Here is a 115,343-nt window from a genome sequence, read left to right as displayed (position 1 = left end):
GAATAACACTTTGGCAGTTACATCAAAACTTAATATTGGTAAGTTTGGAGGAATTACAGTTGACCAGAGATTGAAAACGAATGATCCGAACATTTATGCCGCGGGTGATTGCATAGAAGTTATCAACCGCTTAACAAGTAAACCGGATTATATTCCGCTTGCAACAATCGCACAGCAGACGGGGCACATTGCGGGCGAGAATGCAGCGGGTGGAAATTCACAAGTGCATCCGTTCGTAAAAAATATTGCAGTAAATTTTTTTGAGAAAACTTTAATATCTGTCGGCTTAAATTCTATTGAAGTAAAAAAATATTTTCACAATATCGGCGAAGTTCATGCAGTAATTCCAAATCTTGTTAAAGTTATGCCCGGCTCGGAAAATATATTTGGTAAGATCATCTTTGATAAAAATAGTAAACTGATTCTCGGCGCCAACTTTTTAGGGAATAAAGAAGTGGTTGGTTACGGCGATCTGATCGCATCATTTATATCAAACAAAATTAAAGCGACTGAGCTGGCAAAAATAAATTACAATTACACGCCGCCGGTTTCTCCGTTCGTAAATCTTTTATCCGTTCTTGGAAGAAAAATAGAGAGTGTTAAATGAAAAAAATAATTATAGTTGATAATCCTCTTGTAAAACGTGATGTAACAATTCTTCGTGATAAAGAAACTGATCCGAACGGATTCCGTCTTGCGTTAGACCGTGTTTCTCATTCGATCGCGATAGAGATAAGCAAGTCGTTCGATCTAACGGAGTTTGAAGTTGAAACTCCTCTTGAAAAAACGAAAGGATATAGATTTTCAAAACAAGTAATTCTTGTTCCCGTATTGCGCGCCGGATTAAGTATGGTAAGTTCTTTTCTGGAAATGATTCCCGATGCTAAAGTTGGACATATCGGTTTACAGCGGGATGAAAAAACCTTAAAGCCGATTGACTATTATTATAAGGCACCGAAAAATTTAGATGAGTCAATTACAATTGTACTCGATCCAATGCTTGCAACCGGAGGAAGCGCAGTTGCATCATTCAACTCACTCAAACAAAAAGGTGCTAAGAAATGTATCCTTGCTTGTTTGATAGCCGCACCTGAAGGAGTTGAAAAAATGAACAGCGAACATCCGGATATTGCAATTTATACTGCGGCGTTGGATAGACAATTAAATTCTGTTGGATATATTCTTCCCGGACTTGGCGATGCAGGTGATAGAAATTTTGGAACACTTTAGATGTAAGGTTGTTAATAAAAAATGGATTTAATATTTGAATCAACTATTAAGTGTCCTTACTGTGGATTTGAAAAAACAGAAACAATGCCGGAGAATGCATGCCAACATTTTTATATGTGCGAAAATTGCAATAAGATGTTGAAGCCGAAAGAAGAAGATTGCTGTGTTTTCTGTTCTTACGGTTCGGTGGAATGTCCGCCGATTCAAAGTGGGAAAAAATGCTGCTGATTTATAAATTATGGAACTGACGATTAGCATAAAACACCAGCGGATGCTGGAAGATCTTTTGAAGATTTGCAAAAAGAATCTTCCTTCCGTTAATGAAGCGCTTATCAAAAAAGCTTTTCAGTTGAGCTATGAGTCACACAAGAATGATTTCCGTGCATCGGGTGAACCGTATTTCAATCATCCGTACGAAGTTGCGATGATTGTTGCCCGCGAAATCCCACTCGATGATATTTCCGTTGTAAGCGCACTTCTCCACGATGTAGTTGAAGACAGCGATATTAGTCTGGAATTTATTTCAAAAGAATTTAGTAAAGAAGTTTCAGAAATCGTTGACGGCGTTACAAAAATAGGCGGAGTATTCAAAGGGCAGGAGATTACACAAGCAGAAAATTACCGCAAGATGCTTCTTTCAATGGTAAAAGATGTGCGTGTAATTCTTGTAAAATTTGCAGATCGTCTTCACAATATGCGCACGCTTGAGTTTGTGCATCCTCAGAAGCAGAGAAGAATTGCAAAAGAGACTTTAGAAATTTACGCACCGTTCGCTCACCGTTTCGGTTTGGGAATTTTAAAATGGGAGATGGAAGACCTCTCGTTCAAGTATCTCAACAAAGAAGCTTATGATGATATTGCCAACAAAATAAAAAATACCCGCAAAGAAAGAGAATCATTCATCTCGCGATTCTCAAAACCGATTACTGAAAAACTAAGCGAATATCATATTAAATATGAACTTGGCGGAAGACCGAAACATCTCTACAGTGTTTACAGAAAAATGATAATTCAAAATCGTCCGTTCGAAGATATATATGATCTTCTTGCTATCAGAATTATTTTGGAAAGCGATGATGCAAATGAGTGTTATTATGTTCTTGGAATTATTAATCAACTTTACAAACCAATTGCCGACCGGTTCAAAGATTTTATCTCAATCCCGAAGAAAAATAATTATCAATCAATTCATACAACTGTAATCGGTCCTGATGGAAAATTAGTTGAAGTACAGATTAGAACACGGAAGATGCATGAAATTGCTGAGCGCGGTGTTGCGGCTCATTGGAAATACAAAGAGAATAGGACAACCAACGATAAAGATCTTGAAGATTGGGTAAGCTGGATACGTGATATTTTTGAACATGTATCCAAGGATGAAGCAACAAAAGAAATCCTTGCAAGTTTTAAGCTGAATCTTTATCAAGATGAGATCTATATCTTTACTCCAAAAGGAGATTTAAGAAGATTACCAATAAATTCAACTCCAGTTGATTTTGCATTTGAAATCCACAGTAATGTTGGTTATAGATGCATCGGTGCAAAAGTAAACGGTAAAATCGTTCCGCTTGATACAGTTATTCACAGCGGCGATCAAGTTGTGATCATTACTTCAAAAAATCAGCATCCGAATAAAAGCTGGCTGCAGTTCGTTCAGACTCACAAAGCAAAGAATAACATCCGCAAATTCTTGAACAAAGAAGAAGAGAAACTTCTTGATTCCGGCAAAGAAATTTGGGATAGAAAGATCAAGAAATTAAAACTCTCTTTTACTTCGGATGATCTTTCCAAACTTGTACGCAAACTTAAGTTCGATAACAACCGGCAATTTTTTAGAGCGATTGCACAAGACAAATTAAATTTGGATGAGATACTTAATCCAAAAGTTGAAACGGATGAAAAAGAAAGTACAGAAGTTGCGTTTGATAAATTTGCTAACATTGCGCGAAACACTGCAGGCGGAATTGTTGTTGATGGCGATGCAAAAGGTTTTGCTTACACTTATGCAAAATGTTGTAATCCGATTCCCGGTGATCAGGTAATCGGTTATGTAACGATAGGTGAGGGAATTAAAATTCATCGTAAGGATTGCAAGAACTTGATAAACATGATCAAGACAAATGAAGAACGGTTAGTGCCGGTGAATTGGCCAAAATCAAACGGAGCTTTCTTCGTTGCCGGTCTTAGTATTAGAGGAGATGATGTTCCGGGAATCTTAAAAGACATTTCAAACAGTATTACTACTTATCAAAACACAAATATTAAATCAGTAAATATTTCGACAAATGATTCAATGTTTAAAGGAACGATCACAGTTTATGTAAAAGATTTGGAACATTTAACGAAACTAATCGAGCGGTTAAAAAAGAACCGTGGTATTTATACAGTTGAAAGATTTGACGCGGAGAATCAATAACAATGGAAAAATATTGAACGAAGAACGAATACTTGCGATTGATTATGGTACTAAAAGAATCGGTCTTGCTGTTACTGATCCGCTTAATATTTTTGCTTACCCATTAATAACACTTCTTAATGATTCAAAATTTATAGAGAGATTAAAAAATATTATTGATGAATATCATATAGTAAAAATAATTTTAGGTTATCCGTTAAAAGAAAGCGGTGCCGAATCAACAAGTTCTCTTTCAGTATTAAAATTCAAAACAGAATTAGAAAATAAAATTGATTTGCAGATCGAATTGATTGATGAACGGTATTCATCTTCGATCGCACGAGAAAGGATAATTCAATCTGTTGTTTCTAAAAAGAAGAGACGTGATAAATCGTTATTGGACAAAAATGCCGCCGCAGTGATCTTAGAGGACTACTTAAACACGGTAAAAAAATAAGAGTAAAACTGTTTATAAAGTGATTAATAGATTGACATTTTTAACATTATAAATTATTTTGGATTAGTAATAAAACCAAAAGGGAGCACATCTATGACACTTGACGCACTCGGAATGATTGAAACCAAAGGTTTGGTCGGTGCAATCGAAGCTGCTGATGCTATGGTAAAAGCAGCAAAAGTAGAATTGATTGGAAAAGAAACTATCGGCGGCGGTTATGTAACTGTTCTTGTTAGAGGTGATGTTGGAGCAGTTAAAGCAGCAACAGATGCTGGTGCAGCCGCAGCTCAGAGAGTTGGTGAGTTGGTTTCTGTCCATGTCATTCCACGTCCGCATGCCGATGTTGAATTGATTCTGCCTAAACGCGCTAAATAAAAATATATGCAATTTGCTTTAGGTCTTATTGAAACTAAGGGCTTGATCGGCGCTATAGAAGCCGCCGATGCTATGTTAAAAGCCGCTAATGTAAAATTAGTTAGCAAAGAAAAAATTACTGCCGCTTTGGTTACTGTAAAAATTATCGGCGAAACTGCAGCTGTAAAATCTGCTGTTGATGCCGGTGCAGCCGCAGCTCAGAGAGTTGGTCAATTAGTTGCTGCACATGTAATTCCTCGTCCGGATGATCAAATCGAAGACCTTATTTATTATCCATCTCTAACTACCGGAATTCAACGGGAAGAAATTGTTAAGAAAGAAAAACCGGTTAAGGAAAAGACTATTGTTAGAGAAGTTGCCGATGAAAAAGCCGAAGAGGAATCTCTCTTCGATGGAACTGAAAAAGAAGTGGCTGAAACTATACCGCTTAAAAGAAGAGGTAGGCCTAGAAAAGAGAAATCAGAATCACAGGCACCTTCTCGTTTGGATTCTCTCCGTAAAGAGGCACTAAAAGAAATCGGAAAAATTGAAGGTGAGAAGCAATTAACTTCCGGAGAAATTCCATCTAATGAACAGCTTTCAGAATTGAATGTTCATGAGCTTCGTCATTTAGCAAGAAGCTTTGATAATTTTCCTATTAAAGGGAGACAAATCTCGAGAGCTAATAGAGAGGAACTGATCGAGCACTTTGAGAAGATTCGCTAAATCTCATTTACAAAATGATTAAAGATTAATCCCGCTAAGCGGGATTTTTTTTATATTTAAGTATGAAGAAAAAAGTTGTCACTATATCTCTTATTGCAATTTTCTCAATTGGGCTATGGATCTCAGTTGCTCTATCGGAAGTGTATATCACTACAGTTGAGGTACCAGTTAGGTTTACAGACCTACCCAAAAATTATGCGGTCGGTTCAACTTCCGTGGATAATGTTTATCTGCAAGTAAAAGGAAAAGGATGGGAATTAGCTAAATTAAGACTTGTGGGAGATACTGAATTTAATATTTCCGTTCATAGGAGAACCGGTAAGTATAGAAGCGATCTAAATAATTTTATTGATGCTAATCCATGGTTAGCATCATCATTTCAAGTTTTGGAAATTGCACCTGCGCAGATTGAATATGAAATTGAAAGGGTCGGTTCGAAACTCGTACCGGTTGTTCAAAATTTGAAAATAGATTTTAAACCGGGTTTTGGTCCGGCATCCAAAATAATCATTGAACCTGCAACTGTTGAAATCTCCGGTCCGGCAAACCTACTTCAAAAAATTGATGCAATAAAAACAGAATTCCGTGAGTTCACTGATATAAGTGATAATGTAAAACTCGTTCTTCCATTAGATGTTCCTGATGGAATAACAATTCCAAAGACAGAATGCGCTCTTGAATTCGAAGTGCAGAAGATTGTTGATAAAACTTTTGAATCAATTTTAATTGAGACAAGAAATGTTCCGCCTAATAAAGAACTAATTCTTTATCCGGCTAAAATAAATATTGTTTTGCGCGGAGGCATAAATAAACTTGGCAGACTTACTAACGACAGCATAAAAGTTTATGTTGATTTCTGGACTGCTCTGAAAGAAAACGGAAAAACAATAGAGCCCATTATAGAGTTTCCGCAATTTACAACTCTAACAATAACACAACCTAAAAAACTAGAATACATAATTAAACAGTATTAAAAATGTTTATAACTTTTGAAGGACTCGACTTTTGCGGTAAATCAACTCAAGTGCAGCTTCTTGAGAAATATCTAATTGATAAAGGCAGTAAAGTAAAAATTATTCGTGAACCAGGCGGGACGCCAATTTCCGAAAAGATCCGAGATATACTTCTGGATAAAAAAAATTCTGAAATGTCTATCGAAACCGAATTGATATTATTTTCCGCCAGCCGATCGCAGCTTGTTAATCAAGTTATACTTCCTGCATTAAAGGAAAATTATTATGTGATCTCCGACCGCTTCCACGATTCTTCAATTGCATATCAAGCTTTTGGTAGAAGAATTAATCTTGGATTTGTAGAAGAACTGCAGCAATTTGTCATCGGGAAAGCAGTTCCAGATTTAACGTTCTTTTTGGATATTTCTATTGATGAAGTGATCAAGAGAAAATCTAAAGTTTCGCAAATCGAGCTGGACCGTATAGAACTTTCCAAAATGGATTTTTATAAACGTGTGCGAAACGGTTATCTCTATATTGCAGAAAAAGAAAAACGGTTCAAGATTATAAACGGCGAACTCCCTATAGAACAGATCCATAAAATTATTCTTGATGAAGTAAAGAAATTAGAGGATTAGAAAGGAAACGATATGAAGTTAAGAAGTAAAATATTATTACTCATCGCTGTGATAATTTTATTCTCCGGCTTTTTAACCCGCGATAATGATATCTATTTCCAAATTAATAAAAGCATAGATATCTTCGGAAGAGTCTATAAAGAAGTAACAATAAATTATGTTGATCAATTAAATCCGGAAGAGTTTATGCTTTCCGGCATTAACGGAATGCTAACATCGCTTGATCCTTACACAAATTTCTTGGATGTAAACGGGCAAAAAGATATTGAGATCATTACCAAAGGCAAGTACGGTGGAATTGGCGCAACGGTCGGTCTCAGAAACGAAAGCATTACTATTGTTGATTTGATTGAGGGATTCTCCGCTCAACGACAAGGTATGCGGGTTGGTGATATTATCATGAAGATTAATAATGTTTCCGTTACAAAAGATAATTATGAAAATTTAAGTGAGCTCTTAAAAGGAGATGCTGGTTCAACTGTTAATATTGTTGTTAAAAGAGAAGGCGTTGATGATGAGATAGTTTTCAATTTAGTTCGAGAAGAGATCGAAGTAAAAAATCTTACTTATTACGGATTTGTTCCTGAAGGAAGTAATAATGCATATTTAAAGTTGAGCGGATTTTCTCGTTCTGCCGGTGAAGAAATTAAAAAAGCATTGCTGGAACTTAAATCCCAAAAAGAAATTAGTTCTGTCGTTCTCGATCTTCGCGGTAATCCCGGAGGATTGCTTGATGCCGCGATTGATGTTTGCGAAAAGTTTTTGAAAAAAGGCGAGACGATCGTTACAGTAAAAGGTCGCGATAGTTTAAGCGTAAGAAATTATTCTTCTGCTGAAGAACCGATCGCCGGCGATGTGAAAATGGCTCTTTTAATTGATGAAGGATCTGCGTCAGCTTCCGAAATTGTTGCCGGAGCCATTCAAGATCACGATAGAGCGGTATTAGTTGGAACAAACTCTTTTGGAAAAGGACTTGTTCAAACAATTATTCCCTTATCATATAATACTTCATTAAAGATAACCACCGCCCGTTATTATACACCAAGCGGGAGATCAATTCAGAAGGTCAGTTATTCCGAGAAGAATAAAGTTTTTGAAAAAGGAATGAATCTTACAAAAAATGAATTCCATACAGATCATTCGAGAAAAGTATATTCTGCGGGCGGAATTATGCCCGATACTGTTGTTGTTAATGAATCTAGTTCCGGTCTTGTTCAAAAATTACTTGCTGATGGTATGTTCTTCCGATTTGCGACTAATTTTTTTAATAATAATCAAAACCGTGATCTAAATAAATATTCGTCGGATATGCTGCTCAAAGAATTTACAAATTATCTTCACAGTCAAAATTTTGATTTTGTATCGCGTGCTGAAAAACTGATTGAACTATTAAAAACTGCCAGTTCAGAAGAAAACCTTGATCAAAAATTTCTTGAACAGCTTGATAAGACAAAAAATCAAATTGATGCAAACCACTCAAACGAGATCGAAAAATATAAAAACGATATATTATTTCTGATTCGTGAAGAGTTAGCCGCAAGAATTGACGGAAGACAGGGCAGAATTAAAGAATCATTAAAGATGGATAATCAATTCGTTGCAGCAGTTAATATTCTAAATAATAAAAAACTTTACGATAAACTTGTAAAACTGGATTATAAATAATTTTTATTTGTTAAATATTAAATTTGGCCCCAGCTGTTCAACAGATTGATATTCCTTCAAGTAATGGACTTTAATTCTATTTCGATTTCTTACCAGCCAACTTAAAGCTATCCGCAAGCTTTCCAAATCTTTTTCGGTTAGTTCTTTAATCAATTGAATATCACCGGCGAAAAACTCATTTAATATATCATCGAACCGGTCTTTCTCATTGAGTATGTAATTCTTGAGATACATTTTCCCATCAAGTAAAAGCATGTAATCATTTTTTCTTGATCCAAGAATCTCTATCAATACATTTGCTTTATTGATCGGCTCAGCAAGGATTGATGATTTGTTAAGTTGATTCAAAATTGAATTAACTACATCTCTGATCTGTCCGGCTTCTTCATATTTTTGTTTAGCGCTCAGTTCTTTCATTCTATTTAGTAAACGATCAACGGCCGATTGATTATTTCCGCATAAGAAATCATTAACTCGATCAAGTTCTTCAGCATACTGCGGTTTAATATCAGATTCAGTACACGGTGAATAACAGCGTTCAATATCTGCAAGATAGCATCTGCGCTTTTTATTAAATTCTTTGTCGGAACATTCACGCAGCAGAAAAGTTTTATCAATAATTTCTTTCAGCGAGTTGGCGGTATCGCGATTAGGATACGGACCGAAATAATTATTGCCGTCAAAATTGATTGTAGATGAGACTTCAACCGAAGGGAAATTATGAGTAAAAAGAATTTTTATAAAATAACTCCTCGGATATTTTTTAAGCATTTTGTTCTGTTTTGGCAGATGCTTTTTGATCAACTCTGCTTCAACTATAAGTGCAGTCAGTTCAGTATTGGTAGTTTGATAACCCAATCCGGAAGCTTTGCGAACGATCTCTTTGGATTTCCGCATTGCAGTGCTCATAAAATAATTTCGTAATCTTTCTTTCAGGACCTTGGCTTTACCGATATAAATTATTTCTTCCTTAGCATTTTTAAAGAAATAAACACCGGGCTCTCCGGGAATATTCACAACATCATCAAGAAGTTTCTTCTTTATAATTCGATATGGTTCAGTGGAAGAAGAATGTTTTTGAAAACTTATTAAGTCTGAAACGGTGTCAATATCATGTTCTTCGCGAAGCTGCTTAAACATTCTTAACAAGATTTTAGCTGTTGCTGTTGCATCGCCAAGTCCGCGGTGAACATCTCTATGTCTTATCTTTAATTGCTTAACGAGATTGCCGAGCGATTTGCTCGGGAATTGCGGATACATTCTTCTGGCAAGACGAAGTGTGCAGATTGAATTATTTGCCGGAACTTCAAGTTCTTGATTTAAGCATTCATGTTTGAGAAATGAATAATCAAAATTGAGGTTGTGAGCAGTTAATATTGTATCACCGATGAACTCTTTTATTTGCAGATAAACTTCATCAAAATAAGGCGCATCTTGAACATCGGTTGTTGTTATGCCGGTTATCTGTGTGATATAAAATGGAACAGGTCTTCCCGGATTGATGAATGAAGAAAATGTATCTACAATTTTTCCATTTTTAATTTTGACGATCCCGATCTCGATAACTTTATCGTGGTGAGCAGAAGTTCCGGTAGTTTCAAAATCAAAAACAGAGTACTCGGCTTCTTCGAAAGGGATTTCTGTCAATTTATTTTCTTCCATTCGCTCAAAGATTTATGTAAAACAAATTTAATCATTTCAAACTAAAACAGAGAAATTGTAAAAAATTTCTAATAAATAGCTTTTATAAATGAACGTCTACTTAGATATTCGAACGATTTTAGATATATTGCGATCAAAGAAAGAGAAAGAATGACCATAAACATACTTTTCATAGGCGATATTATTGGCGAACCTGGGCTTAACATTGTGCAAATGTTACTTCCCGGTCTCCAAAAAAAATATAAGACAGATGTTATCATTGCTAACGGTGAAAATGCTTCCGATGGTAAGGGATGCACAGAGAAAGAAGCCAAACTATTATTCGAACTTGGCGTTAATGTTATAACAGGCGGTAATCATACCTGGGATAAATTTCAATCGCAAGAATATTTGAAGAAAGATGCGCGGGTTCTCCGTCCGCAAAACTATCCAAAGGGAACTCACGGAAACGGTTATTATATTTTTGAAAGCGGAATGGGGAAAGTCGCTGTTCTTAATTTACAAGGCCGTGCTTACATGGCAGCGATTGACTGTCCTTTCCGTACAGCTGAATGGGTAATTGCAAGATTAAAACAAGAAACAAAAGTAATTATTGTTGATATGCACGCTGAAGCAACAGCCGAAAAAATTGCACTTGCAAATTTTCTTGATGGGAAAGTTTCTGCTGTAATAGGAACACACACTCACGTTCAAACATCAGATGAAAGAATTTTCCCGAACGGAACCGGTTTTATAACAGATTGCGGAATGACCGGACCTTATGATTCTGTAATTGGTATGAAGACCGACGCTGCGATCAACCGGTTTTTATATCAAACGCCGCAGAAATATCAGACAGCGACAGATAATGTTCATCTTACAGGATTATTTCTAAAAGTTGATTCAACAACCGGAAAAACAGTGGAGATTGAAAGAATTTTTCTTCCGGAATTTGATAAAACAGTTGTTAGCAATTAATAAAGTGATATGGCAACGATTATTGACGGTAAAAAAATTGCGTTAGAAATTAGAGATGAGCTAAAAGAAAAAGTTTCTTGGCTCAAATCTCTAAACATCAGAGTCCCGGGTTTGGTTACGATTGTGGTAGGAGATAGTCCGGCATCACAGTCTTATGTTACTTCTAAAAGCAAAGCGTGTAACGAAATCGGAATGCTCTCTAAAATTGAAAAACTTCCTACTGAAACAACCGAAGAACATCTTCTTGAATTAATAGATCATTATAACATTAACGATGATTATCATGGAATACTTGTGCAGCTTCCTCTGCCAAAACATATTAATGAAGATAAAGTGATCGAAAGAATTTTACCCGAAAAAGATGTAGATGGTTTTCATCCTATCAGCGTTGGAAGACTTGTAATTGGGAAGGATACTTTTTATCCTTGCACGCCAAACGGAATACTAGAACTTATCAAGCGATATAAAATTGAAACAAGCGGCGAACATGTTGTTGTTGTTGGAAGAAGTAATATTGTAGGTAAACCGATTGCGAATATGATGCTGCAGAAAAAAGAAGGTGCAAATGCGATTGTTACAGTTTGTCATTCTGCATCAAAAGATCTAAAACGATTTACGAAAGATGCTGACATTTTAATCGCCGCAATTGGCAAACCTAATTTTATTACCGCTGATATGGTGAAAGAAGGAGTTGCAGTTATTGATGTCGGTATAAACCGTGTTGAGGATTCATCATCACCCAAAGGATACAAGATTGTTGGTGATGTTGATTTCGAAAATGTTTCTAAAAAAGCATCTTTTATTACGCCGGTACCAGGCGGAGTTGGACCAATGACTATTGCTATGTTGCTTCAAAATACTTTTCTTGCATACATTAAGATCACAAAACAAAAGTTAACATAAACGATGAGTAATTTAATCGAAAAAGTTGTCTCGCAAGTTTTAATTGAAAAATCCCTTCAGGATTTTTACTGTGCTGGAGGAACATGTGCCGGCTGGGAACGAAATGTAATTGATCAGCCGACTGCTGTAAAAAATATTATAAGCAATGGTGCTGAAAGAATTGCCGCCAGCATTGGAGTTGGTGAACATATTGATCAAGAAGTTGCGCGGATGATTGATCATACTTTATTAAAACCGGATGCTACTCCGAAAGAAATAAAAACACTCTGTGAAGAAGCAAGGACTTATAATTTTGCTTCGGTCTGCATCAATCCTTCTTATGTTCCGATGTGTAAAGATTTATTAAGCGGATCCAAAGTAAAAGTCTGTACTGTTATTGGATTTCCACTTGGGGCAACAACAACTGAGACAAAACGTTTTGAAGCAGAGCAAGCATTAAAAAACGGCGCTCAAGAAATTGATATGGTTATTAATATCGGGATGCTTAAGCAAGGTGAGAATGAATATGTATTTAATGATATCAATCAAGTTGTACTTGCTGCAAAAAAATACGGCGCTGTTTGTAAAGTGATCATAGAATCGGCAATACTAACCGACGAAGAAAAAATTAAAGCATGCATTCTTGCAAAAGAAGCAAAAGCGGATTTCGTAAAAACATCAACTGGGTTTAGTAAAGGTGGGGCAACTGCCGGCGATGTTGCATTAATGAAGTACGTAGTTGGTTCATCTGTCGGTGTAAAAGCCAGCGGCGGTATTAGAACTACGGAAGATGCAAAGTTGATGATCGCAAGCGGAGCCGATAGAATCGGTGCAAGTGCAAGTGTAAAAATTGTTGGCGGTTCAACTTCCGCAGGTGCTGGATATTAACTGATACTATGAATCCAATAACTCTATCCCCCTTCCGAAAAGATTTATAATATAGCCCCGACTTTTAAGTCGGGGGAATAATTTACCACCCCCTTCAATTCCCCCTCCTTACTAAGGAGGGGGACAAAGGGGGAGGTCGAAATACAATCCACGAGCTAAAGCCCGTGGCTATAAAAAGCGAAAAGGATTTTCAGTTGGTTTTAGATCTTAACGTAATACAAACAGACGATGGATTTACTGCAGAAGTCCCTTCAATTAAAGGATGCGAAAGCTGGGCGCATAGTGAAGAGGAAGCAATTAATAAAACAGTAGAACTGTTGAAATATTATTTACAAAGTTCCTCAAATCAAAAAATGATAATTGATCGAGCGCGCAAAGAACATCCTCTTACCGTTTATAAACTTGTTTTTGATAAGTGATGAGAAAGTTTAAGACAGACGAACGATTACAAAAAATCATTGAAACAGCCGTAGCTAGACAATTCTCACTTCGTGTGGTCATGGAAAACATTCACGATCCTCACAATGTCAGCGCAATATTTAGAACTTGCGATGCAGTCGGCGTTCCGAAAATAAATTTACTTTACACGTTTGAATCATTTCCGCGAATCAGCAAAACTTCTTCTTCATCTGCCAATAAATGGATTGAAGTAGAAAAATTTAACGATACAAAAAATTGTTATGATGAACTCCATAAGCAAGGATTTAAGATTTATGCGAGTATGCTCAATAAAAACGCAAAAAATATTTATGATATCGATCTTACTAAAAAAATTGCGTTTGTTTTTGGGAATGAAAAGCGAGGCGTTTCATCTGAAGCTGAAAAATTCTCCGACGAAACTTTTTACATTCCGATGCGCGGTATGATACAAAGCTTAAATGTCTCGGTAGCTGCAGCGGTGACGTTATATGAAGCACAGCGGCAAAGAGTATTAAAAGGAATGTACAAAAAAAGTGAGTTGTCAAAAGAAGAACTTGATAAGTTAATTGATAAGTGGTGTGAGAAGTGATTCAAAAATTTGAAAACATTAATAGTATTAAAGGCGAATTATTTTTACGCGGAGATAAATCAATTTCTCACCGGGCAGTTATGTTTGCAGCGATGGCAGATGGGATTTCAGTAATTCGTAATTGTTCCGGTTCGGAAGATGTACGTTCTACAATCAATTGTTTTGAAAAACTCGGTTGTAAATCTGAAATCACCGGTGATCAAATAAAAGTAATTGGAAAAGGATTTAAGGGATTTACAAAACCAAATTCTGAGTTGTATGCGGGTAACTCCGGAACTACTGCCCGTTTAATTAGTGGAATATTATCGGCACAAAATTTCGAATCAGTAATTACGGGAGATGAATCGTTATCTCAACGACCGATGAAAAGAATTGTTGATCCGTTAAGGTTAATGGGTGCTGATATATCAGCGAATGAAAATGGAACTCTACCGATTATCATCAAGCGATCTTTAATAAAACCAATTAACCACCGGCTACAAATTGCTAGTGCTCAGGTTAAAAGCGCAATGATCTTATGTGCAATTCATCTTGATGAAGAATCTGTTTTTATTGAACAAACTCCGACTAGAAATCATACAGAGAAACTATTAGATCTTAAAACAAAAATTACAAATGAAGGGACAAAGATTTACGCCTCAAGAAATAATTATCCAAAACCTTTTGAGTTGACAGTTCCTTCCGATATATCAAGTGCGGCTTTTTTTATCGTTCTTGGTTTGCTCACAAAAAATTCCAAATTAATTATTAGGAACGTTTTATTGAACGAAACAAGAACCGGTGTAATTAATATACTTCAGCAAATGGGAGGAAAGATTGAAATTGAAAATGAGAGGGAAGAAAAAGGGGAGAGGGTCGGCGACATTCGTGTTCATTCAAGTAAATTAAAAAATGTTTCAATACCTAAAACAATTATTCCAAATATAATTGATGAGATACCAATTCTTTCGATTGCCGGAATCTTTGCAGAAGGAAATTTCAGAATTAATAATGCCCAAGAGCTTAGAGTAAAAGAGTCGGACCGGATTAAATCGCTCTGCAGCAACTTTAGAAAAGCAGGACTAAGAGTTGATGAATTTGAAGACGGTTTTGAACTAAGCGGTAATGTTTCTAATGCGGAAACACTTTATGGAAGTTACGGTGATCACCGTATTGCAATGGCTTTTGGTGTTCTAAGTATGTTGATGACAAATGGCGGAAGTGTTCATGATTTTGAATGTGTTGGGATTTCAAATCCGCAATTCGTTGCACAGATTAAGAATCTATGCTACAACTCTAATATTTGATGTTCGAATTTATTGATTGCTAATTCGTTATAGATCCACTTAAAAATATCCATACCATATTTATTCGCGAAATAAATCCAATTCAACTCACGCTCCTGTAAGTTATTATTAGGATACAAAACATTTCTAACCTTACTGATTTGTCTGATCGTTGAATCATATTTTCTTTTTTCAGATTCAACGGCTTTTGTTTTTAAGTAGTTTATCGTTTCTTCAATTCTTTGTTTCGATTTTGAGGTTAGGTCAGCAAGAGTTTTATCAATTGAAATTAATTTATCAGCGATATGGGTTATGGAAGAATTTATTTCTTCTTGAGAATTAAGAAAAAGTGATTCGAGATTTATTTCCGATGAGGCAGCTAAAATTTTCTGTATTAATTCTTCTTCGTCAGAAAAAATATCTGTGTAGGTAAGATTATTCTTCTCTAAGATTGTCTGAACACCTTTTTCTGCAATAGTCGCAGAAGAGCGTGGATAAATAAATGGTTCGTCAATGTTATAAATTTTATAAAGCGGCGATACTTGCGCGAAATAACTTATTTCACCTGGACCTCCAATATAAAAAGCTGTTGGGAAGAGATAATCCTGGCAAATGGGGCGCAGTAAAACATTGGGACTAAATTTTTCAGGTGAGTTTTCCAGTTGTGAGAGCAATTCATCCTTAGTAAATTTTTTACGTTTACCTTTAAGCCTGTATTCTCCCGTATCTGTCGGTTCAATTGAAAGACGCTCTTTTTCCTCGATGTAAAATAAATTAATCGGTTTCACTTTTACTTGTGCGTGATAAACTTCTTCCAGTTCCGCACTGCGTTCTACGATATCTCCTGTATGTTCTCCAAATTCAGTTATCTCTTTTGAGAAGACAGGTGTTAATAATTTTCGCACTTCAAGGTCGAGCGGATTAAAAACGATTAATCCATATTCATCAAATAGCCGTATCATTAATTCTCGGAATGCTTCTAAGAAAGTTCTTTCCGGTTGATAAATGGATTTAATTAAATCTAACAATGATGCTTTGAACTCTGTCTCACGTAAACTTCCGGCTAATTCGTTAATTACATTTTCTATATTTTGGCTGAACTTCAATCCGCCAATTGAGCCGCGATTAACTTCATCAAGTTGACCGTCATCGTATTTTAGATTTAATATTTGATTCTCGTTATTTAATATTGAAAAATTTCTAACCTCATCGTAATCATGGTCGTCACCTTCAAGCCAGAATACCGGAACAAAATTAAACCCTTCATAATTTTCTTTTAAATGGTTACAAAGTTTTATCGCTGTTATACATTTGTAAATTGTATAAAGCGGTCCGCCTAAAATGCCAAGCTGCTGCCCGGTGAGTACTGCAATGGTTTTTTCAGAAGCGAGTGCTTGAATGTTTTGTTCTGTATGTTTTGAAACTTTCTGGTTTTGATATTGAGCTTTAAGTATTTCTGATATCATTAAACGATTAGGTCTATTCTTTTTGCTTAGTTGTTGAAAAAATGGAAGGTATTGTTCTGTTGCCCTAAAATTTTTTCCGTAAAATCTTTCTACATTTTCAAATTCATCTAAATAATCAAGGAAAAGATTTTGATGGGCGGGTATATCAGAAAAATTTATAAACATTACTTCTCCTTTGATAAATTAAAACTTGTTATCTTGTTTTAGAAACTGATTTTCTTTATTCTTTTACCATAATTACCTCAATCACAATATGAATTTATAAATATTTTCTTTCATTTTTTAGCTTGATGACATAATAATTAGGAATAATTGGAGATTTAATGGCTTCTCAGTTCCTTATTTCAGTTGATTTAGGGGGTACTAAAATAATTGATTCTCAAAACCAAAAAAGCTTTCAAAGAATCCGTACTTTCAGAACCCGGCAACATGTAAAAATTTTTAAGACTAAACTGGGCGATGATGAGGCGTTTTACGGAGGTATAACATTAGCAGAAGAATTCTTAAAATAAATTAGGTCGTAAAATTATTTTCAATTTTTTCTATCTGATGACTTAATTTTGTCCAAAGATTGTATTCAGGTTCCAGTTTTAAACAAATATTTTGATACTCAAGATTTTTTTCTTTGACAAGTTGAGGATTGTCAAAGATATTCCGGTCGGTCAGTTCTTCTTCGAGTCTTTTCTTCTCTATTTCTAATTTATTAATTTTTTTCTCGCACTGGGATAGTTTTGCTTTTAAATCTTTCGTTAATGAAAATTTCTGTTGTCGTAATTCAGCTTCGGCTCTCTTTTGATCTTTGCGGTTTGTTTTCTGTCCGATATTTAATTTCTCAACGCGTTCAGAATCAGCAATCTCTTTTCTCTTTTGTAGATAATATTCAATACCGCCGACGAATAATTTTACCTGTCTATTACGAATCTCAAGAACTTTAGTAGTAATTGATTTTAGAAAATCAATGTCGTGAGATACTATAATAAGTGTACCGCTAAAATCAATTAGTGCACGCTGCAAAATTTCTTTCGATGAAAAATCAAGGTGGTTAGTTGGTTCATCAAGAATTACCAGATTACATTTAGTTAATAATAAATTTGCCAGTGCAACGCGGCTCTTTTCTCCTCCGGAAAGAACTTTAATCTTCTTGAATACATCATCACCGGAAAAAAGGAATGACCCGAGAATAGATCGTAATTGACCGATACTTAACTTATCGTTTGTTTCTTCGAGTGTATCAATGAGATCATATTCCGGATTAAGAGCGTCAGCAACTTCTTGTTCGTAGTAAGAGACTAAAGTATTGTGTCCGTATGTTAATTCACCGCTAGTAGTTTTTAATTTACTGCCGATAATCTTTGCAAGAGTTGTTTTCCCGGCGCCGTTTGGTCCAACAATTGCAATCTTATCACCGCGTTCTATTTGAAGATACACTCCTTGTAATACTTGAAGATTTCCGTAAGATAAAGAAACATTTTTAAGCTCAACGGGTAGAACGCCGCTTCTTGGCGGCTCTGGAAATTTGATGTCAATTCGTTTTTCTTCTTCAGAAATTGAAATCGAATCTAATTTTTCCAACTGCTTAATTCTACTCTGGACTTGTTTTGCTTTAGTGGATTTATATCTAAACCGTTCGATGAATTTTTCTACATCCTTAATCTTCTTTTCTTGAGTCTTTTGCTGAGCACGTAATTGAATCTCCCGTTCATCTTTAAAATTTAAATAAGCTCCGTAATTACCCGGGAAAAAATTGATCTTCTTTTCAAATACCTCAAGAGTTTTATTAGTAACTGAATTAACAAAATGTCTATCATGCGATACAAGAATCAATGCGCCTTTAAATTCTTGCAGAAAATCTTCGAGCCAGGTAAGTGTATCAATATCTAAGTGATTTGTCGGCTCATCAAGAAGTATCAAATCATTTTCAGCGAGAAGTATCTGAGCAAGCTGAATGCGCATTTGCCAACCCCCGGAAAATTCATCCGTCTTCCGTGGAAAATCTTGTTTTTTAAATCCGAGTCCATCAAGAACTTTTTCAATTCTTGAATCAGTAGAATAAAAATCAATCTCATCTTTCTTATGATGAATCTCTCCGAGCTCTTCCAATAATTCTTCTCTATCATCATCTAAAAGTCCGGGTAGGTTTAAGCCGTCAATAATTTCTATTTCCCGTTCTTCAAGAGCTTTGATATTTGGAATTGCAGATTTAACTTCTTCAAAAAGTGTAAATCCCTTAAATGCAATTAGATCCTGAGGAAGATAACCGATTGTAATCCCTTTCTGTTTTATGATTAAACCGGATTCGGGTATTTCGATACCATTAAGAAGTTTTAGGAAAGTAGATTTACCTGTTCCGTTAGATCCGACAAGTGCAATCTTATCATGTTTTGCAATCTTGAGGTTTACATTCTCAAAAAGATTTTCACCTGTGAATTGAATGGAAAGATTTTTTATATCAATCATTTTTATCCAGCATCAAGATCCAAGAAGAAACTTGGAGAATTTATTTCCTAATAACTGCCACTTTAGAAGTTTTTACATTATTAGCTTCTTCATCATAAGCAACAATTATATAAATACCGGTAGGGACAGTATTGCCATTTAAATCTTTCCCATCCCAAAAAGCGATCTTGCCGCCGGGTGTTTTAATTTCTCTAATTAGGTTACCGCTGATACTTAATATTTTAATACTGCTGTTTCTGATCAATCCGTCAATTGTTAGAGATGTAACATTATTATCGCCTGGAATAAACGGATTTGGATAAACCAGCAACTGATCAAAACTTTGTAACGGTTGCATTGATGATGTTTGTAGTGCTGCCAAACCATTGTCGGTCCCGATATATACGATTCCGTTCTTCGCATCAATTGCAATACTTTTGATATCGTCATTAGGTAAAGGACTGTTTTTAGAATTATATTGATTCATTACTTGAATACCGTCTGAAGATAAAACAAAAACACCTTGCTTAGTACCAAACCATTTATTGTCCAACGGATCAACCGCAATACAAGTAACTGTCTGATTCCTCAGCGCTAATCCTAAATTGCTCGTAACTTTTGGTTTCGAAGGATCTAGTATAACATTTACGCCGACATTTGTCCCGATCCACAAATAACCTTTACGATCAACAGCAAGAGATGAAACAAGATTACTGAGTAACCCATCTATGTAACCTTGTGTATCATCGCTAGAGTTTGTGAATGTCTTATTCTCATTGAAGTAATATAATCCGCTATTACCGCTGATGGTTACAAACCATTTAGTATCAAATTGATCTATAACCATTTTTTCTGTAGCATCAGAACCTATGTATGGATTTGAAAATGAATATTTGTACCACTGTTTTTGTTTTGTATAAACACTTAATGGATTTCTTGTTGCAGCTGAATTTACAAGTATCCACATATTTCCTTTTGAGTCAGTTTTAATGTCAGATATAGGAACAAAGTTTGTATCATCTACAAAACCGGAAATAGAGCTATTATTTTTTGAATAAAACTCAAAATTATTATTCTTAAAAACTGTAACCCCCATTCCCCAATTTGACAAATAAACAGCTGAATCGGGACCGGCATAAACATTATAATAAGCATCTGATGGTATTTGCGGATAATTAGCTTTATTAAAAACGGTCCATTGGTTTCCATCAAATTTAAAAAACCCCACACCACCGACATCTTTACCGGTTGCAACCCACAAATTTCCAATTGGATCTACAGAGAGATTTACAAATGAATTGTTTTGCGGCCCATTGGGATAACGGATTTTTGATTTATTGTTTTTAAATTGGATCAATCCGCTGTCTGTTGAAATATAAATTCCTTGATTTACAGATCCGGCAATTGTGTGAAATGTAACATCATTATTTTGGTAAACTACCGAAGGTTGACTATTTGTGAATTGGATTAACTGATTGTTGGAAGTTAAATAGAGAATATTTCCGATAACTATCATATCATTAATTGTAGAACCTTGAAGAGCGTATACTTGCCATGCTCTATTTACAAAACGATAAATTCCATTTGATGTTCCTAATAAAATCTGACCGTTGAATTCTAAAATTCGACTTACTGATTGTGCGGGTAAACTTATTCCAAATTGATATGTATCCCACGATTCAGGTGCGGATAAATTTTGCGCCCCTACTTTTTGAACTGCAACACCGCTTTCGGTACAAGCATAAATAAGATTAGATTTATAAGAGCTTAATATTTTTGATTCGGCTGGAAAGTTACCGAGTTTTAAAAATGAATCATATATCGAAAGTGTTTTAGCATTTATCAATAATAGTCCGAAATCGATAGAAACAAAAACTGTGTCGCCCTTAATAAATAAATCATTGATCTGTTTTTGGTTCTTATCCGAATTAAAGATGTCGATTATTCTTTTTATTGAATTATCACTTGGATCAAAGACATTTATATATCCCTCTTGCGACCCGAACCAAATTTTATTTTCATTATCAACAGCGACAGAAGTTAGTGCTTGGCTGTTGAATCCATCCGCTTTAGTCATTATAGTGTATGAACTATCCGAAGTATTGAATTTAAAAGCGCCTCCACTTGTAGCAGCCCATATATTTGATGATGAAAATGCTGCAGCCGATACATTTTTCATGTCGGAGTAAATTTTCCATGTACCGATTGTTTGTGCACTCATTGAATAGGTAAATGAAATAATAATCAAGCAAACTTTGATAGCTCGCATTAATTCCTCTTATGATTTAGGTTAATGATATAAAAGACGCAAAACAAATTTAGTATTTTCAGAATGAACTAAGAGTAAAATTTTTCCTTGGATAGCTCCAATTTTTAGGGAGGAAAGTTATTTTGATTTCATTTGCAATATATCAAAAATATATCTTCTAATTCAAGAATCGAGTTAGCAAAATTTTGGAGATTAATTTATGTCCTTGTTCAGAAAAGTGAATTCCATCGCCAAAAAGGTATAAAGATTTAGAATTATTCATATAAGGTTTGAGATCTTTCAAGATATCATAAATTTTAATACCAATTGATTCAAACTTCTTTTGAAACAATTGTTGCGGAAGGAACAGTTCTTTCTTGTTAAAATTCCTAATTTGATATTCGTATGGAAGAATAATAACACTAATATCAATATTATTTAATCGAGCAATAGATGCACATTTCTCAATATTCGCTATTGATTTATTAAATAATGGATTTGAATATTCATAGAATTGATAATCGTATAAAAAATAATCTCTTTGTCTATCAGAAAATAGTTCTTTAAGAAGTTGCCATGTTTTAAGGTTGGCGCTTAAAAATTTAACAACTTTTCCTAAAATACCTTTTTCGCGATAGTCGGGTGAATTAGATGTTGGGTAAAAATCATAAATATCATTTAAGCACCAGAAAATAAATATTTTTTGTACTCCAATTACATTACCATCTTTTTGAATTAGTTTCTTCACAATATTTAAATAATCTAAGCTCGAGTACCCAATCATAGCGGAATTTAGAATCTCAACATTATCTATTTCCGAATTAATTATTCCAGGAAAAGTAGAATCATTATCAACACCTATTCCCATTGTAATCGAATCACCAAGAAAGAGCCATTTCTTTTTTTTATCGATTGATGGTGATGAATTATTGTATTTCCAGAAACCATTGGAATTAACTTCTTTTTTTACACCGTAACTTGTACCAATTGAATTTGGAACTAATCCTGCGGAATTAAAATAAACGCTGTCTTTAAATAAAGCTGAACTTGAACCTGATAAATGAATTTGCGGAAATAATAAACGTACAGTAATCTCTAAAAGCAGAAAGAGTAATAAAATGATTAGAACATTAACGATACTGAGCTTTAATAATTTTTTTTTATTCACATTGATGAGTCGTATTACGCACTATTTTTATGAAGCATTTTTCTCATTGCTTCAAGTTGATTGTGCCCTATGAAGAACTTACCTAAGTTTTCATCATCAGCTTTTTTCCCGCCATGAAAATCTGAACCGCCGGATTCAAGAAGACAATATTGATTTACTATCCCGCGGTAAAATTGTACCTGGTTTTCACTATGACTTGGATGTATACATTCTATTCCATCCACACCGGCTTTAATTAAACTTAACAATAAATTTTCTTTCATATATCCTGGATGAGCAATGAATGAAAGTCCGCCAGCGTCGTTAATAAGTTTTAAGGCGCTCTGCGGTGAAACATGAATCTTTCGCTCGTATGCAGGTCCGTAATCCCCAATATATTTATCAAATGCTTGTTGATAATTCTGAATTAATCCAAGATCAACCATAGTGTATGCGATGTGGGGTCTTCCGACAGCAGAATTTTTTGCCCTGTCTAAAACATCATCAAGCTTAATTGATAAACCAAGATTTCTTAATTTTTGAACAATTCTTTTCGCCCGATGAATTCGTTCATCACGAAAAAAACTGAGATACTTTTGTAATTCTTCATGATCAATATCAATAAAGTATGCAAGAAGATGAATCTCTTTATCATCAAGATCTGTACTTATTTCTAATCCTGTTACAACATCAATTCCTAATTCCTTTGCATAAGCAGTAGCTTCTTTAATCCCGTTAACACTATCGTGGTCGGTAATACTGATAATATCCAGACCCCGTTCATATGCTTTTTGAACAAGTTCAATTGGCGAAAGAGCACCATCGGAAAGATTTGTATGAGTATGAAGATCAATCTTAGCGGGCATGTTAGATAAACTTTTCCTTAAATTTTTCGTAATCAAGAATGGATAGTTTAGTACCGTCTAATTCTATCAATCCTTTTTTCGCAAACGAATGTAACGTTCTTGATATTGTCTCCCGGGATGTACCGGCCATGTTAGCTAAATCCTGCTGAAGTGGAAGTTTTTCAATCTCAACTTTTCCGTGTTTTATTCTACCGATATCATCGGCTAATTGCAAAATTACAGTTGCTACTTTTCCTTCTGCATCTTTTAATGAGAGTGCTTTAATTTTAGCATCTGCAGAACGGAGACGTTTTGTAAGTTCTTGTAGTAATGAAATTGAAATCTCGGGGAATTCACGGAGCAAATTTAAAAAATCATTCCGCTGGATCAAAAATAATTCTGATTCTTCAATTGATGTAACAGTTGCGGATCGGGTTAATCCATCGAGAATTGCCATTTCGCCAAAGAAGTCACTTTCGGAGAGGATAGTCAAAATTACTTCGCGTCCGTCGTTGCTTGAGCGGGCAACTTTTACTTTTCCTTTTACAATTACGAAAAGTGCGGTACCTGCTTCTTCTTCCATAAGAACCACATCATTCTTTTTATACATCTTTATAGTTCCAATCTTCTCGATCATTGTTAGAGTTTCTGTCGGGAGATCAGAAAAAATTGGTACATATGATAAAAATTTTGATGAAGACATTTAGCACCTCTGTAGCTGGTTAGCTTTATCTTTTATAGATAAATTTTTGCACTTACACACACAAGATAATTTTTTCAGATCAAATCAACAATCATTAATGAAAAGATAATTTCTAAAACCGATCAAATTGAATCTTCTTTTTTGAATGTATATATTTGAGCCCGATATTCATTCAAATATGTTGGAAGGAGAAAGAAAATGGCAGTTAAAGTAGGCATTAACGGATTCGGTAGGATTGGAAGACAAGTAATAAATGTTTTGGCTGATAAAGGTCATTTGGGAAAGGAAGTTGATGTTGTAGCGGTTGTTGATGTCAGCACCGATGCAAAATATTTTGCATATCAATTAAAATATGATTCCGTTCATGGAAAATTTAGAGGAACAGTTGGAAGTGAAAAAAGTTCACCATCAGTTGAAGCAGATGATATATTAGTAGTTAATGGCCATAAAATAAAATGTGTTATGGCACAAAAAGATCCTTCTCAATTACCATGGAAAGAACTTGGTGTAGAATTGGTAATTGAATCAACTGGATTATTTACAGAATCAGAAAAAGCAAAAGGGCATATAAATGCAGGTGCTAAAAAAGTTCTAATATCAGCTCCCGGTAAAGGTGATGTAAAAACTCTAGTTATGGGCGTTAATGATAACGAATACGATCCGGCAAAACATAGTATTGTTTCTAATGCATCATGTACAACAAACTGTTTAGCGCCGGTTGTTTATGTTTTATTAAAGGAAGGAATAGGAATCGAAAGCGGTTTGATGACAACCATTCACTCATACACAGCAACACAGAAAACAGTTGACGGACCATCTAAAAAAGATTGGAGAGGCGGGCGTGCTGCAGCAATCAATATTATTCCATCTTCTACAGGCGCTGCAAAAGCAGTTGGCGAAGTCTTACCTCAAACTAAAGGAAAACTAACCGGAATGTCTTTCCGTGTTCCAACTGCAAATGTTTCTGTTGTTGACCTTACTTTCCGTTCGGAGAAGGAAACATCAATCGAAGAAATTAACTCATTGTTGAGAAAAGCTTCCGAAAGTTATTTAAAAGGTATTTTAGGATTTTGCAATGAAGAAGTTGTGTCGTCAGATTTTATTCACGATGAAAGATCATCTATTTATGATTCGCTTGCAACTATGCAGAATAATCTGAAAGGTGAAAAGAGATTTTTTAAAATTGTAACATGGTATGATAACGAATGGGGTTATTCAAATCGTGTTGTTGATCTTATGTTAAAAATGATTAAGTAATTAGAAAAAATATTCTTAGCCAAGACGCAGACCAAAGTTTTGGCTGCGTCTTTTTTTTAGTTTTTGATTTTGAACCGGAGAAATAAAAATGAAAAAATTAAGTATTGACAAAGTTAATCTAAAAGGTAAACGCGTACTTGTACGTGTAGATTTTAATGTTCCGCTTGATGAAAATCTTCAGATCACAGATGATATTAGAATTACATCCGCACTGCCGACAATTAAGAAAATAATTTCTGATGGAGGACGATGTATTTTGATGAGTCATCTAGGAAGACCAAAAGGCGGACCAAATCCAAAATACAGTTTGAAACCTGTTGCTGTACGTCTTGGTCAATTGTTAGATAAAGATGTAAAGTTTGCACCGGATTGTATAGGTGATCAAGTCAAAGCAATAGTCAACTCATTAGCTAATGGTGATGTTCTACTATTAGAAAATTTACGTTTCCATGCTGAAGAAGAAAAAAACGATCCCGCATTTGCAAAACAATTGGCTGAGCTTGGTGATGTTTATGTTAATGATGCTTTCGGAAGCGCACACAGAGCACATGCATCAACAGAAGGAGTAACAAAGTTTATCAAAGTATGTGCTTCGGGATATTTGATGCAGAAAGAACTCGAATACCTTGGCGAAGCTATTTCTAATCCGGTTCGTCCATTTACAGCAATTCTCGGCGGTTCAAAAATATCCGGAAAGATTGACGTGATCGAAAATCTTTTGCCCAAAGTTGATAATCTTTTAATCGGCGGGGGAATGGCATATACTTTTTACAAAGCAATGGGATATGAAATTGGAACATCTTTACTTGAAGCTGAAAAAGTTGAACTTGCAAAAGAGATGTTAGTGAAATTCAAAACATCAAAAGCGAAAGTTATTTTGCCAAAAGATAATGTTGTAGCAGCTGAATTTAAGAATGAATCACCATCATCTATTGTTGATGCGGATAAAATTCCGGCTGATAAAATGGGTTTGGATATTGGTCCAAAAACAATTGAAGAATTCAAAGATATAATTCTTAAAAGTAAAACTGTGATCTGGAATGGACCGATGGGAGTATTTGAGTTTGATAATTTTGCAAAAGGGACAAATACGATTGCCGCAGCTTTAGCAGAAGCAACTGCTAAAGGAGCCGTAACAATTATAGGCGGAGGCGATTCTGCTGCTGCTATAAAAAAAGCTGGATTGGATGATAAAGTTTCTCATGTTTCAACAGGCGGCGGTGCATCTTTAGAATTCTTAGAAGGGAAAGTTTTACCTGGTGTTGAAGCTTTGAACGATGATAATAATTTAGGGTAAGATTAAGAGCAAGAGAATGATAGTTTTTCTTGATCGTGCTCTTGATCCTGTTCTTCAGTTCTTTGCGAACTTTTATATTTGTCTAATTGTTAAATAAATATTAATATCATAATAGAAAGAACGGAAAATTAAATGGGATTAGATTCAAGAGATTATTACAAACCATCTGGAATGGGCGGATTTAGTTTTTTCCCGCCGGTACTTAAAAAAATATTATTTGCAAATGGGATTGTTTTTTTTATTCAACTTATTGCGCAAATGATAGTTTACCCTTATTTAGTCGAAGGTTACACAGTAAGCTATGATTACCTTTTCACAAAATATTTTGCTCTTAATCCTATTCTTGGTGACCACAACAACTTTTACGTTTGGCAGTTATTGACTTATCAATTCATGCATGCAAATTTTACTCATATTCTATTTAATATGTTTATGTTATGGATGTTCGGGATGGAAATAGAAAACATAATGGGTTCTAAGAAATTCTTAATCTTTTATCTTGCATGCGGAATTGGTGCAGGATTAATCCAGCTTTTCTTATCACCATTATTCGAAGGTGGGATGGCACCAACTATCGGTGCTTCCGGTGCAGTATTTGGTGTAATGATTGCTTTCGCAATGTTTTTTCCTGACCGTTATGTTTATGTCTACTTCTTAATTCCAGTTAAAGCAAAATATTTGATTGCATTTCTTGTAGTGATCGAGTTTATGTCTGTTGGTAATCAAAGTCTTGTCGCACATCTCGCTCATATTGGCGGTGCAATCACAGCTTTCTTCTTTATACTTTACGATAGAAGAAGTCGTATAAGTGCAGGAAATATATTTGGGACATTCAAGAAATCAAGTAATGGATTTTCAAGTTCCTCATTCCGTAATATATTTAAATCACAACCAAAAGATGTTAAAGATGCAAAATTTTATGACATCAATGATTCTAAAAAAGAAGATGTTGTAACTGACGCTGAAATTGATGCAATTCTAGATAAAATAAGTAAAAGCGGATATCAAAATTTATCAGACCGTGAAAAGAAAATTTTATTTGAAGCCAGTAAGAAGAAATAATATTTTAGTAATATTTTTTTCGGTAATTATTTTTTGTTTTGGATGCAGTAAAGAAAAAATTCCGGAAGAAACGTTAATCAAAGTTTATGTTGAAAACGTAGTTGTTGAGGAAACTTACGCAACCAACACAGATTCACTCCGGGCACATAAACAAATGGTCTTCTCCAAATACAAAATGGTCGAAAAAGATTTTCAGAATGAGCTTGAAAGATATGCCTACAATAAAACTAAATGGGAAAGTTTTTTTAAGAAAGCAAACGATTATCTGAATGATCTGAAAAAAAGTAATGCAATCAACTAACTCTCTTTTTAGCAGCCGCAATTCTAAGCTTAGCAAAACTTATCTTATTTTTTAATGATTCTCGTAATCCTTTCAAATCTGTTAAACCAGAATCTATCTTTTCGTTAATTAATTTTAATTCATTCTTCTCGAATAGAGAATCAATCTCTAAATCGGGAATTGCCTCAATCAAAGTTTCAATCTGAGTAGACACGATTGCTTCAGGCAGTTTTGTTAACGATGCAATATCTTGAAGAGAATATTTTTTCTGGACGAGTTCTAATACTTGATTAATGTTATCCGGCAGATTTTTATTCTTAAGTCTATTACTTAAATCTTCCGAGGTCTTGAATTCTTTTAAGGTATTTAAGAAATCTTCACCAATCTTATTGTACATCCTACTATTAAATCCGTTAATATTTAATAACTCTGAAGGGGAAGATGGCTTTAATTTAGTGATAGTTCTCATTACTTCATCTGGACAAATTAAATTCGGTTTTTGATTAAACTTTTCAGCCGCCTCTTTTCTTATTTGGCGTAATAAATTAAAAAGTTTAAGATCATTTTCATATTCTATGTTTGAGGAATTTGGCAGATCTGATTCTTCCGTCACGGAAAATTGTTCTATTCCTTTCTCAGATAATGTCAGTACATTATTCTGAGCAATAATTAAATTAGACCTTTCTAGATTACCAAGTGATTTTTCAATTTCATCCTTCTTGAAGTGAACACCTGATCCAAAAGTTGAAAACTTTTTAAGCGAACTGAGATCAGTTTCTCCGGTAACAATCTCCAGAATATTTTTCTTTTTAATAGGAAGTTTAGCTTCATGAATTGTCTGTAAAATTATTTCTTCCAAATATTCTAAAGTTATTCTACCTGCTTTAACATAACCACGGCATTTATCGCATTTATTGCATTTATAATTTTCATCTTGTTGTCCGAAGTACTCAAGAATGTATTTGAAACGGCAGCTTTCTGTATTGGCATAATCAATTAATCTTTCTAATTTCATTTTTGAATGCTGTGCTATATTTTCAACACGATTCATATCAAGAGAAATTTCATTTGCTAAAGCTCGGTTTTGGAGTAAAGACACAGCCGGAAACAGCAATGGTTTTTCGTAAGCAAGAATACCAACAGATGATAATTTTTCAAGTTGAATAATAATTTCATGATCGGATGACTCTAATACGCCGCTAAGCTTTTGGATATTAATCTTAATCTTTGAATTGAAAATTGTACTGCCATATTCACGAGCAAGAAATAGAACTAAATCTTTTGCCTCATTATCGGTGAAATTTTTTAGAAATAAATTCAAACGCGTCGGTTCAAGAAGAAATTGAACGAAATGTTTATTCTCAAGATCGGATTTGAATTTGAGATAACCGGACTCCTCTAAAACTCGAAGCGATGAATCAATCAAACCGCGGTTCATTCTCTTTTTTTCGAGAAGAGAAAAGAAATTTGCATCAAGTGAAATATCTTTTTGCGGAATAGATCCCAATGCTACATTACCGCAATTGTAAAGTGTATCATAAACATTTTCAATCTGGTAACGCGATGGATTTCCACTGGAAATAAAATATTGCTGAATTAGTTTGTCTTTCTCATCGTACAATAAAAAAATATCGGATTCTTTTCCATCTCGCCCGGCTCTGCCTATCTCTTGATAATAATTTTCAATTGTACCCGGAAGATTGTAGTGAATAATAGTTCGAACATCACTTTTATCAATTCCCATTCCGAATGCATTTGTTGATACTATTGTATTTTTGCGTCCGGATAAAAAATCATCCTGTATCATTCTCCGTAATTCAGAAGTTAACCCCGCGTGATAATAAACTGCATCAATTTTATTCAGTCTTAGAAAATCGGCAACTTCTTCTGTAGATTTTCTTGTAGAAGTATAAATAATTGCCGATTGATTTTTCCCTTTTAGAATATCAATGCACTTTTCTTTTTTATGAGTTGTATGGAGTACATTCAGACATAAATTATCTCTCTCGAAACCACGTACAAATATTTTCGGATTATTAAGTCCAAGCTGTTTTATAATATCCGTGCGTACATCTTCTGTCGCAGTTGCAGTAAAAGCAGAGATATTTTTAATTCCGGTGAAACTGATGAACTCTTTTATTTTTCTATAACTCGGCCGGAAATTATGTCCCCATTCACTTATGCAATGTGCTTCATCAACGAATAAATAGGAAGGTGATAATGACTTCATTCTCTCAGCAAAATTACTATTGGTAAGTTTCTCCGGCGAGACATATAATATTTTAATTTGTCCTGATGAAAGTCCGGATATAACTTTATCGCTATCACGGGAGACTAATGAACTGTTAATGAATGCTGAAATATTTTCTCTCGCATTGAGTGCATCAACTTGGTCTTTCATTAACGCAATAAGCGGAGAAACTACAATTGCAAAAGATTTAGACATTAAAGACGGGATTTGATAGCAAAGAGATTTTCCTGCACCTGTCGGAAGAATTGCAAGAATATTTTCTTCATTTAATATTGAAGAAATAATCTCTAACTGTCCCGGGCGGAAATCATTGTAATCAAAAAATTTCTGTAATACGTCTTTTGAACTATTCATATAAAATATTTATTTGACAACTTAGTGCAGACTGTTATCTTGCAAAACAAAAAATAATCATAGTTAATATAACATGCTTAGAATCAGCCATATAATTAAGAATTTCGAAAATGTAAATGCTCTTCAGAACGTGAGCTTAACAATAAATAGAGGTGAATTTTTTGGTTTGCTTGGACCGAATGGAGCCGGTAAATCAACCTTGATGAATATTATTATCGGTTATATCGAAGCAGATAGCGGACAAATTTCATTTAATGATCAAATAATTTCTTCAAGTAATATTAATCTTCGTAAAAAATTTGGTTACGTTCCGCAAGAAGTCTCTCTTTATCTTGAACTAAGCGCACATCAAAATCTAAAAATCTTTGGGAAATTTTATGATTTCGGCGCTAAACAACTTGAAAATAAAATTGAAGAAGTTCTGGAGTTAGTTCAGTTAAAAGATAGAAAGAAAGATCCTGTTAAGGAATTTTCCGGTGGAATGAAAAGACGGTTAAATCTCGCAGCAAGTTTGCTACACAATCCGGAAATCCTTCTCTGTGATGAACCAACAGTCGGCGTAGATCCTCAATCTCGAAATGCAATCTTTGATATGTTAAATATTTTGAACAAAGCCGGTAAGACAATCCTCTACACGACACATTATATGGAAGAGGCGGAACGTTTATGTTCGCGGCTTGCAATTATTGATAATGGAAATATTATTGCTCAAGGGACATTGATTGATCTCATCAATCTTCTTAATCAAAAAGATACAATAAAAATTCAGAAGACAGCATTCACTCAGAATAAACTTACTTTACTAAAAGATATAGGACAGGTAAGCGAACATGATTTTTATTTAGAATTAATACCGAGTGAAAGCTATAATCAAAATTCAAAAATATTTGGTAAACTTGAAGAAATTGGGATACAGAATGAATTTGTGCAGATCAGCCGTGCTACGCTAGAGGATGTTTTCTTGAACTTAACGGGAAGGAGCTTGAGAGATTGAAAAACATTTACCATTTAGTTATAAAAGATATAATCAGATTTTTGAATGACAAACGTGCTGTAATTCTCACTTTTATTGTCCCGATTATTTTAATTATAATTTTCGGAAATATTTTTGGTGGCAGCGGCGGAGTACGTGGGAAAGCAGATTTAATACTCGTAAATGAAAGTAATTCGATTGTCGCAAAATTACTCGAAGCAAAACTTGATTCATCAAAATCATTACAGACGGTAAAAAGATACAAAGCTGAAAACGGAAAAGACACCTTAAAGTTTGACGAAAAGACAGCAAAGGAATGGGTGAGAACGGGAAAAATTTCTGCCGCTGTAATTATGCCGAAAGATTTTTTTACCGATACATCTTCGGCGATCAAGATTAAATTCTATTATGATCCTAAAAATGAAATTGAGTCTAACATAATTCAAGGGAATATGCAGCAAACGATCTTTACACAAATCCCGCGAATGATGCCGATACTCATGCAAAGAAAAGCTGCCAATTATATGGGTAATGACAGTACAAAAAAATTTATGAAAGGTATTGGAAATATTGTTCATAGATATTTTGGTGTTTCATCCGATTCATTTTATAATCGGTTAACCAAAGTTGATTCAGCGTCACTTTTTTCTAGTTCCACTGATACAAGCACAGAAACAAATTTCATGTCCAACCTAATAAAGTTTGATAGCGAACAATTAGTTGGTAAAAAAATTACAAATCCCGGTTTAACACGTGCTGTCGGCGGTTGGGCAATGATGTTTCTACTCTTCTCATTAACCGGTGCGGCGACTTCTATTTTCGAAGAAAAAAATGAAGGGACATTAAAACGTCTTCTCTGTATGCCAATAACGCGCTCGGATATTCTTTGGAGTAAATATATTTACTCAATGCTTCTTGGGACGATCCAACTTTTAGTGATGTTTGTTTTTGCTTGGGCGTTTTTCGGTGTAGAAATTTTTGCAAACTTCGGAAACTTATTGATTTTAATTATTGCATCTGCAGCTGCGGCAGTTTCGTTCGGCATGCTAATAACTTCGATCACTAAAACTTATAGTCAAGCAAACGGAATTTCTACTTTACTTATTTTAGTGATGTCAGCACTCGGCGGTTCATGGTTTCCCACTTCGTTTTTACCGGGTTGGATGCAAGTAATTTCTAAAGGTACTCTAACATTTTGGTCTATGGAAGGATTTCTTCAAGTTCTTTGGAGACACTCTAGCTTTGCCGGTATTGCAACGAATGTTCTAGTTCTTTTATCAATCGCTTTTTTGATCAACTTCTATGCGTTAATTCGTTTTAGAAGAGGTATCATTTAAAAATACTCTTTGATTTCTCACAATTGAAGTAGAGATTTTTATATCTAGTAAAAATCTCTTCATATCATCAAATTACCTCATCATTTAAGTCATTACTCATGGTATAATATTTGTCCTTGAAAAAGGTTCTCATTTTAGTTTTAGTTATTTTTATAAGTGAGATATCAAATGTTATTAAAAAGTTAATTGGTGATTTATGGCTCAAGAAAAATTGAAATTAGAGGATTTACTCGGCGGTGTTCAAAAAGAAGAAGATCTTGGAAGGATTGACTATGTTGCAATTATTGGCGGCGGTGTAATGGGACAGGGAATTGCACAGACAATAGCCAATGCCGGTGTTGATGTTTTATTGATCGAAAAATCAGAAGAACAATTAGAACGGGCAAAAGAAAATTTGACAGCAACAATGGAACGGGAAATCGCTCGCTGGGCATTAACACAAAGTGAAATGAATTCCGTCCTAAGCAGAATTAAGTGGACAACTGAGCTAAGTGAAATTCCAGAATGTGATATTATAATCGAAGCAGTTGATGAGAATTATGATCTAAAGAGAAAAATATTTAAGGAATTAGATTTAATAGCAAAACCGGAAACTATTTTTATTTCCAACACTTCTACTTTAAGTTTAACTAAGATAGCAGAAGTAACCAACCGGCGTGATAGAATCATTGGAATGCATTTTCTAAATCCTGTACCCAAAGTTCCGCTTGTTGAGTTGGTCCGTGCTCTTGAAACATCTGATAAAACTGTTGAGATAATTAAAAAATTTGCTTCACGTATTGGGAAAACTGCCATTCCGGTTTATGAATATCCTGGATTCGTAACGACACGTGCAATCGTTCCACTTTTGAATGAAGCTATGCATATTCTTCTTGAAGGTCTCGCAACCGCAAAAGATATTGATACTGCGATGAGACTAGGTTATAATTTCAAAGTTGGTCCTCTTGAAATGGCTGACACAATGGGACTTGATGAAGTCCTTGCATGGATGGAAACATTATGGTCAACACTTGGTGAGCCGCGTTATCGTCCTTGCCCGATACTTCGTAAACTTGTCCGTGAAAGAAAACTTGGCAAGAAAACCGGCGAAGGATTTTTTAAATATGATTCTGATGAAAAAATAATTAATTAAAATTTTTGAGGAAGAAATGAAAGTTTTGGTTCTTAACTGCGGTAGTTCATCTATTAAATATCAGTTTATAGATACGACAAGCAAAATTGCACTTGCTCAAGGAATGGTTGAAAGAATTGGTATGTCGAGCGCGATACTAACTCATCAACCGCATGATAGAGAAAAAATAAAAATTGTCGGAGAAATCCTTGATCACACAATCGCAATCGAATATGTTGTTGCCGTTCTTCTTTCAAAAAATCACGGTGTAATTAAAGATAAAAAAGAAATTGATGCAGTCGGCCATAGAGTTGTTCACGGTGGAGAAACATTTTCCGGTTCTGTTTTAATTACAGATCAAGTTATGAAAGCATTGAAAGACAATATTGAACTTGCACCGCTTCATAATCCTCCAAACATAAAAGGTATTCAAGCAACAAAAGAACATTTACCAAGTACACCGCAAGTCGGAGTATTTGATACAGCATTTCATGTAAAAATGCCTCCGCGTGCTTATTTATATGGAATCCCATATGAACTTTACAAAAAATATAAAATTCGCCGTTATGGATTTCATGGAACATCGCACCGTTATGTTTCTGAAAGAGCAGCGGCAGTACTTGGCAAGCCGATCGAAAATTTAAAAATAATTACAGCTCATCTTGGCAACGGGTGCTCAATGGCAGCTGTTGACGGCGGAAGATCTGTAGATACAACAATGGGTTTCACTCCGCTTGAAGGTTTGATAATGGGAACTCGAAGCGGTGATATTGATCCATCGATAATTCTTTACATTATGGCTAAAGAAGGACTATCACTTTCGGAAGCTAATACTCTGCTTAATAAACACAGTGGTTTGATAGGCATCAGCGGTGAAAGCAGTGATATGCGCGAAATCGAAGAAGCTGTTGCTGAAGGAAATAAAAAAGCAAAATATGCGTTCGATGTTTTCACTTATCGAATTAAAAAATATGTAGGCGCTTATACTGCTGCTATGGGCGGATTGGATGCTTTAGTTTTTACCGGCGGCATCGGTGAAAATTCAGTTATGGTTCGCAAAGATGTTTGTATGAATATGGAATTTCTTGGAATTAAGTTTGATGAATTGGTTAACCAAAATGTAAAAGGAGAATGTTCAATATCAAGTTCTGATTCCAAAGTTAACGTTCTTAGAATTCCGACGAATGAAGAATTAGTAATTGCACTTGATACGGAGGTAATTGTCACTGAGCAGCTCTCATTGAAACAAACTGTAAATGTGAATTAGGCTTAGAGCAATACTTTTTAATTTGTTATGCCGGATTAAATCCGGCATTTATTTTTTAAATACCTTTTCAAAAAAATCTTAAATTGTGATAAGTAATTAACATGAGATTAGCATGGATCTAAAACTAAAGGACAAAACAGTTCTTGTAACTGCGTCTAGCAGCGGAATAGGAAGAGCGGCTGCAGAATTATTTATTAAAGAGGGATGTAGAGTTGCAATTTGTTCACACAATAAAGAAAATCTTTTGAAAACATCTCAAGAAATAAAATCACTTTATAATATTGAACCGTTATGGGAAGTTTGCGATATAAATAATCCGCAAGATATTGAAGACACAGTTCATGTTGTTCAAAAAAGTTTAGGCGATATTGATATTCTGGTAAATAATTGCGGCGGTCCAATCCCCGGATTTTTTGAGGACCTTTATGATGAAAATTGGGAAGATGCTTTTGAACAAGTTTTGATGAGCACTATCCGTTTTACCCGTTTTGTTTTGCCCGGTATGAAATCAAAAAATTGGGGAAGGATAATCAATATAACTTCATTATCAGTTAAACAACCGGTAGATAATTTGGTTTTATCAAACTCACTAAGAAGTGCTGTAACGGCATTTGCAAAAACATTAAGTAATCAAATTGGCAAGTACAATATTACTGTTAATAATGTTGCACCAGGATATACACTTACTTCAAGATTGCACGAACTTGCTGAAACCAGAGCCAAACTTGCAAACACAACAACGGAAAATATTTTAGCTTCGATGGCTAATGATGTACCATTGAAAAGAACTGCAAATCCAAACGAAGTTGCATCAATGATCGTTTATCTGGCTTCTGAGCAAGCGGGTTACATTACGGGACAAACAATTGCTGTGGATGGCGGAATTATCAAATCAACCTATTAAAAAACAATTATGAATTATTGGTTATGAGTTATGAATAAAAAATTGAGAGTGTCCTTATAACTTAACACTCATAACTTAAAATTATTTTCTCCAAAATAGGAGACATTATGAAAAAAGAAATCGAGCTCGTACTTCCACCCGAATATGTCAATGATTATTCATATCAAAGAAATCTTGCTGCAAAAGAATTAAAACTTAACATTGAAGAAATTACTGCCGTTCAAATTATCCGACGATCTGTTGATGCGCGAAGTAAGAATCCAATCTTCAGAGCAAAGGCAATTGTGTATTTGAATGAAGAGCCTGTTGATATTTATTCCTCAATAATTTTTAAGCCGGTAAAAGGAAACAAAAAAATATTGATCGTAGGGATGGGTCCAGCCGGAATGTTTGCTGCATTAAGATTAATTGAGTTGGGAATTAAACCAATAATTTTAGAACGCGGTAAAGATGTTCAATCCCGCCGCAAAGATTTACATGATATCCAGCAATTTGGCAACGTCAATCCGGATTCAAATTATTGTTTTGGTGAAGGCGGTGCCGGAACATACAGTGATGGAAAACTTTACACTCGCTCGACAAAACGCGGCGATGTAAATAGAATACTCAACATTTTTGTTCAGCATGGTTCACAGAAAGAAATATTAATTGATGCACATCCGCATATTGGTTCGAATATTCTTCCAAAAGTTGTTCAAGCAATCCGCCAAACAATTATTGATTGCGGCGGAGAAATTCATTTCGATTCCCGCGTTACAGATTTTATTCTTGATGGAAAGCAATTAAAAGGATTAGTAGTCAACACCGAAAAAGAATTCCTTGGTGATTCGGTTATACTTGCTACAGGACATTCTGCGCGTGATATTTACTATCTCTTAGATAAGCATAAAATTAAACTTGAAGCGAAACCGTTTGCAATGGGCGTTCGAATTGAGCATCCGCAAAAACTTATTGATGAAATTCAATATCACTCAAAAGAAAGAAATTCAAATCTGCCGGTTTCAAGTTACAACTTAGCTTGTCAAGTGAACGACCGCGGAGTTTATTCGTTTTGTATGTGTCCTGGTGGAATAATAATTCCGGCATCAACCTCTTCAGAAGAACTTGTTCTTAACGGAATGAGTGTCTCCCGAAGAGATTCTCCGTTTGCTAATTCCGGATTAGTAGTTTCGGTTGATGAAAAAGATTGGGAACAGTATAAATCATTTGGAGTTTTTGCCGGACTCGAATTCCAAAAAGAAGTTGAGAGAATTGCATTCGAAGCAGGAGGAAAAAAACAGAGAGCGCCATCACAACGTATAACTGATTTTGTAAAAGGAGAAATTTCTAAAACACTTCCAGAATCATCATATATACCGGGAATAATTAGTTCACCTCTTCATGAAATTCTTCCGAAAAATATTGCTGAAGGAATTAGAAAGAGTTTATTTATATTCGACAAAAAGATGAAAGGATATTACTCAGAAGAAGCGCAGATTCTTGCAGCCGAAACACGAACCAGTTCTCCAATCAGAATTCCACGTGACAATAAATCTTTAATGCACATTGAAGTAGAAGGATTATTTCCGTGTGGCGAAGGTGCTGGATATGCCGGTGGCATCGTTTCTGCTGCAATAGATGGAGAACGTTGCGCTGATGCTGTTGGTTTTATTTTAAAATAACGAATTGAGACTTGATATCTTTCTTTATCCTTTAGAAAAGTGAATTGTGACTTAACACTTAGCATATTTAAAATCTTTTTACCAATTTAAATATGAAATATTTGTAACTAGGGTTAATTTTTAAAATTTAAATACATTTCTTTCATCACAACATATTCACGAATTCAGTAGATCTTGTTTTATATAAATTGTTTACACTACTAAGAGTTGGCTTTTTAAAAATCTCTACATATAACTGAATTTGTGCAATCATAAATAAATCTTTTCAAATTATATCTCGTATAAAATAATTCAGGGAGTAGTCCTATGAAGAAATCTATTTTTTTCTTGTTAATATTTTTTTCTGCAGTAATATCTGCACAAAATATTGTTAACACTCTTGCAGCCGGTGGAATTTTCTCTATTATAAATGGTGCCAATACCTATTTCACTGTTAAACAATCCACTGGTTTAGTCGGAATAGGAACCAATGCAACGGACCCACGAGCCCAGCTAGAAATTGGCGGAACAGACGGACTGCTTGTAAGAGGAACAATAAATTCCGGAACTATTCGAGCACTTGGTGCCGGTTTAAGAATGCATTGGTATCCAAGAAAAGGAGCGTTTAGAGTGGGCATGGCAGAAACATCTTATTGGGATGACGACGGCACCTCGTATCCGAAGATGGCATTGTATTCAATAGCTATGGGGTATCAGCCGCGTGCTTCAGCTGTGGCTTCTACTGCTATCGGGGCATATAATCAAGCAACCGGAGATTATTCCCTTTCTCTTGGGTCATATAGCCAGGCAACCGCATCTCATGCAATTGCCATTGGTACACAGGCATATGCTACCGGAATTTATTCTATTGCAATTGGCAGCGGTGCCAATACAAATGGTAGAGACGGCTCTATGGTTATTGGAGACGATGCATATTTTCAAACAGCATACTCTGCTGCAGACAATCAATTAACAATGCGTTTTATAGGTGGTTACCGCTTATGGAGTTCTTACCCAGATTCAACCTCGGGTGTTTATATGAGGCATGGTCAAAGCGGTTGGTCGAATTATTGTGATCGTAATAAAAAAGAAAATTTTGAAAAAATAGATGGTGAATGGCTCCTCAAAAAAATAAGAAACATACCAATTACAAAATGGAATTATAAAAAGACGGATGTTAATGAAAAGTATATAGGCCCGATGGCTCAGGATTTTTATTCTGCGTTCCAGCTAAGCGGAACGGATAGTCTTGGAATAAACTCCATATGTATAGACGGTGTAAATATGGCTGGAGTTAAGGCGCTTGAAGAAAGAACTTCCGAAATGAAAACCACAATGCAAAAAATTATTGAACAAAACGAAAAGCTTATTTCAGAAAATGAAAAGTTGAAAGAACAACTTTCGAATGTTAGTAAGGTAAGCGATGAACTTTTGGAATTGAGAAAACTGAAAGCAGAATTAAAAATTGTAAAAGCGAAAAATGAAAAGGAAGATGTTGCATTAATTTCTAAATAAAAATTTGCTGATTAGCTAGAAAGGGAATGAAGAAATATTTTTTTTTATTGATTTGTTTTGTTGCAGTTCAATGGACATATGCACAAAGTACGATTACTATTAATCCTGGTACCTCGATAAGCATAGGTACTGGAAGCGCTGTTACTGCCGGATATAGAGACGGAACGCTGACAAATGCCGGTACTTTTAACGCAAGATCTATTACATTTGACCCGGTTGCAACAGCAGCCACATCTGTAACACAAACAAGTTTTAATGCAAATTGGAATTCCTCAGTTGGAGCCACTGGATATAAATTAGATGTATCTACAGATCCAAACTTCGGAACGTTTGTAACAGGTTATCAAAATTTGGATGTAGGTAACGTTATTACTTATTCTGTAAGTACAAATTTGTCTGCAGGATCAACTTATTACTATCGCCTAAGAGCATATGACATAGACGGCATAACAGGTTATTCAAATGTAATTACAGTTATGATGGCTCCTCCAAATCCGGTTGCGACTGCAGCAACAGGAATGACCGATCTAAGTTTTAATGCTAATTGGAATAGCATAACTGGTGCAACAGGCTATCGGCTGGATGTCTCAACAACAATAGGATTTAACGCAGGAACTTTTGTTGCTGGATTTGAAAACAAAGATGTTGATAATGTGACAGCGTACTCGGTTACAGGTCTTTCCGGGAATTCGACTTATTATTATAGAATCAGAGCTTATAATGGAAGCGGTGTGAGTAGTAATTCGGGAACTATAACTGTTTTAACAGCACCGGCAGCTTCAACAGCAACTTCAGCATCCACAATAACACAAACAAGTTTTTCGGCAAACTGGGATGCATCTGCCGGGTCAACTGGATATAGATTGGATGTAGCAACAGATGCTGGGTTTGGCGCTGGAACTTTTGTAACAGGTTTTCAAAATCTTGATGTTGGAAATGTTATTACTCATTCTGTAAATACAAGTCTGCTTGCTGGAACAACATATTATTACCGTGTAAAAGCTTATAGTGCAAGTGGTACAGGAAGTAATTCAAATACAATAAGTTTAATTACAATTCCGCCAAATCCAACAACTACTGCCGCATCGAATATTCAAATAACAAGTTTCAATGCAAACTGGAATGCATCAACTGGTGCAACAAAATATTATTTGGATGTATCAACCGATGTCGGTTTTGGTGCAGGAACTTATGTAACTGATTACGAAAACAAAGATGTCGGCAACGTATCAACATTTTCAGTAAATACAAATCTTTCAGGTGGAACAACATATTATTACAGAGTTCGTGCAAACAATGCCGGTGGAACGAGCGGCAATTCTGGAGTGATAACAGTTTTATTAATTCCGCCAAATCCAACTGCTATTGCGGCAACGGCATGGACACAAACAAGTTTTTCTGCAAACTGGGATGCATCCACAGGAGCTGCAAAATATTATTTAGATGTATCCACTAATTCGGGTTTTGCTGCTGGAACATTTGTAACGAATTATGAAAACAGAGATGTTGGAGGAGTAACAACATTTTCTGTAAATACAAATCTAACGGCTGGAACAATATATTATTACCGTGTGCGTGCTAACAATATAAGTGGAACTAGCGGTAACTCAAACACAATTGATTTGGTTACTATTCCACCAAATCCTACTGCTGTTGCAGCAACTAGTATTACCGAAGCAAGTTTTAACGCAAACTGGAATACATCACTTTCAGCAACCGGATACCGGCTTGATGTTTCAACAGATATAAATTTTGGTATCGGAAATTTTGTTGTTGGTTTCCTAGATAAAGATGTTGTTGGTACATCATGTTCTGTAACAGGTCTATTGGCAAATACAACTTATTATTATAGAGTAAGAGCTTATAACGGAAATGGAACAAGTGGAAATTCGGGAAACATAACGCAGCTAACAGCACCTGCTGTTCCGACAGCAACAGCAGCCACTTCAATTACACAAACAAGTTTCGATGCAAATTGGGATTCTTCGGCAGGAGCTACAGGTTACCGTTTAGATGTTTCGACAGACGTCGGTTTCGGCGCAGGTACTTTTGTAACTGGTTACCAGAATAAAGATGTTGGTAATGTTATAACTTTTTCGGTTAATACTTATTTGGTTGAAGGTAGTACATATTATTACCGCGTTCGTGCATACAGTGCTGGCGGAACGAGTACAAACTCTGGTACGATAAATTTGGTAACTATCCCCAAAGCGCCAATTGAAACAGAAGCAACTGCAATAAGTACTACAAGTTTCGATGCAAACTGGAATTCTTCAGCGAGTGCTACCGGTTACCGTTTAGATGTATCAACAAGTGCAGGTTTTGGTTCTTTTGTATCTGGTTATCAAAATAAAGATGTTGGTAAAGTTACAACTTCATCTGTGAATACAAATTTGGTTGAAGGTACAACCTATTATTACAGGATTCGTGCGTACAATACCGGAGGTACAAGTGGAAATTCAGGAGTTATCACAGTCTCAACTGTATCAACAGCGCCAACAGCAAATGCAGCAACGTTAATCGAACCAACAAGATTCACTTCAAATTGGAGTTCTGTTACCGGTGCAAGCGGTTATACGCTAGATGTTTCTACAGATAATTTATTTGGAAGTTTTGTAACCGGTTATAATAATATTGATGTGGGAAACGTTACTTCATTCGAAGTAACCGGATTGTCTAGAGGGATTACATATTATTACCGGGTTAGAGCATATAATGTTGGTGGTACAAGCGGAAATTCAAATACACGGTCGGTAAAAACTCTTTCACCAGCACCAATTGTTACTCCGGCAACATTGATAACCGGAACAAGTTTTTCCGCTAATTGGAATTCGGCAACTGGGGCTACAGGTTATTATCTTGATGTTGCAACCGATAATATTTTCACAAGTTTTGTAGCAGGTTTTAATAATAAAGACGTAAGCAATGTTACAACTTATTCTGTTCCAGGATTAACAGCTGGAAATACTTATTACTACCGCGTGCGTACATACAACACCAGCGGCACAGGTATGAATTCCAGCACAATAACAGTAGTGACCATTCCACCTGCGCCGGTTGAACTTGCAGCATCATCAATTACAAATAATAGCTTTGCTGCAAACTGGAATTCATCAGTCGGTGCAATTGGATATTATCTTGATGTTGCAACCGACATAGGGTTTTCAAGTTTAGTTGCCGGATTTAGCGGCAAAAATATTGGAGATGTTACAACATATTCAGTTACAGGACTATCGGCAAGTACCGGATATTTTTATAGAGTAAGAGCATATAATACAGGAGGAACGAGCGATGATTCGGGGAATGAAAATCCAACTACTCTCGCAAATCTTGTTTCTATACCTGCAGTGACACCGGCATCGAATATAGCAACAACAAGCTTTTCTGCAAATTGGAATTCTGTTACTGGTGCTACCAAATATTATCTTGATGTATCAACGGTTTCCGATTTTTCAACCTTTGTTACCGCTTGGAATAATGTTGATGTTGGTAATGTTGTAACAAATTCTGTCAGTACAAATTTAACAGCAGGAAATATATATTACTATCGTGTCAGGGCCTTTAATGCAAGTGGAACAAGTGGAAATTCAAACAAGATCCTGGTTAAAACAATTCCTTTGGCTCCGGCAGAACAAGCAGCTTCTGCAGTTGCAGCAACAAACTTCGATGCAAACTGGTCAGCATCAACAGGTGCAACCGGTTATTACCTTGATGTTTCAACAGATGTAAATTTTGGTGGTGGAAATTTTGTTGCCGGTTTTAACAATAGAGATGTAGGCAATGTTGTTACTTATGTTGTTACAGGTTTAACAGGAAGCACTCCGTATTATTACCACATAAGAGCTTACAACACAGGTGGTACGAGTGTAAACTCTGGGAGTATCAATCCCACAACTCTTGCCGGCGGTACTGTAATAGCTACAGCGGCAACAACAATAACAGGTATAAGCTTCGATGCAAATTGGAATGCATATGGCGGTGCTACAGGTTACAGATTAGATGTATCAACCGATCCCGGTTTTGGTGTAGGTACTTTTGTAATCGGTTATGATGATCAAGATGTAAATAATGTAATAACGTTTTCAGTTACCGGATTATCTAAAGGAACTAATTATTATTATAGAGTTAAAGCGTATAATGGCGGGGGAGAACTTGGAACCTCTGGAACTATAAACGTAATTACATTGCCCGATGCACCGACAGCAACTATAGCATCATCTGTTTCTGAAATTAGTTTTGACGCAAACTGGAATGCTACAACAAGTGCAACAGGTTATTACATTGATGTAGCAACCGACAATGGTTTTACAACTTTTGTAACTGGGTTCAATAATAAATATGTAAATAATGTAATTACATATTCAATTACAGGATTAACAGGAGGCACTACTTATTATTATAGAGTAAGAGCAAAAAACGGAAGTGGTACTGGCGAAAGTTCTTCAACAATTACGCCATTAACAGTTCCGCATAAACCATCAACAACATTTGCAACAGCCCTAACAAATAACAGCTTCAGCGCAAATTGGAATTCTTCTATCGGTGCAACAGGCTATTATCTTGATGTTGCGACTGATGTTGGGTTTACAAGTTTTGTTGTAGGATTTAATAATGAAGATGTTCTAAATGTTACATCTTATTCTGTAACAGGTTTATCAGGTGGAACAACTTACTACTATAGGATCCGAGCGTATAATGGAAGTGGAGTGAGCAATAATTCCGAAACATTTACAGCATTAACTTTGCCTTCAGCACCAACATCTACAAGTGCGACATCAGTTGCAAAAACAAGTTTCACTGCCAATTGGAATCCTTCGGTTGGTGCTATTAAGTATTATTTGGATGTCGCAACAACGAGCAATTTTACTGGAGGTACATATGCCAGCGGGTATCAAAATTTAGATGTTAGCTCAGCCGTTACTTTTTCTGTTTTAGGTTTAACAAGAGGAACAACTTATTATTATCGTGTACGCGCTTTCAACTCAAGCGGAACAAGCAGTAATTCGGATAATCAAACTGTTCTAACTTTTCCACCGGATCCAAATGTGCTTTCTGCGACTAATATACAAAGTGCGAGTTTCAGCGCAAACTGGAATGCTTCTACGAGCGCAACAGGATACAAATTAGATGTATCAACTGTTTCTAATTTTGCAAGTTTTGTCGGTGTATATAATGATTTTGATATTGGCAATTTTACAACTCGTTCTGTATCCGGATTGACTGCGGGAAACACTTATTATTACCGTGTTAGATCATATAACGGCAGTGGAACCAGTGACAATTCCGGAACAATGATAGTTTTAATTGCACCAGCAGTTCCAGTTGCAACTGTCGCCACTTCACTTGGTGAAGCAGGTTTTTCTGCAAATTGGAATTCAAGCAACGGAGCGGATGGATATAAAATTGATGTATCAACTGATGTTGGTTTTTCAAGCTTTGTAGGAGGATATAATAATAGAGATGTGGGTAGTGCAACAACATTTTCTATAACCGGGTTAAATAGCGGTTCAACTTATTATTATCAAGTAAGATCGTACAGCGGGGGAAGAACAAGTGGAAATTCAAATACTATAACTGCATTAACAAAACCAGTAGCACCTGTAGCAACTGCTGCATCATCAATCAACGAATCCAGTTTCAGCACAAACTGGAATTCATCAACAGGTGCAGCGAAGTACTATTTGGATGTTGCGACAGATAATGGATTCACAAGTTTTGTTGCCGGGTACAATAATAAAGATGTAGGCAACTTTACAACTTCTTCAGTAACCGGCTTAGCAGCAAATACTAATTACTATTATAGATTAAGATCCAATAATGCAAGCGGAACGAGCGGAAATTCTGGAACAATAAATGTTTTATCAGCACCAGCAGTACCAACAACAACAGCAGCAACATCAATTATCAATACTAGTTTTAATGCAAATTGGAATTCATCTGCAGGTGCTGCAGGATATAGATTGGATGTATCAACATTTTCAAATTTTATCAGCTTTGTTGGAATTTATAATAACAGCGATGTAGGTAATGTAACAACATATTCGGTTGTAGGACTCAGCGGAAGTACAACTTATTATTATCGGGTAAGAGCGTATAATGGAACTGGTACAAGCGGAAATTCCACATCAATTAATTTAACAACAGCTGTCGATCCTTCAGGTGTTCCAACAACTAATGCAGCAACAAATATTGCACAAACAAGTTTTTCGGCAAATTGGAATGCAGTGGCAGGTGCTGGTGGTTACAGGTTGGATGTATCAACCGATTGGAATTTTGGAGCAGGTACATTTGTAACAAATTTCGAAAATCGAGATGTTGGGAATTTGACAACTTATTCGGTGACAGGTTTAACAAATGGAACTACATATTATTACCGTCTGAGATCATACAATGTAAGCGGCACGAGCGGGAATTCAGGATCAAGAACTGTATTGACACTTCCAGGAACGCCAACAACAACTACAGCAACGTCTTTAGCAGCTACAAGTTTTAGTGCAAACTGGGATGCTTCAACGGGTGCAACAGGTTATTCTCTTGATGTTGCGACTGATGTTGGATTTACAAGTTTTGTCGCCGGGTTTAATAATAAAGATGTTTCGAATGTTACTACTTATTCAGTAACAAGTTTAGCTGGGGGAACAAATTATTATTACAGAGTACGCGCATATAATGGAAGCGGTGCAAGCGGAAATTCCGGAACTATTACTTTACTGACTTTACCATCATCGCCAACGGCTACAGCGGCAACATCGCTGGCAGAAACAACTTTTAACGCAAATTGGAATCCTGTTACGGGTGCTGACGGATATCGGTTAGATGTATCTACCGATATAGGATTTGGTGCTGGGACATTTGTATCAGGTTATCAAGATAAAGATGTTGTTGGAGGGACAACATCTGTGGTTTCAGGATTATCCGGAGGAACAAATTATTATTATAGAGTTAGAGCATATAACGGAAGCGGAACCAGCACTAATTCCATTTCGATAACTGCACTTACTTTATCGGATGTACCTACCGCAACTGCAGCCACATCAGTTGGTGAAACAAGTTTTTCTGCAAATTGGAATCCAGTAACAGGTGTAACTAAATATTATCTCGATGTTTCGACTGATGGGGGTTTTGGTGCCGGTACATTTGTAGCAGGTTACCAGGATAAAGATGTAAGTAACGTTACTACATATTCAGTAACAATTTTATCCATCAACACTAATTATTATTACAGAGTAAGATCATATAACGGAAGTGGAACAAGCGGAAATTCAAACACAATTAATGTTTTAACATCTCCTTCAGCACCAACTGCGACCTCTGCAACTTCATCTGGGGGATCTAGTTTTAATTCAAATTGGAATACAGTAATTAATGCAACTAAATATTATCTAGATGTTTCTGCGGATGCAGCATTCGGTGCCGGGTCATTCGAAACCAATTACGAAAATAAAGATGTTGGCAACGTTACTACATTTTCTGTCACTGATATTACAGGAGAAATAACTCATTATTATAGAGTTAGATCTTCAAATGGAAGCGGAATTAGTGATAACTCGGGAACGATAACAGTTTTAGGTGTACCTAATGCAACATCTGCAACGGCAGTTACCCAAACTAGTTTTTCAATAAATTGGGATCCGGTAATAAGTATAACAGGATATAGATTAGATGTTTCAACTGATATAAGTTTTGGAGCTGGTACGTTTGTAGCCGGTTATCAAAATAAAGATGTTGGAAACGTTACAACATTCCCGATTTCCGGTTTAACTCCAAATAGCGGTTATTATTATAGAGTTAGATCCTATGATTTGAGCAACACGAGCGGAAATTCAAATACTATTATTGTAAAAAATCTTCCTGTTGCACCTGTAGCAGTTAATGCAACAATAATAAAACAAAGTAGTTTCAGAGCAAATTGGAATGCACCATCAGGTGGGGCTTCCGGATATTTTATTGATGTTGCAACCGATGCCGGATTTGTTAATTATGTAACAGGCTACCAGAATAAAGTTGTATATAATGTTACATCGTTTGTTGTTAATAATATTGCTGCGGGAACTGATTACTATTATAGAGTACGAGCATATAATTCTTGGGGCAATTCTGATAACTCAAATATAATTATGTTGATCACAATCCCAGAAAATCCAACTGCTAAAGCAGCGATTAATATTACAAGCACGAGTTTTACTGCTAATTGGGATGATGTGATAGGTGCTAATAGATATTATCTTGATATTGCAACCGACCCCGGTTTCAGTAATATGTTGGATGGTTATAATAATAAGAATGTTGCTAATGTTACAGCTTTTTCCATAACAACCGTTGCCAAAAATACTTCATTCTATTATAGAATCAGATCAAACAATTCAACTGGAACAAGCAGTAATTCAAATACTATTTCATTGGCAACTTTACCAAACTATGCGCCAATAACGAGCGGAATCGAAGCATCACCATTAGATTTTACAGAAGGCGAACTCCCTCAACAGATTACAGCTACAATAACAGTTAATGATTTGGATAATTTGAACCTTGAAAACGCGGTTATTCAGATAACAACAAATTATCAAAACGGTGAGGATATATTAAGTTTTACAAATCAAAATGGAATTACTGGGGAATGGAATAGTGTAAATGGATCTATGACTTTAAATGGGACTGCAACTCTTGCCAATTATCAAACTGCAATACGTGATGTGAAATATAAAAACGTAAGCAACCACCCGAAAAAAAATGTTAGAACAGTAAATTTTACAGTCAACGATGGAAATATCAACAGCAATGTTTCAACAAGGGAAATTTCAATCACATCAATCAATACACCTCCAGTGATATCTAATATTGAATCTGATCCTATTGAATATAAAATAAAACAAAGCCTCTATACTTTAACTAATACAATTGTTGTTGAAGATGTTGATGATGATAATAATGGTAGCGCGATAATTTCTATTACGGAAAATTATCGAGAAGGTGAAGATGAACTGGTTTTTAATAATCAAAATCAAATTACAGGAGAATGGAATTCAAGTAAAGGTATATTAAGTTTGCATGGACACGGTTCGGTTAATAATTATCAAGCAGCGCTTCGCACTGTGAGTTATAGGAACAATAAAATAGTCCCGAACAAAAATAATAGAACGATAAACATTACATTTAACGATGGTGATGATAATAGCAACTCTCTTTTTAAGGGAATTAAATTTACTTCCGGAAACATCGCACCATTATTGTCAGATATAGAAAAAAGTAAAATAAATTATTCACTTAATAGTGATCGGGTAACAGTTAGTGATAGCATCGTTATTTCTGACTCAGATGATTTATTTCTGCAAAGCGGGGAAGTAAAAATTGAAGAAGGTTTTCTAGTTGGGGAAGATGTACTTCAGTTTGAAGCACCTCAAAATATTAATGCGCTTTACAATTTGGCAACCGGTACTTTAACATTATCCGGTCAAGGAGACTTCGCAACTTATCAAAATATTTTTAGATCTGTAAAGTATAAAAATATAAAAGGGACTGATGCAACGAAATCAACTAAGACAGTTGTTTTTTCTGTAATGGATGGAAGTGAAAAGAGCAACAATGCAACAAGACTAATTTCTGTTGAAGGAACAGTGACGGATGTTAAAGAACTTTCGCTTGGAATTCCGGACGAGTTTCAACTATACCAAAATTATCCAAATCCATTTAACCCGACAACTACAATAAGATTTGCTATACCGCAGCAATCTAAAGTAAAAATTATTGTATATGATGTAATCGGAAGAGAAGTAATAAAACTTGTAGATTCGGAAAAGCCGCCCGGTTATTATGAGTCATCATTTAAGGCGGAATATTTACCAAGCGGAATTTACATCTATCAAATTATTACAGATGGATTTAATCAAGCTAAGAAAATGATTCTATTAAAATAGTATTGAAGTTGCTGATGCGATTGCAAAAAAAATTATATCTTAGTTGAAAACCCAATCTTCTCAATAATTTCTTTAGCTTTCTCAGCATCCACTTCACTTTCGAAAGCAATTCTAAAAGTTCCGCCGGAACCCTCACGGATTTTCAGAAGCTCGATGTCTTTAATGTTGATCTTGTTTTCAAATAGTGCAGTTGAAATTTTGCTTATTACACCCGGTTCATCTTTTACGAAAACAAAAACATCATAAATCTGGTTGATGAAACCTTTGTTGGATTTCGGAATTTCATCGCGTTTAACTCTTGCATTTTCAAATTTTTCGGTCAGCTTTTTATAATCTTCATTAGAGATTGATTTTTTCATTTGATCTAAATCAAAAATAAAATTATCAATCGCTTGTATAATATTTTTTCTGTTCTCACGTAGAACGGGTTCCCAAACATTAAATTCGCTTGAAGCAATACGGGTCATATCTCTAAATCCGCCGGCAGCGTAATCGAAAAAGTTTATATTGCTTCCTTTTAATCCCGCCGAATTGATAAGCGAAACGGATAACAGTTGTGGAAGATGGCTGACCGATGCAACAATTATATCGTGCACTTTGGGATTTAGAAAAGTGATTTTTGCACCAAGCTGATGAATTATTTCTGTGAATGAATCTATCACCGAAAATTCTTTTGCAGATTCGTTAAGTATGTAAACACAGTTTTCAAAAAGAAGAGGATCAGAATTTTCAAATCCACCTTTTTCTTTTCCGGTCATCGGATGTCCGCCGATGTAAATCCCTTTCCGTTCTTTCTTATCCCAAATTTCCTGGAAGATGGATTTCACTCCGCACACATCGGTCAAAATCTGATTTGGATTAATTTTTTCTGAGAGTTTTTCAAAAACATTTATTGATGCATCAACAGGAAGACAGAGAAAGATCAAATCTGCATCAAGACTTTCTTCAAATGATGAAAGTTTTTTATCAATAACTTTTTGTTCTAAAGCTTTATCGAGAATATCCGGATTGTCAAACCCGCTTATGAAATGAGTTGAAGAAAAATTTTTAATTGCCTTCGCAATAGAACCGCCGATCAATCCTAATCCTATTATTGAAATTTTTCGGATTTCCAATTATAGTTTCCTTCCAATTGCTAGAGCGATCAATCGTAACTCATCCATTAATTTTAGATAAGTGTTGGGAAGAAGCGCTTGAGGGCCGTCTGATAAAGCGTTTTCGGGATCGTCATGGATCTCGATCATAATTCCATCAGCTCCGGCTGCAACGGCGGCGCGAGCCATTGGTGGAACCTGATCTCGTAATCCTGTAGCGTGTGAAGGATCGGCTATAATAGGCAAATGACTTTTTTTATGTACGACTGGAATTGCCGATAGATCAAATGTATTGCGTGTATAATTCTCAAACGTTCTAATTCCGCGCTCGCACAGGAAAATATTTTTGTTCCCGCCATTTAAAAGATATTCCGCCGACATCAGCCACTCTTCAATTGTTGCGGCAATGCCGCGTTTAACCATTACAGGTCTTGTTGTCTTACCTAATTCTTTCAGCAAAGAAAAATTTTGCATGTTGCGTGCGCCAAGCTGAAAGATATCGGTATATCTGTCAATTAATTCTATCTGTTCGATCTGCATTACTTCTGTAACAACTAACAAATTATTTTCATCAGCAGCGCCGCGGATTAATTTTAATCCTTCTTCACCAAGACCTTGAAATGAATAAGGCGAAGTGCGCGGTTTGAAAGCGCCGCCTCTTAAAATCTTTGCACCGGATTTTGCAACAACTTTTGCCAAACGGAAAATTTGATCTTCATTTTCGATCGAACACGGACCTGCAATCATTACAATTTGATTCCCGCCTAACTCAACATCTTTAACCTTTATAACTGTGTTAGCTTCGTGAAAACTTCTGCTTGAAAGTTTGTAAGGAGTTGTAACACGGTAAACTTCATCTACTCCGTCAAGTATGCTGATGTTGCGAGTGTCGAAGTTTGGTTTTACTCCAATAGCTCCGAGAATAGTCCGTTCAGTTCCTATAGATTTGTGAATCTGAAATCCAAATCCTTCAAGGTGTTTGATCACATTTTCTATCTGAGATTCTGTTGCGTTTTTTTCTAAGATTACAACCAAGTTAAACTCCGTAATTATTCATGAAATTTTTTCTCTCCCGCTCGAATTGCGATCGGGATGAGATCTTCTTTTGTTGGAATTGCGCATGAGTAATTTGGACTATATGCACAATATGGATTGTATGCTAAGTTAAAATCAATTTCATATTCATTGTTTGGGTCATCAACTTTTTCAAAGTCAATATAGCGTCCAACGCCGTATGATTCATTGTTCGTGGTTTTATCTGTGAACCAAATTGAATAATAAGTTTCACCACCGGCTGTCGTTCCTTGATAGACATTTATATTATACTGTTTGTTTTGATAAGTAATCACAACATAACCATAGCGTATTGCTTTCCTCGGCTCACCTTTAGTGCCGTAAATTGTAACTGTGTCTTTCGGCTCATATTCATAAAGCATACTTCTGAAAACGTACGAAGGATCAACATCAAAGTAATTCAAATCGTGGAATTCGACTTTTCCTTTTTTGTTAAATGGTGAAGATGGATCGTTTTTCATTTCTTCATTTTTCTCGGTGCGGTATTTTTCGATCTTTGTAATATATGTTTTCTGTTCGGGTGTGTAATTCTTTCCGCAACTGATGAGGAATAAAAAAATAATCATTATTAAGTATGTGATTATGTCACTCTGAGGAGTGTAACGACGAAGAATCTTTCTCACGAATAAAGATCGAGATTCTTCTCCCGACAAGTCGGGATCAGAATGACAAATTTTAATCTTTCTTTTCATCAATCTTCTTCTTTAATTCACTTAGTTTATTCAATGCTTCAAGCGGAGTTAAACTGTTTATCGAAATATCAGAAATTTGTTTTCTTAATTCTTCGTCCTTCATTTCAAACAGACTGATCTGAAAATCATCTTGTCCTTTAAGCTTTGCAAGTTTAGCTTTCTTCATTTCATAAGGAGTTAATTCTTTACTCTCTAAATTAGCAAGAATTTCTTTAGCACGGTTAGTAACAAACAGAGGCAAGCCCGCCATTTGTCCAACTTGAATTCCATAACTATGATCGGCACCGCCGGAAGAAACTTTGTGTAAGAAAATTACTTTATCACCGTACTCACGGACTTCAACTTTGAAATTTTTGATACGAGGGAATAAAGTTGCCATTTCATTTAACTCGTGATAATGAGTAGCGAATAAAGTCTTTGCAGTAAGATTCGGATTCTCATGTAGATATTCTGTTATTGCCCATGCGATTGATATTCCATCAAATGTACTTGTCCCGCGTCCGATTTCATCAAGCAAAATTAAACTCTTACTTGAAGCATTGTTCAAAATATTTGCAGCTTCCTGCATCTCAACAAGAAAAGTTGATTCGCCTGCTGAGATGTTATCGCTCGCGCCAACACGTGTGAAAATTCTATCTACTAAACCGATCTTTGCCGATGTTGCGGAAACAAAAGAACCAATCTGCGCCATCAATACTATCAGTCCAACTTGACGGAGATAAACTGATTTACCCGCCATGTTTGGTCCGGTAAGAATTATTATCTGCTCGTCTGATGAAGAAAGTTTAGAACTGTTTGGAGTAAATTTTTCTCCCGGAGGTAAAATTCTTTCAACAACCGGATGACGTCCGTCTATTATTTCGAGTGAATCGGATTCATCAAGCTGCGGACGGACATATTTATATTCGTCGGCACATTCCGAAAATGATTGGTAACAATCAAGCATCGCAATCAATTTAGCATTTTCTTGAACTGCTTCTGTCTCCGATGCCACATCTAATCTAACTTGATCGAAAAGTTGATATTCCAGATTAGCAATGTTTTCTTCTGCATTCAGAATTTTATCTTCGTACTCTTTTAGTTCAGGAGTAATAAATCTTTCGTTATTAACTAGAGTTTGTTTGCGGATGTAGTTCTCCGGAACTTTATCTTTGTTGGCATTGCTGATCTCAATGTAATAACCGAATACTTTATTGTAACTAACTTTAAGTGAAGAGATTTTCGTCCGTTCTCGTTCCGTTTTTTGAAGAGTTGCAATCCAATCTTTCGCATTTGTAGAAAGTCCTCTTAATTCATCCAGCTCAGGACTAAAGCCATTGCGAATTACACCACCATCAGAAATTGCAAGAGGCGGGTCATCAGAAATTGCCAGTTCAATTTTCTCTACAAGTTTATCAAGAGAGTTAAGTCGTTGATTTATTGCTGTGAGTGTTTCTACTGAAGTTTGGTCTAAAAGTTGTTTGATCAGCGGAATTTTTTTGAGAGACGTTTTTAGATTTAACAATTCACGCGGGTTAACTCTTCCGGTACATATTTTAGAAATCAATCTTTCTAAATCGCCAATCTCTTTTAATTCATTCTGTAAATTTTTTCTAAGAATTTTATTTTGTAAAAGTGCTTCTATTGATTCCTGGCGTTTGATGATAGGTTCTAATTTTGTTAATGGAGCGGAGATCCATTTCTTGAGCATCCGTGCGCCCATTGAAGTTAAGGTCTTATCAAGAATTGAAATCAATGATCCTTCACGTTCACCTTCCTGCATTGTGAACATGATCTCTAAATTTTTTTTAGTTGAATAATCTAAGATCATGTAATCGGAAGGATTATGCCGCGAAATTTTATTTAAATGTGTAAGATTAGCTTTTTGAGTTTCGCGCAAATAATTTAGAGCAGCACCGGCGGAGCTAATCGCGATTCGTAAATTCTCGATACCAAATCCCTTCAACGTTTTTGTGTTGAAATGATTCATCAATAGTTCAGTACAGTAATCGTAATTGAAAATCCAATCATCAATTTTTGTTATTCGTGCAGATGGAACAGCTTTGTGAATCAGCGGTTCAAGTTCATTCTTAAGTTTTTTTGGAATTAATATCTCAGAAGGATTGATCGAACCAAGTTGTTGTGATAATTCAGTTCTATTGAATTCAAAAGTTGAAAACTCACCGGTAGATATATCGCAGAATGCAATTCCGGCAATTTCATCTTCAATGTAAACCGAGAGTAAATAATTATTTTTTTTATGATCGAGAAGTTTATCAGATATTGCAACTCCCGGGGTAACAACTTCAATAACTTCACGCTTAACAATCCCTTTAGCAAACTTCGGATTTTCCATCTGCTCGCAGACAGCAACGCGGTAACCGGCACGTACCAGTTTTGGTAAATAGGTATCAATTGCATGATGCGGAAATCCGGCAAGCGGAACCTCGCCAGCGGCGCCATTGGCACGTTTTGTAAGAGTAATGCCCAAAACTTTGGAAGCAGTTTTTGCATCCTCCTCAAAAGTTTCAAAGAAATCTCCCATTCGGAAAAGCAAAATGGTATCGGGATAATTTTCTTTTATCTTGGCATATTGCGCCATTAAAGGTGTAATGGACATAGCTTGATTTTAATTTTGTGGCTAAAAATAGTTTAATAGTGAGTTAGAATCAAAAATAGCTTTTAGCTATTGGCTATTAGCTTTTTAACTAGATAAGATGAACATCATTTGGTATAGTCCTACTGGGTTTAATTCAGTAGTGCAAGCGCGGTTTAATGATAACAATCAATTAGTTATATTAAGAATGAAAATGAAATAATTCAGTCTAAAATGACACTAACAAAAATCGTTCTCGGTAACGAAAATTTATTCATTCAAAAATCTTTTCCTAAATATGAATTTCATATTTCGAAAGAAGCACGCAGCAAATACAATTTTGAAGATGGATTGTTCGAGATAAACGGGAATGTTATCCTGGCAGATTTTTATGCGGTTAGAATATTTGTCCAGAAAATAAATTCTAAGAGAGAAATAAAAGAGCACGTTGCAGCCGGTCAGGTTAATGCCGCCGGATTGATGGATGAGATTTATCATTATTTATTCCGGTTATATGAACTACAAATTAATCCCGGCGTTTTTAAAAAAGCTCTCGATTATCTTAACGGCAAACTCGGAGAAGAAAAGATCCGTAAAGTTCTTTTCGATTTTGTTTCTGCTTTCCCACCGATGGAAGTGTATAAAGGTAAATCAAGCACTTTTGATTATCTGAACTCTTTTTCTGCAGATCGCTCGAATGCAGAAGTTACTCTGGAAGAATTGATTCTACTTTATTTCGCAAATTATAATCCCTCTAACAAAAAATTAATTGAACTATTCGACCAAAATTATTTTTCAGAAAAAGAACTCTATAAAAAAACAGTTGATGAACTTGATCTATTCTTTCAAAACGAAAAAAAACTAGGTCCCGATAATCAAGATGTTTTTACTTTTTTGAAAACCCCGATTATTAATAGTCCGGATAACATCGAGGCACAACTCGATTTCATCCGTGAGAAGTATGGAGTTTTACTAGATGAAAAATTCCTTAAAAGAATTCTTACAGGTAAAGACCTAATAAAAGAAGATTTCAAATTGGAATTTGGAGGACCGGGCGGAGCGCCGACAGTTGTTCCTCAATATAAAAGCGGGTTGTATGATGATTCTATTTCTCTCGGGAAATCCGGTTACAAATACGCAGCCGATAGTTATAAAGATTATGAAGAATTCGAAAATTTTACTCCCGATTCAAACTGGATGCCACGCGTAGTAATGATAGCAAAAAACATTTACGTTTGGTTAGATCAGCTTTCAAAAAAATATCAAAGACACATCAAAACTTTAGATCAAATTCCGGATGAAGAATTAGATCAACTGGCACGTTGGAATTTTAACGGACTCTGGCTTATCGGAATTTGGGAACGAAGCAGCGCATCAAAAAAAATAAAACATATCATGGGAAATATTGATGCGGTTTCTTCTGCATATTCTTTGTATGATTATCAAATCGCAAACGATCTCGGCGGTGAACTTTCCTACAACAATTTGAACGAACGCGCACGTGCAAGAGGAATCCGTCTTGCAAGCGATATGGTTCCTAATCACACAGGAATTTTTTCTAAGTGGGTGATTGAGCATCCGGAATATTTTATCCAATCAAATCATCCGCCATTTCCAAATTATAGTTTTACCGGGAATAATCTTTCTGATGATCATTCGGTTCAGATCAGAATTGAAGATGGTTTTTGGAGAAGGAGCGATGCCGCAGTTGTATTCCAGCGTATTGATAACAACAGCAGAGAGGTGCGATATATTTATCACGGTAATGACGGAACAAATATGCCGTGGAATGATACTGCTCAGCTCAATATGATTAGACAAGAAGTTCGTGAAGCTGTGATACAAAAAATATTTGATGTTGCACGGAAGTTTTCTATTATCCGATTCGATGCGGCAATGACGTTGGCGAAAAAACATTTCTCGCGTTTGTGGTATCCTGAACCCGGACGCGGAGGAGACATTCCGTCGCGATCTGATTATGCAATGACAAGAGAAGAATTCGATAAAGTATTTCCGGTTGAATTTTGGCGGGAGGTTGTTGACCGAATTAATAATGAAATGCCCGATACACTTTTACTTGCAGAAGCTTTCTGGTTGATGGAAGGATATTTTGTACGCACACTTGGAATGCACCGTGTTTACAACAGCGCATTTATGCACATGATGATGAAAGAAGAAAATGCAAAGTATCGCGATCTAATTTCCAACACGCTTGAGTTTGAACCGGAAATTTTAAAACGCTACGTAAATTTTATGAGCAATCCCGATGAAGAAACTGCGATCAAACAATTTGGAACTGATGATAAATATTTTGGTGTTTGCATGATGATGATAACTTTACCCGGTTTGCCGATGTTTGCTCACGGGCAGATTGAAGGTTATACTGAAAAATATGGAATGGAATATCAACGTGCATATTACAATGAAACTCCGAATCAATGGCTGATGGACCGTCATCAGTATGAAATATTTCCATTGATGAAAAAACGTTATTTGTTCAGTCAAGTTTCAAATTTTTGGCTCTTTGATTTTATTGATGGTTACGGCGGTATAAACGAAAATGTTTTTGCTTACACGAATACCGAACACGGAGAAAGAGCACTAATATTCTACAACAACAAATATGAAAATACATCCGGCACTATTTTCCGTTCCTCACCTAAACTGATGAACAATTACGGCAGCAAAGGAATTGAATCCCGAACCATTGCAGAAGCTTTGTGGATCAAGCCTTCAGAAAAACATTTTTACATTTTCAGAGATCATATTTCAAATTTAGAATTTATTAGAACCGGAATTGATATAGCTGTAAATGGATTCAAAGCAGAACTCGGGGCGTTTAAATATTTAGTCTATTTGGATTGGCGAGAAGTTTACGATGAAAAAGGTGATTGGGCTAAACTTGCATGGAGACTTGGTCGTAACGGCGTGCCGAATATGCAGCGTGCTTATGATGAAATGAAAATGGAAGCCATTCATATTGCGTTTGAAAAAATGTTTGATGATGAATCGTTGAATGGATTTATGAAAACTTGTATTCTGGAAGAAACTAAAAAAACGAAAAAAGACAGAATTAGTTTTATTGATGAAAGATATTTCAATTTATTAAATACAATTAAAGATCATTTCGGATTAGATTCTGATCTCAAACCGATAATTGAAAAATTTGAGAATTCGATTGTGGCTGTCCGCAAATTAAATATTTTGATTGATGATCAATATAAGTTAGAAAAAAAATCCGCATCTAAAAATATTCATCATGCAATTCAGATATCACGCAATACTAATTTTCATGATAACTCGATCATCTTTATGCTGTGGCTGATTATTTCGAATGTGAAAGAGTTGTTCCCGTTGGAAGGAAAAGTAAATCGGCAAAATTATGTTGATGAAATGCTTCTTGATTCATCTGTCAAAAAGATTCTGCAAAAGTTGGACAAGGTCAATGAGATAAATTTGCTGAACATATTCATAAATAATTTTGATCAGATGATGGAAGTATTCAGTCATGAAGAGAAGAAAGATGAACTCTTTTCCTTATTCGATAACGAAGCTGTTAGAATATATCTCGGTGTAAATCAATTTGAAAATATCTGGTATTACAGTAAAGAAAATTTTGAAAAACTGCTTAATTGGTTATTTACATTTTATGGTTTGCTGATAATGAAAAATGAAAGTTATGATTCGAAAACTATCAAAAATTTATTTAGTCAATCTTATAAAAATTATTCTGAAATAATTGGAGCATCAAAGAAATCAGAATACAAATTGGAACAATTCAAAGAAAAGTTAAGTAAGGGGAAAGCGGCTAATTAACAGCCGCTTTTTCTTTTTCAATCTCTTCGGCAAGCATTTTATTTATTGCAGCAGCAGCACGCCGTCCTTCACCCATTGCAAGAATTACAGTTGCAGCACCTAAAACAATATCACCGCCCGCAAAAATTCTATTAACAGATGTCTTCTGTGTTTCATCAACTATAATGTTGCCCCATTTATTAACATTAAGCTGGGGTGTAGTCTGACTAATTAACGGATTACTTCCGTTCCCGATCGCTACAATAACGGTGTCAACATTTAGAATAAATTCGCTGTTGGGAATTACAACCGGTCTGCGTCTTCCAGAAGAATCCGGTTCCCCAAGTTCGTAACGTAAACATTCCATTCCATTCACTCTACCTTTTTCATTACCCAAAATTCTTTTTGCATTTTGTAAGAAATAAAATTCAATTCCTTCTTCCTTTGCATGAGCAACTTCTTCTTTACGCGCAGGCATTTCAACTTCTGTTCTTCTGTAAACGACATAAACATTTTCTGCACCGAGACGTTTTGCCATGCGTGCAGAATCCATGGCAACATTTCCTCCACCAAGCACTGCAACATTTTTAGATACATAGATCGGTGTGTCTGCATGTCCTTTATCGAATGCACGCATTAGATTTGCGCGAGTTAAATATTCGTTAGCTGAAAAAACTCCAACTAAACTTTCACCTTCAATTCCCATGAACATCGGTAATCCGGCACCAGTACCTACAAAGATTGCATGATAACCGTCTTTATTCATTAAGTCTGTAAGTTTGCGTGTTCTTCCAACAACAAAATTTGTTTTTATCTCCACACCCATTGCTTTTAAAACATCAATCTCTTTATCTATTATATCATTCGGCAATCTGAATTCCGGAATTCCGTAACGAAGAACTCCACCGAGTTTATGAAACGCTTCAAAGATTGTAACATGATGTCCTTCACGTCTGCAATCTGCCGCTACAACTAATCCGGCGGGACCGCTTCCTACAACTGCAACTTTTTTCCCGGTTGCGGGTTTTATTTCGGGGATTGCAATTTTTCCGGTTGCACGTTCCCAATCGGCAACAAATCTTTCAAGCCGTCCGATAGCAACTGATTTATCAACATCCTTCAATGCTTTCCCGACTGTACAATTTGCCTGGCATTGAGTTTCTTGCGGACAAACTCTACCGCAGATTGCAGGGAGGAGAGATGCTTCTTTTATAACACCAACAGCTTGATCATATTCTTCATGTGCAACGTGATTAATAAATCTTGGTATATCTATTTTAACCGGACAATCATCAACGCAAGTTTTTTTGACACACTGCAAACATCTCATTGCTTCGATTCGTGCCTGTTCCATTGTGTAGCCGAGAGTAACTTCGTCCAAATTGTGAGAACGGATTTCCGGATCTTGGGCGGGCATCTCTTGCGGAGGAATCTTTGTCCGTTCCTTCGCTTTCATATCATCTATTTTATCAAGGTATTCAACAATTAATTTTTTTGCTTCTTCGGATAATTGTTCGGCAGTATGATGACTCATCTAAGCGCCTCCTTATCTTTAATTTCTTGTTCGAGAAAACAACTGTGCGCTTCACGTTCTAATTCTTTATAAGAATTTAATCTTGCCATCATATTATCGAAATCAACTTTGTGCCCGTCGAATTCCGGACCATCAACACAAACGAACTTTATTTCTTTGCCTACATTCACTCTGCAGCCGCCGCACATTCCCGTTCCGTCAACCATAATTGTATTTAGCGAAACTTGTGTGAAGACTTCATAAGGTCTTGTAGTTTCGGAACAGAACTTCATCATTATCGGCGGACCGATTGCAATTACCATATTTGGTTTTGGAGAACGTTCGCAAATTTCTTTTAACGGTACGGTTACCAATGCTTTACGCCCGTAACTTCCGTCATCGGTGCAGAGAATAAATTCATCAGCAATATTTTTCATTTCTTCTTCAAGAATGATAAGATCTTTTGTGCGGGCGCCGATTATTGTAATTACATGATTGCCGGCTTTCTTTAATGCTTGTGCGATCGGGTGAAGCGGTGCAACTCCAATTCCGCCTCCGACACAAACTACCGTTCCAAAATTGTCTATGTGAGTAGGTTTACCAAGAGGACCGACTAAAGTAGGAATAACATCGCCAACACTTTTTTCTGAAAGCTGAAGTGTACTTTTACCAACGACTTGAAAAATAATTGTTATCGAACCTTCCTTAGTATCTGCATCAGCAATTGTTAACGGAATTCTTTCACCGTAATCGTCATCGAGCTGAAGAATAATAAATTGTCCGGCTGATCTTTCTTCCGCAATAAGCGGTGCATCAAGACGCATCATATAAACATCTTTGGAGAGCTGTTTCTTGAAAAGTATTTTACTCATTAATTCACCTGTTATGAAACAATAAAGGATAATTAGAATTTTTGTCGTTGGTAAAAATATGGAATTAGTGTTAATCTAAAAATGTTTTTTTTGATGATTGTAAAGATGAGACGTGAATAAAATTATGACTGAAAACTAAGTGCAGCACCGAAGCACACTTGGGCTGAGACGCTGATTATATTGCACTTAACATTGTTCTAATTTCTTTTTCATATAAGTCATAATTCATCCATTCCAGTTTGTATAAAATGTTTTCAGCAAAATGGTCATTATAAATATTTTCTAAATCATAATATGAATTTTTATACCACTTCTTGAATCTATCACTGTAATAATTACATAACCGATTAAAAACTGTCGCCGTTGGCTCTTTAAACTTTTCATCTTCAAAATGCATTGCTTGATTTCTACCCGCGAAGACAATCAAACCAGCAGGCATATCATCAATCATTCTACCAATACAAAATTTAGCAGCAATAGAATTTTTTACTATAATATTTTCAAAATCTTCTGGAACTAAAGTATTATTAGAGAACAATTTTATTGCCGTATAACCAAACTGAAGAATCGCACCACACAATGTTGAACGTGCAAATGTTGCAAAAGCAAATTCATTATCTCTTCTAATCCGCTCTTCTAAAATGTCTTTATTTTCTTCTTCCCATTTATCTCGAGCATTCCGAAATTCCTCTGTATTAGTATCACCACAATAAAAAAAGAATGGTCTCTTGGGTTCTTTCATTAATTCATAATATGAATAGTATGCATCATAAATTCTTTTGACAGCGCTTTCTGTCTCTTTGATATATTGATCAAGTGTTTCCATTTTTCTGCAATATAACGACGTTGCGCCTAACACGCCGCCCAGAACAAACGGCTAAATTTTGTCAACGCAACTTTATTTTTAAAATCAGTTTTGTATTACAAATCAACTTTGCACAAGAAACTAATTCTGAAAAGCCAAACCCTAATGCGACTCAACTTAGACAGAGTCGAAGACGCGGACACTGTTGAGGCGCTTGTTAGCTTGTCTAATATTCGACTTTCTTCAATCTCGCTTTTGCCGTTTCTGAATAAAACGTTGTTAATCCTTTAGAGGAATCGATTACTTTCTGCAACCATTCTTTTGTTTTATTCCAATCTTTTTCTTGCCAATATCCTTGTGCTATTTGATAACGAAATCCTTGCAACATATATGATTCAGGAAAATTAGTTTCATATTCTTGAAAAGTTTGTAATATCTGTGGCATATATTTCTCGAAATCCTTTTTTAAGCCATAGTCTTCCCCAGATTGTCTAGTTTTTTCCCAGCCAAAAAGAGTAAATAGTTTTTGTTTGTATGCTTCTTCAGCAGCATTCGTTCCGGGAAATTCTTTTATGACTCTATCATACCAATCAACAGCTAATTCCACACTTGGTAGCCAGGATCCATCAATTAAAATTTTGCTCTCTGCTTTTGACCAAAAATCACTATTACGCAAATATGAGCGAGCAATTGAAGATGTAATATTTTCTTCTGAAACTTGTTGCATAACATCTTTTAATTGTTCTAACCTTCCTTTAATCTCAATAGCGTATTTTGAAGTCGGGTAATCCGAAACTAGTTTTTTCCAATCTTCAAAAGCAGTAGAATAACTACTTTCTTCAAATGAAATATTTCCTAGCCAATATAATGTCTCGGCTTTGGAATCAGGAGTTTTGGAAGTATGTAATACAAGAATAAACTCTTCTTTTGCTTTCTGAATTAGTTTATGAGTGTGATAACTTTTTGCTAATTCAATATTCTGACCCAAAAGAATGGAAGCAGAAAATAAAACTAAAAGCGATAAAATCATTTTCATTTTAACCTCACGTTTATTAACAAGCTAACTATTAATTATACTGCTATAAATCCGCCTATCACTCAGACAGTTTGTGTTATAGATTTTATGTAAGAAAAATTGTGAGGAGATACCTGGAAGAAATATTTTAAGCCCGCCCATAAATAATATCCGTTAATTCTTCTGAAACTTAGAATAATAATTCAATTATTCAAAGTTCAATTTCAACAGAAATATTATTTTAATAAAATCATCTTTTTTGTTGAACAGTATTTTAATTCTTTATCCCAAATTTGTTTCGAGATTTTAGATGTTGAAAAGATTCGCCGCGGCGAACAGCATGACTCTTACGAGTCATTTTTTAGTAGAAGTATATTTTATTATTTCAGCTCTCTCAATTGTAATGAGTCCGCCGCAATTTGCATCTTCAAAAATCTTATTAACTATGGGAATAAATTCCTCGATCTTTTTTTCTTCATCAACAATTTCAACAACAAGCGGCAAATCTTCCGAAAGTCTTAAAATTTTTGCGCTGTGAATTCTGCTGTTACCGCCATATCCCATAATTCCTTTATAGACGGTTGCACCGGCAAGATTATTTTTTCTGGCTTCGGTAACAATTTTTTCATAAACGGGTGAGTGAGAAATTTTATCAGCTTCACCAATAAATATTCTTAATAATTTTGCTTCGCCTTCAATTTTCATTGATCACCTCGTAATAATATAAGCGAGATAAATACCAAAAACCGTTAATAATACACTTGCAAAAATATTCAAACCGGCAAAAAGAAATTCTGCATCCTTTAATAAATTAAATGTTTCCAAAGAGAATGAAGAAAATGTGGTGAAGCCACCGCAGAACCCGATTCCGATAAACAATTTTAATGTAGGATTGATCAAGTCTTTTTCATCTAAACCAAAGATCATTAAACCCAGTATAAAACTGCCAAGAAGATTAACTGCGAGCGTACCATAAGGAAAATAAGGAGGAAACTGCTTTTGGATAAAATATGATAATATATATCTAAAAACTCCGCCAAGACCTGCGCCAATGAAAACCACTAAATAATTCACTTTTATCTCTATGACTCGGTACAAATATAAAAAAATCTTTTTGATGTAACTATTTTGACCGGACGCGAGTCTAAATAATCAGTTAACTTAAAAACTTGGAGGTATTATGTACCAAACGATAGAACAATTATTATTCAAAAGATTCTTGTTGGTGTTTGTATTAATGATTTTGGGCGCATCATTATCATCAGCAGAAGAATTAAAACTTTTACGGGAGAAATCTTTTTCTGCTAAAGACTGGGATAATGTTTATGTAAACGCAAGCGGCGCTGATGTAAAAATTGAAAGTTGGGATAAACAGGAAACCTATGTAAAAATATTCGGTAACAGACGTGCAGAAGAAAAATTAGAGATCCGTATTGAACAGGATGATAATACAGTAAGAGTAATTGCGAAAAAGAAAGGTTCTTTCTTTAATTGGTTCGGAAGTAACATTAGTGTAAGAATCGAAGTTAAAGTTCCTAAAAATCAGAATGCTCATATTGAAACTTCCGGCGGAGATATTAATGTTGAAAATGTGTCCGGAGTTTTTAAGCTTGATACTTCAGGCGGAGACATCACTCTGAATAATACTAGCGGGAAATTAAAAGTGGAAACTTCCGGCGGTGATATTAATCTCTCTACTCATAAAGGTGAAATGTTTTTATCTACATCAGGCGGCGATATTGTTTGCAAAGGAACGAATGGTGACTTAAAAGCAGAAACATCCGGCGGAGATATCAAACTTAATACAGCAGACGGAAAAATAAGTGCAGAGACTTCCGGTGGCGATATCATTATAGATTATAACGGTATCAATAAAGGTATTTCTGCAGAAACATCAGGCGGAAGTGTTCGCGTAAAATTACCTTCAGATTTTAAAGCTAAAGTACATCTTGAAACATCCGGCGGAGAGATTACAAATAATTTTAAAAATGTAAAGACTATGCGCGTAACACGAAGTGAAATGGATGCCGAATTTAACGGCGGCGGAGAAATGCTAAAACTTGAAACTACCGGCGGTGATGTAGTTGTTGATCAGAAATAAACCTTAAAAAGATCAAGAGCATGAGCAAGATCATGAACAAGAGTTATAATTCTTGATCGTGATCTTGTTCTTGATCATATTACTTCCCAATTATTTCCTACCAACTTAGAAAGTCCAACTTTACTCAATTGTAAAAGAATTCGTTTTTGACTACTTTTTGATTGTATTTGAAAACTAAATTAATCCAATCAACTAAAAGGAAGACAAATATGAAATTGGATTGGAATCAATTCGTTGGTAAATCAATGAACATTACAATGATGGAAAATTACGGAGTTGTTTACGGCAAAGAAAAAGGGGAACATCCGACATTTTACGAAATCGTCTTTAAGACCGGCACTTTAGCTCAAGCTTTTGATGACGGACTTTTGCTTGATTCAAACCGTGATGAGAAATCATTTAAAGTATTTGTTCCTTATAACTCGATAAAATGTGTAGAAATATTCTGAACTACTTAAAAGCCAAAATTTTGTTTCTCATTTTTATTTTTTTGTTTTCTCAGCAATTATCATCTGCCCAAAACATTGAGATAAAAAGTCTTCGCGTATATTCATCAGAAGATCAAAGAGAATTTCCTATTATTGATTTATCCGATCCTGCGCATAAAGGAATTACAATCGAGTTTGATGTCCAATCGCAATTCATACCAAATATTAATGTAGAGTTTAGGTTTTGCGATTCTCAATGGAATCCGTACGACAACGCCTTCTTAACCAATCCGATGTATAACACCGAGCATAATTTACTGTTCGATCATTTACCTTCAACAGTACGAGGTGCAAGATTTCATTATTCGGGAACGTTCCCGAACAATAATGTTATTTTCCCTTTTTCCGGTAAGTGGAGATTTTATTTAGTTGATACTCAAAACAGAGATTTGATTTACGGATCTGGAAAATTTTATGTTGTTAAACCGGAAGTAAAATTAAACGTACAACTTTCTAAAGAAGGCAGTGAAGGTGATCTACCGGATCTTGCCGCATTAAGCAGGACGTTCGCAATCAGCGCTGGTTTTACTTTGCCTGATTCACTTTTTCCGGCAAATGTTATGCATGTTGAAATAATTGCAAACAGAAAATTTAATTATCCGATAATAATTGATCGTAATTCATATACAATAGATAGATTTTATGAATGGAACGCATCCAATAAATTTTCATTCACTGCACGGAACATCAGACCCGGAAATGAATACCGCCAAATAGATACACGCGATATAGGGAAATACAATTCCCCAACTGTCAACGCAAAGTTCGGTGACATTGAAACTTCAAACTTTTTTACAAAAGGCAGAAGAGATTTCAACGGCGGATCACTACTCTTAACTTATAAAAATGAAAATGCAGATTACATGAACGTTGTTTTCAAATTACGTCCACCGGAAAATATTAAGTCACCAATTTATTTGGTCGGTGCATTCAATGATTGGACTGTTTCTCCGGATTACGAAATGTTTGACGATAACGGTTTAATGAATCTTCCGGTGCGGCTAAAGCGCGGCATTTATGATTATCAATATGTTACGGGTGATTTTATAAATAATAAAATTGAAAATATCGAATGGGAAATTCTTGAAGGAAATTTTTGGGAGACACAGAATGATTATTCAATCTTTCTCTTTTATAAATCTGAAGAGAAAGGCGGTTATGATAAAATTATAGGTTACAAAAAGATTATGAGCGGAGCGTTATGAGCAAAATTAAAGTAGGTGTGATAGGAACAGGCCATCTCGGTAAAATCCATACAAAACTTTTTAAGGAAGTTGCTAATTGTGAACTGATAGGAATTTATGACAGAGATTTGGAACGTGCTAAACAAGTTGCCGGTGAATTCAAAGTAAAAGCATTTCAAGATTTGGATAAGTTATTGAATGAAGTTGATGCAGTTGATATAGTTGCAACAACAAGCGCCCATTATGAATTAGTTAAACTTGCGTTCGAAAAAAACAAACATGTTTTTGTAGAAAAGCCGATAACTGCACACATCTGGGAAGCGGAAGAACTTATCAAAATTGCTGAAGAGAAAAAATTAATTTTGCAAGTCGGACACATTGAACGGTTCAATCCCGCGCTAATATCTCTTGAGAAATATCATCTCGATCCATTGTTTGTGCAAACTGATCGTCTTGCTCAATTTAATCCACGCGGTACTGATGTTGCGGTTGTTCTGGATTTAATGATTCACGACATTGATATAATTCTCAGTCTTATAAAGAGCGATGTAAAAAGTGTAAGTGCAAGCGGTGTACCGGTAGTTTCCGATACTCTTGATATTGCAAATGCCCGTATAGAATTTGAGAACGGTGCAATTGCAAATGTAACTGCAAGCAGAATTTCTCAGAAGAAAATGAGAAAGATGAGAATGTTTCAGCGCGACGCTTACATTTCTCTGGATTTCATTACTGGTGTTTCAGAAGTATTTAGATTATTACCGCCGGATCAAAAACCAAAAGGCCTTTTTAAAACATTTGGCGAGATTGGCATTGGAGATAAAAGGAAGATCGTTGCATATGAACAACCAAAATTTAAGGAAGTGAACGCACTCAAACTTGAATTAGAACTATTCATTGATGCGATTGTAAAAGGCGGAACACCGATTGTAAGCGGTAAAGACGGATTAAAAGCTTTAAGAGTTGCCGAGATGATCATTTCTAAAATTGAAGAGTCCATTAAGAATGCAAAAATTTTCCCAGTTAGTTGAACGATGTTAAATAAAAAAAGCACAGCGATATTAAAACCGTTTCAACGGTTAATTCTATTTTTGGTATTGTCCTCAATATTTTCAAGCTGCAGTGTATATCAAACTATTTCAAACATTTCACGTTTGAAATTTAAAATTTATTCCGCAACCGATTACAAAATTATCGGAATCACAATCGCTGACAAAAAATCCTTGAAAGATTTTAATTCGATTGAATTATTAAAAATTACAGCCGGACTTGTTAGAGGAAATCTGCCGTTGACATTTTTATTGAATGTTGAAGCGAAAAATCCAAATGACGGCAACGGTGGTTTTGCAAGAACAGATCTAAACATTGCATCATTCCCATGGAGATTATACTTAAATGAAAAAGAAATTGTTCAGGGAAATATCGCTGAACCGGTTTTCGTTCCTGGTAAAGGAGAATCGGTTATTATCCCAATCAAAATTGAATTTGATGTAGCAAAATTATTTAAGGAAAAAAGTATGGACGATATTCTTCTTCTGCTGTTGCAAGTTGGCGGAGTTCACGGTTCAACATCGAACTTAAAGATGATTGCCAAACCGGTTTTGGGTACTCCGTTTGGTAAATTAGAATACCCGGATGAAATTACTATTGTTGATAGATCATTCAATTAGGGAAATTAATGCTTAAAAAAAAATATGCTGTTGGAGTTGATCTTGGTGGAACATCAATCAAGATTGGCCTGGTGGATTCGAAAGGAAAGATTTTTAAGAAAGTTTCACTTGATAGCTGCGCTTCTAATGGTCCCAAAGCAGTGATCGAGCAGATCGTAAAAGGAATTAGACTAATCACAAATAAAAAAAATGATAAAATACTTGGAATTGGAATTGGTGCACCGGGTGCAGTAAAATTAAAAAAGGGGACTGTTGAAAATCCGCCCAACTTTCCTAATTGGGGTAAAGTACATTTGGGCAATGCAATAAAAGAAAAATTTGATTGCGATATTTACGTTGAGAACGATGCAAACGCTGCGGCTATAGGAGAAATGATTTACGGAGCCGGGGAAAAATTTGAAAATTTTATAATGATTACTCTCGGTACCGGTGTCGGCGGTGGAATTATCATAAATAAAAAAATTTATCGAGGGGAAACCGGCGGAGCCGGTGAGATTGGACATGTTACAATTGATTATAAGGGACCTCAATGTAAATGCGGATCTTTCGGTTGTATCGAATCATACATCGGAAATAATTATTTAATTGATCGTGTAAAAAAACAATTGCAAAGCAGAAAAGATTCTTTGCTTATTAGACTTACCAATAATGATCTAAATCTTCTTACACCTCAGTTAATCCATCAAGCGGCGGAAGACGGGGACGATTTTGCCAGATCAATTATTGTGGATTGCGGTTTAAAACTTGGATATGTTTTAGCATCAATTGTAAATGTTCTTGATATATCAACTATCGTAATCGGCGGAGGTGTAGCCGGGTTTGGCAAATTATTATTTGATACAATCACATACTCCATAAAAGAGAGAGTGATAAAGCCATCGAAGGAACAGATAGTTGTAAAACCGGCTAAGCTGAAGAACAACGCCGGTATCAAAGGTGCATCGGCTCTTGTGTTTTATAAACCTTAATTTTTCCAGTGAAGTTTAGAAGAAATATCGGGAACGATGAAGTATTTAATATCCATATTAATAATTTTGTTCTGTTCATCTCTCTTTGCACAGCAGAAAGATTCAACATCATTGGAAAAAAATGCAGTTGATTCACTTTCGCATTCCGATTCCACAAAATCAAAAAAGAAATATGATGTAGATGCAATTGTTTTTGCAAACGCTTCCGATTCACTGATCTTCGATGTAAAAAAGAAAAAAATGTTTTTGTACGGATCGGGAGAACTGAAATACAAAACTACCAATCTAAAGAGTGCAAAAATCTTTGTTGATTACAACACAAATGAACTTGAAGCATTCGGCGCTATTGACACATCCGACACAGCAAAAGTAAAATTGAAACAGACACCGAGATTAACCGAAGGCGCTGAAACTTATGAAGGCGAAAGAATTAAATATAATTTTAAGAATCAGCGCGGGTATATCTCTCTTGCAAAGAATAAGGATAAAGGACAAACTTACGCCGGAGAAGGAGTAAATAAAGTTGATAAGGACACATACTTTATTAAGAACGGAACATTTACTACTTGCGATTCCGATACACCGCATACTTATTTTGCAGCAAGCGAAATGAAGGTAATCCAAAAAGATAAGATTGTTGCACGATGGATATTTATGTATATCGGCGGCGTTCCGTTTCCAATTCCTTTACCTTTTGCTGTCTTCCCGAATGAAACCGGAAGACGATCGGGAATAATTATTCCCGCTTACGGACAAGAAAACAACCGTGGGCAATATTTCAGAAATTTCGGTTACTTCTTATCAATGAATGATTATATGGATTTGGCTCTCACAGGAGATTATTATTCGAAAGGCGGATGGGGCGCCCGATCGAGATTTCGTTATATGGAACGTTATAATTTTTCCGGAACAGTGAATGCCGGTTATTCCAAAATTAATTTAGGAGAAACAAACGATCCGGGTAGAGAAGAAAGAACCGATTGGAATCTTTCATGGTTTCATAATCAGCAGATCAATCCATCAACCCGGCTCGATGTAAATCTGCAATTCTTATCATCCGACTTTTTAAAAAATAACAGTATAAACTACAACGACATTCTTTCACAAGATATTACTTCCAATGCAACGTTTAGTAAGATATGGGATGAATCCGGCGCAAGTTTATCAATCAATTATAGTAGAACACAAAATCTTACCAGTGGAAATATCAATGAGTCGCTTCCCAATACCAATTTCAGCAAGTCAATGACTTATCCGTTCAAGCGTGAAAATGTTGAATCATTAAATGATCAGAAGTGGTATGAACTAATCGGTTATAGCTATTCAGGTCAGTTCACAAATAATAGAAGAACGACTGAAGGTAATTTAGATGTTCGTGCGGGATTTCAACATAACATTTCAGTTAGTGCATCTCCAAAGCTTGGCTACTTCAATGTCTCACCAAGTTTTAATTACACCGAAAAATGGTATAATAAACGCATGGAAAAGGAAAATAAAGTTATTGAAACGATCGATCCTTTGACCGGAGTAAAAACCTCAAGAGATACAACAATAGAATCAACAATTAATGTTTTAAATTTTGTCCGTACTTTTAATATGAATGTTTCCGCATCAACAAAATTGTACGGAGTTTTCAATCCTAATATTTTGGGAATTGAATCTTTCCGACAAACGATTCTTCCGTCCATTTCATACAATTACCAACCGGATTTTGCTAAGGATGCTTGGGGCTATTATGATTCATATACAAAATCTAACGGTGAAGTTGTACGTTATGATAAATACAGCGGAGAAGTTTTTGGCGGTGTGTCATCAGGTCAATCACAAAGTTTAAGTTTTTCTTTAGGCAATATTTTTGAAATGAAAATGGCGAAGAGCGCTACCGATACAGTAAAAGAACAAAAGAAAATTCAACTGCTAAACTTGAATGCAAGTATCGGTTATAACTTTGCTGCCGATAGCATGAAGCTTTCCGACCTGAATTTAAGTTACAGAACACAGATCGGTGATCTATTAAGTTTCTCCGGTTCATCTTCTTATACATTTTATGATTACAGAGTTGTAGGAAAGGATGTAAGCGGTAATGACACCTACCAAAGAATGAATCAATATTTAGTATCAAACGGAAAAGGATTACTGCGTTTAACTAATTTTAATTTTTCCATATCAACTTCGCTAAGCGGTGAAAAACTTAAACCTGTTGAAACCAACAAACAGAAAAAAGAACAAAAAGATGAAGGGTTTAACGTATTTGCAAAAAAAGATTACATCGGTCTGTACGATGAGGAACAATCACCGGACTTAACTATTCCATGGAATTTAAGTTTGAGTTACAATTATAATTTTTCTAAACCAACACCCAATCAGTCGCAGTCATTTTCAAACCTAAGTGCCGATCTTGGATTTAGCTTAACAAAGAATTGGAAATTTACAGTACGCGGCAGTTACGATTTTGAAACCAAACAAGTTTCAGCTCCGCAAATAACTGTTTACAGAGATCTTCATTGCTGGGAAATGAATTTCAATTGGAATCCGCTTGGAACATACAGTGGTTTCCGTTTTGAGATTCGTCTGAAAGCGTCTGAACTTCAGGATATTAAAGTTACCAAGTCGGGCGGTTTGTATTCGGGTAGAAGGTAATTAATAACTAGTAGTCCAGATTTCTAATTCGTATAAATTAAGTTGTCCAAAAAGCACAGTTGTCATCGCGAGAGTAACGAAACGATTTAAATTACAAATCAAAAACTAAAACTTGTCCTGCGTTGTTTTTGGCGGGAATGCTTCGCCGTTCTTCTTCGACAAGCTCAGCACCCGTCCTCGCAATGGCAATTCCATGGCTTTTGAGATAACCTCATATAGAGAAAAAATGCTTTTGAATAGTTGGGGTTTTATTTAAGTTACGTATAGAACATGGGGAAAGTTCTTAAGTGCATTTAGAAAAAGAAAAAAATTTATCTGATATTCATCTTCCAAAGCAAACCCGACTACCACTTCGAAGAAATAATAATAATTAATTTAATAGATGTTCATACAATTTTTGCCAAGGGTTATGCGGATAATTATGTAAGCAGTGTAACGTTGAATGGTGAAGAAATAAACATTGAAACTTTTAAAGACTTTGTGAGAAAATATGTGGAATAAAATTAATACTGAAATTATGAACTTGTTTGTATGAAAAAATATCACTGTAATGATAAAATTATTTTTAAGGTTAGAAAATCACCAAGCCGGATTTATTTTTATAGAATAGAGACAAAAGGATTTGTAAAATCTTCTAAAATAATTTTAATGAAATAATATTTTGATAAGGAGAAACAAAATGAAAAAATTAATCGTATTTACTTTTTTACTCAGTGTATTAGTATTCGCTAAAGACGGTAACAAAAAGTTTTCTCCAAGTAGTACACTTGGAGTACCTCCATTGACTCACATTAATATCAATAATATTTCTTCCTGGTTCCAAAACACCGGTTCATCGGATATCAACCAGCAGAATAATGCCGGTTTAGTATATCCTAAAGGAAGCGGTAAAACAGCTGCTTTCCAATCCGGCTTTCTTTGGGGTGCTAGATTAGACAATCAATTTGAAGTTGGCGGTTCTACATACTGGTCAGGAACTGTTCCGGGAAGAATTTTACCAAATGGAACTGCAGCAAATCCTAATGCTACAGATGTTCGTATTTATAGAGTAAGAAGAGATTACAAAGATCCTAATGCAGATTTTAGTTCCGAAATAAATAATGGCGAAGGAACCACACCGCAAATTAAAGCTCAGTATGCTTTGGATTGGCAAAATTGGCCGGCAGCAAGAACAAATCCTGCAGACCCTAATGATCCTTTCAATCAAGGTGCACCATACAAAGATGTAAATGGTGATGGTAAATATAATCCTAATGTTGACATACCGGGAGTTCCCGGCGCCGATCAAACAATTTGGTTTGTTTGTAATGATTTAAATCCTACTGCAGTTAGCAGTATGTCTGGTTCTATACCATTAGGCATAGAAGAACAAGTTACTATTTGGGCATACAATCAAACCGGCGCACTTGGTAATATGTTCTTTAGAAAGTATACTATCATCAATAAAAACGCAAGCCAAAAACCATTTACGGAAATGTATGTTAGTATGTGGTCAGACGTTGATATTGGCGATGCATCCGATGACTACGTTGGCTGCGATTCCACATTGAGCATGATGTATTTCTACAACGGTAAAGCTGTGGATTCTGTTTATAATCCGCTTCCTCCACCAGCTACCGGCTTTGACTTCTTACAGGGTCCAAAAGTACCTGGTGCTGTAACAGACAGAGCAATCTTTAAAGGAAAATATGTAAATGGATTTAAAAATTTGCCAATGACCGGATTTTATTTCTGTATTAGTAGTGATGCAGTTTATGCCGATCCGGTAGGTGCAAATTATAATACCGGTACATTGGAATGGTATAATTTATTCCGTAGCAGAGTATCAATTACCGGTCAACCGTTTACCGATCCAAATACAGGCAAAGTAACAATGTACCCGCTTGCCGGCGACCCGGTAACCGGTTCAGGTTGGATTGACGGCCAGTTGCGCCCGCCAGGAGACAGACGTGGCGGTATGGCTTCCGGTCCATTCACAATGGCTTATGGTGATACCCAGGAAGTTATTGTAAGTGAGATGTGTGCCGGAGCTACTACCGGGGTCGATAGATTTAGTGCTATCATTTTGCTTAAGCAATATGATTTAGATGCGCAACAAGCTTATAATGATTTCTTTAATATTCCAACCAGTATTGAGAATAATTCAAATGTCCCAACGAGATATTCTCTATCTCAAAATTACCCTAATCCTTTCAACCCAACTACAAAAATTAGATATGACATTCCAAAACAGACTCACGTTAAACTCATTGTTTATGATATTCTGGGAAGAGAATTAGAAAAGCTTGTTGATAAAGAAATGCAGTCCGGCAGTTATGAAGCAATATTTGATGGGAAAAATTTACCAAGCGGTGTTTACTTTTACAGAATTACAACGAAAGAATTTTCCCAAACGAAAAAATTTGTTTTGATGAAATAATAAAAAAATGATTTTATTAATAAAGTATCAAAAAAAGAGACGGTACACCTCGCAAACTCTGTGCAGGCTATCCCGTCTCTACAAAAAAATCAAATTAATAGGCCACTTTCCAAGGTCATTTAAGAATAAAATCTTATGTGACCTTTCTTTATATTACAATCATTCTTCGAACTATTCTATTTTAACGATTGTTTTATTCTTAAATTTAGTTAGAGATTCTTCATACCGATAGATCGGGGATTTCAGAATAACAAAAAAATGAAAAAGAAAGTTGTAATAATCGGCGGGGGATTTGGCGGATTGACCGCTGCCAAAGAACTTAAAAATGCCGATGTAGAAATAACTCTGATAGATAAAACCAATCATCATCTCTTTCAGCCATTGCTTTACCAAGTTGCTTCTGCGGCACTTTCACCTGCTGATATTGCTGCGCCTATCCGCGCAATACTCCGCAAGCAAGAAAATGTTAGAGTGATAATGGGAGAAGTAATTAATATAGATACACAGAGGCGAAAAATATTTTTGCACGATGACGAGTTCGATTATGATTATTTAATTGCAGCAATCGGTTCTCGTCATTCTTATTTCGGTAAAGATGAATGGGAAAAATTTGCACCGGGTTTGAAAACTATGAGTGATGCACTTACGCTGCGCGAAAAAATGCTATTGTCGTTTGAAAAAGCCGAGAGATCGAATGACCCGATAGAAGTTCAAAAGCATTTAACTTTTGTGATAGTAGGCGGTGGACCAACAGGAGTTGAATTAGCCGGGGCAATTGCTGAGATAGCAAGAAATACTATGATGAAGGATTTCAGAAAAATTGATCCGGCAAAAACAAAAATAATTCTTGTGGAAGCATCAAATAAAATTTTAGGGATTTACGATGAACCTCTGAACGGAAAAGGTAAAATACTTCTAGAAGAGCTTGGTGTAATTGTAAAATTAAACTCAAAAGTAACTGAAATAAATTTTTCAGGTGTTAAACTCGAAAATGAATTTATTGAAACTCAAAATGTAATTTGGGCAGCCGGTAATACAATCTCACCAATACTGAAATCTCTTAATACTGAACTTGATCGCTATGGGAGAGTTATTGTAGAAAAAGATTGCAGTGTTAAAGATCATCCGGAAATATTTGTTATCGGCGATGCAGCATTGTGCTATGATAAAAACGGTAAACAGTTGCCGGGAGTTTGTCCTGTTGCTATTCAGCAAGGAAATTTTATCGCAAAAATTATTGCTAAACAAATTCCAAAAGAAAAAAGAAATCCGTTCAAATATTTTGATAAAGGAAATTTGGCAACAATAGGAAGAGCAAAAGCAATTATGCAGATTGGGAATCTAAAAGCATCGGGATTAATTGCATGGCTGGCATGGGTATTCGTTCACATTTTATATTTGATAGGTTTTCGTAACCGCTACAAAGTTTTAGCTGAGTGGATTTGGTTATATATAACAAAAAGAAATGGAATTCGATTGATTACTAATAAAACTGATCTGTGAGCTAACATAAGAAGAAATAAAATTGTAAAGACTCCATTTATGGCGTCTCAATTACAAGCGAGACGGGACACTTCGCGAACTCAGTGCATGCTATCCCGTCTCTACATTTTATTGAAATTATTTATCCATCCTATTTACTTTTTTTTTTTGTAGTTTGATAAAAACATTCATAAAGCTAATTGTAATAATATCAAATGTTTACCGAAAAAAATATAACTGATATTGAACTGCTCGACCGGATCAAGCAGAATGATTCTGTTGCATTGCGGATTTTATTCGAAAGATATTTTGAACCATTATGTTTTTTCTCTTTCCAAATTCTAAAATCAAACGAGCTGTGTGAAGAAAGTGTTTCTGATGTGTTCACAAATATCTGGCTGAAACGAAAAACCATAAATATCAAAACAAATTTTAGATCATATCTGTACACTGCAGTTAAAAACCAATCTATTAATTATCTCAAGCAGGAAAAAAGATATTCTCAAAATACGGATTCCACCAATCTGCATCTTGTTGCTTCAGACCAGACTGCCGATCAATCTATACTTCAGCAAAATTTAGAAGATAAAATTGATCTACTCTTAAAGGAACTGCCTGAAAGAAGGGGATTAATTTTTAGAATGAACCGTATTGATGGATTAAGCTATAAGGAAATCGCTGAAATTCTTTCAATTTCAGTAAATACGGTTCAAAACCAAATGGTAAAAGCTATTAAATATATCGCCGATCAATTGCCCCGCATAAGAAAACTCTTCTAAATTTAAGTTGTTGTGAGTAGTAGGTATCCCGTCTTTTTATTGTCTTATAATTAAAGAAACCAAAGAAAACTTAAAAAAGTGAAAGCCATGTCCGAAGAAAGATTTTTAGAATTAGCGGCAAAATATTTGTCCAAAGAAGCATCAAATGAAGAAAGAGCGAGCTTATATAATTATCTCGAACAAGATGAATATTATAATCTGTTTACTCATTTGAAAAACGAATGGGAAAAAGCCCGTGCGGCAAAGCCAGAAACAGAGTTTAATATTGAAAGCGGTTTCGAAAAGCTGACTCAAAAAATTCAAATGGAAGAACCCTCATTCTCATTTGATCAGAAGAAGAACCAACCAAAGAGAAAATTATTATTCAACCCGGCACTTCTAAAATATGCCGCATCAATAGCATTCTTTATAGTTCTTGTTACTGGAACGCTGTATATCTCCGGCGTCTTCAAACAAAAACCGGCAGTAATTGCTTGGAATGAAAAACATACAATTATGGGCGAAAAATATTTAGCAACTTTATCAGATGGTTCAACTATTACACTTAATGCAGACAGCAAACTAAAATACCCGACTCACTTTACAAACGGTACAAGAGATATTTATTTGGAAGGTGAAGCGTATTTTGAAGTTAAACATGATTCTTCCAAACCATTTATAGTTCACTCCGGAAATATTTCCACAACAGTTCTCGGCACAAAATTTAATGTGAGTGCATTCCCCAATGAAAAAAATATTGCCGTCTCTCTTGTAGAGGGTAGTGTTAAAGTCTCTAAAGAAGAAGCTGGAGCCGTAGAAAATATTGTAATGCTTCAACCCGATCAGCAGTTAGTGTACAATAAAGAAAGAGAGATAGGCACAGTTGAACAATTTGATTTGCAAGAAGCTACCGGATGGAAAGAGAACAAACTTGTTTTCCGCAAAGAACCTTTTGCAAATGTACTAGTTAAGTTAGAACGGATTTATGGAGTGAAATTCGAGTTGCAGGATAAATCATTCAGAAATCAAAAAATTACTGCGAACTTTCAGAATGAATCTTTGTGGACTGTTTCTGAATCTCTAAGAAAATTAACTGGACTTCAATACAAAACAATCAAAGAAAATAACGTAACTAAGAAAATCATTTTCTTCAAGAAATAACGACCACCCCCTTAAGTCCCCTTCCTTAAGTTAAGGAGGGGGAAACAGGGGGAGGTGTAAATTAGGAGGTACACAATTTATGATTGCCGATTAAAAAAAAGCCATGACAATGGTCTAGATTGCCATGGCTCAGTAGTTAAACCATGTCCCCCGTTTTACGGGGGAACAAAACAAATGTCTAACCAGCACAGGGTAAAAATATGAAAAATAATTTTATTCGGATAGTTAAAATGACAGCATATTATTCTTTCTTGGGGTTGATTCTACAAGGTCTTTTAGTAAACTTTTTGTTTGCTATTACACCAGCAGAAGGTCAAAACCTTCGTGATGTAAAAGTGAGCGTAAATGTTGTTAACGTATCTCTTGAAGAGGCATTACAAATTATTGAGAGCAAAACAAATTTTAAGTTCATCTTTTTTGAAGAAGGACTTCCTCTAAAAGAAAAAGCTACCGTAATTGTAGATGAAGAATCTCTCTACAATTTACTGGAAGTTTTTGCGAAGGATTACGGATTAACATTCAACAGAATTAACGACCAGATTGTTGTAAGAAAAAACCAAGGACAAACAGAAAATTTAGTTTCAGCAACTGAAAGCGGAACTATTAAAGGGAAAGTAACAGATGCAAAAACGGGAGAAGGATTAGTTGGTGCTTCTGTAGCAATTAAAGGAACAAATCGTGGAGCTTCTACAGATTTGACCGGTAATTATACAATAGATAATATCAATGCAGGAAAATATACGTTGGTTGTTTCATGTGTAGGATTTAAATCAAAAGAAGCAACAGTTAATGTTGTTACGAACGAAACAACGGGTCTGAACTTCCAGCTAGATGCGACTGAAATAAATATGAATGAAGTAGTAATCACAACAAGTACAGTGCTTCCAACGGCGGTAAAAAAACTTCCTAATACTATAAGCATTATTACTCCAAGAGAAATTGAAAATATCAATCCTCCAAATGTTGTTGATTTAATAAGACTGACAGTTCCCGGAGCTGTATATACAGTTGAAGGACCTGGTAAAACATACGGTTCGTTTTCTGTTAGAGGTGTGTCATCGTTTTCCGGAAGTGCTTCTACAATGAAAGTTTATATCGATGGTGTTGAAGCATCTGATCCAGCATATATTACATATTTGGATCCAAGTGTTATAGATCATGTCGAAGTAGTTCCAGGTCCACAGGCTTCTACTATTTACGGTGCAGGTGCAATCAGTGGTGTGATGCAGATATTTACTAAACATGGTATTGTGGGAGATCTAAAATTATCTGGTAAAGTTGGAATGACATCAATAGATAATAAATATATTGGAAACAATACTGCCATTGGTAATGAATTGGCATTAAATGGAAGCGGTGGAATAAGTTTTATGACTTACAATGTAGGAGTTAATTACCAGAATGAGCCTAAATGGTTAAACCAATTCGAACAAAGTTCCTTAAATCTTACTGGTTCAGGTAATTTTAATGTTGGTAATTTCTCTGGAACCTTATCTTTGAATTATTCAAAAACAGATGGGTTAAATTCGGAAAATCCGCTTTATAAACAGTTATGTACATCTATTGGTATACCTTATTCTATGGATTATTTTGAAAATAGTATTTACAAAACTTATGGACTTACATTAAGCTATAAGTTAAATGAAAACTGGAGTCATAATTTAACTTTAGGATATAATACTCTAAATGGTTTCGTTGGAGATAGAGTTGCCAGTACATCTAACAACCGCTATTACATTCTTGAATCAAGAACAGAGCGCTATACAACTTCATACAATACATCATATCAAACAAAAATAGGCGAAAATACTGACGGTTCTATTACTTTAGGTGCAGATTGGACACAATACGCGCACCCATTTTATGAAGATAGTGTTGCAAATAGAACCAATTATAATTTTGTAGATCAAAATACCGGTTATGTTATAAATAAAGGATTTTATGGACAGGCATTAGTTTCGGTAAATAATTTTCTTTTCTTCACAGGTGGTTTACGTGCCGATAAAAATCCATCCGGTGCAGATAATTCTTACACGTGGTCACCACGTCTTGGTTTAAGTGGTGTTTATGAAGTTGAAAAATGGATGGTTAAAGGAAGAGTAGCATGGGGGCAATCTGTTAACATCCCGGATGCTTCAGAGGTCACAGGAATGGTTGCTTCAACGTATACAATTCTTCCTAATGCCGGGTTGTTATCAGAGATTCAAAAGGGTTGGGAGATTGGCGCTGATCTATATTATTCAAGTATATTATCATTAGGTCTCACATATTTTAATCAACATCCAACAAACTTAATCGAATCAGTATTAATGGGAACCGACGTACAGGGAAACCCAATTTATCAATATCAAAATGTTGCTGAAGTAAAAAATGAGGGATTCGAAATTAAAGCTGTCACACATCCATTTGATTGGTTAACTCTGAATCTAAACTATGGTACTACAAAAAGTACAGTTACTCAACTTCGACCAGAGTATACAGGTACGAGTAAAGTTGGAGACCAATTAACCGGCCAGCCACAACATACTTTATCTTTAAATCTTGAAATTATTCCATTTGAAGGTACATCAGTAACTATAAGTGCTTTCCAATTCGGTGAATGGATTGGCTCTGACTTTTATGGATATTTTGCTGACATGTATAGTGGAAATTATAATCCTGTTATAAAAGAATATCCTAGCGGATATTTAATGACATATCCTTCTTATCTAAAAATTAATTTTGGTGTTTCTCAAAAAATCACAAATCAATTAAGCGGATATATACAAGTAACAAATCTTACTAATACAGATAAATTCGAAAGAATCAATTTAATAGTAACTCAGCCGCGCACAGTCCTTTTCGGTTTCAGATTTAGTGGAATAACACTTTAAAAAAAGATAAGATGAAACTAACACTGGATTTTACATTAACAGATACTGATGGAAAAGAATTGTCTCTTTCTTCTTTGAAAGGTAAAGTTGTTCTAATTGATCTCTGGGCTTCGTGGTGCGTACCTTGCGTTGCATCAATATTCTCCGGAGAGACCTTTTTGGAGAAGAGTGAATTTATCAATACAAGAAGCATAAAAGGATTAATAAAGTTTATTGGAGAGTGAAAATGAAAAAGTTGTTGGTTGTATCATTTTTTATTGTATACTTATTGAATATCATAAATGCAAAGGAAAATTCTGTCAAGTATAGTCCGCTCAAACCGCATGGAGGAGATGAAATTACAATTACATACAATGGAGAAGGAACTGAATTAGCTAAAACAGATAAAATAGAAATGACAATTTACCTTTGCTCAAGCAAAAGTGATAATTTGATGGGAATTGAGGAAGCACATTCAATCCTTATGGATAAAAACGGAAATGAATGGAAAGCGAAAGTTAAAACTCTTTCTTCAACTGATTTCATTGCTTTAACATTTGATAACGGTGAAGTCAATGAACATTCGGAGAACAATGAAGGTAAAGGATATTTTATAAAATTCTATGATAACACCGGGAAAGAACTTGAAGGATCAAAATTATGTTATGCAACTTGTGTTGGGAATTGGGGACCGGAGTTACTGCAAGTGAAAGGGAATGTAAAGGAAGCTTTTGAAATAATGAATGAAATATTCCTTTCTAAACCTGAACTTAAAGCAAAATCTCTTCTAATTTATTTGCTAATTATAAACGATGCTTTGAACAATGAAGATAGCGAGCAATTAATTTTGCAGGAACTTAACGAAGCAGCATCACGAGAAGACTTAAAAGACATTGACTATACTATAATGTCACATTTTTATACTAGATTTAAAATGAACGACAAAGCTGATGAAATTAAAAACTTGGCAGTTAAAAAATTTCCGAATGGCGATTGTGCATTCAGGTATAAATATGATGAATTAACTGCAGAAAAAGATTTGGATAAGCAACTGAGTTTAGCATTACAAATGGTTAATGATTTTAAAGACCTTGGTTATGAAAGCAATTATGCCGGTTTAAATATAGTATTCGGTAATCTAATTAATGGAAATAGAACTAATGCACTAAAAGAGGTACTGAATAAAGATAATTCATTACTAAACAATCAAAGCGTTGTTACTACTTTATTGGAAAATTTACTGAAAGCTGATAAAGAGATTGAATTCGCACAAACAATAGCTGAAAAGGGAGTGGAACTTTTTAGAAAAGAATTAGCCAAACCTTTAAGTGAGAAGGAAGCATTTTATACCGAAGCCCAAACTTTATATAACCGTAAATCATCTCTCGGGAATATATTGTTTATGTATGGAAAGATACTGTATATGTTGAATAAAAATGAAGAAGCGCTTAAAAATTTCGAAGAAGCTTTATCATTAATCCAGATCAAATTTATGCAACTCGACAAATTCGAATCATATATCAAATGTCTACTTGCAAATAAAAAAAATGAAAAAGCTCAGCAGTTAATAGAGGAAGCAGTTAAGAATTCAAGAGTGAACAATAATATAAAAGAATCTTTGAAAGAAGTTTTTGTTCAAAAGAATGGAAGCGAAAAAGGATTTGACGAATATTTAAGCAAGCTTGAGAATATCGGAAAAAGCAGTATCCTAGATGCGTTAAAAAAAGAAATGATCAAAGAGAATGCTCCAAAGTTTTCACTGAAAGATTTGGACGGCAAGAATGTTTCATTAACTGACTTCAAAGGGAAAACCGTTATAATCGATTTTTGGGCTACATGGTGCGGACCATGCAAAGCATCATTTCCAGGAATGCAGAAAGCAGTTGAAAAATATGCGAAAGATGAAAATGTCAAATTCCTATTTGTGGATACATGGGAACAAGCAACTGATGTAACTAAAAATGCTTCGGACTTCATAAAGCAAAATAAATATACATTTCATGTTTTAATTGATAGTAAAAATGAAGTGGTCAAAAGTTTCGGTGTTCAAGGCGTTCCTTCAAAGTTTGTTATAGATAAGGAAGGATTTATAAGATTTAAAAAAGTTGGAGCACCAGAAGGAATAGATGCAATTGTGGAAGAAGTTTCTGCAATGATTGAATTAGCCGGACAATAAAAAAGGTTAACCTCCTAACAGATAAATTCTTTCGATGCATGGTTAACCTGCCACTAAAAACGGCGGGCAAGCCTTTCTCATACATACTCCTCATAAACCTCTCTGAAGATAATTAGCTCTCTTTGGAGAGGTTTTTAATAGAATTATTAATTGTAGAGATGATAGGCTAATCGTCTCAAATAAAAAAAATGCATAACCATGCGTCTCTACAATAGTTGAGTTAAGAAAATATTTATTTAATTTGTTTATTACTAGTAGTGGAAAGGACAAAAATATGTGTCTTATAAGTAATGAATAATTTTTTTGGAGAAAGAATGAATTTAAGAAATCGTATTTCACAGATTATGTTCTTGGTTATCATTTCTGTTTGTGCATCGTTTGCACAACCACAATTGGTTACTATTAAACTTGAAAAAAATAATTTAAAAGTTAAAGCTGGAACAGAACTTAAAGTTGTTCTCAACGCATCAATTCAAAACGGCTGGCATATAAATTCAAATAAACCAAATGATGAGTTTCTAATTCCAACAACGATTAAATCCGGCAATAAATCTTTCCCGGTATCAAATATTGATTATCCGCAGCCTTTAGAACGTAAACTTGCATTTTCGGAAAAACCAGTCTCCGTTTTTGAAAATGAGATCAAAGTTGGTTTGATTTTCAAAATAGATAAATCAACTGCAAGCGGTAAATATAATATTTCAATTCAATTCGGTTATCAAGGATGTAATGATCAAACTTGTATGCCGCCAACGGATGCGGTTGCAGAATTAAATATTGAAGTAGTTGGGAATCCGGGGAACGTGAAAGGTGAAACGTCAAACGTGAAAAGTGAAAAGCTAGAAGACAAACAAGAAGCACAAAACCTTCAAACTATTAAAACACCAATCAACCAAACATTAACTAACGGCACTGCTGATAAAGTCACCCAGACCAATTCAGTAGAAGAAAAAGCAGAAAACCAAAATTCAATCGCTTCAACACTTGAGAAGAGCGGATTGTTTTTGAGTTTAATTTTTGTATTTCTTGCGGGACTTGCTCTAAATCTTACTCCATGCGTTTATCCGCTAATACCAATTACAATTGGTTACTTCGGTGGACAAGCAGAAGGTAAAACAAGCCGTTTGTTTCTTCTTGGAATTCTTTACGTGCTTGGAATGGCTTTAACATATTCTGTTGTGGGAGTTGTAACTTCATTAAGCGGTGCTGTATTTGGAACATTGCTTCAAAATCCAATTGTAATTATTGTACTCGGATTAATTTTTATTGCATTGGCATTAAGTCAATTTGGAGTTTACGAATTCAAACTTCCGGATAGCTGGGTAATGAAAGCCGGAGGTGCAAAGGGTGGTGCGTTTGGTGCTTTCTTTATGGGTTTAACAATGGGAATTGTTGCCGCACCTTGCATTGGTCCTTTTTTACTTGGATTGGTTACTTATGTTGCGGCCAAGGGAGATCCGTTTTACGGATTCATAATGTTTTTTGTAATGGCAATGGGATTAGGAACGCCATATTTAATTTTAGCATTGTTCTCCGGTAAGATAAAAAGTTTACCGCGTGCCGGAATGTGGATGGAAGGAGTAAAACATATTTTTGGATTTTTACTTTTAGGAATGGCAATATATTTTGTAAATCCTCTACTTACTAAAAATATTTCCGGCTATACACTTCCAATATTCGGATTGATAACTGCAATCATTCTTCTTTTTTTAGATAAGACAGCGAACAACGTAAAAGGATTCAGAATATTTAAAACCGTTTTCTCATTACTAGTTATTGTAGTATCGGTTTATGCACTCATACCATCAAAAACTATTTCACCAGAATGGCAAAAGTTTAGTGAGATTAAATATGAATCATCACTTAAGAACAATGAAAGAATGGTAATAGATTTTTATGCGGATTGGTGCATTCCATGCAAGGAGTTAGATGCAGTCACTTTCTCAGATTCAAAAGTTATAAAGGAATTGGAAAGATTTTCAAAGTATAAGGTTGATATGACGAAGACAACGGATGAGAATGATTCGTTAAGGAAAAAATTTAAAGTAGTGGGAATGCCTACTGTTTTGATAATAGATGCAAAAGGTTCTGAGGTAAAACGCTTATCTGGATTTGTAAACGCAGAAGAATTTTTGAAAATAATTTCTCCAGTTGAATAATGTAAAGACCCCATAAATGGCGTCTCACAGAAAAAAGAGACGGGACACTTCGCGAACTCAGTGCATGCTATCCAGTCTCTACAAAAAAATCAAATCAGTTTGATATCTTGCAGAAACGGTAGTTTACTTTGTGTTGCATTGACTTTTTCTAAATCAATTTCAGCTTCAATTATTTTCTCTTCATTCTCAACTAAAACAATTTCGACTCCCATCGGATCAAACACAGCGCTGCACCCGTTATAATTATTGAATGGATCTGTTCCAACTCTGTTAACACCTACCATAAAACATTGATCCTCAACTGCACGTGCCTTCAATAAAGTTTTCCAATGATCTATTCTCGGTATCGGCCAATTTGCAATATCAATCAAAACATCAACTCGTTCTTTTGCATAGAGACGATACAATTCCGGAAACCGCAGATCATAACAAACACTCAAACCAAATTTAATTTTATCTATTTGAGTAATTACTGTTTCATTCCCGGCATTGTAGAACTGATCTTCTTTTGCATAACTGAAAGGATGAATTTTTCTGTAACGTGCTCTAATCAATCCCAGTGAATCAAAATGAACAAGTGAGTTATAAATATTTTCTTCGTCACGTTCAATTATCCCCGCAAAGATATTTGTTTTCAAACGTGCTGAGAGATTTAAGAAATATTGTGTCCCGATTCCATCTATCTCTTCGGCAAACTTTTCGGAATTCATTGTAAATCCCGTTAGAGTCATTTCGGGGAAAATTAAGAGATCAAAGTTTGTATTTGCCGATTTAATTAATGATTCAATTTCCAGAATGTTCTCTTCCTGATTCTCCCAAACAGGTGAGTATTGGACTAAACCCAGTTTCATTTTAATTCTCCAAATTATTTTAATTCCCCACCTGCCTGCCGGCAGGCAGGTTCTAAATTAAATAAAAAATGTCTTTTACTCAGATAATTTTTAATTTACGTCCAACAATCATTCATCAGAGAAATTTATTATGCTTAATTATATTTGGCTCGGATTACTTTTTCTCGGAATTGGGACCGCACTTACACTTGATCTATCAAATCAAACTCAAAATAAATACCGGAACGGTGAATCGGTTGATGTTGCAGTCTCATTCGACTCGAGTTTTACTAAAAGCGATAAACCATTTGATGCTATAATAAAAATCTCAGCTCAGTCATTCGGAAAGTTCTACGGCAGTAATCAAAAAGAAGAGATCAACCAAAAAGTAAAACTTACGTTTAACAAAAAAGAGAATAATTATGTAACTTATTTTATCATTGATGAAAAGTCACCCGCACTTTGGCAAGAAATGGCAAAGGTATCCGGAAAGGAAAATGATTTAGGAGGGAAAATTGTTTTAATCAGTTCGAACGGTATAAATTCTTTTAACGCCTCATTTACATTAGAAAAAATTTCTTTTGCTAAGATGAAAGAAGTAACCAACTCGGCAATAGATTACGCAGGCAAAGCTGTCAATATTGCACTTGGTTTGATTGGAATTATGGCTCTTTGGCTTGGCATTATGAAAATTGCAGAGCAAGCTGGACTTATTCCGATAATTGCAAAATCAGTGAGACCGATTACAAAATTTTTATTTCCGGATGTTCCCCAAGATCATCCTGCAATGGGTTCAATGATAATGAATATCTCAGCAAACATGCTAGGTCTTGGTAACGCCGCTACACCATTCGGATTGAAAGCAATGGAAGAATTAGACAAACTAAATCCGGAAAAGGGAACAGCAACGAATGCAATGGTAACTTTTCTTGCGATCAATACAGCGGGGTTAACATTGATTCCTGCCACGGCTATTGCAGTGCGGGCAGCATCGGGAAGCAGTGACCCGACAATTATAATCGGGACATCAATATTCGGCGCATCATGTGCAACATTTACCGGAGTGCTTGCGGCTAAAACATTTGAAAAATTTCCAATGAGTTTTTCCAATTTTGTTTCATTTCTTAAATCAAGTTGGAAATTCTTTACAGCTATTTTTTCAATTGCTTTTCTAATTGTTTTGCTTGCTACAACTGGACTATTATCAAAAATATTTTCAAGTGTAGGTTTTTTAAATTCCGATGGGTTGAAAATAATTATTCAGATCATTTCTGCCCTTGCGATACCGCTAATCATAATTACATTTGTACTTTATGGAGCGATCAAAAAAGTAAAAATTTATGAAGCTTTTGTTGATGGTGCAAAAGAAGGATTCAATGTTGCGTTGCGGATAATTCCATATCTAGTTGCAATGCTAGTTGCTATTGGAATCTTCAGGGCAGGCGGTGCGATGGATTTTCTTATGGTCATCTTATCGCCAATAACAAATCTAATCGGATTTCCTGCAGAAGCGGTACCTATGGCTTTAATGCGTCCACTTTCCGGAAGCGGCTCTCTTGGAATTATGTCCGAAGTTATGTCCGTGCACGGACCGGATTCGTTTATCGGGATACTTGTTTCGACAATTATGGGAAGTACAGAAACGACTTTTTATGTTCTTGCTCTCTATTTCGGTTCTGTTGGTATTAAGAAAACTAGGCACGCAGTTACGGTTGGGATCTTAGCAGATATTGCCGGAATTCTAGGTGCACTTTTCATAGTTAAACTTTTGTTCGGCTAAGATGAAAATTTTTATAATCCGAATAACAGAGTTTTGAGCGAAAGATGTAATTAAAGATTCAATAGGAAAAGACCGATATCACCCGCCAATTCTTCTGATTGAATGTCGTAGTGTGAATAGCTATTTTACATTTAAATAATTTAAGAAATGTTATGAGAATTGGAATTCCAAAAGAGACATACAAAGGAGAAAGAAGAATTGCTTTGGCTCCTGCCGGAGTAGATACTTTGGTTAAAGCCGGGCATTCTGTTTTCATTGAAACTAATGCCGGATTAGAAAGCCATTTCACCGATGAAAGTTACAGACGTGTTGGTGCTAATATTGTTTACAGTCCGGAAGAAGTTTATCAACGTGCTGAAATGATTGTTAAAATTGCTCCTTTTTCCGATAGTGAAATTGATAATCTTCAAGATGAGCAGATTATTTTTTCATTTCTTCATCTAGCTGTTGGAAAAAAAAATATTATAGAAAAACTCCTTGCAAAAAAGAATATTGCAATTGCCTATGAGTTGATTGAGAAAGGAGACCAGCTTCCAATTTTGCAATCTATGAGTGAAATTGCTGGGCAACTTGCTGTTCAAGAAGGTGAAAGATTTTTATGCAGTGATGTTCCCAACAGTCGCGGAATTTTAATGGGCGGAATAACCGGTGTTGCGCCTGCAGCCGTTGTTATTCTTGGTGCAGGTGTTGTCGGATTAACGGCAGCGCGTGCCGCTTATGCAAGAGGTGCTCATGTAATCGTTCTTGATAAGGATTTACGAAGACTTCGTAGAATCGAAACGGATATTTCTAATAATATTACTACAGTAGCCGCTAATCCATATACGATTGCTCGTGGTGCAAGATTTGCTGATCTTCTTATTGGTGCAGTGCAACTGAAAGCAGAAAAAACTCCTCACTTGATCACGGAAGAAATGGTTAAATCTATGAAGAAAGGTGCTGTAATTATTGATGTCTCAATTGATCAAGGCGGTTGTGTAGAAACAAGCAGGCCAACTTCAATATCCGATCCGATTTTTATGCAGCATAATGTAATTCATTATTGCGTACCTAATATGCCTGCACTCGTTTCAAGAACCGCAACCTACGGATTAACAAATGCATCAATAGAATATATTTTAGAAATCGCCGATAACGGGTTATCAAATGCTCTGCTTGGAGATCCGGGATTGGCAAAAGGTGTTTGTACTTATAACGGATTTTGTTCAAATGAAAATATTGCCGAAGCGTTTAATATTGAGTTTAAACGTCTTCACATTTTTTCAAACAATTGAGAAATTAAAATGACCGTTGACGAAATCAAAGTTGGTTTAACAACTAATGCGCCGTGGGTTAAAAAGTATAATTCAAGACTTGTGACTGCCGATGAAGCCGTAAAGATTATTAAATCGAATGATAAGATTATTGTCCAGCCTGGTTGTGCCGCTCCGCTTGAATTGATCAATGCAATGGTTAGAAGAAAAGATGAATTAAGTAATGTTGAGATTTATCATATTCTTGTAGTAGGCGATATACCTTATACCAAGCCGGGTATGGAAAAACATTTTAAGCATAAGGCTTTTTTTATCGGGGCTAATAGCCGCACAGCAGTCAATGAAGGTCGTGCAGAATATATTCCAATTTTTCTTTCTGAAGTTACAATGCTATTTAAGCGTGGAGTAATTCAAGCTGATGTTGCAATGATACATGTATCTCCGCCCGATGAACATGGATTCTGCAGTTACGGAATTGATGTAGGTAATATTAAAACTCCTGCTGAAAAAGCAAAATGTGTAATTGCACAAGTAAATAAACACATGCCGCGTAGTTTGGGTAACAGTTTTATTCATGTTAATAAAATTGATTTTATTGTTGCGATTGATGAACCATTAAAAGAACTACCGCAAGTAGATCCGGATGCTACACCAGAAGTATTAAAAATTTATGATCAAATAGGTAAGAATGTTGCCGAGATGATCGAAGACGGTTCTACACTTCAAATGGGAATCGGCGCAATACCCGATGCGGTCCTAAAATATTTGCACAATAAAAATGATCTTGGTGTTCATACAGAAATGTTTTCTGACGGATTAATTGATCTTGTAGAAGAAGGTGTTGTCAACGGTGAAAAGAAAACTCTTCATCCCGGGAAAATTATTGCTGGATTTGTCCTGGGTACAAAACGATCTTACAATTTTATTGATAATAATCCTGTATTTGAATTTCATCCGCAGGAATATGTAAATGATCCTTTCCTGATTTCTAAGAACAACAAAATGGTTGCAATAAATTCAGCTATTGAGATTGACCTTACAGGTCAAGTTTGCGCAGATTCAATTGGAACAAAATTTTTTAGCGGAATAGGCGGACAGGTAGATTTTGTTCGAGGTGCTGCTCATAGTGAAGGCGGAAAACCAATCATTGCACTTCCATCAGCTACAAAAGATCTCAAGTTTTCCAAAATTGTCCCTATTTTAAAACCTGGAGCCGGAGTTGTTACTTCACGAGGGGATGTTCATTATGTTGTTACTGAATATGGTGTTGCTTACTTATTTGGTAAAAGTATTCAGGAAAGGGTTCGTGCGTTAATTGAAATTTCTCATCCGGATTTTAGGCAGGGATTAACTGAATTTGCTAAAAATACTTATCACATTTAGCGTAAATTATTTATGATTGCTATAATTGGTGATATACACGGTTGTTATTTTACACTAGTAGAATTATATGAAAAAATTATTCGCCGTTACCCGAATATTCCTGTGTACACTGTCGGAGATTTAGTTGACAGAGGAAATCGAAGCAGTGATGTATTTGAATTCATAATTATGAACAATATATTATTTACCCCGGGCAACCATGATTATATGTTCTTTCATTTTTTCAAAGATCCGCAAAGTGTCTTTGCCCGTTCATGGTTTTTTAATGGGAATGAATCAACTTTAGAATCTTATTCTAACAAAGAAACAGAAATGTTTCAGCATATAGAATTGATTAAGCTTGCACCGCTTTACTTTAACTTACCGGATTGTTTTATATCTCATGCCGGAATTTCAAATTATTACGAAAAACTTTTGCCGCCAAATTATTTAGATGGATTAGAAATTCTCGATTCATTCATTAGAAATGATTTGCGTAGCGACAGAGGTATTCTTTGGACTCGTGATTCATTATTGAATATTGGAAAGCTTCAAGTTGTTGGACATACAACAAAACATGAGATAACACTTGCTGAAGATTCCAATGCTGTTTATCTTGATACAGGTGTATTTCTTGGGAACAAATTAAGCGCTGTTATAGTCCATGAGAGTAGTATTATAGAAACTTTCGAAGAAAAGACTCATCTTGAAGACATAATCAAGTCATAGAGTTTATCTAATATGATGTTTAATGAATTACCCGGGAAAATTTCCGAGGGATAATAAAAAGGCGATATAGAGGAAAGAATTTTATCCAAAAAAATAAATTGCCAAATGCTTTTTTTTTGATAATTTTAGACTAAGAAAATAAAGGAGGTTGAATAGAAGATTTCTACCATTCTCAATAATTCGAAGGACTCATATTTCTCCGCAATTCAAAAATATCTTAAAACCGGGATTCAAGTTAATTCTGATCTCTATTTTTATGATTACATTAGCAGTAATCTTCGGTTTTAGAAATCAATCTTACTCAAACTCGAACAAACTACTTTTATTTGATGCTTGTTTTGATTACATCAATTCAAATTCAACAATTGATAACATTGATCTTAAACAAGATTTAACAGAATGTACTAATAATGTTCAAAGCAATAAATTAATTCCAATCGTTCCGGATTCAACAGTAAAGCCGTTCAAACCTGTTAAAATTGATTCAGTAAAAATTCATGTATCGCCCGGGGATTCGTTAAGAATAAAAACAAAACAAGATTCATTAAAAAGAATAGAAAACCTTTCAAAAGGTTCTACTAATGTTCCAAGTAATAAATTAATTCCAATCAAGCCGGACTCAACAGTAAAACCGATCAAACCTGTAAAAAATGATTCCGAAAAAATTCATGTATTTTCCGGGGATTCGTTAAGAATTAAAACAAAACAAGATTCATTAAAAAGAATTGAAAACCTTTCAAAAGATTCTACAGCAAGAATAAAATATTTTCATTTTTATCGTGACGATTATCCCAATGTTTTATTTAGAGGGAAGAAGAAATCCAGTTTTTTTGTCTATCCCTCTGAAAACATGTTATCAAGAACTGTACAATTAGATCCTACCGGGAAGAAAGTTATAATAAAAGAGACTATAGCAGGTAAACCAATTCGGGAATATTTAGAACTCCCAATTGATGAATATATAAAACTTAAACTAGAAACAATAAAACGCGATGTATGGGAACAGAAAGGTTATGAATACAAATTAAAAGACACAAAGAAAGATCTTTCACAGCTTATAACAGATATCACAAATATTGAGATACCGCTTCCGAGCACGCCGCTGTTAAGTATTTTTGGTCCACCACATATCAATTTAAAAATTGCTGGACAAGTTGATATTCACGGTGCTTGGCGTAATGAAACAACAACCGGCATAACTACTTCTGCTCTTGGTAATACCCGTAATGAACCTGACTTCAAACAGCAAGTACAGATAAATCTAAATGGAACGATTGGAGATAAACTTACACTTGGTGCAGATTGGAATACAGAACGCCAATTCCAGTATGAAAATCAGTTAAAGATAAAGTACACAGGTTATGAAGATGAAATAATTCAGAGTATTGAAGCTGGAAACGTATCACTGCAAACTTCTCCTTTGGTTGGAGGTAGTGAAGCTTTATTCGGAATAAAAGCACAATTCAAAATGGGACCGTTTAGTTTAACTGCCCTCGCTTCTCAGAAGAAAAGTGAAATTCAGGAAGTTTCAGTTAGCGGTGGAGCTAGATCACAACAATTTGAAATCCATGCATATGATTATTCACCTAATCACTTTTTTATTGATTCGGTTTATGCTGATCCTCAGTTGCATGTATTTACTGATTATTATTCTAATCCAACTCCTAGAGTTAATTCAACTTTGTTTGTCAAAGATATTCAAGTTTGGAAAACTGTCACCGGTCTTTTCAATCCTAATGAACGAAAAGCAAATGCTTATTTAAGTTTACCGAAAAGATCTAAAGGGACCCTGTATTCTACTTCCTTACGTGACAGTACATTACAAACAATTCCGGGTGTTCAAGAAATTGATCGAAGATTTGTACTTCTACAACTTGGTATTGATTATGAAATTCATCCTGAGACTGGGTTCATAAGTTTTAAAACTCAAATTCAAGAACAGGATGCTATAGCAGTTGCATACTATGTTGAAGGTGCAACTTCTACAGATTACTATGGAGAATTTATTAATGATCTGCAAAGTACAAATCAAACAAGATTAGTTTTAAAACTTGTAAAACCGCCAAACTTACAACCGCAATTTAAAAAAGCATGGGGTCTGCAATTAAGAAACATATATCCGGTAGGCGGACGCAATGTTAAAGAAGAAGGTTTCGTTCTTGATATGAAGTATAAGATAGAAGGACAGGATCCTCAAAATAATTTTCAAGGCACAAAAATTCTTGAAGCATTCGGTTTAGACAAAACAGATAAAAGTGGTACAAGCACTCAACCTGACGGTGCATTTGACTTTTTCCCGCCAAGAACAATTATGCCTTCAACCGGTGAAGTAATATTTCCTGTACTGCAGCCGTTCGGAAGGGATTTTCCAAGTAAATTACCCGATTCGTTAAAGTATCAATCAGTTTATGATACTCTAGTTACTTTTGCAAAGCAGGATAGAACGAAAGATAAATTTATTATGAGCGGGGAATATTCTGCTGAAGTAACTTCCGTTTATAGTATTGGTTTTCAAGCTGTTGAAAAATCTGTAAAAGTTTATTTGAACGGTAATCTTTTAAAAGAGGGAATTGATTACACAGTTGATTACAATCTGGGTCAAGTATTAATCAGAAATGACAAAGCATTAGTCCCCGGGGCAGATCTAAAAATCTCATATGAACAAAACGATCTATTCCAACTTGCATCAAAAACATTACTTGGCTTACGCGGTTTATTTGAGTTTAATAAAGAAACTTCACTTGGCTTTTCTTATTTGAATTTGAATCAGCAGACATTAAGTGATAAAGTTAGAATTGGCGAAGAACCGCAAAATAATTCAATATTCGGTGTAGATTTCAAAACAAATATAAATCTTCCATTCATTACTAAAGCTCTTGATAAAGTAATATCAACCAGCGCCCCATCTAATTTCTCTTTGATTGCAGAGTATGCACATATGAGTCCTGATCCTAACACAAAGAAAAGTACAATAACTAGCGATAATAATAAAAGCATAGCTTACGTAGATGATTTTGAAGGAGCGAAAAAATTAATTCCACTTGGAATGCCTTACGGTTCATGGCATGATATAAGTGTTCCTAATAATCTCCCGTTTATCGGATCGAAAACTGAAATGGAACAGATGGCTTATAAAGCAAAAACATACTGGTATAATAGAACTCCTTCTGATGTTACAATAAAAGATATTTATGGAAATAGAAGAGTAAATAACGATCCCAGCGCTCAGCTGATTCAAACATTGGATTTTGTTTTTCAACCGGATCAAAAAGGTTTTTATAATTGGTATCCAACACTTGGTGAGAAATTTAAAAACTGGGGCGGCATTATGAAAGTTCTTTCTTCTACTGCGAATAATCTTGTAGAAGAAAATATTCAATTCATAGAATTCTGGTTGAATATTCCAAACGCACCAAGCAACTTAAAATTAAATATTGATCTCGGGCAAATAAGTGAAGATGTAATTCCAAATGGTAAACTTGATACCGAAGATAAAAACCGCAACGGTCTTTTAGATGACGGGGAAGATACCGGTATTGATGGATTAAAAGATACGGAAGAACCTGGGTATGATTCCGTTACAAATCCTGACCCTAGTGGTGATAATTATTCATTCCAGTTAACTCAAAATCCTGACTACTCGCATGTTAACGGAACTGAAGGGAACGGTGTCTCTATTGATCAAGGAAGGATTCCTGATTCAGAAGATCTGAACGGAAACCTTACATTAGACAGGGTTAATAGTTATTTTCGATATGAAATTCCGATTGATACAAACCGTGTATCAAACAAATTTATTGTTGGCGGTGGAGATAATGCGGGTTGGTATTTGTTTAGAATTCCTCTAAAAGATTTCGCTACAAAAATTGGCGATCCAAGTTTTTCAGTTATTGAATTCATTAGATTTTGGGTCTCAGGAGTTGATCAGCCTGTTCATTTAAGATTTGCAGAAATGAACCTTGTTGGTAATCAGTGGCAAAAAGTTTTGTCTCCTCCTAAAGTTACTTTAAATGATACAGTTCTTACTGTTTCATCAATCAGCAAAGAAGATAATCCGGAATATTCATCTCCCCCGGGTGTTTTTCCGGAAAAAGATCGTACAACTACTTATGATGTTTTTAAGAATGAACAAGCGCTCAATTTAATTATCACAAAACTTGAAGACGGAGATAACCGCGAAGTGGTTCGTTATCTTTATAAACCTTTGGACCTGTTCAACTACAAAGAAATGAAGTTTTTCATTCACTCTGATAAAAATGATTTACCGGGCTCAGTCTCATTTTATGATTCTACTAAACAGAATAATTATGGATCGGAAGTTTATCTTAGATTTGGTTCAGACTCGCTAAATTATTATGAATATAGGCAGCCTGTCAGATATAACTATGATATAGGGAATAACGGATGGAATGAAGTCAGTATGGTTTTTTCTGATCTGACTGCTATTAAAATTCAGACAAGGGGCGATAGTACTTTTATCAATAAAATTCTTCGAGTTCCTGTTCCAGGAAAAGTGGGGCATACTTATGGTGTAAGAGGAAATCCAACATTAACGCAAGTAACATTTTTTACAATTGGAATTGTAAATCCAAGAGACAAAGGAACACCTTATCAAGCTGTCTCCGGTAGCGTTTGGGTAAATGAATTACGCGTACTTGATGCTGATGCAACACCTGGATGGGCTTACAGCGCTAGCGGTACTTTATCTCTTGCAGATCTTGTCAGAGTAAATTTCAATGTTAGCCAAACAAATCCGTATTTTCATAGCCTTACCGAAAGATTCGGGACACGCGAAGATAGATTGAACTGGGGTGTTGCAGTTGATCTTGATGTTCTAAAATTAATTCCACTTAACCTTGCAGGAAGTAATCTACGAGTTTCTTATTCCCGCAACCAACAATCAACTAATCCGCTTTATTTACCCGGCACTGACATTAAAGTAAATGAAGCACAAAATGAATTAAGAAAAAAACTTACCGATAAGAATTATGATCCGGTAATTATTGAACAAGAAGTTGCCAAACTAAAAGATGAATCACAATCATTAAGTGTATCTGAAACATGGACATTGTCTAGTATCAAGATTAAGATACCAACCGATGTATGGTACATTAGAGATACTTTTAACAATCTTACTTTTGGATTTAATTACAATAAATCTGCAGCAAGTTCACCGACAGTTCGTAGTTCAGATAGCTGGATATGGAATGCAAATGCTAATTACTCGGTTAATTTAAGTAGAGATAATTTCTTTAGACCGGTTGATATTCCAATCATTGGAAGTTTCTTTGGTCTGTTTAGCGATTACCGCGATGTAAAGATTTATTTTCTTCCGCAATCAATTACATCTTCAATCACAGCAAGTAGAAAAAGATCATACACGCAAAACAGAGCAATATCCGATAAGCCAAATGTCTTACGTGATTTTGTTGCAACACGTGGTGCCGGTTTTAACTGGGCAATAACAGAAGGAGGATTTTGGAATCTTTCGTTAAACTATAATTTTGATATTTCTTCCACGCTTGCTTATCTGCTAGCTAATAATGATTTAGAACGATCTGAAAGTGAAATTTGGCGGGATGTCTTTGGCGGATCGTTATTTGGTAAAGATTATAATTTTAAACAGTCTGTTGACTTGAGGACAAATCCAAAACTTCCTTCCATCTGGGATCTAAATCGTTATTTAACTCTCAATGGAAGTTATTCTGTTACTTATCAGTGGCAAAATAATTTTACACAAGGAGTACTAGGTAAGAGTGCCGGTTACGCTAATAGAATAAGCGCCGGATTTGTAATTCGACTCAAATCGATTTTTGCACCAATGTTCCGAGAAGAAGAGAAGAAATTGGAACAAAATATTCCTTCGCAGTCTGAAGGAGGAAGAACAGGCGGAAGGAGAAGCGTCAGAAGTGGTAATCAGCAAAATCAACCACAGCAAATTCCAAAGAGTACAGAAGATCTGCCGGTTAAAACTGAGTTAGCAAAAGATTCCACCATTGTGTTGAATGACTCTACTATTGTTACTAAAAAAGATACTGTTAAAAGTGTAATGCGGACTCTTAATGCTTCATTGGAAATATTAAAGCTTGGAATAAAAACACTATTACTGGATTATGATCAAATCACAATTAATTTTTCTCAGAACAGCAGTTACACAGGCGGCGGTATTGTGGGAGATGGAACAGGATTCAATAATTTCTGGGGTTTTAGTCAGAGTGATGATAAAGGTCCGAGAAGATTATTTATGCTAGGCCTTTCTAATGATTTAGGTCCACGAGCTCCGAATGGAAATATTCAGGATAATTATACTCAGAAGAATGATCTATCATTCAGCACATCACGACCATTGTGGGAAGGCGCGGATTTAAAATTAGATTGGAAAGTTGGTTGGGGCATTAATAAATCGTCAACAATACAAACAGATTCACTTGGTAATGTTTCAATTACAAATATGCTTTCAACAGGAACCTTAGATAGATCGTTCTTAAGTTTGCCGCCGTCTTTTATATTTTCATTTCTCGGAAACGGAATTAAGAAAGTTCATGACCTCTATGATCCAACTTCAAGTAATCCAGCTCAGAGTTTATCGGATGCATTCTTAAAAGGATTCGAAACTTTTTCGTTCTTATCCAAGATTCCTTTTCTTTCAAGTATTATGAAATATATTCCAAGACCTAACTGGACTTTTACATGGACGGGTTTGGAAAAATATCAGATATTTAGTTTCGCCAATAGGGTGACTGTTAACCATGCTTATATTTCTAATTACAGTGAAGGATGGCAAATTAAGCCTGACGGAGTACAAGAAGTTCAAACGCAAAGAGTTGATTATGCTTTTTCTCCGTTAGCCGGAATAACAATGAACTTTGATAAATTCTTCGGTGGTGCTTTCCAAAGTACAATAAGATTTTCAACAAAAACTTCTTATAGCTTGGGTGTAACAACTCTTAATGTAACGGAAGCATTTAACAGCGACATTAATATTTCTGCAAGTTATACCAAATCGGGATTCGAACTTCCTCTTTTCGGGATCTCCTTAAAGAACGATCTTGAAATATCATTTTCATATACAAGCGGAAAAACTTCAAGTGTAATTTATGAGATGAACAATTTTAAAGATAACGGTACTCCTCAAGAAGGAAAAACAAACACAACAATAGAACCAAAAATAAAATATGTAATGAGTTCGCGCGTAACTCTTTCAATCTTCTATAGAAGAACAAGCATCGTACCCGAAGGTGCATCCAGAATTCCGCCCACTACAACTAACGAAGCCGGTGTTGACGTTAGAATTGCAATTCAATAACATTAGTCGGACAAATAATTAAAATATGAAAAGAAATAAAATCCTTTGGGTAGATGATGAAATCGAACTTCTCCGCTCGCATATCATTTTTTTAAATGAGAAAGGGTATGAAGTTGCAACAGTAACCAATGGTGAAGATGCGGTTGATGAAGTTAAGAATAAACAATTCGATCTAATCTTTCTTGATGAAATGATGGCGGGAATTGGCGGACTTGAAACTCTTGCACAAATCAAAGAAATTAATCCGAACATTCCCGTAGTTATGATTACGAAGAGCGAAGCAGAATCATTGATGCACGATGCTATCGGAAGTAAGATAAGTGATTATTTAATTAAGCCGGTTTTGCCTTCGCAAGTTTTGATGGTCTGCAAAAAAATTCTTGAAAGCAAAAAAATATCCGGTGAATATGTTGCTAAAGATTATCTAAATGATTTCAATGAAATATCTCGTCAGCTTTTAATGGATCCGAGTTATAGTGATTGGATCGAAATTTATTTGAAACTTACAAATTGGGATATGGAACTTGATGAACATCCCGAGGTAGGTCTTAGGCAGACATTAACAGAACAGAAAAAAGAATGTAATCAAGAGTTCAGCAAATTTGTAGAAAAAAATTACAAAGGTTGGATTAATTCTACCGGGAGTGAAGATGTTCCTCTTCTCACTACAGAGATAACGGAGAAATATGTTTTTCCACATTTATCAAAATCTGCCGGGCCGATTTTTTATTTTGTAATTGATTGTCTTCGTTTAGATCAATGGCTTGTGATGGAAAAACATTTAAACGAACTGTTCAACATTCAGAAAGATTATTATTATTCAATACTTCCAACAGCAACACCGTACTCACGGAATTCATTGTTCGCCGGTTTGTACCCCTCGGAAATTGAAAAACATTATCCGGATTTGTGGGGAACAATGAACGATGATGAGAACAGCATGAATAAATATGAAAAGGAGCTTCTGCAGAATTTATTAAACAGAAAGAAGATTTCCTTAAACAATGAATTAAAATATGTAAAGATTATTGATCCGGAAGTAGGGCGATCATTTGAACAAAATGTTTTATCACATCGTAAAACACATTTCATGGCAGTGGTCGTAAATTTTTTGGATATGATCGCTCACGGACGCTCCGATTCACAAATATTAAAAGAAATTGCGCCGGATGAAGCCGCTTACCGCTCATTGACAAACAGCTGGTTCCAACATTCTTCACTTCTTAACACATTCAGAGCAATAGCAACAATTCCAAATGCAAAAGTTGTTATTACAACTGATCATGGAAGTATTCGAACTTTGCGCGGTGCAAAAGTTCTGGGTGATAGAGAAGCTTCTCCAAATTTGCGTTTTAAGTTCGGTAGAAATTTGAAAGTAGATGAGAAACATGCAATCTTTATTAAGAATCCATTGGATTACAAATTGCCCAAACGAGGATTAACTATTAACTACATAATATCGAAAGAAGATTTTTATTTTGTCTATCCAACCGATTATCATAAATACTTAAGTTATTATAAAGATAGTTTTCAGCATGGCGGAATTTCTATGGAAGAAATGATTCTTCCTGTGATTACAATGGAGAGGAAAGTATAATGGATTTTCCATTTCATGCCATAATGAGATCGGAAGAAGAGACAATTTTAACTGCACAAAATTTTGCTAAAAAAATCAAAATGGGTGATGTAATTTTGTTAAATGGCGATCTCGGCAGCGGCAAAACATTTTTTGTAAAATATATTTGTAAAGAATTTGGCGTTGAAAACGTATCGAGTCCTAGTTTTGCAATTGTTAATGAATATCATAACAAAAAGAATTTTATACATTTTGATTTTTACCGGATAAAAAATGTGGAAGAACTTTACGATATTGGATTCCATGAATATCTAAACGGAGAAAATATTGTTTTCATTGAGTGGTCAAATATGTTCCAGGATATTCTCCCAAAACGGAATTATCAAATTGATCTTAAATTTGTTAATAATACATCAAGAGAAATATCAATAGCAAAACATGCATAATCTATTCCCAATATTAGCGGTTGAAACATCAGGTGATAATTGCAGCGTTGCTCTATTATTTGATGATCAAAATTTTGTTGAAATGAATTATCAACAAAAACATATACATTCTCAAAAATTAATAGAGATGATAGACACTGTTTTGAAAAATGCTCAGATAGAACTCAATCTATGTAAAGCGATTGCCATTTCAATGGGTCCCGGTTCGTTTACAGGATTAAGGATTGGACTTTCAACAGTAAAAGGACTGGCGTTTGGGGCTAACATTCCGATAATACCGGTTCCAACATTCGATGCTTATGCATTTCATATTTCAAAATATATTAAGACCGAAACAAAATTTGTTATAGCAATGAATGCGAATGTAGATGAATATTATTTTTCAAAATATATTAAACATGATGAAAATGTAGAAGTTGTAGATAATCTACAATTAGTGGAGAAAAATGATTTGCAATCATTAATTTCTGCTGATGAATCAGTTTATGGAGATTCATTTATTGAAAGTACCTTAAAAGAGGCATTAGGATTAACAGCTTTAAAAATCGGTAGATGGGCTTATTTATTAGGTTACGATTTATTAACTTCCAATTATGATTATCTAGAACCAAACTATTTCAAGAAATTTATTGTAAAAGGGAAAAGATGAAAAAGTTAATTACTTTTTTTGTTTTTGCAATTGTATCGGTTTCTTTTTCACAAACTGCTACACCAAAATTGTTTGTTAAAGCTGATAACCACGATTTTGGAACAATTGCTGAAGGTGAAATTGTTACACACAATTATGAAATTCAGAATACAGGAAAAGCTGAACTCATAATAAGTCAAGTGCGAGCGTCGTGCGGATGTACCGCGGCAGCTCCCGAAAAAATGAATTTGAAACCCGGTGAAAAAACTTTAGTGAAAATTGAGTTCAATTCCGAAAATAGATTGGGTCCTCAAGAAAAATTTGTTTATATCTCATCGAATGATCCGGTTAATCCTCAATACAAATTAACTTTTACCGGTGTTGTAGTTGATAAGAGTACGATTGTTTCAAAAGACGGTAAGACACCAAAATTGAAATTGAATTTAATGCAATACGATTTTGGCACAGTTACAGAAGGTAAAGTAGTTGAAACAAAAATTAGTTTTAAGAATGAAGGCAAAGCACCTTTAATTATAAGTGATGTAAAAACTTCATGCGGTTGCACTGCGGCTTTGTTAAGCAGTAAACTTCTTCAGCCTGGAGAATCCGGCAATATAAAAATTGAATTAGATACTGCTAACAGAGAAGGCAAATTAACGCGTACAGTAACGCTCTATTCAAATGATCCTCAGCAGCCGAATCAAACGATAACTTTATTCGTCAATATTGAAAAGAGAAAATCCTAATGGGTTGGTTCAAAAGAAAAAAAGAAAATATTTCTCCACATAGTAAAAAAACAGATATTCCCGACGGGCAGTGGTCTAAATGCGAAGATTGCGGAGAAATAATTCATAATAAACAATTAGAAGTTAATTTGTGGTGTTGTCCAAAATGTAATTATCATTTCAGGATCGGAAGCGATCAATACATTTTATTCTTGTTTGATAAAGGTTCATTTAAGGAACTTGATAAAAAAATGAGATCAGGCGACCCGCTGGAATTTACAGATACAAAAAAGTACAACGAGAGAATTGTTGCAACTATTAAAAAGAGCGGATTGAATGATGCTATCAAAACCGGGACTGGAAAAATTGAAGGTAAGAAAGTTGCATTTGCATGTATGGACTTTAGTTTTATCGGTGGAAGTATGGGTTCGGTTGTCGGTGAAAAAATTGCAAGAGCTATTGACGCCGCTTACGAAGATAAAATTCCACTAATAATTATTAGTCAAAGCGGCGGTGCAAGAATGATGGAAGGAGCTTTTTCGCTAATGCAAATGGCTAAAACAAGTTCCCGTCTTGCGAGGTTAGCAGAAGCAAAGTTACCATTTATCTCAGTTCTAACAGATCCAACAACAGGAGGAGTAACTGCCAGTTATGCTATGCTTGGAGACGTTATAATAGCTGAACCAAAAGCATTAATAGGATTTGCAGGACCGCGCGTTATCAAACAAACAATCGGAAAAGATTTACCCCCAGGATTTCAGAGATCTGAATTTTTACTTGAAAATGGTTTTCTAGATTTTATTGTTAACAGAAAACAGCTGCGGGAAAAATTATCACAATTGATAACTTACTTAACTTAAAAATTACTTTTTAAATTTATTGGTGAGTTGATTAATTACTTCTAAAGAGTAATCTACTTCTTCATTAGTATTCTGCCAGCCGAATGAAAATCTAATTGTTCCTTTTGCATCCTCAACAGAATAACCTGTGCTAAGAATTACATGCGATGGTTTTAGAGTCCCTGATGTACATGCGGCGCCATTAGAAACTGCTACTCCGTTTATATCAAGAAACATTAACATAGCTTCAGGATCGTTTTTATAGTAATCTGATTTTAATGTTATACTTAATATGTAAGGTGAAGTATTTATCCCGCCATTTATAATTATACCTTGTCTATCAATTGAATGAATGCCTGTTATAAATCTCTGTTTTAACTCAGTAACATCATTTTTATTTTTCTGCATTGAATTGCTAGCTATTCTAACAGCTTCAGCAAAGCCAATAATACCAGCAACATTTTCAGTTCCGCCTCTACGATTTCTTTCTTGAGAGCCGCCGAATAATATTGGGGAAAGGGGGGTCCCGCTTTTCACGTAGGCAAATCCAATTCCTTTAGGCCCGTTGATTTTATGAGCGGAAGCCGTTATCGAATCTATACCGGATAATTTTACATCAATTTTATATTTGCCAAAACTTTGGACAGAATCTGCGTGAAAGAAAACATTTTTTTGCTTTAACAGAGAAGAAAAGTGCTCAATCGGAGCGACTGCGCCGGTTTCATTATTTATGTGCATCAAAGAAATAAGTGAAGAGTTTGGATTTATATTTTGAAGAAGTAATTCATTACATATTAAAGAATCTTTTCCAATATTAAGAAAATTAACTGTAAAACCGTTTTCAGAAAGCTCTAAGAATGAATCATAAACGGAATGATGTTCAGCTTCTGATGTGATCAAATGATTACGTCCGCTTTCTGCTAATTCGGATCGTGCAATTCCAAATACAACAAAGTTATTTGCTTCAGTCCCACCGCTTGTAAAATAAATCTCACTTGGATTAGCATTTATAAAATCTGCAATAACCTCTCTGGATTCTTCAATAGCAACGCGTGCTTTTCTTCCGAATGAATGAATGGAAGAAGCATTTCCAAAATTCTCCATGAGGAAAGGTCTCATTTTTTCAAAGACTTTTGGGTGTAGAGGCGTTGTAGCAGCATTATCAAAATATACTTTCATTACTTCCTTTCAATTATCTTAGACTAACATCTCCGTAATGGATTTTTTCAATTTTATCAGCCTGCTTCAGAAGAAGAAATCCATGCTCATCAATATCATCAAAAATTCCTGTTCTAATTTTATCATCTTCAATAATTTTTATCCTTTCGCCTATCATCTTACATCTGTTGCGCCATTGGTTCAATATCTTCTTATGAGAATGTTCCAGTTGATCAATTAACTTTTCAAAATTGTTTAATACTTCACTAAGTAATTTTTCTCTGCTTACAATCGAATGAAATTCTTTACGGATTGAAGTCGGGACAATATCAAATTTCCCTGGAAAGTTAGGTTGATTAACGTTTATTCCGATTCCAACAGTAACTCTACTTATTTTATTTCCTTTAGAACTGGATTCTAGTAAAATTCCAGCAATCTTTTTTTTATGAACAAGAACATCATTCGGCCATTTAAGTTCAACATCCAGTTGAAAAAGATTTTCAATTGCTTGTGCAACAGCAACAGCTGTACTTAAATTAATTAAGTTAATTTTTTGATCTTTGATTTCACCTTTTAATAAAATTGAGAATGTAAGATTTTGACCGCTGTTGCTGATCCATTCTCGATCTTTACGTCCGCGTCCTTTGCTTTGATATTCTGCTAATAGTACAGTTCCATTCTGATTAAAATCTTTACTTGATAAAAGAACACTATTCGTAGAATCTACTTCATCACTATAGATAAAATTTCTGCCTATGTAGTCAGTATCTAGTTTGATGTCGAATTCTTCAATGTTAAACACAAATCCTCCAATTACACAATTATCTTAGCAGTTGTTTCATAAAATATGACAAATGGTCATTGTGTATATTAAAAAGTTAATATTAAGTGACATTTATTCTTACTCTAACTAAACGAGTAAAACTCATTAACTCATTATTTACAAATAAGTTACTTGGAAAAACAACATTGGCACTCTCATTGTATATAGTATGGCAAACGAATAATTACAAAGGAGGCCAAAGTGGCACTTATTAAATTTGAACCCTTCAGAGAGTTAGAAACTCTTCATGAGAGAATTCTGGGTATCCATCCCTTCGGGAAAAGATATTTTGATGACTTCCCAAACTTTGGATTCAATGTTGATGAAAATTTTTACCCGAGAATTGATATTTCCGAAGACAAAGATAATATAAATGTTGTAGCTGAAATTCCCGGAGTAAAAAAGGATGAAATTAAAATCACATTGCAAGATAATATATTGACCATTGAAGGTGAAAAGAAAAATGAAACTGAGAAAAAAGAAAAAAACTACTTCAGAAGTGAAAGAATGTACGATTCGTTCAAACGATGTTTTACTCTTCCGGATCTGGTAGATTCCGAAAAGGTTGAAGCAAAGTTTGAAGATGGTATGCTTAATATTCAATTAAAAAAAATTGAGCAAAAAGTAAATTGTGAAAAAGTTATCGAGCTGAAGTAATATCTTCAGCTCTTTTATAATTCAAAAGGAGAAAAAGTAAATGGGTAAGATTATAGGAATTGACCTTGGCACAACTAATTCTTGTGTCGCGGTTATGGAAGGAAATGAACCGGTTGTTATTCCAAATTCAGAAGGAGGAAGAACTACTCCATCGGTTGTTGCTTTTACCAAAGCTGGTGAAAGAGTTATCGGTCAACCGGCAAAAAGGCAAGCTGTTACTAATCCGAAAAACACAATCTTCTCGATTAAAAGATTTATGGGAAGAAAAAGGGAAGAGGTAGATACAGAAGCGAAAGAAGTTCCATACAAAGTCGTTGCTGGTGATAATGGTTCAGCTCGTGTTGAAATTGGTGATAGATTATATTCTCCACCGGAAATCAGTGCGATGGTTTTACAAAAAATGAAAAAAACTGCTGAAGATTATTTGGGACAAGAAGTGACTGAAGCTGTAATTACAGTTCCAGCGTACTTTAATGATGCTCAGCGTCAAGCAACAAAAGATGCCGGTGAAATAGCCGGGTTACATGTAAAGAGAATTATAAACGAACCTACTGCTGCAGCTCTTGCTTATGGTTTGGATAAAAAACATAAAGATCAAATTGTTGCTGTTTATGATCTTGGCGGCGGAACTTTTGACATCTCGATTTTACAATTAGGCGAAGGTGTGTTTGAGGTGAAGTCAACAAATGGTGATACACATCTTGGCGGCGATGATTTCGATCAGCGTTTAATTGATTTCTTAGCTGATGAATTTCAAAAACAAGAAGGAATTGATTTGCGCAAAGATCCGATGGCTCTTCAAAGATTAAAAGAAGCTGCCGAAAAAGCTAAAATCGAACTCTCATCTTCAATGCAGACGGATGTTAATCTTCCGTTCATCACTGCAACACAAGATGGACCGAAACATTTGAACTTAAATATCAGTCGAGCAAAGCTTGAACAATTAGTTGATGATTTAATCCAGAGAACTGTAGGACCATGTGAACGTGCTATAAAAGATGCAAACGTTACTCCATCTCAAATTGATGAAGTTATTTTAGTCGGCGGTTCAACACGTGTTCCAAAAGTTCAAGAGCTTGTAAAAAAACTTTTTGAAAAGGAACCTCATAAAGGTGTTAACCCGGATGAAGTTGTTGCAATTGGTGCGGCTATTCAAGGTGGTGTTCTTTCCGGTGATATTAAAGACGTTCTTCTTTTAGATGTAACACCACTTTCACTTGGTATTGAAACTTTAGGCGGCGTATTCACAAAACTGATTGAAGCTAATACAACAATTCCAACCAAGAAGAGTGAAGTATTTTCAACTGCTTCAGATAATCAACCATCAGTTGAGATTCATATTCTTCAAGGCGAAAGACCGATGGCAGCTGATAACAGAACACTTGGTAAGTTTCATCTTGATGGCATTCCGCCTGCTCCTCGTGGAATTCCTCAGGTCGAAGTAACATTCGATATTGATGCTAATGGAATTCTACACGTTGCAGCTAAAGATAAAGCTACCAACAAAGAACAAAGTATAAGAATTACTTCATCGAGCGGACTTTCAAAAGATGAAGTTGAAAAGATGAAACAGACAGCTAAAGAACATGCAGCAGAAGATAAAAAGAAGAAAGAAGCTGTCGAAGTGAAAAATCAAGCTGATAATCTTGTCTTCCAAACCAAAAAGCAAATTGAAGAGATGAAAGACAAAATCACATCAGATCAGAAGAATCAACTAGAAAGTGAAATCAAAAAAGTTGAAGATGCATTAGCCACTAATGATACTGAAAGAATAAAGTCTGCCACAGATGGTTTAACAAAAGTATGGAATGAAATCTCACAAAAATTGTATCAGCAGCAAGGTCCAACCGGCGGACAACCTGGCGGTGAACCGCATAGTGAAGACCAACAACAGACTTCTCAACAGCAATCTACTTCTGACAAAAAAGATGATCGAGAAGTTCAGGATGCTTCTTATGAAGTTGTTGATGACGACAAAAAATAATTATTAATTACACAAAATAAATTGGAGGTCAATATGACTGAAAATCAAGAAATGGTAGAAGTAAAAACAAATAGAACCTGGGATGAAGCTCTCGAAAAAGAAGCTTGGGTAGCTCCATTAGTTGATATTTATGAAACTGCAGATGATTATTTCTTGACAGCTCAAATGCCGGGAGTTTCGAAAGAAAATGTTAAGATTAAAATGGAAGAAGGTCATCTGGTTATTATGGGAAGAATAACTTTTGAGGAAGTTATCAACCGCAAATATGTTTTGCAAGAAACCGAGATCGGTAACTTCTATCGCAGATTCAAAATTTCTGAAAGCATTGATGAACAAAAGATTGATGCTAAATTGGAAAACGGAATTCTTAATGTTAAACTTCCTAAACATGAAAGAGTAAAACCGAAGACGATTGAGATTAAGTAAACAGTTTGCAGTAAGCAGTATTAAACTAAAAATCCCGCTTAGGCGGGATTTTTTATTACGTTAAATATTTTCTAACCTTATTTAAGGTAAATCATTTTCTTCGCTTGTTTGTCAAAAGGTGTTTGTAGCTGATAAAAATAAATTCCACTTGCTAGATGTTTTGGCTGCCAGAGAATATTATAAAATCCCACACTTGAATAAGTCTGAGAAATGCTCTCAACTTTTCTTCCTAAAAGATCGAATATTGATATTGATAGATTGCATGGTTCACTGACATAGACTGCAAATGTAGTATTACTTCTAAAAGGATTGGGATAATTATAAAGCAACTGTGTTTGTACTAGAGAAGAATTGTCAACGAAATAATAAGTACTTTTGAGAATATTCGGATAAGGTTGAGTCAAAAACAATGTATTGTTGGATACATCAAAGTCGAGATAACCAAATGAATTTGTAATGTTATTATTAGCATCGAGTAATGAAAAGTCTTTACCGAAATTGCCACTAACATAAATTGAAGAACCGAGAACGAACATTTGACTAGTTCCTGAGTATACTATTTTTTTTATAGGACCTGAATTAGCCGTAAGATTTATTCTTTTTAATCCATCAATATCATATTGATAAAGACCGCTTTTAGTACCAATGAATATATTGCCCCACGGACTCATTGAAAAGGTTAAAATCGGTGCATCCATATTAAGAAAAATACTATACATATTACCAAGGTCAGTAGTTTTATAGATTATGTTGTCATAAGAAAAGTAGATCTCATTTGCCGAAATTGCAGATATGGACTTATTCGGACTGTAATAATTACCTGACCAAATCTTAAACCAGCTTACACCATAATCTGTGGATCGCCATAAAATATGATCTGCGTCAAAAAGAAAAAGTATGTTATTGAATTCTGCAAACGCGATATCATATATCCGACCCGCATTGGAAAAATAAATCGGTTTCCATTGCACACCATCGTCTGAATATAATACTCTCCATTCACATTCGATAAAAATTCGATTTTTTGAATTGATAAATATAATATTACCAAACATTGGGGTAGGGAGACTTATTTCTTTCCATGAGTTTCCCTGATCCGTAGTAACGTAATGTGCACTACCGCCATCCGAAAAAATAAGACTATTACCCCAATGAAGTATTTGATTAAATGAAAAAGCTGTAATGCCAATCGATTTTTTATATAAAACCTTGTTGACCTGATCATATTTTTCAATGCCATCATTTCCTCCTATACAAAAGATATTGTTCAGATCATCATGCCAAAATTTTAAGACGGGATATGGTACATTCCCCACATTTTGCCATGATTTACCTCCATCTGAACTCGAAAATAAATTAGTTTCTGTACATACATAGATTACACCATTTTGGTCTACTAAGACTCGGTAGATCTCCCTGAATGGATCACGCGGAGGGAAGTGAATAGTATGATCATAAATTATTTCCCAACTTTTACCACCGTCACTGCTTTTATATAAATCCCAATTTACTATAAAATATATATTATTATTTGAATCCACTATAAAACCTGAATCCCAATTGAATAATATTTTAGAACTATGCCATGATTTACCCATGTCGCTTGAATAGTAGACACTATCAGTGGCAATGACAAAGTTGGAATCTTTGACCATGCAGAAGTACTTTATATATCTATTAAATGATTTAAAAACTTCCCAAGTTTGCCCGATATCGGTTGATGAATATATCGTCCCGCCGTTAATCCCAAAAAGAGTACCGTGAGAATCAATATTGATTTGTCTCTTAAAAGGAACAGCCTGCCAGTTTGATATAATCGGATCAGATATATATAAGTTTTGACCCCAACCCGAAATAAACAATCTTCCGGAAGGATGTATAAAAATTTCCCCCATCCCCTCATTTACATATTGGGATATGTGAACATAAGTCCAATGCTCACAATTATCCGTTGAAGTAAATAAACCATTTTGAGTGGCCGCATAATAGCTACCTTTAAAGTCTTTCTGCATATCTAAGACATATCCGCCATATGGTCCATTAGTTGGTTGCCAGTTGATTTGCGCATGAGAATTTAGAGACATCTGTAATAAAAAAAATAGCAACAAGCTTTTTTTTGTGAGCATAATATCCCCAATGATCAATGAGTAATATTTTCCAAAAATTTTATGTTGGTGTCCTTCTGGGAGAAAATGGTGATTGTTAATAATAGCATTGTGAAAAAAACTTTAAACCCTTTCATAAACCCCTCAATATTATTGACCACTTAATAAACATCAATGAAATATTTTCAATTGTCAACATAATTATAATAACTCAACTATCTGTATTAATTGCAAAAGATACGTGCAATTTTTAACTTGCATTATGAAGAACGGATTTACGGTATTCATATTATTGATTTTTTTCAGCGGGTTACTCTACCTATCCGAAAACCATTCCAAATTTGTTCAAGTTAATGATCTTAATACTTCGGTTGATTACAAAGATGGTATTCTTAAATCAGAATACAATAAAGTAGATCGTATTGCCAATTATAATATTGATGTAGAATTTAATCCGGCATCTAAATCAATTTTAGTTAATCAAGAAATAATTTGGATCAACAGAACAAAATTTTCTACATCAGAGATACAATTCCATTTTTACGCAAACGCATATAAAAGTAATAATACACTTTTCGCTAAAGCATATTCACTTAGCCCCGAAGCACAAACGCAAATTGATATCAAATCATTTCAAGTTAATGGTGAATCATCACAATTGGTCTACTTCCAACCTGAAATTGCAAATCCGCATGATAGCACTGTCGCAAAAGTATTATTGAATAAAACAATTGAGCCGGGTGACAGCGTAAGAATAAATTTTGAATACACAATGAAAATTCCGCGCTCAATTAAACGAATGGGTTATGCTACAGGGAGAAATTTCTTTTTTGTTTCGCAGTGGTTTCCAAAAGTTGGTGTTTTCGAAAACGGGAAGTGGGTCTGCAGTCAATATCATCCTTATTTAAATTTTTATTCTGACTTCGGCGATTACTCGGTAAAAATAAAAGTACCCAAGAATTATATTGTTGCTGCCACCGGAGTGGAAAAGGGAAATATTACTGATGAAAAAACTATTTCTTACAATTTTGTTCAATCCGGCGTACATGATTTTGTTTGGCTTGCAACAGATGAGATTCTTCACCGCAATAATATTTATACTCGCAAAGACGGCTCAACAATAACTATTCAAGCTTATGTACAACCGGAACGGGAAAGATATTTTGATCGGTATTTTACTGCTGTTAAAAATTGTTTGGAGTATTTTGAAAATAATATCGGAATTTATCCTTACCAAAATGTTTCTCTTGTTGATGTTCCAAGAACTTCCGCATCGGGCGGTATGGAATACCCAACACTTTTCACAGTTGGATCGGAACTCTTTGCGCCTAAAGATGCCGGGCAGCCGGAATATTTAGTTACGCACGAATTCTCCCATCAATTTTTTTACGGATTGATTGCCAACAATGAAGTTTATGAAGCTTGGCTTGATGAAGGGTTCACTTCATATATTTCGACTAAAATAATGTATCACTATCAACCGGAGATTTTTGAAACTTTTAAGTTTGCAACTTATATTCCTGTGTTCGGACTTGATTTTTTATCTTATAATGAAATTCCTTTAATCTACACTTTAGCTGATGTAAAGGTACCAGAAGGCGCTCGAAGTATTGCAAGCTATTACAAGAATTTAACAATCGGTTCAATAGCTGATACTTCTTACAAACTTCCAACCCGACTTTCCTATGTAGTGAATTCTTATAACAAACCTGCATTAGTCCTTCACACCCTTGAAAGGTATCTCGGGCATGATAAGATGATGAATATTTTAAAAGAATATTACAATGAATATAAATACAAACATCCAAAAGGAGCCGACTTTATAAATATTGTAAAACGAAATTGCAATGAAGATATGAGTTGGTTCTTTGATGAATTTTACCGCGCTCCCAAAACTTTTGATTATCAAGTAACTTCCATTAAAAAAACATCTTCTAATGAATATGAAATTCTTGTAGAAAGATTAGGCGACGGAATATTTAAGAACGATGTTGCTCTTTATACTGATAAGGATACTCTTTATCAAAAATGGGATGGTACAGAACGATGGAAGATTCTTAAATTCAAAACCAATAATGAAGTCATTGCGGCTGAAATAGATCCATACAGAAAAAATTTATTAGATATTAACTTTGCAAATAATTCATTAACAGTTTCTCATAGAGTTTGGGCATCGCTTTCACTTTCAATTCGATTTTTCTTCTGGGTACAGAATGCATTAATGATACTTGGAAGCATCGGATGATAGAAAGCATTAAACAGATATTGATCAACGGAGTGCGTTCAGTATTTCACAATGTTAAATTTGTTATTCTGATGTGGGTTATGAATGCTGCATCTGCATTGGTTCTTGCTGTACCGGTTTATAATATTTTATTGGATAATATTGGAACATCGTTAACTAGCGATCACCTCGCACATTCTTTCGATTACTTCTGGTATCTTCAATTCAGAAATCTTTATACTATTCAACTCGATCAATTACCGCTGGGTATTTATTTTACTGTTGGTATTTATGCGCTGGTCCAAACTTTTTTTCTGGGCGGATTGATTTCAGTATTCCACTTTCCGGACAAAAATCATACTGTCGATTTTTTCTTTGGCGGAGTAAGGTATTTTGCAAGATTTGTTAAAGTGCTTTTAATATCACTTTTATTTTTTGCTGCAGCTTTTAAGATTAATTACTACATCGGAGAATTAATAACTTTGCTATTGAAAAATTCTGAAAACGTTACTGCGGATTTTATTAGCAAATTCATTCGATATGTTCTAATGATTTTCTTTATCGGCATTGTAACAATAATTTCAGATTACTCAAAGATTTCTTTGGCAGTTAGAGATAAGACGCAAATATTTAGAGAAATTTATTATGCTGTCGTATTCCTTAAAAATAATTTTAATAAAGTTTTTATTACTTTCTTAATTGTTGCAATAATAGGTGCATTTGGAGCTGTTGTCTATAATGTAATAGGAAGATTTATTCCACGTACACCATTCTATTTTCTAATACTCATCTTTATTCTTCAGCAAATGTTAATTATCTTTCGATTGTTAGTGAGAATGCTTTTCTATTCAACTCAAGTAAGTTTATTTAAGGATTTAAGTGCAGATACTATCAAAGTTGATTCACAATAATTGAAAGTTACATGGCAATAATACCAATTACAGTTTACGGCGATAAAATACTTAAGCAGAAGGCGAAAAAAGTTAATGCCGTTAATGATGAGATTATAGATAAGATCAGAAATATGTTTGATTCGATGCGCAATGCTCGTGGAATTGGTTTAGCTGCTAATCAAGTTGGTTACCGTGATTCTATCTTTGTCTTAGATCTTAACGGTACTGAAGGATATGATAATTTTAAGCCTGTTGTAATGATTAATCCGGAAATTATTTTACACTCTGATGAAAAAATTATTTTGGAAGAAGGCTGCTTAAGTCTGCCTTTAGTTCGTGCTGATGTTGAGCGATCGCAGGCAATTAAAGTTCGCTATCTAGATTCGGATGAAAATATAATTGAAATTGATGCCGATGACTTGCTCGCGAGAGTTATTCTTCATGAGTATGATCATCTAATCGGCAAAATGATTCCAGATCGTGTGGCTGAAGATGTTAAGAAAAATCTGCAAAAAGATTTATCTAATATTATAAAAAGGGAAGTAGAGATTGATTATCCGATCACAGAAGTTTAATTCAGTTCAGAAAATATCCCATCTTATTTTTTTGATGAGTTGGAAATGAAAATTGTTTTTATGGGCACACCGAAATTTGCAATTCCTTCTCTACAAAAAATTTTAGAAAGCAAGCATCAAGTCATGGCAGTTGTATCTGCACCTGATAAAGAACGCGGCAGGGGAAGACAAATTACTTATTCGCCTGTAAAAGAATTTGCTTTGGAAAATAAATTAGAGGTTTACAATCCGGTTTCACTAAATGATCCGGATTTTATTTTGCAGTTGAAGGAATTACAACCGGATTTATTTGTGGTTGTCGCTTTTCGCATTCTTCCAAAAGAAGTATTTACAATTCCTGCAAAAGGATCATTTAACTTACATGGTTCACTGCTTCCCAAATATCGTGGCGCTGCACCAATCCAATGGGCATTAATTAACGGTGATAAACAAACCGGAGTAACAACTTTTTTTCTAGAAGATAAAATTGATACCGGGAATATTATTTTACAAGAAAAACTACCGATAGATAATGAGGATAATTTTGGTTCACTGCATAATAAAATGATGATGCTTGGATCTGAAGTAGTTCTTAATACAATTGATCTAATTGATTCCGGTAACTATTCACTAACAAATCAAAACGATTCATTAGCATCGCCCGCACCCAAGATTACAAAAGAAATTTGTGAAATCAATTGGAATAAAAGCGCGCTCGAAATTCACAATTTTGTGCGCGGACTTTCACCTTATCCTGGCGCATACTTCAATTATAATGGTAAATCATATAAAGTATACAAAACAAAACTAATTGAGAATGACGAATTGAAAATTGAAAATTCTGATGTTCATTCTCCATTCTCAATTCTTAATTCTCAATTAACTTTTAAGCAGACCAAAAAAGAAATTTTTATTCAAACGAAAAGCGGTGTACTTCAAATCCTTGAACTTCAGCCTGAAGATAGAAAGCGAATGACTGCGGAAGAATTTTTAAGAGGTTACTCTCTAATTAATTGATGGAACAATGATGAGAAATAATCGTTACGAAAGTGTAATTGATGCTATCGGCAGAACGCCGATGGTAAAGCTTGGCAACATTTCAAAAGGATTGAAAGCAACTATTTGGGCTAAGTTAGAATTTATGAATCCCGGCGGTAGCATTAAAGATCGAATTTCGAAATACATGATTGAAAAAGCTGAGCGGGAAGGAAAGATTAAACCCGGCGATACAATTTTAGAAAACTCTTCCGGAAATACTGCAATGGGTTTGGCAATTGTTTGCAGACAAAAAGGTTACAAGTTGAAAATTGTAATTCGTAACACAACCAGCAAAGAAAAAATTAAAATGCTGGAAGTACTTGGTGTGGATGTAGTAAAAGTTGATGCTACGTTACCACCCGAACACCCGGAATCTTATAATCAGTATGCGATAAATTTAGCTAAACAAGATTCGTCGCTTTATTACATAGACCAACATAACAATTTAGATAATAATGAATCTCACTATATGACGACCGGACCGGAAATATGGGAACAGATGGATGGTAAGATTGATTATTTTATAGCAGCAGTTGGAACCGGCGGAACTTTATGCGGTGCGGGAAAGTTTTTAAAAGAAAAGAATCCTAACATAAAATTAATTGGTCTTGATCCGATTGGTTCTGTCTTTTATGATTGGTTCAAAAATAAAAAAATGATAACACCAAAATGCTATTTAGTTGAAGGAATGGGTGATGAGTTTTTAATTCGCACAGCACAACTTGAAATGCTTGACGACATGATGCAGATAGAAGATAAAAAAGCATTCGGCTGGACAAAGAAACTCGCGTTCGAAGAAGGGATTCTTTCAGGCGGATCGAGCGGCGCAAATATTTGCGGGGCAGTTCATCTCGCTAGGGAATTAAACCGCGAAGCAAATATTATTACAATTATTTGCGACAACGGTTATAAATATTTTTCAACTATTTATAATGATGAATGGCTTGAGAAAAATAATTTAGTTTTATGAAAAACTATGATTCTTTTACACTGAACAAAAAATAATAATTACAAAAAGCATTTCAAAAAAAAGCCCCAGGTTATGGGGCTTTAGTAAATCATTAAAACGCTACCCAGCAGAGCAGGTATAAAGTATTGTTATCAGAAGCATTTCTTCCTTCACCGTCATAGTTATTACTGCCACCGTTAAACTTATTATAAGCAACATATTGCACAGCCAATTTAGTATTCAACCAAGGTAGATAGTCAAATTCTGCAGTGAAGCCTCCGCTGTCGGGTAATCCATTAGCACTTCCCGAAACACTCGTCGGTGCATATAAGATAGCATCGCCGTCACCTGTCATTGAAAAATATCCTAAGGAAAATCCGATCTGAGAATGTAAATAGTAATTACCCACTACACGGAAAGAATTTAATTTTCCAGATGCATTAAATGCATTTCCATTTGCTACCGATGCATCAAGAGTTC

84 protein-coding genes and 2 pseudogenes (2 of these 86 cut by a window edge) are annotated in these 115,343 nt (G+C 35.1%); 63 read left to right on the top strand and 23 right to left on the bottom strand.

From position 1 onward, the window contains the following. The 9 genes and pseudogenes from NTZ27_05915 to NTZ27_05875 all read left to right on the top strand — a co-directional run. Positions 1-607, top strand: the end of a protein-coding gene (locus NTZ27_05915) for an FAD-dependent oxidoreductase (protein ID MCX6174269.1). The gene continues 761 nt to the left of window position 1, outside the view; the window shows 607 of its 1,368 coding nt (coding positions 762-1,368); the start codon falls outside the window, past its left edge; the stop codon is at positions 605-607. After that, positions 604-1,230 (top strand): uracil phosphoribosyltransferase, encoded by a 627-nt coding sequence (upp, locus tag NTZ27_05910; GenBank protein MCX6174268.1) that lies wholly within the window; start codon positions 604-606, stop codon positions 1,228-1,230. The genes NTZ27_05915 and upp overlap by 4 nt, the downstream gene beginning before the upstream one ends. Before the next feature lie 286 nt (positions 1,231-1,516). Next, positions 1,517-3,646, top strand: coding sequence for a bifunctional (p)ppGpp synthetase/guanosine-3',5'-bis(diphosphate) 3'-pyrophosphohydrolase (locus NTZ27_05905; GenBank protein MCX6174267.1), 2,130 nt, complete (start codon positions 1,517-1,519; stop codon positions 3,644-3,646). A 13-nt stretch (positions 3,647-3,659) separates the two neighbouring features. Continuing rightward, on the top strand, positions 3,660-4,082 hold the full coding sequence (gene ruvX / locus NTZ27_05900; GenBank protein ID MCX6174266.1) for a Holliday junction resolvase RuvX: 423 nt from the start codon (positions 3,660-3,662) through the stop codon (positions 4,080-4,082). 93 nt (positions 4,083-4,175) lie between these two features. Then, positions 4,176-4,457: an ethanolamine utilization microcompartment protein EutM gene (eutM, locus tag NTZ27_05895; GenBank protein MCX6174265.1), complete on the top strand. Its 282-nt coding sequence runs from the start codon at positions 4,176-4,178 to the stop codon at positions 4,455-4,457. Positions 4,458-4,463: 6 nt separating this feature from the next. After that, a pseudogene (locus NTZ27_05890) lies at positions 4,464-4,721 on the top strand (BMC domain-containing protein). Between the two features lie 503 nt (positions 4,722-5,224). Beyond that, the gene (locus NTZ27_05885) at positions 5,225-6,136 is read left to right on the top strand and encodes a CdaR family protein (protein MCX6174264.1); all 912 of its coding nucleotides are present in this window, start codon (positions 5,225-5,227) and stop codon (positions 6,134-6,136) included. Between the two features lie 2 nt (positions 6,137-6,138). Beyond that, the gene (tmk, locus tag NTZ27_05880) at positions 6,139-6,753 is read left to right on the top strand and encodes a dTMP kinase (GenBank protein MCX6174263.1); all 615 of its coding nucleotides are present in this window, start codon (positions 6,139-6,141) and stop codon (positions 6,751-6,753) included. Positions 6,754-6,765: 12 nt separating this feature from the next. Further along, positions 6,766-8,418, top strand: coding sequence for a S41 family peptidase (locus NTZ27_05875; protein MCX6174262.1), 1,653 nt, complete (start codon positions 6,766-6,768; stop codon positions 8,416-8,418). A gap of 3 nt (positions 8,419-8,421) precedes the next feature. Here NTZ27_05875 and NTZ27_05870 read toward each other — a convergent pair whose 3' ends face one another. Continuing rightward, positions 8,422-10,080, bottom strand: a complete 1,659-nt coding sequence (locus NTZ27_05870; protein ID MCX6174261.1) for an exonuclease domain-containing protein — start codon at positions 10,078-10,080, stop codon at positions 8,422-8,424. A gap of 150 nt (positions 10,081-10,230) precedes the next feature. Between NTZ27_05870 and NTZ27_05865 the strand changes: the two genes are divergently transcribed. The 6 genes from NTZ27_05865 to aroA all read left to right on the top strand — a co-directional run bounded on the left by NTZ27_05865 (position 10,231) and on the right by aroA (position 15,102). After that, positions 10,231-11,037 carry a TIGR00282 family metallophosphoesterase gene (locus NTZ27_05865; GenBank protein MCX6174260.1) on the top strand — a complete coding sequence of 269 codons (807 nt, stop codon included), beginning with the start codon at positions 10,231-10,233 and terminating at the stop codon, positions 11,035-11,037. 9 nt (positions 11,038-11,046) lie between these two features. Further along, positions 11,047-11,940: a bifunctional methylenetetrahydrofolate dehydrogenase/methenyltetrahydrofolate cyclohydrolase FolD gene (gene folD, locus NTZ27_05860; GenBank protein ID MCX6174259.1), complete on the top strand. Its 894-nt coding sequence runs from the start codon at positions 11,047-11,049 to the stop codon at positions 11,938-11,940. A gap of 3 nt (positions 11,941-11,943) precedes the next feature. Beyond that, a complete protein-coding gene (deoC, locus tag NTZ27_05855; GenBank protein MCX6174258.1) occupies positions 11,944-12,807 on the top strand; it encodes a deoxyribose-phosphate aldolase in 864 nt (287 codons plus the stop codon). A gap of 164 nt (positions 12,808-12,971) precedes the next feature. Then, positions 12,972-13,226, top strand: coding sequence for a hypothetical protein (locus NTZ27_05850; GenBank protein MCX6174257.1), 255 nt, complete (start codon positions 12,972-12,974; stop codon positions 13,224-13,226). Next, positions 13,226-13,816, top strand: coding sequence for an RNA methyltransferase (locus tag NTZ27_05845; protein ID MCX6174256.1), 591 nt, complete (start codon positions 13,226-13,228; stop codon positions 13,814-13,816). The genes NTZ27_05850 and NTZ27_05845 overlap by 1 nt, the downstream gene beginning before the upstream one ends. Beyond that, a complete protein-coding gene (gene aroA / locus NTZ27_05840) occupies positions 13,813-15,102 on the top strand; it encodes a 3-phosphoshikimate 1-carboxyvinyltransferase (protein MCX6174255.1) in 1,290 nt (429 codons plus the stop codon). Before NTZ27_05845 ends, aroA begins: the two co-directional genes overlap by 4 nt. On the opposite strand, the gene bshC is transcribed toward aroA, so the two are convergent. Next, positions 15,084-16,712, bottom strand: coding sequence for a bacillithiol biosynthesis cysteine-adding enzyme BshC (bshC, locus tag NTZ27_05835; GenBank protein MCX6174254.1), 1,629 nt, complete (start codon positions 16,710-16,712; stop codon positions 15,084-15,086). The genes aroA and bshC overlap by 19 nt on opposite strands. A 158-nt stretch (positions 16,713-16,870) precedes the next feature. Between bshC and NTZ27_05830 the strand changes: the two genes are divergently transcribed. Next, positions 16,871-17,059 (top strand): hypothetical protein, encoded by a 189-nt coding sequence (locus NTZ27_05830; GenBank protein ID MCX6174253.1) that lies wholly within the window; start codon positions 16,871-16,873, stop codon positions 17,057-17,059. Between the two features lies 1 nt (position 17,060). Here NTZ27_05830 and NTZ27_05825 read toward each other — a convergent pair whose 3' ends face one another. The 5 genes from NTZ27_05825 to NTZ27_05805 form a co-directional block, all read right to left on the bottom strand. Then, positions 17,061-19,004, bottom strand: a complete 1,944-nt coding sequence (locus tag NTZ27_05825; protein MCX6174252.1) for an ABC-F family ATP-binding cassette domain-containing protein — start codon at positions 19,002-19,004, stop codon at positions 17,061-17,063. Between the two features lie 40 nt (positions 19,005-19,044). Then, complete coding sequence (locus tag NTZ27_05820; protein MCX6174251.1) at positions 19,045-21,252, bottom strand: hypothetical protein; 2,208 nt, start codon at positions 21,250-21,252, stop codon at positions 19,045-19,047. Between the two features lie 157 nt (positions 21,253-21,409). Then, a complete protein-coding gene (locus NTZ27_05815; protein MCX6174250.1) occupies positions 21,410-22,399 on the bottom strand; it encodes an SGNH/GDSL hydrolase family protein in 990 nt (329 codons plus the stop codon). Between the two features lie 14 nt (positions 22,400-22,413). Continuing rightward, positions 22,414-23,244 (bottom strand): PHP domain-containing protein, encoded by an 831-nt coding sequence (locus NTZ27_05810; GenBank protein MCX6174249.1) that lies wholly within the window; start codon positions 23,242-23,244, stop codon positions 22,414-22,416. Position 23,245: 1 nt separating this feature from the next. Further along, entirely contained in the window at positions 23,246-23,926 is a 681-nt protein-coding gene (locus NTZ27_05805; GenBank protein ID MCX6174248.1) for a Crp/Fnr family transcriptional regulator, read from the bottom strand. Positions 23,927-24,124: 198 nt separating this feature from the next. On the opposite strand from NTZ27_05805, the gene gap reads away from it, so the two are divergent. From gap to NTZ27_05785, 4 genes are all read left to right on the top strand, one after another. After that, a complete protein-coding gene (gene gap / locus NTZ27_05800) occupies positions 24,125-25,183 on the top strand; it encodes a type I glyceraldehyde-3-phosphate dehydrogenase (GenBank protein MCX6174247.1) in 1,059 nt (352 codons plus the stop codon). A gap of 88 nt (positions 25,184-25,271) precedes the next feature. Further along, the gene (locus NTZ27_05795; protein MCX6174246.1) at positions 25,272-26,480 is read left to right on the top strand and encodes a phosphoglycerate kinase; all 1,209 of its coding nucleotides are present in this window, start codon (positions 25,272-25,274) and stop codon (positions 26,478-26,480) included. Positions 26,481-26,612: 132 nt separating this feature from the next. Continuing rightward, on the top strand, positions 26,613-27,542 hold the full coding sequence (locus tag NTZ27_05790) for a rhomboid family intramembrane serine protease (protein ID MCX6174245.1): 930 nt from the start codon (positions 26,613-26,615) through the stop codon (positions 27,540-27,542). After that, positions 27,520-27,843, top strand: coding sequence for a hypothetical protein (locus tag NTZ27_05785; protein ID MCX6174244.1), 324 nt, complete (start codon positions 27,520-27,522; stop codon positions 27,841-27,843). Before NTZ27_05790 ends, NTZ27_05785 begins: the two co-directional genes overlap by 23 nt. On the opposite strand, the gene NTZ27_05780 is transcribed toward NTZ27_05785, so the two are convergent. Next, a complete protein-coding gene (locus NTZ27_05780) occupies positions 27,836-30,427 on the bottom strand; it encodes a RecQ family ATP-dependent DNA helicase (GenBank protein MCX6174243.1) in 2,592 nt (863 codons plus the stop codon). The two genes, NTZ27_05785 and NTZ27_05780, sit on opposite strands and share 8 nt — an antisense overlap. Positions 30,428-30,500: 73 nt before the next feature. Here NTZ27_05780 and NTZ27_05775 point away from each other — a divergent pair, with 73 nt between their 5' ends. The 8 genes from NTZ27_05775 (at position 30,501) to NTZ27_05740 (ending at position 49,088) form a co-directional block, all read left to right on the top strand. After that, complete coding sequence (locus NTZ27_05775; GenBank protein ID MCX6174242.1) at positions 30,501-31,421, top strand: ABC transporter ATP-binding protein; 921 nt, start codon at positions 30,501-30,503, stop codon at positions 31,419-31,421. Further along, positions 31,418-32,737 carry an ABC transporter permease gene (locus tag NTZ27_05770; GenBank protein ID MCX6174241.1) on the top strand — a complete coding sequence of 440 codons (1,320 nt, stop codon included), beginning with the start codon at positions 31,418-31,420 and terminating at the stop codon, positions 32,735-32,737. Before NTZ27_05775 ends, NTZ27_05770 begins: the two co-directional genes overlap by 4 nt. Positions 32,738-32,933: 196 nt before the next feature. Beyond that, complete coding sequence (locus tag NTZ27_05765) at positions 32,934-33,869, top strand: 3-hydroxyacyl-CoA dehydrogenase NAD-binding domain-containing protein (protein ID MCX6174240.1); 936 nt, start codon at positions 32,934-32,936, stop codon at positions 33,867-33,869. A 16-nt stretch (positions 33,870-33,885) separates the two neighbouring features. Further along, positions 33,886-35,115, top strand: coding sequence for an acetate kinase (locus tag NTZ27_05760; GenBank protein MCX6174239.1), 1,230 nt, complete (start codon positions 33,886-33,888; stop codon positions 35,113-35,115). Positions 35,116-35,227: 112 nt separating this feature from the next. Continuing rightward, complete coding sequence (locus NTZ27_05755) at positions 35,228-36,019, top strand: SDR family oxidoreductase (GenBank protein MCX6174238.1); 792 nt, start codon at positions 35,228-35,230, stop codon at positions 36,017-36,019. Between the two features lie 107 nt (positions 36,020-36,126). Then, the gene (locus tag NTZ27_05750; GenBank protein MCX6174237.1) at positions 36,127-37,680 is read left to right on the top strand and encodes an FAD-binding protein; all 1,554 of its coding nucleotides are present in this window, start codon (positions 36,127-36,129) and stop codon (positions 37,678-37,680) included. A gap of 306 nt (positions 37,681-37,986) precedes the next feature. Further along, on the top strand, positions 37,987-39,174 hold the full coding sequence (locus NTZ27_05745; GenBank protein MCX6174236.1) for a tail fiber domain-containing protein: 1,188 nt from the start codon (positions 37,987-37,989) through the stop codon (positions 39,172-39,174). A 26-nt stretch (positions 39,175-39,200) separates the two neighbouring features. After that, positions 39,201-49,088 carry a fibronectin type III domain-containing protein gene (locus NTZ27_05740; GenBank protein MCX6174235.1) on the top strand — a complete coding sequence of 3,296 codons (9,888 nt, stop codon included), beginning with the start codon at positions 39,201-39,203 and terminating at the stop codon, positions 49,086-49,088. A 32-nt stretch (positions 49,089-49,120) separates the two neighbouring features. Here NTZ27_05740 and NTZ27_05735 read toward each other — a convergent pair whose 3' ends face one another. From NTZ27_05735 to mutS, 4 genes are read right to left on the bottom strand one after another with little or no spacing between them, the layout of a single operon-like run. Beyond that, positions 49,121-50,203: a prephenate dehydrogenase/arogenate dehydrogenase family protein gene (locus tag NTZ27_05735; protein MCX6174234.1), complete on the bottom strand. Its 1,083-nt coding sequence runs from the start codon at positions 50,201-50,203 to the stop codon at positions 49,121-49,123. After that, positions 50,204-51,217 (bottom strand): 3-deoxy-7-phosphoheptulonate synthase, encoded by a 1,014-nt coding sequence (gene aroF, locus NTZ27_05730; GenBank protein ID MCX6174233.1) that lies wholly within the window; start codon positions 51,215-51,217, stop codon positions 50,204-50,206. Positions 51,218-51,231: 14 nt separating this feature from the next. Beyond that, positions 51,232-51,948 carry a DUF1684 domain-containing protein gene (locus NTZ27_05725; GenBank protein ID MCX6174232.1) on the bottom strand — a complete coding sequence of 239 codons (717 nt, stop codon included), beginning with the start codon at positions 51,946-51,948 and terminating at the stop codon, positions 51,232-51,234. After that, complete coding sequence (gene mutS, locus NTZ27_05720; GenBank protein ID MCX6174231.1) at positions 51,932-54,547, bottom strand: DNA mismatch repair protein MutS; 2,616 nt, start codon at positions 54,545-54,547, stop codon at positions 51,932-51,934. The genes NTZ27_05725 and mutS overlap by 17 nt, the downstream gene beginning before the upstream one ends. Positions 54,548-54,757: 210 nt before the next feature. On the opposite strand from mutS, the gene NTZ27_05715 reads away from it, so the two are divergent. After that, positions 54,758-58,339, top strand: coding sequence for an alpha-amylase family glycosyl hydrolase (locus tag NTZ27_05715; GenBank protein ID MCX6174230.1), 3,582 nt, complete (start codon positions 54,758-54,760; stop codon positions 58,337-58,339). On the opposite strand, the gene gltA is transcribed toward NTZ27_05715, so the two are convergent. The 6 genes from gltA to crcB form a co-directional block, all read right to left on the bottom strand. Further along, positions 58,332-59,852, bottom strand: a complete 1,521-nt coding sequence (gene gltA / locus NTZ27_05710; protein ID MCX6174229.1) for an NADPH-dependent glutamate synthase — start codon at positions 59,850-59,852, stop codon at positions 58,332-58,334. The genes NTZ27_05715 and gltA overlap by 8 nt on opposite strands. Beyond that, positions 59,849-60,703 (bottom strand): sulfide/dihydroorotate dehydrogenase-like FAD/NAD-binding protein, encoded by an 855-nt coding sequence (locus NTZ27_05705; protein MCX6174228.1) that lies wholly within the window; start codon positions 60,701-60,703, stop codon positions 59,849-59,851. The genes gltA and NTZ27_05705 overlap by 4 nt, the downstream gene beginning before the upstream one ends. Before the next feature lie 175 nt (positions 60,704-60,878). Beyond that, the gene (locus NTZ27_05700) at positions 60,879-61,529 is read right to left on the bottom strand and encodes a hypothetical protein (GenBank protein MCX6174227.1); all 651 of its coding nucleotides are present in this window, start codon (positions 61,527-61,529) and stop codon (positions 60,879-60,881) included. A gap of 205 nt (positions 61,530-61,734) precedes the next feature. After that, on the bottom strand, positions 61,735-62,544 hold the full coding sequence (gene bamD / locus NTZ27_05695; GenBank protein ID MCX6174226.1) for an outer membrane protein assembly factor BamD: 810 nt from the start codon (positions 62,542-62,544) through the stop codon (positions 61,735-61,737). Positions 62,545-62,877: 333 nt separating this feature from the next. Beyond that, positions 62,878-63,228: a DUF190 domain-containing protein gene (locus NTZ27_05690; protein ID MCX6174225.1), complete on the bottom strand. Its 351-nt coding sequence runs from the start codon at positions 63,226-63,228 to the stop codon at positions 62,878-62,880. A gap of 3 nt (positions 63,229-63,231) precedes the next feature. Then, positions 63,232-63,597: a fluoride efflux transporter CrcB gene (gene crcB, locus NTZ27_05685; GenBank protein MCX6174224.1), complete on the bottom strand. Its 366-nt coding sequence runs from the start codon at positions 63,595-63,597 to the stop codon at positions 63,232-63,234. A 106-nt stretch (positions 63,598-63,703) separates the two neighbouring features. On the opposite strand from crcB, the gene NTZ27_05680 reads away from it, so the two are divergent. The 15 genes from NTZ27_05680 (at position 63,704) to dsbD (ending at position 84,578) form a co-directional block, all read left to right on the top strand. Beyond that, a complete protein-coding gene (locus NTZ27_05680; GenBank protein ID MCX6174223.1) occupies positions 63,704-64,624 on the top strand; it encodes a DUF4097 family beta strand repeat-containing protein in 921 nt (306 codons plus the stop codon). Between the two features lie 209 nt (positions 64,625-64,833). Further along, positions 64,834-65,073 (top strand): hypothetical protein, encoded by a 240-nt coding sequence (locus NTZ27_05675; GenBank protein MCX6174222.1) that lies wholly within the window; start codon positions 64,834-64,836, stop codon positions 65,071-65,073. Next, positions 65,055-66,317, top strand: a complete 1,263-nt coding sequence (locus NTZ27_05670; GenBank protein MCX6174221.1) for a DUF5103 domain-containing protein — start codon at positions 65,055-65,057, stop codon at positions 66,315-66,317. Before NTZ27_05675 ends, NTZ27_05670 begins: the two co-directional genes overlap by 19 nt. Further along, a complete protein-coding gene (locus NTZ27_05665) occupies positions 66,314-67,324 on the top strand; it encodes a Gfo/Idh/MocA family oxidoreductase (GenBank protein ID MCX6174220.1) in 1,011 nt (336 codons plus the stop codon). The genes NTZ27_05670 and NTZ27_05665 overlap by 4 nt, the downstream gene beginning before the upstream one ends. 3 nt (positions 67,325-67,327) lie before the next feature. After that, positions 67,328-67,963: a hypothetical protein gene (locus NTZ27_05660; GenBank protein ID MCX6174219.1), complete on the top strand. Its 636-nt coding sequence runs from the start codon at positions 67,328-67,330 to the stop codon at positions 67,961-67,963. A gap of 8 nt (positions 67,964-67,971) precedes the next feature. Further along, on the top strand, positions 67,972-68,931 hold the full coding sequence (locus NTZ27_05655; protein MCX6174218.1) for an ROK family protein: 960 nt from the start codon (positions 67,972-67,974) through the stop codon (positions 68,929-68,931). A 36-nt stretch (positions 68,932-68,967) separates the two neighbouring features. Next, a complete protein-coding gene (locus NTZ27_05650) occupies positions 68,968-71,571 on the top strand; it encodes a putative LPS assembly protein LptD (protein MCX6174217.1) in 2,604 nt (867 codons plus the stop codon). 679 nt (positions 71,572-72,250) lie between these two features. Then, the gene (locus NTZ27_05645) at positions 72,251-73,990 is read left to right on the top strand and encodes a T9SS type A sorting domain-containing protein (protein MCX6174216.1); all 1,740 of its coding nucleotides are present in this window, start codon (positions 72,251-72,253) and stop codon (positions 73,988-73,990) included. 258 nt (positions 73,991-74,248) lie between these two features. Further along, complete coding sequence (locus NTZ27_05640; GenBank protein ID MCX6174215.1) at positions 74,249-75,493, top strand: NAD(P)/FAD-dependent oxidoreductase; 1,245 nt, start codon at positions 74,249-74,251, stop codon at positions 75,491-75,493. A gap of 194 nt (positions 75,494-75,687) precedes the next feature. Further along, a complete protein-coding gene (locus NTZ27_05635) occupies positions 75,688-76,251 on the top strand; it encodes an RNA polymerase sigma-70 factor (protein MCX6174214.1) in 564 nt (187 codons plus the stop codon). An 87-nt stretch (positions 76,252-76,338) separates the two neighbouring features. Further along, on the top strand, positions 76,339-77,391 hold the full coding sequence (locus NTZ27_05630) for a FecR domain-containing protein (GenBank protein ID MCX6174213.1): 1,053 nt from the start codon (positions 76,339-76,341) through the stop codon (positions 77,389-77,391). Between the two features lie 230 nt (positions 77,392-77,621). Beyond that, the gene (locus NTZ27_05625; GenBank protein ID MCX6174212.1) at positions 77,622-80,264 is read left to right on the top strand and encodes a TonB-dependent receptor; all 2,643 of its coding nucleotides are present in this window, start codon (positions 77,622-77,624) and stop codon (positions 80,262-80,264) included. Between the two features lie 11 nt (positions 80,265-80,275). Beyond that, entirely contained in the window at positions 80,276-80,488 is a 213-nt protein-coding gene (locus NTZ27_05620) for a TlpA disulfide reductase family protein (protein ID MCX6174211.1), read from the top strand. 2 nt (positions 80,489-80,490) lie between these two features. Next, positions 80,491-82,419, top strand: coding sequence for a redoxin domain-containing protein (locus NTZ27_05615; GenBank protein ID MCX6174210.1), 1,929 nt, complete (start codon positions 80,491-80,493; stop codon positions 82,417-82,419). Between the two features lie 314 nt (positions 82,420-82,733). Continuing rightward, positions 82,734-84,578, top strand: a complete 1,845-nt coding sequence (gene dsbD, locus NTZ27_05610; GenBank protein MCX6174209.1) for a protein-disulfide reductase DsbD — start codon at positions 82,734-82,736, stop codon at positions 84,576-84,578. 89 nt (positions 84,579-84,667) lie between these two features. Here the strand turns inward: dsbD and NTZ27_05605 are convergent, their stop codons facing one another. Beyond that, positions 84,668-85,429: a hypothetical protein gene (locus tag NTZ27_05605; protein MCX6174208.1), complete on the bottom strand. Its 762-nt coding sequence runs from the start codon at positions 85,427-85,429 to the stop codon at positions 84,668-84,670. Between the two features lie 568 nt (positions 85,430-85,997). Here NTZ27_05605 and NTZ27_05600 point away from each other — a divergent pair. The 11 genes and pseudogenes from NTZ27_05600 to accD all read left to right on the top strand — a co-directional run bounded on the left by NTZ27_05600 (position 85,998) and on the right by accD (position 102,073). Next, a pseudogene (locus NTZ27_05600) lies at positions 85,998-86,369 on the top strand (nucleoside recognition protein). A 291-nt stretch (positions 86,370-86,660) separates the two neighbouring features. Continuing rightward, the gene (locus NTZ27_05595) at positions 86,661-87,188 is read left to right on the top strand and encodes a spore maturation protein (protein ID MCX6174207.1); all 528 of its coding nucleotides are present in this window, start codon (positions 86,661-86,663) and stop codon (positions 87,186-87,188) included. A gap of 152 nt (positions 87,189-87,340) precedes the next feature. Beyond that, positions 87,341-88,462, top strand: coding sequence for an alanine dehydrogenase (locus tag NTZ27_05590; protein ID MCX6174206.1), 1,122 nt, complete (start codon positions 87,341-87,343; stop codon positions 88,460-88,462). 9 nt (positions 88,463-88,471) lie between these two features. Beyond that, entirely contained in the window at positions 88,472-89,824 is a 1,353-nt protein-coding gene (locus NTZ27_05585; GenBank protein ID MCX6174205.1) for a 4-hydroxybutyrate CoA-transferase, read from the top strand. A gap of 12 nt (positions 89,825-89,836) precedes the next feature. Beyond that, a complete protein-coding gene (locus NTZ27_05580) occupies positions 89,837-90,532 on the top strand; it encodes a metallophosphoesterase (GenBank protein MCX6174204.1) in 696 nt (231 codons plus the stop codon). Positions 90,533-90,788: 256 nt separating this feature from the next. Further along, positions 90,789-97,838: a cell surface protein SprA gene (gene sprA, locus NTZ27_05575; protein ID MCX6174203.1), complete on the top strand. Its 7,050-nt coding sequence runs from the start codon at positions 90,789-90,791 to the stop codon at positions 97,836-97,838. A 25-nt stretch (positions 97,839-97,863) separates the two neighbouring features. After that, positions 97,864-99,435: a bifunctional response regulator/alkaline phosphatase family protein gene (locus NTZ27_05570; GenBank protein ID MCX6174202.1), complete on the top strand. Its 1,572-nt coding sequence runs from the start codon at positions 97,864-97,866 to the stop codon at positions 99,433-99,435. Beyond that, complete coding sequence (gene tsaE / locus NTZ27_05565) at positions 99,435-99,860, top strand: tRNA (adenosine(37)-N6)-threonylcarbamoyltransferase complex ATPase subunit type 1 TsaE (GenBank protein MCX6174201.1); 426 nt, start codon at positions 99,435-99,437, stop codon at positions 99,858-99,860. The genes NTZ27_05570 and tsaE overlap by 1 nt, the downstream gene beginning before the upstream one ends. Continuing rightward, positions 99,853-100,509 carry a tRNA (adenosine(37)-N6)-threonylcarbamoyltransferase complex dimerization subunit type 1 TsaB gene (gene tsaB, locus NTZ27_05560; protein ID MCX6174200.1) on the top strand — a complete coding sequence of 219 codons (657 nt, stop codon included), beginning with the start codon at positions 99,853-99,855 and terminating at the stop codon, positions 100,507-100,509. Before tsaE ends, tsaB begins: the two co-directional genes overlap by 8 nt. Continuing rightward, the gene (locus NTZ27_05555; protein ID MCX6174199.1) at positions 100,506-101,234 is read left to right on the top strand and encodes a DUF1573 domain-containing protein; all 729 of its coding nucleotides are present in this window, start codon (positions 100,506-100,508) and stop codon (positions 101,232-101,234) included. Before tsaB ends, NTZ27_05555 begins: the two co-directional genes overlap by 4 nt. After that, positions 101,234-102,073, top strand: coding sequence for an acetyl-CoA carboxylase, carboxyltransferase subunit beta (gene accD, locus NTZ27_05550; GenBank protein ID MCX6174198.1), 840 nt, complete (start codon positions 101,234-101,236; stop codon positions 102,071-102,073). The genes NTZ27_05555 and accD overlap by 1 nt, the downstream gene beginning before the upstream one ends. 3 nt (positions 102,074-102,076) lie before the next feature. Here accD and NTZ27_05545 read toward each other — a convergent pair whose 3' ends face one another. Further along, positions 102,077-103,231, bottom strand: coding sequence for a cysteine desulfurase family protein (locus tag NTZ27_05545; GenBank protein ID MCX6174197.1), 1,155 nt, complete (start codon positions 103,229-103,231; stop codon positions 102,077-102,079). Between the two features lie 13 nt (positions 103,232-103,244). Next, positions 103,245-104,012 (bottom strand): biotin--[acetyl-CoA-carboxylase] ligase, encoded by a 768-nt coding sequence (locus NTZ27_05540; GenBank protein ID MCX6174196.1) that lies wholly within the window; start codon positions 104,010-104,012, stop codon positions 103,245-103,247. Positions 104,013-104,234: 222 nt separating this feature from the next. Here NTZ27_05540 and NTZ27_05535 point away from each other — a divergent pair, with 222 nt between their 5' ends. The 3 genes from NTZ27_05535 to NTZ27_05525 are packed head-to-tail and all read left to right on the top strand — an operon-like array spanning position 104,235 to position 107,100. Beyond that, positions 104,235-104,690, top strand: coding sequence for an Hsp20/alpha crystallin family protein (locus NTZ27_05535; GenBank protein MCX6174195.1), 456 nt, complete (start codon positions 104,235-104,237; stop codon positions 104,688-104,690). A 40-nt stretch (positions 104,691-104,730) separates the two neighbouring features. After that, a complete protein-coding gene (dnaK, locus tag NTZ27_05530) occupies positions 104,731-106,674 on the top strand; it encodes a molecular chaperone DnaK (GenBank protein ID MCX6174194.1) in 1,944 nt (647 codons plus the stop codon). Between the two features lie 33 nt (positions 106,675-106,707). Next, positions 106,708-107,100 carry an Hsp20/alpha crystallin family protein gene (locus NTZ27_05525; protein MCX6174193.1) on the top strand — a complete coding sequence of 131 codons (393 nt, stop codon included), beginning with the start codon at positions 106,708-106,710 and terminating at the stop codon, positions 107,098-107,100. 77 nt (positions 107,101-107,177) lie between these two features. On the opposite strand, the gene NTZ27_05520 is transcribed toward NTZ27_05525, so the two are convergent. After that, entirely contained in the window at positions 107,178-109,226 is a 2,049-nt protein-coding gene (locus tag NTZ27_05520; GenBank protein ID MCX6174192.1) for a T9SS type A sorting domain-containing protein, read from the bottom strand. 241 nt (positions 109,227-109,467) lie between these two features. Here NTZ27_05520 and NTZ27_05515 point away from each other — a divergent pair, with 241 nt between their 5' ends. Genes NTZ27_05515 through NTZ27_05495 form a run of 5 tightly spaced genes read left to right on the top strand, consistent with a single transcriptional unit; the run spans position 109,468 to position 114,884 of the window. Beyond that, entirely contained in the window at positions 109,468-111,450 is a 1,983-nt protein-coding gene (locus NTZ27_05515; GenBank protein MCX6174191.1) for a M1 family metallopeptidase, read from the top strand. Continuing rightward, on the top strand, positions 111,447-112,340 hold the full coding sequence (locus NTZ27_05510; protein ID MCX6174190.1) for a hypothetical protein: 894 nt from the start codon (positions 111,447-111,449) through the stop codon (positions 112,338-112,340). Before NTZ27_05515 ends, NTZ27_05510 begins: the two co-directional genes overlap by 4 nt. Before the next feature lie 11 nt (positions 112,341-112,351). Further along, positions 112,352-112,897 (top strand): peptide deformylase, encoded by a 546-nt coding sequence (gene def / locus NTZ27_05505; GenBank protein MCX6174189.1) that lies wholly within the window; start codon positions 112,352-112,354, stop codon positions 112,895-112,897. Positions 112,898-112,942: 45 nt separating this feature from the next. Beyond that, positions 112,943-113,893, top strand: a complete 951-nt coding sequence (gene fmt / locus NTZ27_05500; GenBank protein MCX6174188.1) for a methionyl-tRNA formyltransferase — start codon at positions 112,943-112,945, stop codon at positions 113,891-113,893. Between the two features lie 10 nt (positions 113,894-113,903). Beyond that, a complete protein-coding gene (locus NTZ27_05495; protein MCX6174187.1) occupies positions 113,904-114,884 on the top strand; it encodes a cysteine synthase family protein in 981 nt (326 codons plus the stop codon). 91 nt (positions 114,885-114,975) lie between these two features. Here the strand turns inward: NTZ27_05495 and NTZ27_05490 are convergent, their stop codons facing one another. After that, a protein-coding gene (locus NTZ27_05490; GenBank protein ID MCX6174186.1) for a hypothetical protein crosses the window boundary here: on the bottom strand, positions 114,976-115,343 show its 3' portion. Its footprint extends 973 nt past the window's final position; the window shows 368 of its 1,341 coding nt (coding positions 974-1,341); its start codon lies beyond the right edge, outside the window — the gene reads right to left on this strand; it ends in the stop codon at positions 114,976-114,978.

The sequence above is a fragment of the Ignavibacteriales bacterium genome (assembly GCA_026390775.1).
Classification (GTDB): Bacteria; Bacteroidota; Ignavibacteria; order Ignavibacteriales; family Melioribacteraceae; genus Fen-1258.
This window is presented reverse-complemented; position numbering and strand designations above follow the sequence as displayed.

Coding starts and splice junctions, on each gene's coding strand:
- upp (MCX6174268.1), top strand. CDS start 604: ATGAAAAAAATAATTATAGTTGATAATCCTCTTGTAAAACGTGATGTA.
- eutM (MCX6174265.1), top strand. CDS start 4,176: ATGACACTTGACGCACTCGGAATGATTGAAACCAAAGGTTTGGTCGGT.
- NTZ27_05885 (MCX6174264.1), top strand. CDS start 5,225: ATGAAGAAAAAAGTTGTCACTATATCTCTTATTGCAATTTTCTCAATT.
- tmk (MCX6174263.1), top strand. CDS start 6,139: ATGTTTATAACTTTTGAAGGACTCGACTTTTGCGGTAAATCAACTCAA.
- NTZ27_05875 (MCX6174262.1), top strand. CDS start 6,766: ATGAAGTTAAGAAGTAAAATATTATTACTCATCGCTGTGATAATTTTA.
- NTZ27_05870 (MCX6174261.1), bottom strand. CDS start 10,080: ATGGAAGAAAATAAATTGACAGAAATCCCTTTCGAAGAAGCCGAGTAC.
- NTZ27_05865 (MCX6174260.1), top strand. CDS start 10,231: ATGACCATAAACATACTTTTCATAGGCGATATTATTGGCGAACCTGGG.
- folD (MCX6174259.1), top strand. CDS start 11,047: ATGGCAACGATTATTGACGGTAAAAAAATTGCGTTAGAAATTAGAGAT.
- deoC (MCX6174258.1), top strand. CDS start 11,944: ATGAGTAATTTAATCGAAAAAGTTGTCTCGCAAGTTTTAATTGAAAAA.
- NTZ27_05845 (MCX6174256.1), top strand. CDS start 13,226: ATGAGAAAGTTTAAGACAGACGAACGATTACAAAAAATCATTGAAACA.
- bshC (MCX6174254.1), bottom strand. CDS start 16,712: ATGTTTATAAATTTTTCTGATATACCCGCCCATCAAAATCTTTTCCTT.
- NTZ27_05830 (MCX6174253.1), top strand. CDS start 16,871: ATGGCTTCTCAGTTCCTTATTTCAGTTGATTTAGGGGGTACTAAAATA.
- NTZ27_05825 (MCX6174252.1), bottom strand. CDS start 19,004: ATGATTGATATAAAAAATCTTTCCATTCAATTCACAGGTGAAAATCTT.
- NTZ27_05820 (MCX6174251.1), bottom strand. CDS start 21,252: ATGCGAGCTATCAAAGTTTGCTTGATTATTATTTCATTTACCTATTCA.
- NTZ27_05810 (MCX6174249.1), bottom strand. CDS start 23,244: ATGCCCGCTAAGATTGATCTTCATACTCATACAAATCTTTCCGATGGT.
- NTZ27_05805 (MCX6174248.1), bottom strand. CDS start 23,926: ATGTCTTCATCAAAATTTTTATCATATGTACCAATTTTTTCTGATCTC.
- gap (MCX6174247.1), top strand. CDS start 24,125: ATGGCAGTTAAAGTAGGCATTAACGGATTCGGTAGGATTGGAAGACAA.
- NTZ27_05795 (MCX6174246.1), top strand. CDS start 25,272: ATGAAAAAATTAAGTATTGACAAAGTTAATCTAAAAGGTAAACGCGTA.
- NTZ27_05790 (MCX6174245.1), top strand. CDS start 26,613: ATGGGATTAGATTCAAGAGATTATTACAAACCATCTGGAATGGGCGGA.
- NTZ27_05780 (MCX6174243.1), bottom strand. CDS start 30,427: ATGAATAGTTCAAAAGACGTATTACAGAAATTTTTTGATTACAATGAT.
- NTZ27_05775 (MCX6174242.1), top strand. CDS start 30,501: ATGCTTAGAATCAGCCATATAATTAAGAATTTCGAAAATGTAAATGCT.
- NTZ27_05765 (MCX6174240.1), top strand. CDS start 32,934: ATGGCTCAAGAAAAATTGAAATTAGAGGATTTACTCGGCGGTGTTCAA.
- NTZ27_05760 (MCX6174239.1), top strand. CDS start 33,886: ATGAAAGTTTTGGTTCTTAACTGCGGTAGTTCATCTATTAAATATCAG.
- NTZ27_05755 (MCX6174238.1), top strand. CDS start 35,228: ATGGATCTAAAACTAAAGGACAAAACAGTTCTTGTAACTGCGTCTAGC.
- NTZ27_05750 (MCX6174237.1), top strand. CDS start 36,127: ATGAAAAAAGAAATCGAGCTCGTACTTCCACCCGAATATGTCAATGAT.
- NTZ27_05745 (MCX6174236.1), top strand. CDS start 37,987: ATGAAGAAATCTATTTTTTTCTTGTTAATATTTTTTTCTGCAGTAATA.
- NTZ27_05740 (MCX6174235.1), top strand. CDS start 39,201: ATGAAGAAATATTTTTTTTTATTGATTTGTTTTGTTGCAGTTCAATGG.
- NTZ27_05725 (MCX6174232.1), bottom strand. CDS start 51,948: ATGAAAAGAAAGATTAAAATTTGTCATTCTGATCCCGACTTGTCGGGA.
- mutS (MCX6174231.1), bottom strand. CDS start 54,547: ATGTCCATTACACCTTTAATGGCGCAATATGCCAAGATAAAAGAAAAT.
- NTZ27_05715 (MCX6174230.1), top strand. CDS start 54,758: ATGACACTAACAAAAATCGTTCTCGGTAACGAAAATTTATTCATTCAA.
- gltA (MCX6174229.1), bottom strand. CDS start 59,852: ATGAGTCATCATACTGCCGAACAATTATCCGAAGAAGCAAAAAAATTA.
- NTZ27_05705 (MCX6174228.1), bottom strand. CDS start 60,703: ATGAGTAAAATACTTTTCAAGAAACAGCTCTCCAAAGATGTTTATATG.
- NTZ27_05700 (MCX6174227.1), bottom strand. CDS start 61,529: ATGGAAACACTTGATCAATATATCAAAGAGACAGAAAGCGCTGTCAAA.
- bamD (MCX6174226.1), bottom strand. CDS start 62,544: ATGAAAATGATTTTATCGCTTTTAGTTTTATTTTCTGCTTCCATTCTT.
- NTZ27_05690 (MCX6174225.1), bottom strand. CDS start 63,228: ATGAAAATTGAAGGCGAAGCAAAATTATTAAGAATATTTATTGGTGAA.
- NTZ27_05680 (MCX6174223.1), top strand. CDS start 63,704: ATGTACCAAACGATAGAACAATTATTATTCAAAAGATTCTTGTTGGTG.
- NTZ27_05675 (MCX6174222.1), top strand. CDS start 64,834: ATGAAATTGGATTGGAATCAATTCGTTGGTAAATCAATGAACATTACA.
- NTZ27_05670 (MCX6174221.1), top strand. CDS start 65,055: ATGTGTAGAAATATTCTGAACTACTTAAAAGCCAAAATTTTGTTTCTC.
- NTZ27_05665 (MCX6174220.1), top strand. CDS start 66,314: ATGAGCAAAATTAAAGTAGGTGTGATAGGAACAGGCCATCTCGGTAAA.
- NTZ27_05660 (MCX6174219.1), top strand. CDS start 67,328: ATGTTAAATAAAAAAAGCACAGCGATATTAAAACCGTTTCAACGGTTA.
- NTZ27_05655 (MCX6174218.1), top strand. CDS start 67,972: ATGCTTAAAAAAAAATATGCTGTTGGAGTTGATCTTGGTGGAACATCA.
- NTZ27_05650 (MCX6174217.1), top strand. CDS start 68,968: ATGAAGTATTTAATATCCATATTAATAATTTTGTTCTGTTCATCTCTC.
- NTZ27_05645 (MCX6174216.1), top strand. CDS start 72,251: ATGAAAAAATTAATCGTATTTACTTTTTTACTCAGTGTATTAGTATTC.
- NTZ27_05640 (MCX6174215.1), top strand. CDS start 74,249: ATGAAAAAGAAAGTTGTAATAATCGGCGGGGGATTTGGCGGATTGACC.
- NTZ27_05635 (MCX6174214.1), top strand. CDS start 75,688: ATGTTTACCGAAAAAAATATAACTGATATTGAACTGCTCGACCGGATC.
- NTZ27_05630 (MCX6174213.1), top strand. CDS start 76,339: ATGTCCGAAGAAAGATTTTTAGAATTAGCGGCAAAATATTTGTCCAAA.
- NTZ27_05625 (MCX6174212.1), top strand. CDS start 77,622: ATGACAGCATATTATTCTTTCTTGGGGTTGATTCTACAAGGTCTTTTA.
- NTZ27_05620 (MCX6174211.1), top strand. CDS start 80,276: ATGAAACTAACACTGGATTTTACATTAACAGATACTGATGGAAAAGAA.
- NTZ27_05615 (MCX6174210.1), top strand. CDS start 80,491: ATGAAAAAGTTGTTGGTTGTATCATTTTTTATTGTATACTTATTGAAT.
- dsbD (MCX6174209.1), top strand. CDS start 82,734: ATGAATTTAAGAAATCGTATTTCACAGATTATGTTCTTGGTTATCATT.
- NTZ27_05605 (MCX6174208.1), bottom strand. CDS start 85,429: ATGAAACTGGGTTTAGTCCAATACTCACCTGTTTGGGAGAATCAGGAA.
- NTZ27_05590 (MCX6174206.1), top strand. CDS start 87,341: ATGAGAATTGGAATTCCAAAAGAGACATACAAAGGAGAAAGAAGAATT.
- NTZ27_05585 (MCX6174205.1), top strand. CDS start 88,472: ATGACCGTTGACGAAATCAAAGTTGGTTTAACAACTAATGCGCCGTGG.
- NTZ27_05580 (MCX6174204.1), top strand. CDS start 89,837: ATGATTGCTATAATTGGTGATATACACGGTTGTTATTTTACACTAGTA.
- sprA (MCX6174203.1), top strand. CDS start 90,789: ATGATTACATTAGCAGTAATCTTCGGTTTTAGAAATCAATCTTACTCA.
- NTZ27_05570 (MCX6174202.1), top strand. CDS start 97,864: ATGAAAAGAAATAAAATCCTTTGGGTAGATGATGAAATCGAACTTCTC.
- tsaE (MCX6174201.1), top strand. CDS start 99,435: ATGGATTTTCCATTTCATGCCATAATGAGATCGGAAGAAGAGACAATT.
- tsaB (MCX6174200.1), top strand. CDS start 99,853: ATGCATAATCTATTCCCAATATTAGCGGTTGAAACATCAGGTGATAAT.
- NTZ27_05555 (MCX6174199.1), top strand. CDS start 100,506: ATGAAAAAGTTAATTACTTTTTTTGTTTTTGCAATTGTATCGGTTTCT.
- accD (MCX6174198.1), top strand. CDS start 101,234: ATGGGTTGGTTCAAAAGAAAAAAAGAAAATATTTCTCCACATAGTAAA.
- NTZ27_05545 (MCX6174197.1), bottom strand. CDS start 103,231: ATGAAAGTATATTTTGATAATGCTGCTACAACGCCTCTACACCCAAAA.
- dnaK (MCX6174194.1), top strand. CDS start 104,731: ATGGGTAAGATTATAGGAATTGACCTTGGCACAACTAATTCTTGTGTC.
- NTZ27_05525 (MCX6174193.1), top strand. CDS start 106,708: ATGACTGAAAATCAAGAAATGGTAGAAGTAAAAACAAATAGAACCTGG.
- NTZ27_05520 (MCX6174192.1), bottom strand. CDS start 109,226: ATGCTCACAAAAAAAAGCTTGTTGCTATTTTTTTTATTACAGATGTCT.
- NTZ27_05515 (MCX6174191.1), top strand. CDS start 109,468: ATGAAGAACGGATTTACGGTATTCATATTATTGATTTTTTTCAGCGGG.
- NTZ27_05510 (MCX6174190.1), top strand. CDS start 111,447: ATGATAGAAAGCATTAAACAGATATTGATCAACGGAGTGCGTTCAGTA.
- def (MCX6174189.1), top strand. CDS start 112,352: ATGGCAATAATACCAATTACAGTTTACGGCGATAAAATACTTAAGCAG.
- fmt (MCX6174188.1), top strand. CDS start 112,943: ATGAAAATTGTTTTTATGGGCACACCGAAATTTGCAATTCCTTCTCTA.
- NTZ27_05495 (MCX6174187.1), top strand. CDS start 113,904: ATGAGAAATAATCGTTACGAAAGTGTAATTGATGCTATCGGCAGAACG.